This window comes from Acinetobacter sp. WU_MDCI_Abxb74, from assembly GCF_025513915.1.
In the GTDB taxonomy this organism is placed as follows: domain Bacteria; phylum Pseudomonadota; class Gammaproteobacteria; order Pseudomonadales; family Moraxellaceae; genus Acinetobacter; species Acinetobacter calcoaceticus_C.
Genome location: NZ_JAHPRP010000013.1, coordinates 1 through 108,299 on the forward strand (window position 1 = coordinate 1; position 108,299 = coordinate 108,299).

A 108,299-nucleotide genomic window follows, 5' to 3' on the forward strand; every position below is an offset into this window, starting at 1 on the left:
TTAGGGGCGTCGCCAAGTGGTAAGGCACCGGGTTTTGATCTCGGCATCCGTTGGTTCGAATCCAGCCGCCCCTGCCATTCTCTTATTTTAAAGACAGACTTAATTGCTATGCTTTTTGTTGATTAATCTTGACATTGCATTGCAAAAATATTAAAGTTCTGCCGCATTAGGGGCGTCGCCAAGTGGTAAGGCACCGGGTTTTGATCTCGGCATCCGTTGGTTCGAATCCAGCCGCCCCTGCCATCTATTTAATTACATACCAACCGCCAAGGGTGCTTCATGCCCAATCTTGTCGTTTTTAGTGGAAATGCTCATCCACAGTTCGCTCAAAAAGTCGTAAGTCACTTACATATCCCTCTAGGTGCTGCATCAGTCGGTCACTTTTCTGATGGAGAAATTTCAGTAGAAATTACTGAAAATGTTCGTGGTAAAGACGTATTTATCGTTCAGCCTACTTGTGCCCCTACCAATGATAACCTTATGGAAATCTTGGTTATGGCAGATGCTTTGCGTCGTGCAAGTGCTGGTCGTATTACAGCCGTTATCCCTTATTTTGGTTATGCTCGCCAAGACCGTCGCCCACGTTCTGCACGTGTGCCGATTACAGCTAAAGTTGTTGCAGACATGCTTACCACTGTTGGTATTGATCGTGTCGTAATGATTGACTTACATGCTGACCAAATTCAGGGTTTCTTCGATATTCCAGTCGACAACATCTATGGTACTCCTGCTTTGCTTGCTGACTTACGTCAACAATCGCATGATAACCTTATGGTGGTTTCTCCTGACGTTGGTGGTGTAGTACGTGCTCGTGCCGTTGCCAAACAGATGGGTGACATCGATTTAGCAATTATTGATAAACGTCGTCAAAAAGCCAATGAATCGCAAGTTATGCATTTAATTGGTGACGTAAAAGATCGTGATTGCGTTATCGTAGATGACATGGTTGATACTGCCGGTACATTGTGTAAAGCAGCTGATGCGCTTAAGCAATTTGGTGCACGCCGTGTAGTTGCATACGCAACTCACCCTGTACTTTCTGGCAAGGCTATTGAAAACTTACGTAATTCAGTTATTGATGAATTAGTTGTCACTGACACTATTCCTCTTTCTGAAGAAGCATTAACCTTGGGCAAAATCCGTCAGGTTTCTGTTGCTAGCATGGTTGCTGAAACGATTCGTCGTATTAATAACGAAGAATCTATCAGTGCGATGTTCGATAGTTTATAATACTGCAGCTTTTATGAACCCTAGCCTTGGCTGGGGTTTTCTATCACTAAACTGGTCGCAAGTTTAGTCTATTTAACTTTAATGAGGATTTACTCATGTCAAACTTCGTATTAAACGCTCAAGCGCGTGCTGAAGACAAACAAGGGAAAGGTGCGAGCCGCCGCCTTCGTCACGAAGCATTAATTCCAGCTATCATTTATGGTGGCAATGCTGAGCCTGTAGCTATTACTTTAGAACTTCGTCAGCTTGTAAAAGCTTTAGAAAACAATGCTTTCTTTGAAGAAGTTATAGAAATCCAAGTGGGCGACAAAGTTGAAAACGTTAAAATCCAAGCGTTACAACGTCACCCAGCTAAAAACACTCCTATGCACGCTGACTTCAAACGCGCATAAGTGTTAAAAGGCGTAGATTAGTGTCAAATATTTCGCTAATTGTTGGTTTGGGCAATCCTGGTTCAGAATATGCCCAGACCCGCCATAATGCAGGCTTTTGGTTCATTGAACAGCTTGCTAATAAATATGGCATTACATTAAAAAATGATCCAAAATTTCACGGAATCAGCGGACGTGGTAATATAGAAGGACACGATGTCCGTCTACTTCTACCCACTACATTTATGAACCGTTCTGGACAAAGTGTAGTTCCATTTGCAAAATTTTATCAAATTGCTCCCGAAGCAATTTTGATTGCTCATGATGAACTTGATATGAACCCTGGTGTAATTCGTCTTAAAACAGGCGGTGGACATGGTGGTCATAACGGTTTACGTGACATTGTCCCTCATATTGGTCCAAATTTTCATCGTTTACGTATTGGTATCGGACATCCTGGCTCGAAAGAGAGAGTTTCAGGTCACGTACTTGGCAAAGCACCAAGTAGTGAACAAAGTCTGATGGATGCAGCAATTGACCATGCCCTCTCTAAAGTGAAACTTCTTGTTCAAGGTCAAGTTCCACAGGCCATGAATCAAATTAATGCGTATAAACCCACTTAAATTGTTGAACAATCAAGCTTGCTATCTTGCTTTTTTAGGAGCAAAATGCGCATCAGTCACTTTGCCCACAGCAAAAGAGCTATAGATTTCACCATAAGATCTTAATCTTAGGTCTACTCAGGAGACGCTAGCCATGCTATCTCGTTTATTAAAATGCAAAATTCACCGTGCAGTTGTAACCCATGCTGAACTTCACTATGAAGGTTCTTGTGCAATTGATGGCGTATTGATGGACTTAGCTGGTATTCGTGAATATGAAGAAATTCATGTTTGGAATGTAACTAATGGCAAACGCTTCACGACCTACGCGATTCGTGGTGAAGATAACTCTGGAATTATTTCAGTAAATGGCGGCGCTGCACATCAAGCAGATGTCGGCGATTTAGTGATTATTGCTACGTTTGGCGATTTTACTGAAGCTGAAGCAAATATTCATAAACCACGTTTGGTATATGCAAATCCAAATAATACAGTTAACCACACAGCGAATTGTATTCCTGTTCAAGTTGCTTAACTTATTCTAAGAATAAAAAAAGCCCGCATTGACGGGCTTTTATAATTTTATAAATCCTAAATAGTTCCTTCCCACCAGTTCTTTTGCTGTTTGCAATTTAAAGGTTGAAGTTGTTCTCCTCGTAAATCAAATAGAATCGCCTCTCCTTTTGGGTTTACTTTAAATTCGGCATATTTGGCTTTTTCATAACATTGAGCTAGACCTTCTGCAAATAAGAAACTACGAGATGCAGGATACAAAGCCTGAAAACGATTTTCAGGATTTTTTAAAATTAAACTTTGCCCAGCATATGAATTATTGATATCTAAAATTGTACGAACTACACGATTTTTTGAATCCAAAATAACTTTTGCTGGAATGGAAGAACGATTAAAAATCACTTGATCTAAAGCTTCGCTCTCACTCCCTGCAAGAGCTTTGAGAGATTGTAAATTTAATTCATAAGCCAGTGCCATATAGTCACCTTGTAAAATTGAACGAGGATCAACTGGTTTAAGCTCAATGAAAATACTTTTACTATGGCGCAGATGCCACTCATTTTTTGCTACCAATCCTGCAAAGAACAATATGGTAACTAGTGCAAGAATAAGAGAAAAATACTTCTTCATCCTTTCTCTCCTTCAATAAGATCATTTTTATTTTCATGCTGAAGTAACCCATACAAAGCTAACAATACAAAACCAGAAATAAAAATTGATGCACTCTTGGCTAGAAAAGTTATTTGCATGTTGTAATAGAGCTGCCAGAACACTAAAACAAATACAGCCAAAGTAACTCCATAAACAATATAATCTTTCTTTTTTAAAGCCCAAGTTAAAATAATAAATAGAATGAAAATTTCAAAATAGCCCATTGCAATAAGCAATATGCCAAAAATTAAAAAGGCAAAAAATGCTGTTCCTTTAAGCTGTTTATACAAATAAAAAGAACTAAAGCACAATAACCAAAGACTAGGTAATAGATAGATTATCCATAATTTCAGGTCTATCGAATCATCTAGAGCCAACCCCATAAAAGTATCAAAGAAAGAAGCTACCACAACTACCGCAAGCACACACAAATAGATACTACGCTCATATTGAACTATCGATCGACCCTTCGGCAAGAACATCAAACTAAAAACAAAATAGCTGAGCAGGGTTAAATTTAAATATGTCTGGACAGAATCTACTGACCACAATGAATGATCCATTTGTAGTAAGTAAATAAATGCTATGCCATAAGTAGCGAGCATTTGAATTAAAATAAAGAACCAATGGGGTTTAAGAAAATAACTTATACAGAGAATAAAAATCTGTGCAATTAGCACCCATAACATCTGATCTGTTTCAGACCCTAGATGAAACAAAAAAGCGATTTGACCACTTATAAATAAACAATAGGCAAATTGCCGAATGAAATAGTGTTGGGATTTTTTCAATAAAACAAAGGCTATAACAACAAAAATGACTCCTATAATTAATGAAATAGTTTCCCAAAATACTAATGTAAAAGCCCCGAGTGCTAGACCTGCAAGCCAAGCGCCAATTGCTAAAGGGATCACATAAAAGCGGCTTTGACGAAAGATTTTTATTAAAAAATAACTAATTAATGCAAACCAGATAAAAATAATGCCGGCAATGAATAAAAAAATGAATTCATTTGAATCTTTAAATAAGTCATTGATCCTATCTACAAGCCATATTGTTGCAGTCACACCAAGAACAGCGGCCATTAAGCTGGCACATAATTGATCATCTTTTTTGAAGAAATAATAAAAAATGATTATTCCTGAAAAGAAAGCCGAAATCAGATAAGGAATATTTTCACTTGATAAAAACTGGATCATTCCAATGATCGAAATGACGGCAAACCAAGCGATAAAGACGAAACGTAAAGCACGATACTTGTTTATACATAGCCCAAATTCTATAAGGCTTAATAAATTTAAAGCAAATAGATATAAATAAGGAAATTTTTCTAACCAAAAAGTCTGCTTAAAAAATAAGAAAAGTGTAAGTTGGCTAGTAATACAAATTAAAGCAAAGATTCCAATATTTGGTCGATATAGCCACGGTAATAAAAGTAATGTCCAAATTAAGAAAAGCAAATAACTGTCTGCCCCAGTCTGATAGACCTGCCCGATTACAGCCAAACTTAAGCCGACCATCAAGCCACAAACACCATGTAAAGTCTGCCTAACTCCTTCACTTAAAGTATCTTTTATGCTGAACCATGCTGTCACAAGTAATATAACTGGCGGGATAACTAATTGAATACTGTCTGGAAGCATTAACCAATTAGCAGCAATTAAATAAAGAATACTAACCGCCATAAATACATAACTGAAAATATGGAGATGCTGAATAAATAAAGTATTCCTAAGGGGATAATCATCTCTTATCTGCATGAAACACCTATTTTATTTATAATTTTCTATAAAAAACATAACATTCCATTTTCATATCAACAAGTAAGCTCTTGTTAAAAAGCCTTTTTCCGTTTGTGAAAATACTTATTCATAAAGAAACTTAGCATTCTACAAAAGCATCTAGCCAATTTTATCAAGCGCGCTATAATAAAACCCATCGCTTCAGGGCGGGGTGTAATTCCCCACCGGTGGTAAAGTTAATTTTTATTGATAAATTAACAAGCCCACGAGCTTAAATTGTGTAATTTGAGCAGATTTGGTGAAACTCCAAAGCCGACGGTATAGTCCGGATGAAAGAAGACGACGAGCTGGGATAAATCCGTTTTATTTCAGTAACAGCCTGTTTTTACATCAGTCCTGAAATGTTCAACCGTATTTTTACGAGAGCGTTTCATTATGTCTAGCTTAATTCAACCAGAAATTTTTTTCTCAGCCCTCTCTCCTGCTGAACAACGTATTCAACAAGCATTAGAAGATATTCGTCAAGGCAAACCTGTCTTGGTTATGGATGACTTCGACCGTGAAAATGAAGCAGATTTAATTGTTGCAGCCGAAACACTAACTGTTGAAACAATGGCACGTATGATTCGTGATGGCTCAGGTATTGTATGCTTATGCCTTACAGAAGAGTTAGCAGATCATTTAGAACTTCCACCAATGGTTTCTCAAAACTCAAGCCAGTTTCATACCGCTTTTACAGTGACCATTGAAGCAACCCAAGGTGTTACGACAGGTGTTTCGGCTAAAGACCGAGTTACTACCATTCAAACTGCAATTAAAGATGGTGCTGTCGCAAGTGATCTTAACCGTCCGGGCCATGTTTTTCCTTTACGTGCACGTAGCGGTGGAGTGCTGACTCGCCGAGGTCATACTGAGGGAACAATTGATCTAGCAAGACTAGCAGGACTTAAACCTGCTGGCGTGTTATGTGAATTAACCAACCCAGACGGCACCATGGCATCAGGTATTCAAGTTTTGGCATATGCTCAAACTCACCATATAACCGTGATTACCATTGAAGAACTTGTTCAATACCGCCAACAACACGGTATTTAAATAAAAAAAGGTTTGGCTTTAGATAAAAGCCAAACCTTCACATTAAAATTTACTAATGTTTAAGATACTTTCTTTTGTGTTGATTGATCTTCGATATATTCCAAAAGTTCAGAGAATTGCATAATCATTGCTTTAGGCTGTGCTTGTTCAAGTTCCTCTGGTGTTCCATAACCATAAGTCACTGCTACTGCCTCAATACCATTGTGGCGAGCACCTAAAATGTCATATTGACGGTCACCGACCATTAAACATTCTTCTGAGTTTAGTTGCTCATGTTCAAGAATATAATGGATGAGTTCAGCTTTATTGGTCCGCTCACCTGTTAACTCACTACCATAAATATGTACAAAATATTGGCTTAAGTCAAAATGGTCTAAGATACGTTTTGCATAAATAGTCGGTTTAGCGGTTGCAACAAATAAACGATACCCTTCTTCTTTCAATGCATTAAGTGTTTGGGCAACCGATGGATATACTTCATTTTCAAATAAGCCCGTAACTGAAAAACGCTCACGATAAGCAAGTAAAGCTTGCTCAGCCAAAGCATCATCTTGAGTGGCTAATAGTTTTGCTAATGAGGCTTTTAAAGGGGGGCCAATTGTCCAGTCAATATTTAAATCGGCAGCCAATGGAAAGCCCAACTTATCCATTGCATAGCGAATTGAAGTATGGATACCAACTTTTGGGTCTGTTAGGGTTCCATCTAAATCAATCAAAATATGTTTTATAGCCATTCAATCATTAACCCAGTAAAGTATTTAATTCAATTGGTCGAGAGTTTAATCAAACTCTCTTATACTAACGTAAATTTAAATTGAAAAGGAAATAACCGTGCGTCCAACCGTACTTTGTTTCTCGGGTTTAGACCCTTCAGGTGGTGCAGGTTTACAAGCTGATATTGAAGCGATTGGACAAAGTGGTGCTCATGCAGCAATTGCATGTACAGCCCTCACCATTCAAAACTCACAACAAGTATTTGGCTTCGAAGCAACCTCAAAAGAACTATTATTAGCTCAAGCAAATGCCGTTGTAGATGATTTACCAATCAAATGCGTTAAGTCAGGCATGCTTGGCACTACAGATAACATTGCTGCTCTAGCTGAGTTTCTTCGCGCCCACCCAGATTATCAATATGTACTCGATCCTGTTTTGGTGGCAAACAGTGGGGGTTCTTTAGGTGATCAAGCAACTCTTGTCAAAGCTTTCGTTGAGCTTATTCCCCTAGCCACTATCATTACTCCAAATACAGTCGAATTACGTGCTCTCACGGGTGTCGATGACTTAGAACAAGCAACGCAAAAGCTATTTGAAATGGGCGCAAAAGCTGTTTTAGTCAAAGGTGGACACGAAGATACACCAGATTATATTAAAAATAGTTTATATATTAATGGTGGACTTGCAGCGAGTAGTAGTTGCCCCCGCTTAGACGGTGAGTATCACGGTTCAGGTTGTTCTTTAGCTAGTTTTATTGCTGGTCGTTTGGCTTTAAGTGATTCTTTAAAAATTGCGGTACAGCATGCCGAAACATGGTTATTTGGTGTTTTAAAGAACGCCGAGACTCCTGTAGCAAATGGGCAAAAAATACCAAAAAGATTCTAGAAAAAGAAAAAGGCGCTAAAAGCGCCTTTTTTATTACCCTCAATTATTGAGGAATACGTAAAACCTGTCCTGGGAAGATTTCATCTGGATCTTTAAGCATTGGTTTGTTTGCTTCAAAGATTTTTTGGTATTGATTCGCATCACCATAAAATTCTTTCGCAATTTTTGAAAGGTTATCACCAGACTTTACTGTATAGAATTTACTTTCTGGTTCAGGAGTTGCAACGGTCATTTGATCATCTACTTGTGCAACATGATCAATATTCCCAACAATAAGAATAATTTTCTCTTTATCCGCTTGGCTTTTTACCTGTCCTTTAATGATTGCGGTATCAGTTGCACCATTATACGTTACAGATAAACCCTCCACCCCTAGACCTAAGCTTTTAATTAAACCTAATAATTTATTTGCGATTTCTTGTGCAGAAGGTTCTGCTGGTGTTGCTGGAGCTGGTTGTGGTTCTGCTGGCGCGGTATTTTTCTTACCAATACCTTTTACAAAATCAAAAAGACCCATCTTTTAGTCCTCATATTATTGTTTATAGTAAAGTCATTAAACTGACCCTTATTGTTATACGTGAAAAAAGATATACCTCTGCTATCAATTGAGGCTGATCTTGTAAAAATATGTATCTCTTCCTTTTATTTTACTCAAATAAAAAAAGCCACCTTACGGTGGCCTTCTTTTTATTCAGCAATATGCGAATTAACCAAGTTTTTTAGTTACATAGTCAATTGCAGATTGAACTGTAGTGATTTCGTTTGAATCTTCATCAGGGATAGTGATGTCGAAGTCGTTTTCGAAAGACATTACAAGTTCAACTAAATCTAAAGAGTCAGCACCTAAGTCATCCATAAAAGATGCTTCGTTTTTAATCTCTTCAGCTTTAAGACCAAGTTGTTCTGCAACTGCTTGCTTAACGCGTAGTTCGATATCGCTCACAGGAATTCTCCTCATTGCTCGTGGCGTTTGATTTGCCACTAGTTTAATTGAATATAAAAATTTTTAAAAGTTATACATCAGCCCTAGGCCATGTATAAACCACCATTTACATGTAATACCGTACCGGTAATGTAACCTGCTTTATCACTTGCAAGGAAACTCACCGCATTTGCGATATCTTGTGGCGCACCTAAGCGATTTAAAGCCACTTGATCACTCATTTTTTTGCGAATTTCTTCACTAAGTGCATCTGTCATTTCTGTTGCAATGAAACCTGGTGCCACACTGTTCACAGTGATTTGGCGGCTACCCATCTCTTTTGCAAGACTGCGGCTAAACGCTTCAATACCTGCTTTAGCAGCAGAGTAGTTCGCTTGACCTGGGTTTGCAAAGTGCGCAACAACAGAACTAATATTAATAATGCGGCCAAAGCGCGCTTTTGTCATACCTTTAAGCACACGTTTAGATAAACGATATACAGCTTTTAGGTGAATGTTGAGAATGTCATCCCAATCATCTTCTGACATACGTAGCAATAAATTGTCTTTCGTGATACCCGCATTATTAACCAAAATAAGCACAGGGCCATAGTTCTGTTCAATATGAGAAACGACTGCTTCAATCTCATCGAGATTACGCACATCGAGAGCTAAACCTGCACCTTGCTCACCAAAGCTTTCACTTAACTTTTGTGCACCAGATTCAGATGTCGCAGTACCTACAACAAAATAACCGTCTTGAATAAGTTGCTGGGCAATTGCAGCGCCAATGCCCCGACTCGCGCCCGTTACTAATGCAACTTTGCGTTCTTGTGTCATGCAATTTTTCCTTCTGCCACTAAAACAGCATTTAGGGCATCTTCCATTTTACTCTTGCTATCGATAGCAAAAGCTTTTTCTATATTTGGTAAACGCTTCGCGAGATTACTCAATACTGTTCCAGGTCCACACTCAACAATGTAGTGAATACCTTGGTCTTGTAAAAACTGCATCGTGTCTGTCCATTGTACAGATTGGTACAATTGAGCAGTTAACGCCTGACGTAATTGAGCAACATCGGTAGCTATTCCCGCGTTGACATTTTGTATTACAGGAATGGTAGGCAGCTCAATGGCAGTTTGTTCCAAAGCTTCTGCAAATTTTTCAGCCGCAGGTTTCATCAATGAACAATGCGAAGGAACTGACACAGGTAAAGCAATTGCCTTAGCAGACTGCTCTTTTGCCAAAGTCATCACTTGTTGTACAGATGCTGTACTTCCAGCAATCACGACTTGGCCTTGTGAATTATAGTTTGCAGCTTCTACTGAACCTTGACCTTCTGCATTCACGATTTGGCAAAGTTCAACCACTTTTTCATCGGCTAAACCAAGGATTGCAGCCATAGCCCCTTCCCCTTGAGGAACAGCACTTTGCATGAGTTTGCCACGCAAATTCACTAGTTTCACTGCATCTGCCAAGCTCATAGATCCTGCAGCAACCAAAGCACTGTATTCTCCTAGAGAATGTCCTGCAAGGTACTTAGGTGCCAGACCACCTAAATCAAGCCATACACGCCATAGAGCGATACTGGCAGTTAATAACACAGGTTGGGTATTTTCTGTTTGGTTGAGGCCTTCACCACTTTGCGCGATATGCCACAGATCGAATCCAAGCGCATCTGAAGCTTCAGCAAAGGTTTGCCCAACCCCACTAAACTGTTCTGCTAGTTCAGCAAGCATACCGACTTTTTGTGAACCTTGACCCGGAAACACAAACGCAGTTTTTGTGGCTAAAGCTACTTGTTCAAGACGTTTAGCAGACATAAGAAATCCTTTTTTGGGTTTTCACTCATTTCTGGAGCGGAAATTTAACATGTTATTTATATTTTTATAATTGCGAAAAACAACAAAAAAAGGGAGCTTTCGCTCCCATTTTTTCTATACTTAAGCATCACGCTTAATGCATATCATACAATTATTCAGCATCAGCTGCTTTAGCGAATAATTGACGACCACGGTAGAAACCGTCTTTAGTAACGTGGTGACGACGATGAGTCTCACCAGTTGCTTGGTCTACTGTTAATGCATTCTCGGTTAAAGCGTCATGTGAACGGCGCATGTCACGGCGAGAGCGACTTTTACGGTTTTGCTGAACGGCCATGATGGCTCCTTACAAAGATCGAAAAAATGGATCAGAACAAATTCAGTTGTCTTATCTCAAAATTATATCACAAATTATGAGTTAAGTTTACCCTTCAAACCTGCCAAAACATCAAACGGATTATCCCGTTTTTCTTCAACAACGTTTTGAATGGTAGGTTGATGTTTATTTTCACAAGCATCATGCTTGGGAGATAAAGGCACCAACAATAACAGTTCATCTTCTAGTAATGCGAGCAAGTTAATCGAGGCTGGCGTATCATAATCACCTTTCGTCGTAAACTCACTTTCACCTAAAACGATGAAATCAGCATCCTCATCCAAGCGCTCTATCAGTGACTCATCATCCATTAATGCAATATGAAAGTCTAAGACAAGAGGCATTTCAACGGGTTCCAAACAACGTTGGCACTCCATTGGAACTATCGTGTCCATATGACCATCCATCCACACAATGCGATGATATGCATCCATTGATAGCTTACAGTCTATGTTGATCAATTGATTATCAATTGATCCAACAGCTTCACGAGCGATACGAGCAAAGCGAGACAAGGGCAGTTGACCTGACCATGTAAAGCCTTGTTCAGCCCATTTAAACGGCTCAATCTGTGCCGGAAAGGTATTTGCTGACATAATTAAGGCGGCAATTCTACAAATTCATCGGTACTCTGTCAAAGATTAAGATACAATTTTGCACTTCTTTAGACAGAACTCGGGGTAAATTAAGCAATGCACCTGTTGCAGCCGCAACTTGAAGTTAACACTTCATCACTCGTTTGCACCCATTCAACTCATCAGAACACTCTTGTACATGACATAGTGCAACTCTCACCATGGTCAAGCTCAAAATTAGAGTCTGAGCAAGTCGATTGGCTTATTTTACACTTTAATCACTGGTTTTCCCACCATAATGTGACATTAGTTCGTGGAGATTTTGAACCAGAATATTTCCCGGCAACAAATCAGGGTCCGGCTAAAATCCAATTCGCCCATGGTTTTTTGAACAGCGCCTTGCATGAAATCAGTCACTGGTCGATTGCTGGTGAAAAACGCCGCCTCCTACCTGATCTAGGATATTGGTACGCCCCCGACGGTCGCACACAAGAACAGCAAAGTCTATTTGAACAAGTAGAAGTTAAGCCACAGGCAATTGAATGGTTATTTGCACAGTCTTTTGGTAGAAAATTTAGAGTCTCGCTTGATAACCTGACAGGTGATGGCGGAGATGGCAAAATATTTAAAGATAATGTTTATGCTCAAGTACAACGTTACTTTTCAGGTGAAGCCAAGTTGCCACGTGATGCAGCAGCATTTATTGGTTTTATTTGCCAATGTACCCGTTCAGGCACACCGTTACAATTAAATGAATTTAAACGTGAACTCCTTGATTAATTGACAAAAAAACTACGCTAATGACTTGCCTAGATTATTTAAAAAGTCTAATACTATTTGTAACACTGGCGTGATGGAGTCTCTAAAATATGATGCATTTACATGTACATCCTGAAAATCCACAGCAACGCCTCATTAACCAAGCGGTTGAACGCATTCGTGCCGGAGATGTTGTGGTTTACCCTACTGACGCTGCCTACGCAATTGGCTGTCAAATCGGTAATAAAAATGCTATGGAACGTATTGCACAGATTCGCGGTTTAGGGCCAAAGCATCAATATGCAATTATGTGCTGTGATTTATCTGATATTGCAACTTACGCAAAAGTTGATAATGCAACTTATCGTTTATTGAAAGCGAACACTCCAGCCATTACGACTTTTATTTTACCTGCAACCAGTGAAGTTCCACGTAGGTTAATGCATCCTAAAAAGAAAACTATCGGCTTACGTATTCCAAGTAACCCAATTTGTCAGGCTTTATTAAAAGAACTTGGTGAACCCTTACTCACTAGTACATTAATTTTACCAGGACAAGAAGATCCTTTAGACGATCCTTACGATATTGAAAATCAGTTAGATAAGCGAATTGATGTATTTATTGACGGTGGTTTCGGTACTTTAACAAGCACAAGTATTATCGACTTATCGGGTGAACATCCTGAAATTATCCGCCGTGGTATTGGAGATGTAAGTGCTTTTGAATAAGCACTTACAATTTTTACCAACAGTTTTAAAAAAAGTATTATCACTCCAAAAAATACTCTTTATTTATTTTGGATTTTTTTTACACTTTAGTCGTTAAGTAATTTATTAAAAGGCACAATTCATTTAGAATGATTTCCACTATCTGCTGTTCTTCTATTTACAGCTCTCTTTGACTTGAATAACAAGTCTCATGCTTTTGAAAATTCGCGTGGCTTATAATCGTAATGAATCAATCACTTCATCAATCCATGGAAGACGCTCCACACATCCGTGTTTTAGATGAGTGGCATGACAAGATTCCTGAAGATCTCTATATACCTCCTGCTGCATTTGAGATTTTACTCGAACAGTTTGAAGGCCCACTAGATTTTTTAATTTACCTGATTCAAAAAAACGGTTTTGATTTAGTTCAAGTCGATATTGCGCCTATAGCAACTCAATATTTAACTTATATGGATAGTATGAAGTCCTTAAATATTGAGCTAACAGCTGATTATATGGTGATGGCAGCTTTATTGGCTGATTTAAAGTCTCGCCTACTTTTACCAAAGCCCACCACTATAAGTATTGAAAAAGATCCTAAACAGGAACTTATTGATCGACTTGAAACCTATCTACGCATTAAGCAAGCGGCTGAGCGTTTAGGTCAAATGCCAATTCTTGAGCGAGATACATTCAGTGCAAATGTGAGCTTAGGTCATATCGCTCCTGTTTATGAAGGTTATGATATTTCAGCATTACATGATGCACTGTTCTGTGTATTTAATCGCCCGGAACCCGTTACTCATGTTGTGGCACAAGAACCTGTATTACTCGAAGAACGCATTGCATATATTGAAGAGAAATTAGAGTCTGGTGACGTGTTAAGTTTTAAAGAATTACTCAATCCTTTGCAAGGTCGCATGGGAATGGTTGTGACTTTTATGGCTGTTTTAGAGTTAACCCGACAACAGCGAGTTAAAATTATTGCATCTGGTATTGAAGCTCCTTTAGCAATTCAAGGATCTTCAATATGAGCTTTGAACAAAATAATAGTGATTTGTCATTAGCTGACATTCATCACGAAGTTTTATTACAACTTGAAGCAATTATTTTTGCCAGTGAAGCGCCCGTTTCAATTGCCCGCTTAAAAGAAGCATTTAATAATCAGTATAATAAACAACAGCTTCGTCAACTTTTACAACAGCTCGCGCTATTACAACATGGCCGATCTATTGAGTTGATTGAAACAGCGCAAGGGTTTCGCTTTCAGGTAAGATCTAAATATCGTAGTATTATTGCGCAAATTTGGCCAGAGCGACCAACAAAACTGTCGCCTTCATTACTAGAAACATTGGCCGTCATTGCTTATCATCAACCAGTTACCCGCGCTGATATTGAACAAATTCGTGGTGTGTCTAATAATAGTCAGATTCTTAGAACACTATTTGACTGGAACTGGATTAAAGAAGCCGGTTTTAGAGATTTACCCGGAAGACCCGCGTTGTTAATTACAACGCCTCAGTTTCTGAATGCTTTTGGTCTAGCTTCGCTAGGCCAATTGCCTCCCCTACAGAACGCCAAGGAAGCCTTTATGGCTCTCGATGCAAATGCACCGAAATCATAAAGAGGTGGACTGTTGATCATTATGTCTAAGGTTGTGCTGTCATGAGTGAAAAATTGCAAAAAGTATTAGCGCGAATCGGATTAGGTTCCCGCCGATATATGGAAGAGGTTATTGCCGCAGGACGCGTGAGTGTAAACGGCCGTGTTGCCCAAGTGGGTGAGCGCATTGAACCAGGCGATGAATTACGCATTGATGGCCGTAAAGTTCAGTTTCAAATTGAAGACGAAATTCGTCGCCGTGTATTGATTTACTATAAACCAGAAGGTGAAATCTGTTCACGTAATGACCCTGAAAAACGCCCAACCGTATTTGATCATTTACCGCAAATTGCGAATGACCGCTGGGTAATGGTAGGTCGTCTAGATATTAACAGTACTGGTTTATTACTGTTTACAAATGATGGTGAGCTTGCTAACCGCTTAATGCACCCATCAAATGAAATTGAACGTGAATATGCTGTTCGAGTTATGGGTGAAGTAACACCTAAAATACGCCAAAAAATGGTAACTGGCGTAGAGCTTGAAGATGGTCCAGCTAAATTTGAGTCTTTCTCGGAAATTGGTGGCGAAGGTATTAACCGCTGGTACCAAGTAGTGGTGAAAGAAGGCCGTAACCGTGAGGTTCGTCGTATTTTTGAATCACAAGAACTTAAAGTAAGCCGCTTATTGCGTACTCGCTACGGTACAGTCATTTTGCCACGCGAACTACGTACTGGTCGCTGGATGGAACTTGATAAAACTGATATCGATAATCTAGCAAAATCTGTTGAGTTAAAACCACGTCAAGGCACAGGTTTATTTGGTATGGCAAAACGCCGTACTGATCGTATGACTGAAAAGCCAATGGCTGCTCGTCGTGGCGGTTTTTTACGTCAACAACGTCGTGATGATGAAAAAGAAGCACCTGTGAACACTGGCAATCAACGTAAAACAACTGGTTTTAACCGTGGTTCAAAGAAATTCTAAAAGTATTTAATAATACGTAAAAAACCGCTCTTACGAAGAGCGGTTTTTTTATCGATGTTTTTAGCTTTAATCCATCTTTGCCAACTCAATCCATTCAGCTTCCGGAAAGTGAGTTGCTAGATAATTTTTCAAATAATTTGAAGTATCTTGAGAAATTAATGGATCTTTTGATTCATCTTTTAAGTTATATACCAAAGCTTTCAATTTCAGACCACGAGACTTGAGTGCTTCAAGACTAAGTAAAGTATGGTTAATACTTCCTAAACGACCCGATGTCACTAAAATAACGGGGAACTGATGCTGAGCAACATAGTCAATGGTGAGTAAACTGGTAGTTAATGGCACCATCAATCCACCAGCACCTTCGAGTAAAACAATTTCAAAACGCTCAGCTAATGTTTGAGTTGCATTTTCAATTTTTTGAAAGTCAATTTCTCGGTTATCTAGGCGTGTTGCCAGATGAGGCGAAGCCGGATAACTAAAAATTTCCGGCATGGTGAGCTTATCATGATCTTCCTGAAACCATCCCTGCCCCATAATTTCACGATGCTTTTCAATATCTTCAGAAATATCAGCATTACCCGTCTGAATGAGTTTTTGGGTAATCACTTTTTTACCCTGCTCAGTCCATAATTTTGCTAAAAAACCTGTAGCGTAGGTTTTACCAATGTCGGTATCAATCCCACTCACAAAATAGATCTGACCACTCATTTACTTCATTCTCCGGGCAATACAATAAATCGGATGATATGTTAAGGAATATCCCTCGGCATGCTTAAACCGATCATAATCTTGATAAAACTGTTGTAAAGTCTGCTTGTTCCAACGATGACGTGCTGTTGCAGTTACACCTGTCGCTTTTAAATGCTGCAAAACAGCTTTAGGTGAATCAAAATAGAGCTGGGCTTCTGACTCAGACAAATGCAGAACCTCAAAACCAGCCTGAGTTAAAGCATTATTCCAATTTTCAATAGACCAATAACTTAAACCTTGACCTGTTAACTCTTTAATCTCGATTAAATTTTTTGGCCCAAAAGTTGAAAAGCATAACCAGCCTTGTTCAATTAAAGCAGCATGACAATGTTGAAGTACACGAGGTAAATCCTGCATCCATTGTAAAGCTGAACCTGAAACGATCATGTTGAGATGTTGTGGAAACGTTAAAGTTTCAATATCACCAATCAACCATTTCAAATTTTCTTGGGGGATAAAGTGCTGCTGCACATCTGCATACAAGTCATTTAAAATCAATTCTTCAATTTGAAAAGATGCATTAATAAGGCGAGTTAAATTGCCAGAACCACAACCAACTTCAAAAACGCGAGACAAAATATTAGGGCAAAATTGCTCTAATAAGCCTGTTAAATTTTGGCAAATTTGTTTTTGAACAATTGCATGTTCTGAATAGCTTTGCCCTGCTTTAGCAAAACGTTGGGCAACTAAGTCTTTGTTCAAACTCACAGGAAACTCACCAGTGCTTCAAGTTCATGCTGCTGTACCATTGATGTTAAAGAAATACGCAAACGAGAACTATTTTGAGGAACTGTTGGTGGGCGTACTGGCATGGCATAGAAACCATTTTCTTGAACCTGTTTCGCCTTTTGAATAGCAGCCTGACTTTGTCCCACAATAATTGGAATAATATGGCTGGTTGATGGACTCACATAGCCTTTTTGTACAACAGCATGCTGAAGATATTGACTAATATTTTGTAGATGCTCACGTTGCGGTTGAGCTTGTAAGACTTTTTGGAATGCAAAGTTTGCCCAAGCCATCACAATCGGCGGTTGAGCGGTACTGAAAATAAGTGGGCGCATTTTATTAATGAGATAATCTTTAATAATTGGGTGACAAATAATGTAACCACCGACTGCTGCTAATGCTTTACCTAATGTCCCCACTAAAAAATCAATATCTTGAATGACATTGTATTGTTCAGCACATCCCAACCCTTGCTGACCGCGCACACCAATTGAATGCGCTTCATCAACATACAGCATGGTTTTAGCAAAACGTTTTTTGAGCTGGACTAAAGCGGCTAGATCCGTTTCATCACCATCCATACTAAAAATACTTTCAGTCACCACAATAATGCGTTCAACCTTGTCATCGTCGTGATATTTTTGCAAAAGTTGCTCTAAATGCTGTAAATCATTATGGCGATAACGTACATACTGCGCCCCCGATAAACGTATACCATCGATCATGCTGGCATGAACCAGCTTATCAGCCAAAATTAATGTTTTACTGTCAGCAACAGCAGGCAAAATACCAATATTCATGTGATAGCCACTATTAAATAATAGTGCCGCACGACCACCAAATGCTTTGCTTAGGCTATTTTCTAATTGTTCATATTCTTCAAAATTACCCGTTAATAGACGTGATGATGAAGAACTAAAATAGCTACGCTCGACTGGAAAACTGTCTAAAAACTCTTCACGAAGTTTTACATCCGCAGCTAGGCCAAGATAATCATTGGATGCCAAGTTCAGCATCGTTTTATTTTGAATTGTAATAAAACGACCTTGCTGCACATTTTGGGTAAATTGTCTGAAGTTACCTTGCTGTTTTAGTTCATCCAATTGAGTAGCAAAATGATCAAGCAATATCATTTTAATGCACTCCTTGCATCGTTTTAACAACTTCAACTAACTGTTCAAGCAAATTGCTTAGTTCTTGATGAGTGATTACATAAGGTGGCATGACATACACCAGCTTGCCAAAAGGACGAATCCAGATTCCACGGTCAACAAACTCTTTCTGCAATGTTTTCATATCAACATTAAAAGTGAGTTCAACTACACCTATTGCACCAAGTACTCTCACATCAGCAACATAATCTAGCTGATTAAGCGGTGTTAAATATTGAGTAAGCTGTTGCTCAATTCGCTCAATATTGGCTTGCCAATCTTGCTCAATTAATAATTGCGTACTTTTTAAGGCAACAGCACAAGCAAGCGGATTGGCCATAAAGGTTGGGCCGTGCATAAATACGCCAGCCTCTCCCTGACTAATCATTTCCGCCACATGCTTTGTGGTTAAGGTAGCAGATAATGTCATATAACCGCCTGTTAGCCCTTTACCTATGCACATAATATCCGGCTCGACTTGTGCATGTTCCCACGCAAAGAGCTTACCAGTGCGGCCAAAGCCAGTCGCAATTTCATCAAAAATTAATAACAGATTATATTGTTCACAAAGCGCTTTAGCCTGACATAAATATTCAGGGTGATAAAAACGCATGCCCCCTGCACCTTGTACGATCGGCTCAATAATTAAGGCTGCAAGATGCTCATGATTTTGCTGAATGGCTTGTTCTAATTCTGCAATATCTTGCTGGTTCCACTCTTCATGAAATTTGGTTTGTGGTGCTGCAACAAAAAGACGATTTGGTAAGCTTGTACCAAAAATCTGATGCATGCCTGTAACTGGATCACACACCGACATCGCATTCCATGTATCCCCATGGTAGCCAGAACGTGTGGTAATAAAATTTGTTTTTTGTGGTTGACCTTGTGCATTCCAAAACTGCACTGCCATTTTCAAAGCAACTTCAACGGCAACAGAACCCGAGTCTGCATAGAAAATTTTATCGAGACTTGGCGGGGTAATTTTTAAAAGAATTTTTCCAAGTTCAATGGCAGGGTCATGCGTTAGCCCACCAAACATGATATGGGACATGTTTTGTAATTGATCGGTCACTGCCTGATTCAATTCAGGATGGTTATAGCCGTGAATTGCACACCACCAAGATGACATACCATCAATTAAAGCCCTACCATCATCTAACTCAATAGTCGCGCCATACGCACGTTTAACTTTAAATGTTGGTAAAGGTTGGGTCATTGAAGTATAAGGATGCCAAATATGTTCCAAATCAAAATTATCGGTCATCCTATTTACCCTTTTACAGCGTTCAAATCTTTCATTGAACACATGTTAAACCTGTTAAGAATGAAAGAAAATTGCGATATCAATCAAAGCTGATTAACTTTGCTGATGAATTGTTAAAAATTGGCAGATTTCTTCAATTGTTCGTTCTACTTGTAGATATGGAAAAGCATGAGTAGCTTCATTTAATACTTTGTATTTCATCTTTTCTGTCGCGATATGTGCAAAATTTTCCTCAATTTTGCAAGGAATGACACCATCTTGCTCTGCAAATAAATGAAGCTGCGGACCAGAGTAATTTTTTAAGTTATCTACCAAGTTTAAATGCTCTAACATTTCTAATCCTTGTAATAACAACTCATACGGGGGCGGGTTTGCTATATTTTGCATGTTCAGCCAATCTTTTTTAGCTTGTACTGACCCTTGAGTAATTAAATAATAAAAACGTTTTAAGGTCGCTTCAGGATTTTGTAAAAAAGACTGTTTAAACAGATCAAATACATCCGCAGGCATTGCAGTTTGCCACGTGTTATTGGCAACAAAACATGGATTAGAAGCGAGTGTAATTAAAGTTTTTGTTAGGCCAGTGCTCTTATAAAAAGAATCAACTAAGTGAGTCGCTAGCTGACCTCCTAAAGACCATCCAATTACAGTATCTACATCATTCAATAAATTAAGCTGTTTCTGGAAGCTACTATTTAAAACATCAAATATATTAATGAGTTGTACATCACAACCCTTCTGTTGCAAATGCAATTTTAGTGATTGCAGAGGTTCAATTCCTACACCCCAGCCTGTAATCAATAAAATTTTATTTTGTAACTTCATATGCTTGCCCAGAGCTAGTTTTATAAAGATTATATATTAATATCAATTTAAAATATCCTTTAAAATCAATATAAAAAACAAATTCTCAAGATTAAAATCAAGTATTTATACCTAATTAATATTCTGAAATACATTGATAAGTAATAACTGCATTATTAATAGGAAACATACAAAAATTTAATTATCTAAACATTGAAGCTAATCAAAAAACAACATACTCCACACTTCACCTATAAATCCATTATGCAATGTAATTAATGTTAAGACTTATGTTTTTTTATTAAAAAAAATGACTCATCAATTCATTTTAATGATAGAACTTTAAATATTAATTAAAAGTTAATAGGTAGACTAAAATGAAAGGTCAAAATATATTATCTAAGGAGAAACGAAAAGACACATATTTTGTTACACCAGATGATATTATTAAAACTATTCCTACAGAAAAAAAATTCTGCTTATTTTTAGATATTGATGGCACTCTAGCCTCTTTTCAAATTAATCCTGAGCAGAGTTTTATTCCTAACTCTACCTTAGAAATTATAAAAAAAATAACTCAATTAAATATACCTGTTATTGCTGTTACCGGTCGTGATATCGAAACAGCTCGTAAGCTACTACAGCATGTTGAAATTCCGGTAGCCGGTTTACATGGGCTTGATATCTACTTCGGTTCAGATACCTATTTACGTCCAGATTTAAGTGATATTAATTTTAAAAAGTTAAAAGAAGATATTAAACAAGCTTGCCAAATATATCCAGATTTTCTCATTGAGGACAAAGGATATTCTATTGCTTTACATTATCGAAAAAACCCAGATTTAGAAGAGCAAGCTATTTATATTATGAAAAAAATTAAATATTTCTATCGTCAATTAAAAATAAATAAAGGAAAATGTGTAGTTGAATTAATACCTAAACAAGCTGACAAAGGCAAAGCAATTCAAACCATATTAAAACATCTTGATTTACCGTTAGTATATCCAATTTTTATTGGTGATGATTTAACTGATGAATCTGGTTTTAATTTTATTAATCAACAGAATGGCCTTACCATTAAAGTAGGTTCAGGTAAAACAGAAGCTAAATATAGATTAGAAGATATTAATACCGTTGCTCTTTTTCTTTTTTTATTTCAAGACAGAATAAAAAAATTATATGTCAAAAATAGTCAAAATCAGTATGGAGAACAAATATGTCTAAATTAATTGTATTATCAAATAGAATAAGTATGCCTTCAGGTAAAGCATCAGCAGGTGGTCTTGCTGTAGCAGTACAAGATGCTTTGAACGATAGTAATGGTATTTGGTTGGGCTGGAATGGGCAGCAAATTACCGATAGCGAAGCGCCAGAATTTGAACAGGCCTATTCTCAGGGAATCGATTACATTACCTGCCCTCTTACTCACCAGCAATACGCGCAATATTATTGTGGTTTTGCAAATAAGGTTTTGTGGCCAGCAATGCATGCTCGTGAAGACCTTATTGAGTATGATGCTCAAGAATATAATACCTATCAAAAGGTCAATCGATTATTCGCTGAAAAGTTAAAACAGCTTGCTCAACCTGAAGATCTTATTTGGGTACACGATTATCACTTCTTTAGTGTAGCGCGTTACTGTCGTGAATTAGGCATGCAAAATAAGATCGGTTTCTTTCTCCATATTCCTTTTGCAAGCCTCAATATTTGGCGCAAAATTCCAGTAGCTTTGGAACTCATTCAAGACTTGAGCCAATATGATGTGATCGGTTTACAAACCCAGACTGATCAAAATGCATGTATGCAAACATGTGTTAATTTACTTGAAGCTCAGAAAATTCAACGTGACAGTATTAGCTATAAGAAACGTCGGATATTAATTAAATCTTATCCAATTGGTGTTCAACCGGAGCTTATTCAAAAGCAAGCTCAGCAAGATTTGTCTGCTCCTTCTGTGTTTAATTTCGAGGAAATACCTCGTCAAAAAACAATTATTGGAGTGGATCGAATTGATTATTCAAAAGGTCTACTTGAACGTTTCAATGCATTTGCAACTTTTCTAGAGACCAATCCTGAATATCATGGCCTTGTTCGACATATTCAAGTTGCAACACCATCTCGTACAGATATTCCCACTTATCAGCGCTTATACCAACGTTTTAAAGCGAAGCTGGAACTGATTAATGAAGAGTTTGCGCATGAGGACTGGAGACCAGTAGATTGCTGTTATGACACGGTTCAACACCATAGTCTCATGCATATTTATCGCCATTCTGATATTTGCTGGATTAGTTCACTACGCGATGGTATGAACTTGGTAGCAAAAGAATATATCGCAGCTCAAGATCCAGAGAACCCTGGAGTTCTGATTTTATCTAAATATGCGGGTGCTGCTGAGCAGATGACTCAGGCCCTGATTGTTGACCCGCAAGATAGAGTGGCAATGATCGATACTTTAAAAATAGCTTTAGAAATGCCGAAAGCTGAACGTATTAATCGTTACCAACAATTAATAGAAGGTTTGTCTATTTCTGATCTTACTCATTGGCGTAATAACTTCTTGAATGATCTAGAACATTCCTCGAGTTTAATCATGAAACCACAACGGTCATTACAAGACAAATATCAATCTATCTATCAGGTTTTATAAAATTGGATAAAGAACATCGAGAAACCAGATTTCTCGATGTTCACTTATAGGGATATGACAATTTATAAGTTAACTCGTTTTTATTATTGTAAAACGGTTAAGTAAGGCAATGATAGACAACAAAATTGCTACACCTGATAAAACAGCACCTAAACTGGTCCATTCACCTATTAAACCAATTAAAGCCGGACCAGTTAATGAACCTGTATAGGCAATGGTTGATACTAAGGAAAGTGCTGCTGCCTTAGGCATAACGTTTTGTCGACCTACTCGAGAAAACATGACTGGCACAATATTAGAACAGCCTAATCCTAAAAGCGCATAACCCAGTATTACTACCTGCCAAACAGGTGCAGTAACAATCACAGCCATACCTATTGCTGCAACAATCGCACTATAGGTCACGATGGATTTTTCACCCAATTGTTTAAGCAAGATATGACCTGCAAAACGACCAGTCGTCATGCTAAGTGCAAAAAAGGTATATGCCAATCCAGCAAAAGCAGGGTTAAGCTGATATTTGCTCGTCAAATAAATACCGCCCCAATCCATTGCCGCGCCTTCTGATAAAAAGGCTATAAAACACATCATGCCAATGAGAACAATAATCCCGTTAGGTCGGTAGTTTTTTTTCGGTGCAACAGTAGTGTCCACGTGCGGTTTTTCATCTTGTTCAAAAGACGTTAAACAAGAAGGGATTGCAACTGCACCAATCACAAGCAAAATCATTACAACAGACAACGTACTCATTAAAGGAGAAAGACCTACTGCCAATAAAGCAGTTACGAGCATTGCCCCTGTTAAACCTCCTAGGCTACACATTCCATGGAAACTAGACATCAATGCACGCAAGCTATGTTTTTCAACAACTACGGCTTGTAGATTTATAGCTACCCCAAGACATCCTGCTGCCGAACCAAAAATAAATAGCGCCACAGCCATCGTTACAATGCTGTTCCACATCGTCAGGCTAGGCAACAACATCATTAACAGCATTAATGCCACAGCAATTAATGGACGACATCCCCAACGTTTTACAAGAGCGCCTGTAGCAGGCATAGCAATCATTGACCCAATACCCATGCACAAGAGAAGTAAACCAAAATCTGCATGATTCAGGTTTAAACGCTGCTGTGCAAAAGGAATCAATGGCGCCCAAGCTGCCGTCGCAAAACCCAAGCTAAAAAAGCTGAGTCGTGTTGCTAGACGTTGTGTGCTTAAGAGAGTAGCTGTATCTAAAACAGCAGGTTTGGTAAATAACATATTTTGCGAGCTCACCATAAAATCATTGGCGATCCATACCAACCGATTTTCCATAGAAAAACCCTTGCCTCATGAAGTTTCTAGGCAAGGGTTTTGTTGGCGAAATTATATCCAATTTCATAAAAAAAACAGGGGGTGTGATACAATTTTTCTGACTTTTTTGTAACTGCTAAAGCCTTATGTAGTAAGGCTTTGAATATGTTCATTTTGACAAAAATAGTTTTTATAAATTTAATTGAATATAAAAAATATCGCATAAAAAACCCAGCTAGTGCTGGGTCTTCTATAATTAAATTTGAGATTGAATATAGTTTTGTAAGCCAATGAGCTCAATTAAACGTAATTGCTTTTCTAGCCAGTACGTATGATCTTCTTCAGTATCAGATAATTGTTGACGTAACATATCACGGCTAATGTAATCACCCTTCTCTTCACAGAGTTTGATGCCTGTCGCTAATTTTTCACGAACGTGATATTCAAGTGCCAAGTCTGCTTTTAAACAAGAAACAACGTCTGTACCGACATTAATGTCTTCACGATGCATGTTTGGTTTGGCGCCTAAAAACAATACGCGGCGAATAATCGCATCAGCATGAGAAGCTTCTTCTTGCATCTCATGGTCGATACGCTCATAAATTTTGTTCAAACCCCAATCTTCATACATACGAGAATGGATTAAATATTGATCACGGGCAGCCAACTCTCCGCCAATGAGCATATTTAAATAGTCTATGACTTCTGGATTGCCACGCATAATAAATCTCCTATCGTATGAGGCTATTATGGGCAATCTTAAAAATGATTGCAAAGTGAAAAATAGTTAAGTTTATGATTTTTATCAAATTAAAATGAGAAACATACGCATTTGCAGTTTAAGTTATTTGAATTTCCCCTTCAAAAAGAAACGCTTGACTGATTTATAATTTCCGTCAAGCGTTTAAATACGTCTAAAACCATCAGTTTATTAATTTGTAACTAAAATCAATGGTTCTTATTTCGCTACTGTCATTCGCTTAAAGTCTGCCCATAGCTCGCCATAAGTGATAAGAAATCTGTTTCATTCATGACCGAAACACCAAGCTTTGCAGCTTTTTCTAATTTTGATCCCGCTTTCTCACCCGCGACAACACACTTGGTTTTACTCGACACACTGCCGCTCACGCGTGCACCTAACGCTTGTAGCATTTGGGTCGCCTGATCACGTGTCATTTGCTCTAGTGTGCCTGTTAAAACCCAACTCTCGCCATTTAATGGCTGGCGTGTTGGTGCGGTCGGTGCATCCCAATGAATTCCTGCTGCAATTAAGCGATCAAGCACTTCAAGGTTATGAGGCGCCAAGAAAAAGTCAGCAATCCACTCTGCGGTAATATCGCCTACATCCGGTGTTTTCTTTAAAGCTTCAACATCGGCAGCTTTTAGGGCTTCTAAAGTTTGGAAAGTATTTGCCAACATTCTGGCAGTAGTTTCACCTACCCCACGAATTCCTAAAGCATAAATAAAACGAGCAAGAGTTGTCTTTTTACTGGCTTCGATGGCATCCATCAGATTTTGTACCGACTTCTCGCCCATCTTCTCGATCCCAAGCAAAGTTTCTCGGTGCTCATGTAAATGGTAGATGTCAGCAACATCTTTGAGTAAATCAAGGTGTAATAAAGACTCCACCCAACGATCGCCTAAACCTTCAATATCTAAAGCCTTACGTGATACAAAATGGCGAATTGCTTCAATTCGCTGAGCAGCACAATAAAGACCACCAGAACAACGTGCCAAAGCTTCCCCTTCAGGCATTACAACTGGCGATGCACAAACAGGACAGTTTTCAGGTAAATGCACAATTTCTGCTTCTGCCGGGCGGAATTCTGGCCAGACCTTTTCAACTTTAGGAATAACATCGCCGGTACGGTAAACACTCACCGTATCGCCAACACGTACATCAAGACGATGAATTTCACCAATATTGTGTAAGGTCACATTAGAAACAGTCACACCACCAACAAAGACTGGGTTTAGACGTGCTACAGGGGTTAAAGTACCCGTACGCCCTACTTGCCAGTCAATTTGCTCGACAGTGGTTAAGGCTGCTTGTGCAGGGAATTTATAGGCAGTTGCCCAACGTGGTTCACGACTTAAGAAACCAAGTTGCTGTTGTTGCTTTAAATCATCGACCTTTACAACCATCCCATCAATTTCAACTTGCAAATCGGGACGCTCTTGCTGAATTTGTTCATAACGCTGCTGTACTTCTTGAATTGAATTACACAGATATTGACGTTCAGCAATTTCAAATCCAAGTTGCGTTAGCCATTGCAAGCTATCATGCATGGTCGTTAAGCCATGATTCGGTTCACACTGTGCAATACCATACGCATAAAATGCCAAAGGTCTACCAGCTGCAATATTTGGATCAAGCTGTCTTAAACTACCAGCCGCGGCATTACGAGGGTTAGCAAAAGTCTTATCCCCTTTTGCTTCCTGATCGGCATTGAGTTTTTCAAAGCCAGACTTTGGCATGAGTACTTCACCGCGCACTTCAAGCAGGCGTGGAATTTTAAAATGATCTGAATGTAATACTTTAGGTAAATTACGAATGGTTTTGACATTTTGGGTAATGTCTTCTCCAGTTTCACCATCACCACGTGTAATCCCACGTGTTAGCACGCCATTTTCGTACCAAAGTGAAATCGCAAGGCCATCAAGTTTTAATTCTACTTCGTATTGTACTTTTTGATTAGGTAGGCGCTCTTCAACACGGCGTGCAAATGCAAATAAATCTTCCTGATTAAAAACATTTCCCAAAGAAAGCATAGGCACTACATGGGTCACACTTTGAAATTTAGAGAGTGCCTGACCACCTACTTTTGTTGTGGGTGAATCTGATTGAACAAGGTCAGGATATTGCTCTTCTAAAGCTTTTAGCTGGTGAAATAAATGATCATATTCACTGTCCGAGATTGTCGGCTGATCCATGACGTAATAGGCATGGTTATGCTTTGCAATCAGTTGAATAAGCTGACGCATCTGTTCGATCACGGAAGTTGTTGCCATTATGTTATTCACCATAAAAAAGGGTGGAAATTTCTCCACCCTGAGCTGCGACTAGATTGGTTGCAATTATCGCAACGAACGTAAAAAATTAAAACTAGGCAGTCGCATGTGCCGGACGATAATCAATCACATGATGACGCCAGTGCTCTTTTAACTGTGGTGTAAATTCAAGATTATTTTCATCATAAACTTTGCCATCAATTTCGCGAGCAATTAAACCGGCAATACTCGCCATCATGTCAAAACCAGTAACCGCTTTACTGTTTGGAAGCGCAAGGAAGAATGCCAACCCTTGAACTTGTTCACTAGATAAGGTTTCAAGATCAAACCCAGCTGGTCCATTGTCTGTCATGCGCAGTACTGAAAACATAAGTACGCTCGGCTCATCAGTATTTTCATAGCGATGGAAACATGACATTTCGCCATAACGTAAACCATATTTTAACAATACTTTAAGTGCTTTATCGCCAGACAATGCGCGACGAGGGTTCGGATAGACATTTAACGCAATAATCTGTTCCGCCACCGCTAATGCACTTTCATCATCATAACGTTGCTGTTCATGTAAATGAACATCCAGAATATTACTCTCACCTTCAAATTCAGCAATTTCGGCAGTTTCAATATTTGGATTCAAACTCAACTCAGCCTTTTCGCTCTCAGGCTCCAAGTTTTCTGCTGACAAAGTTTCAACTTCTGATTTAACCGAAACTGTATCAGCTAATTCAACTGAACTATCAGCGTTAATGGTAGAGCTTATTACAGCTTTTTCAGATTTGATTTCGCCTTCAGAAGCATTTTCAACCAATGCTTGAGTTTGCTCTAATGGAGTTGTTGTGGCTGGTTCTACAGCTGATATTTCTGTTTGTTTTGTTTCACTGACTTGTGGTTGTACTGACTCATTTAAAGTCGGTTCTACCCGCTCTGCAACAGTAGTCGATACAGCTTCTGCTTCAGTTTGTTCAAGCTGATCTCGCACATGGCGAGGTATAACCGGTTGATTACTATCAGGATTAATATGCAAATCACTGTCTAATGAGGGTTCAGCGTGGTTTGGCTTTTTTAAAATCATTTTTAAGCCAATTAGCATAATAACAATGGCAACAACGATGCCAATAATCGTATTGATTTCCATTCTATGACTCCGAAACTAACCCGTATTCTTTTGCCTGTTCTAAATCGACAGTGACTAATTTTGATGTACCCGGTTCAGGCATGGTCACACCTAACAAATCAGTTGCCATGGTCATCGCCAGCTTATTATGTGTAATGTAAATGAATTGTACATGTTCAGAAAGCTCTTTTACCAAATTACAATATCTCTGAACATTCGCATCATCGAGTGGAGCATCCACTTCATCTAATACACAGAACGGGGCCGGATTTAATCTAAAAATAGCAAATACCAATGCTAATGCTGTTAAAGCCTTCTCTCCACCGGAAAGTAATGCTAGAGAACTGTTTTTCTTACCCGGTGGTCTTGCCATAAGCTTAACACCGGATTGCCAGTCATCTTCAAGGCTTAAACTTGCTTCACCACCATTAAAGACCTTTGGAAACAGATTTTGCAACTCTTCATTAATTTGATCGAAGGTTGTCATAAATAACTTACGCGTTTCCTGATCAATACTTTTCATCGCATCTTTTAATTGAGTCACCGTATTTTCTAAATCTTGCATTTGGTGACTCAACTCATCAAAGCGTTGAGAGACTTCTTCAAACTCTTGAGATGCAGCAAGGTTAACTGCACCTATTTTTTCAAATTGCTGCTGAGCTTTTTCTAACTTTTGTTGATGTTGAGCTAAATCAATTTGTAGGCCGCTCTGAATCTCGGCATTTAATTCTTTAAGCTGTTCCTGATAATGTTCACGATCAGACTTAGCAGCTTGCCATGCCAAACGTTTTGCTTCAAGTTGTTCTCTGAGTTGTTCATCTTTTTGTTGATATTGATGACGCTGATCAGTCAGTGTTTGTTGTTTTTCCTGCACACTATTTAATTCAAGCTGCCATTCATTCCAATTCTTTTGCAATTTTTCAGTTTGAGCAAATTGTTGCTGAAATTCTGACTCAAGATTTGGCAACTCTAATTGAATTGGATCAACAAATTTTTTCGCCTGTTCCATTTGTGCCACAATTTGCTGATATTGGCTTTGTAAAAATGAAATATCTTTTTCAAGCAACTCAATCTGTTGAGTCGTTTGCGTACTATTACGGCGTAAAATTTCGCGTTCCTGTTGCTGATGTTGCAGGGCTTGTTGTTGTTCTTCTAGCTGCTCTGTTAACTCTTCTACCCGAAATTGCAAAGTTTTATAGTCAGGTAAAATGGTTTCAAGTTTGATGGCTAGTGCATGTAAATCAATTTCGAGATCATCTTTTTGCATTGCATCTTCTTCAAGCTGCATATCTAACTGAGCTAGCTGATCTTTTAATTGCTGTTTTTGCAGTAAAAATGCTTGTGCCGCTGTTTGCTGTTTAGCAATTTGCACATCAAGCTGTTGTAAGTCTTTTTGTTTCTGTTTAACAACTTGCTGCTTCTGTTGCACGTCAGTCTGCAACTGCCCTAAATCATCTTTTTGCTGAACTAAAATTTGATCTAATGCTTGTAATTCGGGTTGCTGTTTTTCAAGTGCTTGTTCAATTTCATCTAGACGAATGCGATGACTGAGCATGCCTTGGGCGCTCTGACTCTCGTCATCATACATAAGAGCAATGACCCAATCCTGTCCGACATGATAACCATCTAAAGTCAGAATAGACTGCCCATATTTTAATTCTTTTTGTGCATTCAATGCTTGAGTCAAATTTTCTGCAATAGCCACATTCGAAAAGATTGATAGTATTGGAGATGCAATCCATTCATTTAAGCAAGGTAGACCGACCACAAATTCGCCAGTTTGCTCTGATGGCTTTAATTGACGTGAAATACCTTCTTGAAAAGCTTGTTCGGTCTCAAGAATATGAGCTTGCAACCATTTTGCTAAAAATTTTTCAATAATCTGTGCGTGTGGTTTACCTTGTTCTGTTAACTGCAAAGCCTGCATTAAGCGTAGCGTATCTTGATGCTGTTTCGGACTTTGTTTTGCGACGAGCTGATTTAAATTTTTCTGTTCAGATAACAAAACCTGTATTTCTGTTTTCAGAGTTTGCTGCTGATTTTTACTTGCTTGATGTTGCTGTTGAGACTGCTCCGAATGCTGTGATAACTGCTCAATTTCAGCTTCAAGCGCCGCAATTTCACTGCAAAGCTGCTTTTGTAATTGTTCAAGTTCACCCTGCTCATCTTCATGAACATGCGATTGAATCTGACTTGCTTGATGTTGTAAGGTTTCTTTTTGCTGCTCAATTCTTAAAACATTTTTACCCAATTGCTCAATTTGAGCAGACATCTGCATTTTTTGCTGCTGTTGTTTTTCAACTTGAGATTTTAACTGCTCAAACTGTTGCTGTGCTTGTCGCTGTTGTGCTTGTAAATCAGCAAAATTTTGCTCAGCTTCCGTGGCAGTATGTTCAATTGCAGTTAAGGCTTCAGTTTGTTCATCTAGCTGATTATTCAACGTTTCAAGCTGTAGTTCGGAAAGCTGTAAACGTTCTTTAGTTTGGAATTTTTGCTGTTCTAATTGAACCAGAGTCGTACTGTTTTGCTGGTATAAACTCTGTTTTTGTTCCAGTGTCATTTTAAGTTCAGACAGTTTCTTTTCGGCTTGTTGCCATTCTTGTTGCAATGGTGAAGATTGCTGAATTAAACGCTGAAATAAAGCACTGGTCGCTTCTAAATCATGCTCAATGGTACTTAACTCTGAACGAACCAATTTAAAGGTCTCGCCCAACTCTCTCATTTGAACTGTATATTCTTCTTGTAAGCGTACGCTTTTATCTGCCTGAAAAGACAAAATTTCAATTTTTAAGGTACGGATCTGACTTTCTAAAGTTTTATATTGAACAGCCGCTTCCGATTGGCGCTTAAGCGTCTTAAGCTGCGATTTTAACTCTAGGGCAATATCTTCTAAACGTGAAAGATTTTGCTCTGTATGTTCAAGATGTTGTAAAGTTTCACGGCGACGTGCCTGATAGCGAGAAACACCAGCAGCCTCTTCAATAAAGATACGCATTTCTTCTGGTTTTGCCTCAACCAGACGGTTAATCATGCCTTGTTCAATCACCGCATAAGAACGTGGTCCCAACCCTGTTCCCAAGAAAATATCAGTAATATCACGACGGCGGCAACGTGTGCCATTTAAAAAATATTCTGACTTACCTTCACGGGTGACCTGACGACGAACAGCTAACTCATTATAAGCATTATAGGTTCCACCTAACTTGCCATAAGTATTATCAAAACGAAGCTCTACACTGGCCACGCCAACAGGCTTACGCTTGGCTGTACCTGTGAAAATAACATCTTGCATGCTACCACCACGCAGTTGACGAGCATTTGATTCACCCATCACCCAACGAATGGCGTCAATTACATTTGATTTGCCACAACCATTTGGACCAACCACTGCTGTGCGGTTAGCCTTAAAATTTAAAGTTGTACTATCTGCAAAAGATTTAAAGCCGGAAAGTTTTAAACTGCTTAAACGCATAATGCCCTAACTAGCGGCGTGAGCGTCTTGCCCAAGCCAATTCAATCTGTTTCATTCGTGTCAGCGATTCCAACACAAGGTTGCGTAAGTGTCGACAAAAATCTTCCATAAATAAAGCGGCTTGTTGTGATTTTCGGATCAAAATTGCATCAGTCACGAGTTTAAATAAAGCAAATGCTTCTTGCAGTTCCCGCTTAGAGGTATTTAAGGTCAAAAAATAGCTACGACGTAATGAAGGCAACAGCTCTTTATAGAACTTCATTAGATAAGGATTTCCGACCATATCTTGCTGTTCAGCTAGATATTGGAAAACACCATCATAAAATTTTTCGATATCACCCGCTTTTACATGCTCAAGAAGTTGTTCTAACAATAACTGTAATTGGTCTGCTTCATGGGCACGCCATGTTTCACTTATTCGTTGAACAATATGCCCCAATAACATCATATTTGTGTCAAACAGTGCTTTAACCTGCTGTGCAGACATTTCTGAAACAATTGCCCCACGGCGTGGAAAGATCTCAATTAAATGAGTACGCTCTAATAATAACAATGCTTCGCGAACTGATCCTCGGCTCACGTCAAGCTCTTTAGCAATACGTAGCTCTTGAATACGCTCACCTTCAACCAGCTCGCCACTAATGATCTGTTCGCTAATATATTTGACAATTTGCTCAGAAAGACTTTCTGTCTCTTCGAGATTCATAAATCACCCGCTACTTTTTATATGCATTAATCCATGCCTTTCTTTCGCATCCTTGTTTTTAACTGATCCCATCGATTAAAAACTATGTCATTGTCTGACAATTTCATTGCATTTTAAGCCAACCCATTTAAAAACAACACCAAAATCGGATGAATAAAAACCTCGAATGTACTTATATTATTTAATAAAAAAAACTCGAATTTCTAAAAATTCAAGCTCTTACATTGGAGTATTGGCCAGATTAATATTTTATTCTTTAGTGTGTAATCCCTTTATAAATAAAATAACTACCCACCACGACTAACAAACAGGCAAAGCATTTTTTTAACATTTGCGGTGACAATGCATGAGCGACTTTTGCTCCAAACTTGGCTGTAATAAAACTCATAACACTAATGCCGATAAAAGCATAGATATGTACATAACCAATCGTGTTAGGTACTGAAATTTGTTCTTTTGCACCAAACCACATGAAGCCAATTGCGCCAGCAATAGCAATGGGTAAACCACACGCAGCAGAAGTTGCGACTGCTTTTTGCATGACGACGCCATGGCTGTTCAAATACGGTACGGTTAGGCTACCGCCCCCAATTCCAAAAATTGCTGAAGCAACTCCAATACCGCCACCAGCCATAAATTGCATTGATGTCGAAGGAAGCTTGCTGTTTGGATCAACCATAACATGAGCACCCTTAAACATACGATAAGCCATAAAAACGGCAAATATACCAATAAGAAGTTGCAAATGTTGACCCGACATCAAGTCTGCAATACCAGCACCCAAAAATGAACCAATAATCAGTCCAGGCGCTAAATTACGAAAAACAGGCCAGAGCACTGCTCCCTTTTTATGATGGGCGGAAACCGAACTAAAAGACGTCACGATAATGGTTGCAAGTGAAGTTCCTACTGCAATGTGCATGATCACTGCAGGGTCATAGTGTAACTGGGTAAAAACGACATAGAGGATTGGTACAATAATTAAACCACCACCAACACCAAACAATCCGGCAGTAAAACCAGCAATTGCGCCAATGAGTAAATATATGATTAACTCCATAAATGTTTTACCACTCTGCTCATATTCGACATGGATTTAGAGACTCGCCAATTACAACAACTTTTAAACGCAAAAAACCAGCTTCCAGAAGTGGTTTTATTAAAAGCAACCACAACTTCGACCAATGATGATATTCGTGAAATTGCCCAAAAAGGCATTACAACAGGCTTGGTTTGCAGTGCTCAACAAACTCAAGGGCGAGGTCAACATCAACGGCAATGGATTTCGCCTGAAGGGAACATTTATTTAAGCACATTGGTGCAAACTCGAACACCCTTAGATGGTCGTTTAGCACTTGAAGTTGCTCTAAATATTTTACAAATCCCGCAATTACAGACGCTAAGATTACAAGTGAAATGGCCAAATGATTTGTATAGTGCGCAGGGTAAATGGGGTGGAATTTTAGTTGAGCCACTTTCCCAACATCAGGCTATTGTAGGTGTGGGCATTAATTTAAAAACGCCACCAGTAACCGACAGTGACCAGCCAATTACCTCTTTAGAAGACTTAGGTTTAGAGCAAAACAACCGCCTTGAACTCATTTCAGAGCTATATATCTCTATTCAAAATGCAGCTCGCTGGTTTGATCATGGTTGTTATAATTTAGCTGGTCGTTTTAATCATCATGCTGCATGGATTAATCAATTCGTGCAGTTTGAGCATAGCCAAGGATTAGTAGAAGGCCGTTTTGTTGGAATTTCCAATGATGGAGCTGTCATACTTGAAACTCCTGAACCTAAGCAGTTTTATCAAGGTCGCTTAAGACCACAGATCAATCAATAAACAGGTGTTTCTCCATGAAAAGTTTATGGCTTGATATCGGAAACACTCGTTTAAAATACTGGATTACTGAAAATCACCAAACTATTGAGCATGCTGCAGAACTGCATTTGCAATCCCCTGCCGATTTATTACTTGGGTTAATTCAACACTTTAAGCATCAAGGGCTTCATAGAATTGGGGTGTCATCAGTCTTAGATAACGAAAATAATCAGCGTATTGAGCAAATTCTAAAATGGCTTGAGATTCCTGTTGTTTTTGCCAAAGTTCATGCTGAATATGCTGAGTTAAAGTGTGGCTATGAAGTACCAAGTCAGCTCGGGATTGACCGCTGGTTACAAGTGTTAGCTGTAGCTCAAGCAGATGAAAACTATTGTATTATTGGATGTGGAACAGCGCTCACGATTGATTTAACGCAAGGCAAACAACATTTAGGCGGGTACATTTTACCCAACCTTTATCTGCAGCGCGATGCACTCATTCAAAATACAAAAGGCATTAAAATTCCAGACTCAGCTTTTGATAATCTAAACCCAGGCAACAACACCGTAGATGCAGTCCATCACGGTATTTTGTTAGGCCTTATTAGTACTATCGAATATATTATGCAGCAATCTCCGAAAAAACTGCTTCTTACGGGTGGGGATGCATTTGTTTTTGCCAAGTTCTTGAAAAAATATGATCCTGTTGTAGAAACAGATCTTTTGCTCAAAGGCTTACAACAATATATTGCTCATTATCCTAAAGACTAAAATATAGGACAAAATAAAAGGCGCTATATGCGCCTTTTATTTTATAAGTTTATTTCTTTTGGTCATTGTTGCCAAAGAGTGGACCCATTCCGCCACCACCGCCGCCGCCAAATTGTTTTTGCATATTGCCTAATGAACGCATCATTTTGCTCATACCCGATGGATTCGCAAATTTCTTCATCATTTTAGCCATTTGTGCTTGTTGCTTAATGAGTTTGTTCACTTCAGCAACATCCATTCCACAACCCGCAGCAATACGTTTTTTACGGCTTGGGTTCATAAGGTCCGGATTACGGCGTTCTTTAACGGTCATAGACTGGATAATGGCTTCCATTTTCTTGACCTGTTTTTCAGGATTCGCTTGCTCAATCGCTTGCTGAATTCCTGCACCGCTCATGCCAGGCAACTTATCCAAGAAGCCCATCATGCCGCCCATTTTATTCATTTGCTCAAATTGCATCAGCATATCTTCAAAATTGAAGCTGCCGCCTTTTTGCAATTTTTTAGCCATTTTTTCGGCTTTTTCTTTGTCGATTTTACGTTCAACTTCTTCGACTAAAGAAAGTACGTCACCCATACCTAAAATACGTTGGGCAACACGATCCGGATGGAATGGTTCTAAAGCATCGAGTTTTTCACCCATACCCAAGAACTTGATTGGCTTACCGGTAATTGCACGAACTGAAAGCGCCGCACCACCACGTGCATCACCATCAGTTTTAGTGAGGATGACACCTGTAAGAGCCAATGCATCATTAAAGGCTTTAGCTGTGTTCGCCGCATCCTGACCTGTCATGGCATCAACCACAAACAAAGTTTCGGTCGGCTTAACAGCTGCATGTAATGCTTTAATTTCGTCCATCATGTCTTCATCGACATGTAAACGACCTGCTGTATCGACAATCAAGACATCAGCAAATTGGATTTTTGCCTGTTCAATTGCACGATTAACGATATCAATTGGCTTTTCAGAAGCATCTGAAGGAATAAAGCCTGCACCAACTTCGGCTGACACAGTTTCTAACTGCTTGATCGCTGCTGGACGGTAAACGTCGGCAGAAACCGTCATTACTTTTTTCTTTTGACGTTCTTTTAAGAAACGTGCCAACTTAGCGGCAGTTGTCGTTTTACCCGCACCTTGTAAACCAGCAAGTAATACAACAACGGGAGGCTTAGCACTTAAATCAAGTGTTTCATTCGCCTCACCCATCATCTTGGTGAGTTCGTCATAGACAATTTTTACAAATGCCTGGCCTGGTGATAACTGAGTCATCACTTCTTGGCCCAATGCCTCTTCCTTAACTTTCGCGATAAATTCACGAGTTACAGGTAACGCGACATCGGCTTCAAGAAGTGCCATACGTACTTCACGTAAGGTATCTTTAATATTGTCTTCGGTCAGCTGCCCTGAGCCAGTAACATTTCTTAAACTCTGTGTGAGTCGTTCTGTTAAGGTATCAAACATTGCAAAATCCGCTTAAAATGGCTAGTTGCAAAAAAATCTTTCTCGAAATAGAAAATTTATGCATAGAATGCTATAGGATACTTTAGTTCGCAGCGAATTTATATCTTATATAGATGAATTAATCCTGAAAAAGGTTTGACATGATTAGCCTCCCCTTGGTTTACACAATTTTGGCACTCATCGCATATACCACTTCTTTCTGGTATCTGTTCATTCGTTTAATGTCAAAACGTGAACCAAACCCATGGTTATTTGCTCTTGTTGCGACTTTGGCACTCCTGTTGCACGGTACAGTTCTATGCCATGCCATGCTGACACCAGCCGGAATTAACTACGATGTTTTTAATTTAGTATCTTTTACATCGTGGCTTATGTTGCTGTTAAGTTTAATTTTTAGTATTTTTCGGCCCATTGTACCGTTAAACTTGTTAGGCATTCCTGTAGCAACTATTGGCTTGATTTTAGGTTTTGGATTCAGCCGACCCGATCAATTTATTGAGCAACATTCCCTAGGCCTTGATACCCATATCATTCTTTCTTTATCAGCCTATGCAGTTTTACTGATGGCAACCATTCACGCTATTTTGCTATGGTTCCAAAATCGTGAACTCAAAAAGAAACAAAAAAAACGCTTTTGGGTCAATTTACTGCCATCAATTCAGGCGATGGAGTCTTTGTTATTTGACCTCATTATTACTGGGTTCATTTTATTAACAATTGCACTCGCTTTTGGTTTTTTAACTGTCGATAGCTTCTTTGCACAGCATCTCGCTCATAAAACCGTATTTAGTATTATTTCCTGGTTTATCTACGGATCATTATTGATCGGCCATTACAAACTCGGATGGCGAGGTCAGAAAGCTATTCGTTTTACGTTAATCGGCTTTGTACTTTTAGCGATTGGTTTTATTGGTAGTAAATTTGTGCTTGAAATGATCTTGGGTCGTTAAATAAATTAAAATTTCATCGATACTAGACAGCGTTATACATATCCCGTATAACGCTGTTTTCTTTTTGCTCAGGTGGCACAGACTGTGAAACTCATACTCGCTCCAATGGAAGGTTTAACTGACCCGATCATGCGGGATACACTCACATCTGTTGGTCATTTCGACTGGTGTGTGACCGAGTTTATTCGAGTTACAGACAGCATTTTACCAGACCATATTTACTATAGTTTTTGTCCAGAATTAAAAAATGACGGTAAAACAGCAGCTGGTACACCTGTCCATGTTCAGTTCTTAGGTAACAATCCCGATATGCTTGCAGCAAATGCAGCGAAAGTTGTTGAGCTTGGTGCGCCAGCAATTGATCTAAATTTCGGTTGTCCAGCAAAAACTGTAAATCGACACCGAGGCGGCTCTGTTCTTCTTGATGAACCCGATGTTGTGCATATGCTCATTAAAGCAGTTAGAGATGCAGTACCTGCACATATTCCTGTTTCAGCAAAGATGCGTTTAGGTTATCTCGATGAAAATCACACCATGGAAAATGCCCATGCTGTTGAAGATGCGGGTGCAAGTTGGTTGACAGTTCACGCCCGTACTAAAGCAGATGGTTACACGCCGCCAGCTTATTGGGAAAAAATTCTTCCCATTAAAGAAGCATTAAAAATTAATGTAATTGCCAACGGTGAAATCTGGAGCAATGCAGATGCTAGAGCTTGCCAGCAACAATCTGGCTGCGAAGATTTAATGATTGGGCGTGGTGCTGTGACTACCCCAGATTTAACACAATGCATTCGTGAAAATATGAATGAGGCATTATTCAGTTGGGAACAACTGGTTGATTTGCAAATTCGCTTTTTAAACGGTCAAGCAAAAACAGAAATTGGTATGGTTGGTCGTTATAAGCAATGGTTAGGCATGATGACCAAAGCCTACCCCCAAGCTAAAAACTTATGGGACCAAGTGAAACGTATTAAAGCTTTAGATGAAATTGTTCAACAGCTAGAACACACCAGATCAGAAAACATTTAACGCAGTAAAGTTATAAAAAGAGGGCGATTGTTTTCACAACCGCCCTCTTTCGTATTTCAGGTTAAGTTATTATTTTTTCTAAAAGCCACTGACTTTCATTTTTAAGTCAGTCACTGACGCCCCAGTAATACCAAAACTCCCCATAGAACCATTAGGCAAATTATTAAATGTCGTTGTACTTTGGGTTCCCATATTTCCTAAAGTGACATTGTTAAGTGAAGCATCGAACTTACTCGACACGCCGTTATTACCAAAAGTTAATCCAGTTGGATCAACCCCTGCATAAAAACCATCAAGCACAAAACCTGTTGAAGCATTCGTTCCTGCAAATTTAAAACCAAATGTTGCCCCAGTGTTATCGGACACCAAAGTAATTGGGCAACCATCGGCAGCAGAACAAATAGATTGAATTGCCCCACCAAATTTAACCATCACTGATTGAGCCGCATGACCAAGCTGGATATTTAAACGAGGTTTATTGGTTTGTACAAAGTTAATATCTAGATTTCCAGTAGAACGGATTAGTTCTTTTACACCCGTATTTACTGTTGTTCCCGAACTAAAAATTGATTTTGGTGCATAACTCGTTAATGCATAATCGGATGGACTAGATAAAGATGCACTTGGAGCCATATAGACTGAAAATGGTAAAAGTCGAATACCATTTACATCACTTCCCATAGATACAGCTAAATTTAAAAAAGGATTTCCACCGCCTGCATCAGTATCCATTACGATATTAAAAGAAGGATTACTAGATATCGCAGCTTTAATAAATTCAATGCCGGGAACTGGATTAGTAGAATTCCCTGCAATGACAAAACCAGCCTTACTATTATATGAAGTTGAAGCAATACCATTTGTATCAATGAGTGCAACTTGATTAAATTGGACTTTATCGGCTTGAATACCTAAAGTTAAACCATTTTGGCCTGTCGTTGCCGCAAGACTTTGATCATCCAAAGGCTGCATTGCAAAAACACTTGAGCTACTGGCAAGTAACAACCAGCACCCTATATTTTTATTCTTCATGTCGCTCTAATCCTTAAGAGACAAACGCTTATTATTTGTTCAGACTATCAGAATAATATTCAAGTACAAAGCAATTATCCCTATAACCCGACGAATGTAAATCCAATCACACTAAAATAAAATTTATATAAAAAAGTGACGATAATCGTCACTTTAATTGATTAATTAAAAGCACCATTTCTAGGCACAATACTGAAGCTACTATTTAAACGTCCACCAGTAATGGCAAGCTCGCCTAAACGTGCACCTGCACCAGTTGATGGTGGATAGAAGTTAATATCTTTAACACGTAATGCACCGTCAATACTCTTATCAGGATTAAAATAAACCGCCGTATTTACACCAACTTTACCTAAACCACTTGCGGTATCTTTGCCAACAACCAAAGCAGAATTAAACGCAAGCTTTCCTGTAATATTATCAAAGCCAATTGCAGAGCCATCGATCGGATCACTAATCTGAACTGTATTTCCTGTTGCTGTGGCAGGCATTGTGAAATCGCCGAGTACAGTTAGAGCACTACCATCAGCAATTGAACTGTTTGGTACAATTGATAAGTTAAGATCTCCGCCTAAACGCAGTTTTAAACCAAATAAGACATCATTGTTTTTTGCGAAATTATCAACAGGTGAAGTACATGAACCTGTAGCTGGACAAGTTTTATATTTTGCCCCTGGTAGATACCCTGCTGCAATTTCAGTTGATAAAGCAAGAAGCATTTCTTTTAAACTAATATTAAGACTGCCATTTTCTAAACCAATGCTTCCATTACCTTTGAGGAACATATCAATATTACGTAGCCCCATATAATAGTCAGTTGGATTACCCGCATTATTGGCATTTGGAGAACCATCAATCAATAATACAGAGGTCGTTTTGGTTCCAGTCGCATCACGTCCTGTCGTTCCGGCAGCAATACCAAAACCTAAGCGAGAAGTCGTTCCAGATGTCGCAACAACATTCTGAACAGGCTTACCATTCGCATCTTTTGTATAGTAATAAGCACTATTTGCAGGAGCATCTAAACCATAAACAGCAGCATTCGCATTTAAGTTATAAAAAGGTAATGCTAAGCCCCACTGGTTGTTTGCACCATTGTCTGCAAACTGATTGGCAGGAGCGACATTCGCGCTTGTCGTAAATCGACCGCGTCTTGAAAATGCTTGAAATTCTGCTCCACGCATCGCAAGAATCAAGCTAAATGGATTAGTAACCGTATCACGGTGAATATTATGCTGATAATCGGCAGCCGTTGTTAAAGTACCACTGCCTAAACGGATTCCGTTTAAGGTTGCATTGGTTGGCATTAATAAGGTTTTTGTATCTGCAAGATTTAGATAAATATTTCCACTATCGAAATAACCACGTGTAGCAGAGTTAAGTCCTGTTAAATTGCCAAACTCGAAACCGTAAGCATTAAGACCCGCTCCACCAATTTCTAAAGTGGTTGCTTTGCCATCTGCACCTAGCATTGAATCATTATCTTTGGTGAATTCACCTTTCATACGAAAGGCAATTCCAGAATTACCTAAAATACTATTACTTGAAGCTGTACCCGAAGCGGTATTTGCCGTACCTAATATTGTTGTATCTGAAGTACCATCTACACCACGGACTTGTAAATAACTATTTACCATACGTCCGCTAGCACCTAAACGAATCAAACCTTTCGCATTTTGAGGGCTATTGGTTGCATCTAAAGCATAAGGGTTAGATTTATCTACATTCGAACTTAACATGACCTCAATATTCAGGCCTGAATTGGTTACTTTTCCGCTACTGTCTACATATGTACCTGCTGTTAAACCCGAAGCCGAATCTGCTACTCGGTTAAAATCGACATAACCATAGGTACTATTCGGAGTTTGCCCTACACCAGCAATATTTGTTCCCGTATTCGTCTGTAAAACGACACCACGAGTTGGGTCAATCAGCATGGCCCCTTTACCGACAAAGTTAAAGTTAAAATTTCTTAAAATTAACTGATTTAACTGGCTACGAACATCTAATTGCCCTAAATAAATATTGGCATTATTAATACCAAGCGTCATGCTTGACTGACTATTTGCATTAAATAGACCATCTTGGGTGGTAAGTGCCAAATTTAGAGGGGAAGTCGTTTGAATCGCTAATTGCCCCATTGTCGGCGAGCAAGTAGCAGAGGTATTACATACTTTAAAACTATTCACAGTAATGAGTGATGGACTGCTTTGCATAGAAAAGTCGAGCCCAGTTTTACCCGTAGTTGGATTACTCCCCACATCTAAACGGTAATTTGTACTCAAAGGCTGATTCGATGCATTACTTTTTTGGACTTTTACACCACTCGCTCGAGCTCTTAAGACCTGATCTGCACTACTCGATGTCCCTGCATGGTCATCCCAGTAAGCATTATCAATATTGATTTCGTTAAAAGTAGTTTGAATCGAGATTCCATCTTGTCCATTAACGGCGCTCAAATCAGCATCTGTTAAAGCTTCTAAAGCATAAATTTGTCCACTCACTAACAACATGCTGGTTGTTAATGTACTTAAAATAAACTTTGAGCTGTGATTTTCTTTATTTTTTTTCATCACTTCAGTTCCTTTGAAATCTACATTAACCCTTAACAACGAGGATGGCTACCATCACAACTAAAGACCATGACTTTTCCTTGAATAGCCAAGTTCCCGTTCATCATTAAGCCCATAAAACCAGTTTCACGTCCATAGTCATAGGCAGAAGGCGTAGCTGTAGCAACTTGCTGGTTCCCACTATTAGCAGTCGCAGCATACGTTGTTTTTTTGAAATATGCATAATCATACATATTTGCGCTCGACCCTTGCACTGTTGTTGAGCTGGTAAAGTTATCTTGCTCAATTGATAAAGCATTAAAACCAAAGTTACGAATTAAAATTGGCTGTGCTGCGCTAAAACTAAGCTGAATAGCAGGCTTAATCATTTCGGTATTGTTTTTATCCAGATACTTTAAATCAGCGCCATCCAACCCCATTTTTTGAATATTTAAAGTTCCTTGTACACCTTTAAATACCAACCAAAGTTTATTACCACTATTACTGTTTTCAGCCCAACCGCTTGGCTTACTCGCATCTGCTTGTACAAAACGTTTGTTAATCGCCAAACCAATATGACAAAACTCGACGTTCTCACAGACACCACCACTACCATTGTCAAAAATACCATTACTGGTCTGGTTTAAATTGAGCATCAAAGATAAATCAGCACCGGCCTGTCCATTAATCGCCTGCAAAGCTTCATTATCTAAAGTTTGCAGCTCCGCATGAGTAACCGTTGCACAAAGAGTGAGGATTAAAGTACTTAATTTTTTCATATCATTATCCTCCTCTTATAAGCCTTTAGTTGTCAGTTTTAAATGCTGGATTAATACACCATCAATTACAGCTGAACCCATGTTATTAGTAATGGCTGAGCTAATTTGTGCTCCAGATAGCTTATAGGTGTTCAAATCTGCATTTGGAGTGGTAGTAGACCAACGTCCATTGTTATAAAGTGCATCTGGTAAAGGCGTACCATTAGGCACAGTGTACTGAGCTCCATTCCCCGCATCGGCTAAGGTATAACCAGTATTATTTACTGTCGGATTATAATAAGCAGTACTATCTACATTAGCCCAGTTAGCGCCTTGCGAGTCAAACCTTAAACCCGAACCCGCATTTCCAGTCCAGCCTGTTGCTGTCCGGTATTGCCATGTATCATAACAAGTACTTAAGTTCAAAAATCCGCAACTATAACTACCTGCACGGCGCTCTTGATTTTGCAATTGGTAAAAGTTTTTAGTCTGCGTTATAGCCGCCACAGTACCTGTAGGTAATTTACCAAAAGAAATACCAACCGCATCTTGTGTACTGTTCCCTTTAAATGCCTCTAAAGTATTATTCGTTGCATTATAAACTGTGGAACCAATTGAAATACTACTATGCGTTGCACTAGAACCTTGGTAAGTTTTACCGCCTAAGGTTACATTCGCACCACATTGATAAATATTACATGTAGAGCCTAAATAACTAGTATCGGCACCACTATAGTCTGTATAAATCTTCTTATAAATTTCTGGTTTATTCGGAATACGAGCAAGTTCTAAACTAAAGTTTTTACCATCTGAGCTTAAAACCAATGGTTGATATAAAGAACCTAATACAAGGTTAATATTTGGGTTATAGAGATATAAACCTTCATTCGCATCAAAGGTTGGTGCAAGTCCACCATTAATTGCAGGTGTTACCAAATTACCTTGAGTAGTTCCAGACTCACGTGTACTCAAACGCAAAACATTATTCATAGCACTGTCAGTTGGCGCGGTCCATGAACCCGTTGAAGTAACAGTCGTAGTCTGACTACGAATACGATATAACCAATCTGAGCTAGGTGAACTATTACTTGGCGCACCCGTATATTGGGTGCTATAGCGATTTACCCATGGCCCCACTGTGGAGGTTGGGGTATTTGAAGTAATGGTTGCTCTTAAATTGGATGCATCACCGCTGTTTAAACGAATAACTCCAGCTAAACCCAAAGTATCATTATAAAAAGGACTCATCCCTCCAGCAGATGTTGCGCCCCCTAATGTTTGGAAAAGCTGTAAACGACTGCCATTTAAGCTAAAGTTATTCCAAACTCCTTGTAAACGAAGACGGTTTGCACGGCTTGCATCGGTACTGGTACCAATTAAACCATTTGAGTCGCCATAATTAAATTGGTCTGCTGCACCATTTATTTTATTTGGATTTCGGACAAAAATATCTGACCATAAACCTAATTTCAGCTTATAAGCATCTATACCGGCAGAGTCCTTCGTTCCAACCTCATATAAAGGGGCTTCCAAAGCTAAATAAGTGACTTGGCAAGTTGGATCGGACGCGCCAGTACAATTTGTCGCACTAAAGTTAGGTACTGAGTTTTCTGTCGCAACTTTAAAAATCCATGGGTTGACGGCAGTGCCCCAGCTTGAAATTGCAGCGGCCGCGTCAGTAGAAGCGATACGGCTATTCGTATCATTATCGGATTTAGAAAGTGCTAAACCATAAAGAAAAATATCTGCTTTACCAACCGCACGATCACCAGAATCAACCGAACCATTTTTATTAGTATCTGCTGCTGTCATACTTAAAGGGCCAACAGGTACATAATTGATATAACCCGTATCTTTAGTACGATCCGTTAATATCTGACTAGAGGTTTCATTAGCCCCTGCGCCACGAAATACCATATAAGCATTCTGTGGCAAGATAGCAATACCTTCACCTGTAGTTTCACTTAAGCCCGCATCTGAAAGTTCTTCGAGTGCGAAGCTAGATTGGCTTATACAAAGCCCGATTAAACTTGCCAAAACGGTTTTTTGAAACCTTACCGTATAATTAAGTGTAGTCATCTTGACCTTCCTGTTTTATACGATGCCGCGCACCATATTTATTTTTCTTTAACAATCCTTGATGCCTGGTGAATCTATCCTTTTCACCTTAGACAATGAGGCAAATCTAAAAGATATTGCCAACCTTTCCACATTTCTATTATGCGGAATATTTGCACAAATGCAAAAAAAAGCATGTAAAAAATTACTTTTCCGATGAATGTAAAGTATCAGCTATAACATTCTTTTAAAATTAACAGAACTTTAAGTTTCCATAGCAGTTAGGAGCAAAACTCTGATTTTTTAAGACTAAATTCGTCAAATTCATAGGAACGTACTGACCTGTTAAATCAACTGATTGAACATTAATATCTCCCAATATACAATTTAGAGCCAAAGCTCCACACTCAATTGGGTTAGCAGTTAAATACTGGCTAACTTTACCTAAAGTGGCTTTTACCACGTCATCCGTAATTTTAACTTGTGATTGAGGGGTTACATCACCAATATCAATTGGATTTGATAATTCTAACCACCAGCCCGCTTGAGAAACAGACTTTGCTCCTGTCCACTGTAAATTTTGCCCTTGTAATGATAAAGAAGCCGCCGTACCATTCAAATTAACTTTATGGAAATATCCTAAATCCTCATTAACAGCTACATTTACACCTAAATTATTAATTGTACCAGACAGATTCCCACTAATAGTAAGCGGGATAGCTCCCCATGCTTGAGCATTTGCCTGGATAGGGCCTGATAAATTAATTCCACTAACTACAGCAGTACCTGTTAAATTAGCCGTCGTAATACGTTTTCCAGAAATAACTTGGGAAGGTAAAGATAAACTACCAGAAGCACTACTTAAGCCTAAATCATAACTTGTTGTCTGGAAGTCTGCTGTAATAAACCCTGTTGTACTTTTTACCTTACCGGTAATTGCTGTTCCTAAATTTGTTTGAGTTAATCCAGCTTGTCCTGACACTGCTTGTAAAGTACTAACCGTACCTCCAGTCGCTTGAGTCACCATATAACCACTAAAAGAGTTAATACCATTTTTTGTAGTTGTATTTTCTGAACCAAAAGTAAGTAGACCTTGAATGGATTCTGCACTTAATCTCACCCCAGCAACTTCACGAGTCGATGCACTGTTCGGGTTTTTAATCGCAAATTCAATAAATGGGTTGGTTAGTTTTGCTGAAGAGCTAGCACGACCATCGTTAGTATCTGAAAGACCGCTTAGACTTAAGTTATCGATATCAATATCACATGCACCCGCACCATTAGCTCCACCGCATCCAAGCTGCAATTTTTTAATATTCGCGTTCAGTTCCAAATCAGCATCTAAGCCCAATTTATAAAAACCTACGTTACTATTACTGTCACGTAGTTTTTCTAAATTTGCAGAGTCAGTAGGCGCAATATAAGACATACTCATTAAGGCTTGGCCACGAGTTGCGGATAGTTCCGAATCTGACATAGGGACTAATGTAGACGCAGCATACGCTGAAGAAAAGCATAAGCTTCCAAGCGCTATCGCTACATGAAGAGACGTAAACTGTCGCATGGCCGACCTCCGTATCCTTGGGGGCATAATCCTGTTTAATTTCTTTTTATTTGGCCTATCTGAATTTAGTAGATATCTAAGTAATTACTACTAAAAAGACAACCTATATCCGATACATTCGTTTTTCAATACTGTGATGCAGTACAAAAAAATAAATCAATTATTGATCATATTATATTATTTTCTACAAAAGGAAACTGTCATTTATCACTATTCCGATAAACGCATCTTATGTAAATTTTACCCATAAAATTGGGCCACCTGAGCGACCCATTATTTTAAAACTCTTCTTTATCTAAGAAAAATTATGTTTTCGGAAGTGTAACGCCTGTTTGACCTTGGTATTTACCACCACGGTCTTTATAAGATGTTTCACATACTTCATCACTTTCAAAGAATAGCATCTGTGCTACGCCTTCCCCTGCATAAATGCGTGCAGGTAAATTAGTAGTGTTTGAAAATTCTAAAGTTACGTGACCTTCCCATTCAGGTTCTAATGGAGTCACATTTACAATAATACCGCAGCGAGCATAGGTCGACTTACCTAAACATACGGTCAATACATTACGAGGAATACGGAAATATTCAATTGTACGCGCTAGAGCAAATGAGTTTGGCGGAATAATGCAAACATCAGATTCAATGTCGATAAAACTTTTGTCATCAAAATTCTTTGGATCGACAATTGCAGAATGTACGTTAGTAAAAACCTTGAATTCACGGGCACAGCGTACATCATAACCATAGCTAGAGACCCCGTAGGAAATCAACTTTTCACCATTTTTATCAAAACGGACTTGATTCTCTGCATAAGGTTCAATCATGCCGTGTTTTTCGCTCATCTCGCGAATCCAACGATCAGACTTAATGGCCATGTATTTTCTATCCAAAAGGTAATTTCATTGATTTCGACGTACTTTAACTTAAAAAAGCAATTATGAAAACAATGCAGAGCCACTCAACCTAAAAGAATAGCTCGACAGTACTTTTAAAGGCTAAGTAAAGCAGAATAACTGATAGGAATTGAAAAACTGACTAAAACGAGTGAAGCTGTTTTTTGCAAATTCGTCTGATTTAACCACGCAACTTTCTTAGAAGCTAAAAGTGATCCTAAGAAAATCCAGAATAAGGCAATTGGCGTAATAAGCGCTAAATAAGCCATCATATGAATCATATAAATATGAAAATCACTCCATGCAGCCACAGGAAAAATTGCTGAAGCAAAGAGTAAAGCTTTAGGATTTAATAAGGTTGCACAAAATAATTCACGAGTACGGATCGTAGGCTGATTTAATTCAACTTCTTGATTTGCCGTATGCCATAACTTAATAGCTAAGAAAATAATATAACAAGCACTCAATAGCTTAAGAATAGGCGGCAGCAATGGCAATGTGGTGGACACTTTACCAATCAGCATTCCCCATGCAGAAATAGAGATCACGTAACCCAAAACTTCTGCTGGAATAAGTTTTACTGACTTCCGTAATCCTACTTGCACGCCTGAAGAAGCGAGTAAAGTGTTCGTTGGACCAGGTGTAAGTAAAATTGTGGCTACTAAGCCAATAAAAAGCCATGAAATCATTGAATGACCTCACAATATAGTCATCTCAGATTAATAGATATCCTGTCACATGGCAAAAGGTAATTGTAAGACAAAATTTTTAAAATCGTTTTTAAATTTAAAATAAAAATATTAAAAACATAAACTTATATAATTACCGCAAAAAGCGATAAAGAAAACTTTACAGTCAGTTGTCATGCTTTTTAAATAGTTTCTTACTTAAGTAACATAAGTATTTTTATTTTAAGTCTATTTTTCCATCAAAAGTCTTTATAATAAAAAATATATAGTGATGGTAAGTTTAAATTTTAAGCTTTTAATAAGTTTCAATTCATATATTGTTTCTGATATTTTTATTTACAGCACCGCGCTCTACTACCTTAATGATTATGGCAAAGCACTTTTTTCAATCTTGGCTTCCCTCACCCGAGAAAGTTTCAAATATGAAATTTCTAAGGATTTTTGGTAAAAAGACCTTGAATCCTGTGCTTTGGTATGTCAATCGAAAATCAATTACCCGAGCTGTTTTTGTTGGAACTTTTTTTGGTTTACTGCCTATCCCTTTTCACAGTGTGTTTATTGTGATGGCGGTCTTACTATTCGAAGTAAATTTACCAATTAGCTTAATGCTGGCTTGGCTAAGTAACCCCCTTACTTTAGTTCCGATTCTATATATTGGTTTTTGGTTTGGTGCACATATTTTTCATGTGCATATGATCAACAAAGAAATGCTACTAGGTGTATTGCACCAGATTTCCCGCTGGATTACTCATTTCGGCCATGGGCACATTGATTTTAGTCTTGCGAAAATTTTGATGACAGGCCTGATTGTAGAAGCTTTCGTCTTTGCGGTCATTTTATATTTATGCACAGAAATTTTCTGGCGTTGGATGGTCATTAAAAACTGGAAAAGTAGACATCGCCAGAAAAAGCAAAAAGAAGAAGTTTTATAAAGACTTCGGTCTTCTTGCTTAGTTTTAAATTATTATTTTGGTAGTTTTGATTTCATATATTCTTCAGCCACATTGAGAACATACTCTTGGCAAGCTTCTCCTGTGCCTGGGTCATAAGCTCCATTATTAGTAATGTTATTAGATAAAATTCGAATTCCTAGAAAAGGAACATTAAACTGGCTGGCAATTTGAGCAACTGACGCCGCTTCCATTTCCTCAACAGAAGTGCCATAACGTTGGTGGAAAAATTGAATACGATCAAGTTCATTATTCCAAACATCTGCTGAACCAATCGTTCCTTCAACCACCTCGCCTTTGTCATAACGGACTTTATGAGCCGCCATTAATAGCTCTTGGTTACCTTCAAACTTACGAATTGCAATAGGTTCTGGATCAGATTCATCAGTTGGCAAAACATCAAAAGCCTCAACCCATGTGAGTGAATTTGATCCACCACCTACTGGCTGCTTAGGCGTTCTAAATGCACCAATATTTGTCGCATATTTTCCTAAAACAATATCGTAAACGTGTAGGTCTGGGTCATGCCCGCCTGATGTTCCCTGATTAATAATCGCAATTGGTTTATAACGCTCGATAGCCAAAGCAGTTGCAGCAGCTGAGTTACTCATGCCCATGCGAGTTTTAGAGATAATCATGGGGTAACCATTGTAGGTTCCCTTCCAGAATATCCAACCACCTATAGTTTCAGCTTTCACATCTTGCAATTTAGAAGCCATCTGTTCCGACTCTACAGGTAAAGCACCTTGAATAATAATCGGTTGTAATTTCTGTTTTTGTTCCTGAACTGTTGGTGTTTCTGAGACGGTTGAGTTGTCATCATTACATCCAACTAAAAATAGGGCGCTACATAAACTGATTACGCCAAAAGCACATTTAAATTGCATTTTTTACCCTTTCTTTTTAAAAAGTGTAAAGTAGCAATCTACATGCCAATTTCAAGTTTAGCTTTGTTATTTAGATTCAGTACTTTAAATTTTACTTTTAACCAAATAATAAAAACCCGACTTAAAGTCGGGTTAGAGATGTTTTAGAAAATACGTTTGTCATCACGTGAACGCTGAGGAATTTTTTCAACCTGTTCCCACATCGCTTTGGCAATATCAATATAACTATCAGCAGCGTCATCCATTGCTACAACACTAGGTTTACCCTGATCAGCATGCTCACGGATCTGAGCATTTAGAGGCAAGCGACCTAATAATGGAATATGGTACTGTTCAGAGAGCTTGTCACCACCGCCAATACCAAAAATTTGCTCCTCATGACCACAGTTAGAGCAAATATGGGTCGACATGTTCTCAACGACACCTAACACGGGAATACCCACTTTATTAAACAGCTCAATTCCTTTGGTCGCATCAAGCAAGGCAACATTTTGTGGCGTAGTCACAATGATTGAACCAGTCACTGGAATACGCTGTGCAAGCGTAAGTTGAATATCACCAGTACCAGGCGGCATATCAATCATCAATACATCTAAATCAGGCCAAAGGGTTTGATTAAATAACTGCATTAAAGCACCCGTCGCCTTCGGTCCACGCCACGCGACAGGTGTGTTGTTATCGCCAGTTAGATGTCCAATAGAAAGCACAGCCATACCGTAAGCATCTAAAGGCACAAAATTTTCACTTTCAATAAGAGGAGTTTTGCCAGCATTTCCCAGCATAGTCGGAATACTTGGGCCATAGATATCGGCATCTAAAACCCCAACTTTCAGCCCCATCTTTTGCAAGGCAAGTGCCAAATTGACAGTGGTTGTTGATTTACCAACACCACCCTTGCCCGAAGAAACTAAAATAACATGCTTAATGCGAGGATGAAGTGGAACATCTCTCTGCTGTGGAGCAGCTTTTTGGATAGGCGGATTATTTGGATCTGGTTCTGATTTAGATGAAGCATCTAACACAGGAGGTAGGTTCGAACTTTCTTGTGTAGGGCGCTTCTGTTGAACCACATGTAGGTTTAGTTCTTCAATACCACACTTTTCTAAAGCCCCAGCCAAGTCATCATGAATTTGCTGCAAATGCTCTTTTTCATCAGGAAATGTATTAATAGTGAGTTGTAATACTCGACCTTGAACTTGAAGCTGACTAATGCGCTCTTTTAAAGCATCTTTTGAATGCGGTAGTAAATAATTTTGGAGTACGGTTTGGATTTCATCTTCTTTCACTTCTTGTGCAGGTGAAAAAACAGACTTTAATGAAGAAAGCCAAGACATATTGTTTACTCCAAAAACAGATCATTACAGCTTAATGGAGATAGTGTAACAGTATTGGTCCGCACTCGCTCGCCTTGGGATGAATAATTACTAACTTCCAATCTCATCTTTTAGGTAAGGAGTGCAGATTTTAGATTAAATAAACTTATTCATCAGAATCATGGTGCTTTAATTTATTTAACTTATCAGTTGCTGTTTTCTTCAACTCATCAAATTTCGCTGTTGCTTGCGTTTTTAACTCATCGAATTTTGTTGCAGCTTCATCTTTTAACTCGGCTGCTTTGGCTTTGGCATCATCAAGTTTATGGCCCGCTTCTGTACGTAAATGATCGAACTTATCTTGCAAGGTATGTTGAGCATCCTCAAGTTTACCTTTCAAATCACTTGCTTTTTCTTCAACCGCCTCTTTACCAGCAGCTTGTTTCTCTTTTACATTTTCTTTTAAATCATCCAAAGCTTTTTCACCTTGTACTTTTGCGTCTGCCGCTTTTGCTTTTAATTCATCTACTTTATCTTGAACCGCTTCTTTACCAGCAGCTTCTTTAGCTTTTACATTTTCCTTTAAATCATCCAAAGCTTTTTCACCTTGTACTTTTGCATCTGCCGCTTTTGCCTTTAAGTCATCTAATTTATTTTCAGTAGTCATCGTTGTTATCCTCGTAGTTAATTAAAAAATTACCTGAATAAGTTATTAGTTATACATCTTTATGGCTTATTTTCTGAACGTAACTGCAATTTGAAACAAAGACAATACAGGAAGATTCAAATATTTTTCGATTTGTTTATCTGTTCTAAAGAGAAGCAACTTCTCAATTAAAATCCGTTTTTTACAAATTGCTTGTTCTCCCGCAAAGATTATTAATCTTTGCTTATCTCCCTGCATCAGTTAAAATCTTCCACCTTATAAATACGAATGAGAGAATGAAATCCGTGCGTAAAATTTTAGTCACTAATGCCCTCCCTTATGCCAATGGTCCAATTCACATGGGTCATTTACTCGGTTACATCCAGGCAGACATCTGGGTTCGTGCCATGCGGGCAATGGGTCATGATGTGACTTATGTATGTGCGGATGATGCTCATGGTACTGCCATCATGCTACGTGCTGAGGCAAATGGTATTAGCCCAGAAGAACAAATTGCGAATGTTCAAAAAGAACATATCCGTGATTTTGATGGCTTCGGTGTCCATTTTGATCACTATGATTCAACTCATAGCGATGCAAATAAAGCACGTTCAACAGATATCTATATTAAAAACCGTGAAGCTGGAAATATTGCAGTTCGCCCTGTAACTCAATTATTTGACCCAGAAAAAGGCATGTTCCTGTCTGACCGTTTCATTAAAGGTACATGCCCAAAATGTAAGGCAGAAGACCAATACGGCGACTCATGTGAAGTTTGTGGTACGACCTATAATGCAACTGAGTTACTCAACCCACGTTCAACGTTAAGTGGTGCAACACCAGTTGAAAAATCTTCAGATCACTATTTCTTTAAACTACCGAATTTTGCTGAGTATTTACAGAAATGGACCCGTGATGAAGGTCGCTTACCTATTTCGATTGCAAACAAACTCGATGAATGGTTTGAGTCGGGTTTAACCGATTGGGATATTTCCCGTGATGCACCTTATTTTGGTTTTGAGATTCCAGATGCGCCAAATAAATACTTTTATGTTTGGGTAGATGCGCCAATTGGTTATATGTCTAGTTTTGAAAATTACATCAAAGCGAAACGTCCAGATTTAAGTTTTGATGATTTCTGGAAAAAAGACAGCCAAAACGATGTGTACCATTTCATTGGTAAAGACATTGTTTATTTCCACGCATTGTTCTGGCCTGCAATGTTAGATGGGGCGAACTATCGCACTCCAACAGGCTTATTTGTGAACGGTTTCTTGACGGTGAACGGACAAAAAATGTCTAAGTCTCGTGGTACTTTCATTAAAGCTGAGACTTATTTACAGCATTTAAATCCAGAATATTTACGTTACTACTTTGCATCTAAACTTTCAGATAAAGTTGAAGACTCTGATTTAAACCTTGATGATTTTATTCAAAAAGTAAATTCTGACTTAGTCGGTAAAGTCGTCAATATTGCGAGCCGTTGCGCTAAATTTATCAACAGTAACTTTAACAATACTTTATCTGCTGAATGCGCAGAGCCTGAGTTGGTACAAAGTTTTATTGATGCAGGTGACTCAATCGCTCAAGCTTTTGAGGCTCGTGAATTCTCGACCGCTATTCGTGAAATTATGGCACTTGCTGACCGTGCCAACCAATATATTGACGAGAAAAAGCCATGGGCTCTCGCTAAACAAGAAGGCCAAGAACAACAAGTTCTTGATGTGTGCTCGGTTGGTATCAACTTGTTCCGTCAATTAGCTGTGTATTTAGCTCCAGTTCTTCCAACTTTGGCTGAGCAAGTCCAAAGTTTCTTAAAACTTGAAAGCTTCAATTTTGAGTCACGTAAACAAATTCTTGTAAGCCATGAGATTGCGCAGTTCCAACCACTCATGCAACGTGTTGATCCAAAAGCTGTTGCCGCAATGGTAGATGCATCTAAAGAATCTTTAGGTACTCCTGCTCCAGAAGCAACTAAAGCGACGGCGAAAAAGGACAAAGCTGCCGAGAAAAAAGCGGTTCCAGTTTCAGCTGTTGGTGAAGCAGAAATCATTGGTATTGAAGACTTCTTAAAAGTTGACTTACGTGTTGCTCAGGTCGTTGAGGCAGGTACTGTTGAAGGTTCAGATAAATTACTTCAACTTACTTTAGACGTTGGTGAAGCTGAACCACGTAACGTATTCAGTGGTATTCGTAGCCAATACACACCAGAAGATTTAAAAGGCAAACTGGTCGTCATGGTTGCTAATCTTGCACCGCGTAAAATGCGTTTTGGTATTTCAAACGGAATGGTACTTGCTGCTGGAAATGGTGAAGGGATTTTCATTATTTCTCCAGATAGCGGTGCAAAACCAGGCGATAAAGTTTCTTAATCTGCCTTCATAAAAAAGCTTCCTAAATTGGAAGCTTTTTTATTTTTTAAAATCTGAGTTCTGAAGAAACATAAATAAGTGAATTTAAATTACGACCACGGCCACCCTTCACAAGGGTTATTAAATAAAACATGTATGTTTCCTAACTCCTCATTTGTTAAATAACCATTCTTATTTGCATCTAAATAATGAAATAGCCCTGCTTGCTTGTTCTCACCTTGAAAACGTTTATCTGTAGGCCAGTTATAAGGATAGAAATCATCAACACGTTGAAATTCTTTTAGGCTGTACATTCCATCATGATTTAAATCATATTTTTCCTGAAAAAGCTCCCAATCTAGAGATGCAGGTTCACAGGCATTTGCCACATTCAAAATACAGTAAGTTAAGCATCCAGCAAGTAACTTAATAGTTAGATTGCTCATGATTATTCGCTTGGATATCGGAAATTTTATAATCCTTTTCATGAACCGGAGTACCAACAATACTCATGGTCCGCTCATTTGCCGGTGGTTGCTTGCTCATCGTTCTCATCTCACATCCTGTAGTTAAGATGAGAAAAACTACAGAAATGCTCACCATTAGTTTTTTCATAACGTGATCCTCATTTCTTTTTGTTTTATTTATTAAGTTACCACTTTTTAAATATTTAAATGCTAAAAAAGATATTTCAATTTGTATATATTTTGCGCAAAAATAAAGCCAGACTATAAACAGCTGGCTTTGGATTTATTAGATATTTTAATTAAAGACTTATCATTTGAAGAAAATTAACTTTAAACCCAATAGGCTAACAATGCTTCCAGCAACTCGGTCAACACCAGTTTTTGCCTTTAAATACATTGTTCTAGGCTTCTCTGAAGATAACAACATCGCAACACATGAATACCAACCAGCGTCGATCATAAAACAAATCACTGGTAATGCGACGTAGTAATAATTTGGGATTTCTTTCGGCAGTAAAGCAGTAAATACACTTGCTAACACGACTGCGATTTTTGGATTACTTAACTGAGTAATCAAACCATATCGATATGCCTGTTTATAAGTCATTTTCGATTTTGAATCGTTTTCAACTGCAATTGGTTCTTTGGCGTGTTTAATAATTTTAAAAGCAAGCCAAAGTAAATAAAGCCCACCGCCAATTTTTAAAATTAAATATGCAGAAGGCACAGCCAATAAAACTGCCTGTAATCCCATAACAGCTAATAGGCCAAATAGAGCCGCACCTGTACCCGTTCCTAATGCTGTAAACAAACCATGTTTACGTGATTTGGAAATTGAATTTTGCGCTACATAAATAAAACTTGGCCCTGGGCTTATTGCTCCAAGCATCAATGCCATTGCAATTGAAAAGAGAGGAATAAGAGAGTCAAACATTGGGCTAGCCTAGCATCATGTAATTGCGCGGTATTCTAGCAGCTTTTTATGACGCATTTAAAAGAGCACAAAATATAAATGATGAAAAATGAATTTTCATGTTTTTACAATTTTTATCTTCACAACGGACAAAAATGTCCGTTAAATATCTAACTTCAAAATTCTCTAAACGATGACATGAGTAAACGTCAAAAAATTGCTGCCCATAATCGGGATGAATTACTCAATGCAGCCGAAGAATGTTTTCGTATTCATGGCATTAATGTCCCTTTACAAGTCGTCATTGATTATGCTGGGGTAGGAAGAGCGACGTTCTATCGTAATTTTGGTGATCGCAAGGTGTTAATTAGCGCCCTCTTAGAGCGTGCGATTACACAGCTAGAGCAAAAAGCAGCTTATTTTCAACAATTCGAGGATGGTTTATTTCGTTTAATTGAAGGACATATTGGACAACTTCCCAAGCTCGCAATTTTGCAAGATTTTTGGAGAGTAATTGATCGACAAGACCCAATTATGTTAAAAATTTATGACCGGCGAAACAATGCACTTAACCCACTGATTGAAAATGCGATAAAACAACAACTGTGCAGAGCTGATCTTACTGCCGATGACTATGCAATGGTCACAGCAATGTTAGGTTCTTCATTTCAAGGACATGAGCCAGAAGAACAGACTCGCTTAGCAAAACGAGCAATTGAATTACTATTTCATGGTATTCAAATACAAAAAATTCGAGGGATAGAATGAGTAAAACGCCTCGTTACTTAGAAACACCTCCAGATTGGACTCCAGAAGAACAACCAACTCTGCCTGGTTCACCAGCCGCCATTGTACATTCTGTACCTAAGCGGTTTATTTACTTTTTTATCGGTTTATTTGTCGCCCTTTCGGCAAGCTTAAGTAATGGCTTTATTACGGCAAATTTACCTTTAATTCAAGGCGAGTATGGGCTCACTCCTTCTGAAGCGGCTTGGCTGCCTGCGGCCTATGTCATGGCAAATGTCAGCTCAAATCTAATTTTATTTAAAGCCAGACAACAATATGGTTTACGCCTATTTTCAGAAATAGGCTTAGCAATTTTTATTGTTGTGCTTATTTTACATATTTTTGTGCATACCTATGAAATGGCGTTATTTGCTCGGGTCGTTGCTGGTTTAGCTGGTGCACCATTGAGCTCGTTAGGTATGTATTACACCATGCAGGCTTTCAAAAAAGCCGACATGGCAAAAGGAATATATATTGCCTTCGGTTTTCAGCAGCTCGGCGTACCTCTAGCCTGGATTATTTCTCCATTTCTTGTAAATACAGACAGTTGGTCTGTCCTTTATACGTTTGAGCTTGGTTTAGCGCTTTGCTGTTTAGCCATGGTCGTTTCATTGAAATTACCACGTAGCTTAAGAATCTATGTGTTCGAGAAACAGGATTTCTTCACCTTTGCTTTGCTAGCCCCAGGTTTTGCATGCTTATGTATTGTGCTAACGCAAGGTCCAATTTTATGGTGGTTTAATAGTGAATGGCTTGCTTACGTATTAATTGCAGGTTTTAGCTTAGTTGTGCTCGGTTTACTCTACGAACACTATCGTGCTAACCCACTCATTATGACCCGTTGGCTAGGCGCCTCTTCAACTCTACGCTTTATTTTTGGTGCATTTGCAATCCGACTATTAATGTCAGAACAAAGCTATGCTGCCGTTAATTTTTTAAAAACGATGGGAATGGGTCCTGATCAGTTTGTTCCACTCTATGTCATCATATTGGTGGGAATTTTAAGTGGAACACTTTTTAGTGCGCTTACTTTTTCACGCGAACGAATTATCTTCCATTTACTTTTCGCAGAGTTTCTGATTTTGGTCGCTTGTGGACTAGATTATCACTTAACCAGTGATGTTCGGCCGGTAAACTTCTTTGCAAGTCAATTCTTAGTGGGCTTTGCAGGTGGCTTATTTATTGGACCATTACTTTTAATTGGCTTTGCGCAAACACTGGCTAAAGGTCCATCTTATGTAGTGACCTTCATCGTATTATTTTCTGCTACGCAAACTTTCGGTGGCTTAGTCGGCTCCTCCTTCTTCTCGACCTATCAACAGCATCGTACGCAAAACTATCAAGCAGAGATGATTAAAGATTTAGAACAAGCAGACCCTTTAGTCGCTCAAAGACTTTCAACCTATCAACGTAGCGCGGCCATCACAACGAATGATCCAGCGTTACAAACTGCTCAATCCATGCGATCACTCAATCAAGTTGTGACTCGTGAGGCTCAGGTACGCGCCTACAATGATGTTATTGCATTAAATGGTATTTTTGCTGTCGCTCTGCTCTTATGGGGTGGATTTAATATTGCACGAAGCAAATATCTACAGCGCAGAGGAATTAGCCGTCCTTAATGGCTTTCATTTTTGATGAAATAGAAATTGAGATTTATATATGTCAGATGATCAAAACAAACCAGAACAAACTCCACCTCAAGCAGCCCCTGCTCCGTCTAACGAACCAGCACCTGCAAGTAAACTCATTCCGACCAAGCGCTCTACTTTATTGTGGATGCTGGTAGTTCTAATAGTCGGTATTTTAGTAATTTTATGGGCTTGGAGAATTGGACCTTTTGCAACCAGTGTCCAACAAACTGACAATAGTTATGTCAAAGGTAAAACTACCATTTTATCTTCTCAGATTAATGGCTATGTTAAAGACGTATTAGTAAAAGATTTTGACCATGTCAAAAAGGGTCAAGTGTTAATGCATATTGATGCAACCACTTACGATCAAAAAGTCACACAAGCTGCTTCAGGCGTTGAACAGGCTAAAAATACCTTAGCCAATCAAACCCAATCCATTGCTCAGAAACAAGCTGATATTGTGGCAGCACAAGCCAAAGTTGATCAAGTTAAAGCTCAATACCAACTCTCTTTAGCGCAGCTCAGACGTTATCAACAGTTGGGTAATAGTGGAGCTGCATCTAAATCTGAACAAGATAAAGCAGCAGCAGATGCAGAAAATAACCTTGCGGCACTCAAACAGGCAGAAGCAAATGTTTTAGTAGCCGAAGAAGCTTTAAAAACAGCACAAGTGGCTAAAGCGGGGTTAGAGGCACAGGTCTCTAGTGCTAAAGCTCAATTAGACCAAGCACAAACCACCAAAGATTATAGTGTCATTATTGCCCCAATGAATGGACAGCTTGGTGAAGTAAACCCTCGTGTTGGTCAATACGTAGCTGCTGGTTCACAATTACTCTATTTGATTCCCCAACAAACGTGGGTAATTGCCAATTTCAAAGAAACTCAAATTGCCAATATGCGAGTTGGGCAAAAAGCATGGTTTACAGTCGATGCTATGAAACACAAAAAATTTACAGGCCATGTTGAACAAATATCACCAGCTGCGGGTTCAGAATTTAGTGTCTTAAAACCAGATAATGCGACTGGTAACTTTACCAAAGTGGTTCAGCGTATTGCGGTACGTATTACGATAGATCCAAATCAGGAAGGATTTGAATACTTACGTCCAGGTATGTCAGTGATTACCTCTGTCGACACAAGCTCTTAATTAGTTTTTTAAAATTCTGTTTAAAAAGCTACAATGTGATCAATCATTATTTTCTCAATTTCTAATGTTTGATCACATTGTTCCATCTGTTCCCTATCAGTCTATTAACCTATCTTATTCCGTACATCTCGACATTAAACGGTTCGATTTAATTCACCCTCAAATTTCGGGTAATAAATTTTTTAAATTAAAATACAATATATTAGAAGCCCAAAAACAAGGGGTAACCCGTATTTTGACATTTGGCGGAGCTTATTCAAATCATATTGCTGCGACCGCCTATGCTGCTCATCTTTTTGGCTTAAAAAGTGTAGGTATTATTCGTGGAGAAGAACTCGCCACACAACCACTTAACCCAACGTTAGCAAACGCTCAAAAGTTAGGAATGCAGTTGCATTTCGTCTCACGTAATGAATATCGTTTGAGAAATGATGGGAATTATCTTCAACAATTACACAATCATTTTCCAAAAACCTATCTCATTCCTGAAGGCGGTACTAATGATTTAGCAGTACAAGGCTGTCAAGAAATTCTCAGCCAAAGTGATTTGCAAAACTATGATGTCATTTGCTGTGCCGTAGGTACGGGAGGAACTATTTCAGGTCTGATTGAAAGAAGTTCACTACATCAACACGTTTTAGGATTTTCTGCATTAAAAGGTAATTTTCTAAAACAAGATATTATGCAGTGGACTAAAAAACAGAATTGGTCACTGACAGATGCCTACTGCTGTGGTGGTTACGCTAAAACTTCACCTGAGTTACTCGCATTTATCCAAAAATTTGAAGAGCAATACGCTGTACCACTTGAACCGATCTATACGGGAAAAATGATGTTCGGTCTGTTTGATCTTATCAAAAATAATTACTTTCCTGAAGGAAATCGTATTTTGGCAATTCATTCTGGTGGTTTACAAGGGAAAATCAAATAAAGCAAAATTTTGACCTTTGATCATAATCAGCAAGGGCTAAGTTATTCGTAATTTAGCTTAGAGAAAAATAACCATAAAAACCTCCTTTCGCGACAGAGTCTTGCTGTTTATACATCTCATATGAACAGCTCATTCATTACTTTTTATAAAAGTAATCAAAACTTTTTCATTCGCTAAACTCGTCAAAAACCAATACAAATCAAATTAATCGCAGAAACTTTCACTATTTTCTGTCGTTCTGACTCGAACAGCAGCGAATGACTTTGGCACGAGCAAGTATCCACGTGATAATATATGCCCCTTTTAAATTTTCAAGATTAATCGAGAATCTCTTATGTCTAACAGTCATGTCGATGTCATTGTCTTAGGTGCAGGTGCTTCTGGACTCATGTTGGCTGCACATACTGCTAAACGAGGGCGCTCGGTTTTAATTTTAGAAAAAGCCAATAAAATTGGTAAAAAGATTTTAATGTCAGGTGGTGGTAAGTGTAATTTTACCAATCTGTATGTCGAACCTGACAACTTTATTTCTCATAATCCGCATTTTGTTATTTCTGCCCTGTCACGCTACAGTAACTGGGACTTTATTGGCTTGATATGTGACTATAAAATTGCTTATGAAGAGCGTAAACATGGACAATTATTTACTCTAAACGGTGCTAAAGAAATTTTAGAAATGCTTGTGAGTGAATGTAATAAAACTAAAAATGTGGATATCAAAACCCATTGCGAAGTTGGACAAATTACGCCCTTGGAAAAAGGTGGATTTTCACTAAACACCAATCAAGGTCAATTTACTTGTGAATCATTAGTGGTGGCTACTGGTGGACTATCGATTCCAACATTAGGCGGTTCTGGTTTTGGCTATGAACTGGCACAAAAATTTGGTCATCAGGTTTTCCCAACTCGTGCAGGTTTAGTTCCATTTACTTTTTCAGATCACATTAAAGAAGTCACCACACGCTTAAGTGGTAATGCTTTGGATGTGACGTTAAGCAACTCAAAAAATAGCTTTACTGAAGCGTTATTATTTACCCACCGTGGCTTGAGTGGACCAAGTTCTTTGCAGCTTTCAAATTATTGGAATTCAGGAGAAAGTTTTAAAATTGACTTTTTCCCAAGCCAAGATTTGGCAACTTATTTAAAAGATAAAAAGAAAGCGCAGCCTAAAGTTTTATTACGTACTCTTCTTAATGAATTTACTGCCAAAAGTATCGTACAGGAGTTACAACAACTCATCTGGTCAGAGCAGAGCGAAACAGCGATTGGTAATATCAGTGATGCACAGCTAGATCATATTGCCAAGCAGTTACATGGCTTTGCAGTTAAACCGTCTGGAACAGAAGGATATCGTACCGCTGAAGTTACTTTAGGTGGAATAGATACAACGGAAGTATCTTCCAAGACCATGGAAAGTAAAAAGCAGAAAGGACTGTTTTTCATTGGCGAAGTACTTGATGTTACCGGACATTTAGGGGGCTATAACTTCCAGTGGGCATGGTCTTCCGCCTATGCTGCTGCCCAATACGTATAAGCTAATTTGAGTTTTTCGAACTATTTGATGCATTTTGTGCATCTTGTGGCTGAGAAGTAGCTTGTTTTGAGCTTTCCGACTTACTAAATACAAATTTATAAGCACTCGCTAAAAAACCTACCGTAATTCCGGCAATGACAATCGGTGCTAAAAAACGACCTGGTTTTTTCATCGTATTTTCCTCACTTATTTGTTTTTATAACGGCCAAAAAAGAACGACCACTCAATATAGAGTGGTCGAACTTATCACAAAAATCAAAGATTTTTTGTACTGTTTATCTGAAATTTAATTTAATTCCCTTAAATTTCATCATTTTCGCCTGTCGAACCAAACGGTTTATTCACTGGCGGTTGCGCTGGATTCACCTGTACAGAATCCGCTGGTTTTGCATCAGATGAAACTGTTGATGGTGGAGTTGTTGGCGTAGATGTAGTGGTGGCTGGAGCTGCACTACTCGTACTTGAAGGTGGTTGGTAAAGAGGGTTTGGTTGATTCGCTTCTTTTTTAGCTTTATCAAGCAAATCAGTTAAAAGTCTTTCTGCTGGTTGGCGACCACCTAAACCGAATGCAAGAGCGAAAGCCACTGCAACCGCGCCTAGAGTCAAACCAAATGCAAGATTAACAATTGAATCCGCAATGCCCATCGCTCTTAAACCAAGCGCAAGTACAAGACCAATAATTAAGACACGAACTAAACTGCCTAACCAACGCGAGCTATTATATTCGCCACGTTGAACCACATTCGCCACAATATTCGCTAGCCAGAAACCAATTACTAGAATTACAGCACCCAATAGAATGTTTGCACCGAAATGGATAAACATCGCAATTAGACCACTGATTTGGTCGAAACCAAGACGATCCGCTGCTTCAGATACTGCAAAAAGCATCGTAAAGAATACGATTAGGCAACCGACAGCGCTAGAAACTTTAGTTTGACCTAAAAAGCGTTGTACATCTAATTTGGCAGGAATTTCATCAACACCAGTTCCAGCAATTAACTCTGCAACCAAACGTCCAACAAAACGAGAAACAATATAGGCAACCAGTAAAATTAAACCAGCCGCAATAATGTTTGGAATTGCTTGTAAGATTTCATTCAGCATTGCTGTTGCTGGCTGAGAAATTGTCTCAATACCTAAAGCTTCGAACGCTACAATCAATGTGGTAATAATAATGATGGCAAAAACAAACGAACCTAGGAATTTACCTACATTAGAGCTTTTGAAAAGACCAATTTTTTCCGCTTGAGCCTGAACTCCTAAGCTATTAATTAGACCTTCAACAATGCCGCGTACAATTTTTGCCAAGATATAACCAACAAAAACGATAACGCCAGCAATAAAGATATTTGGTAGGAAAGCAACTGCTTCATTTACCATATTCTGAACTGGGATGAGTAAGCCGGTTAGTCCTAATATTGAAAGAACAATCGGAAGGAAAAGTAATAATACAAGCCAGTAAAGAATCTCACCAATATTTTGGCTAATTCCACCTACACCTACTTCATTACTTAATTTATCGTCGAGTTGAGTTCTGGATAAAACATTGGTAACCCCTGCCCGCACCAGTCGAGCAACGATCCAACCAATAAAACCCACCACCACAGCAGCAATAATATTTGGAATGTAAACAAGTACCTGATTCACCATATTGCTGAACGGGCCACTCACTCCACTAATGTTGAGCACATTTAGAGCCGCTACAACAGCTAAGATCAAAATAAACCAGAATACAACCTTGGATATCAGTCCTTCAATATTTGGGGCTCGGCCAGTGGCTGAAGATAGTTTGGCATTAGTATTTACTTTTTGTAGAAGCTTTTTCACACCTGCTGCTACCAATAAAGCAATGATCCAACCAACTAATAAGATTACTATTGCAGCCAGAATAGGATGAAACTGGTCCCAGTAATACATGGCATCAAATTGAGCGCCGCGAGGCCCATCAAAAAAATCATTCATATTGTTATGTCCTCACTTGTTATGTTCTTTTTCAGTGTTATCTCTAGGAAACACCATTCGTTGTAAAAAATGACGATGAATGCGGTCTATCTCACATTATGTTTTGAATATTTTCTAATCAACACACTTCTGCATAAATACAACAAATTGATGCAAAAGGTTGCAAAAAAGCCTTCAGGTTTACACCTAAAGGCTTGATATCAAGATAAACTGATTCGTTTATTATCCTATATAGGTCTTTAAATTTAAATCAGTACTACCCTTAATTACATGTGGTGTGGTCTCATTTTGAAAAGCTCCCTCTTCTTTAGGAGTCTGTTTATGGTCAGCGACCATATAGACAATAAGTGCAAGAAGAAAAAGCCCAACAATAATTAAAATATAAACTGGCAATCTTCTTTTTTTCGCAGTTTCTTCAGGACTCGTCACATGAGGTGGTTTTGAAAAGTCATGCATCTTCTTTCCCCTCTTCTATTATCATTAACTTTATATTCATCATAGCAATTTGCTTTGTTGCGTTGTGTGAAAAAGCATTATGCTAAGGTGTCTGTGATTGCAAAACTCTACTTTTAAAATAATAAAAATAGTATAAAATTTGCACACATAAATTTAGACAATTAAAAATAATTTCTAATTATTCACCCACTTCATCTATATCCCATTTGTAATACAATATGTTTTAGCGCTTACTTTTTAGAAAATAGGCTATAATAAGCCCCCTTGTTTTAAAGCCGCTCTATTTTATGATGTATCGTCAGCAAAACGTAACTCTTGATCTCGACACTGACGTCACACATCAATGTTATATCCACCAGACAAGAGATGAGCATCTCATTGGTATTATTGAATTTAATAAACCAAGTTATGAACTCAAATGGGGTGATCTGGAGTATTTTCGTCGTCGTACTGAAGAGTTTTCAGTCATGCCATTTCCTGACTGCATTAACGCCATGATTGTTGATATTCGTAATATCAATATTTTTCTGGACAATGAAGTTCCGATTTTGCCTTGGCGTTTACTTGAAGAAGATTGTCCTGTTCGCTTAGTTGTTCCCCAAGACCGTTTAGAACATTATGCAGGCCTTTTTGAACCGACTTGGCTTTCAAGCGATGTAGACAGCGCAATTTCTGAAATTCGTGAATTTATGGATATGTTTGTCCATTAATAAACATATCCATAAAAATAATTTTAAAGTTCTTTTAATTATCATTTATTACCAGTAATTTTCTACTGCAATATTTCCCTCACCTCGACGATTCATCGTCAAACCACGGCGCTTTAAAGCTTCTTTCGTGTCATCTACCATTTGTGGATTTCCACAAAGCATGACATGGCTTTTGGCAGAGCTCAATTCGATACCAGCAACTTTTTCTAATTCACCATTTTCAATCAAAACCGGCAAACGGTCATGTAACTGTGCCAATGGGTCACGAGTAATAATTGAAATAAATTTAAAACCGACGTGCCCTTCTCCAAAAGTTTCAGCAATCTCTTGAATACGATCGACATAAGCTAACTCGGCTGCAGTACGCACACTGTAAACCAAATTGATCTTTTGATATTTCGACCATGTATCGAAGTCTTGCAGCATCGACAAAAACGGCGCCAAACCAGTACCTGTTGCTAATAACCATAAATCATGCGGTAAAGGCTGTTGATAGCGAGCTAAAGTAAGGTAACCATAAGGTATTTTTTCTAAATAAAGCTCATCTCCTACCTTCAAATGTTGAAGATTTGAGGTAAATGCACCATCAGGTACCACAATCGAGAAAAATTCTAGCGTTTCATCAAATGGTGAAGACACGACCGAATAGGCACGAACAACAAGTTCTTCTCCAACTTTCAGTCCAATACGTGCAAATTGCCCAGCAGTAAATTTAAAATGTGCAGGGCGAGTCATGGTAAAACTGAAAAGAGTTGGGGTCCAGCGGTGTACAGATAAAACTTTTTCTACGCTAAATTTTTCAATTGACATGATTTCAACGTGGCATGAAATAGTGCGCTCATGTTAGCATGACAGCCGAAATAATGAATACTTTTAAACGTTAAGGCTTTTTAAACATGCGCATGACATTACGCCAGTTGGCTGTTTTTGTAGCAGTCGCTCAAGAAGGAACTGTCACCAAAGCCAGTGATGCGGTCAGACTGACGCAAAGTGCAGCAAGTATGGCTTTAGCCGATTTAGAGGATGGTCTTGGTGCCCCTCTATTTGATCGTTTAGGTAAACGCCTACAACTCAATGATCTTGGTCGCTTTCTATTGCCACAAGCGCTAGAAATATTAGGTCGCTGTGAAGCTTTTGAGCAAGCTGCAAAAGGTGAGTTACAAAGCATTGATTTACGTATTGGGGCAACTCTAACGATCAGTGATTATCTCATGCCAGATTTAATGGCAAACTTTTTACAATATCACCCTAAGGCACACTTGCAATTACAGGTGGGCAACACACGTCAAATGATTGAAGCGGTTAATCAGTTTCAACTTGATTTGGCATTAATCGAAGGCTCGTGTCACCTACCTCAACTTCAATGTATTCACTGGCGAGATGATGAGCTTGCAGTATGTTGCTCCCCTGATCACCCTCTAGCACGTTTAAATCGACCTTTAACAGCACATGATTTCTATCAAGTTGAATGGATTTTACGTGAAGAAGGTTCGGGAACTCGTGAAGTGTTTGATAATGCTATTTTGCAAGATCTACCAGACGCTAATATTCGCCTAACCCTAGGTCACAATGAAGCAATCTTGAAAATCGTTGCTGGTGGTTTAGGAATGTCTTGTATCTCTAAACTCGCTATTGAACCTTTAATTGAAAAAGAACAATTAGTTATTTTAGAAACGCCATTCTGGCAACTTACTCGCCCACTTTACATGTTAGTACACCGTCAGAAATACCAAGGTCCTGGCCTCAAAGCATTTTTACAATTCTGTGAAGAGCAGGTTTAAGACCTGATCTTCTAGTGCCATCTTGAGTTGTTCTCAGATAACTCACCATTCTTTTCATTTTATTATTTAAGACAATTAAGGGAAGTTAACACCTCCCTTAATTTTGTATTACTTACTCATTCCACAAACGATCAAAAATCTTCCTTGCTGGTCTTAGCTAAACTCTGCCCTAAGATAGGCTTGAAGATTGAGAACACTATTAGCGTCGAAAATGTGATAACAACTCTGTTGTAATCGCTTTATTATGATCGGTAATTTGTGTTTTTTTGGTTTTAGACGGATTAGGATCGATACGCTCAATCTTTATAGCCTTAAATTTCCCCTGATTATCTACAGCAAGAAATTTTACTTTTTCATTTCTTTTCGGTTCGCCTTCTGATGCAGGAAAATCCGAAATATGAAAGAAAATATCTCCTTCAACCGTTCCAATAAAACCAAATCCTTTTTCAGGATCATATTGTTTAACTTTTCCAGTATAAAACTCTTGCTTCATGATCTTTACCCTACTTTTTCAATACTGACATTACAGTAGAAAATTAAAAAAGAGACTTTCAATCCGCCCTCAAAACTTTACGGTTTGATTAAGTCTCTTTTTATCGTTATTTCAAAAATTAGTCTTTTTGGACACTACCAAAAATTTTATCGCCCGCATCACCTAAACCAGGAACAATATAGCCTTGTTCATTTAAGCCATTATCAATAGATGCTGTATAAATCTGCACATCTGGATGAGCGGCTTCAACTTTAGCAACGCCTTCTGGGGCAGCTACTAATACCATAACACGTATATCTTTACAGCCACTTGCCTTTAACACATCAATGGCAGCCACTAATGAGTTACCTGTTGCTAACATTGGATCGATAATCATTGCAAGACGATTAGCGACATCTGGAACTAGTTTTTTATAATAAGTACGAACTTCTAATGTTTCTTCATTACGCTCAAGACCTAAAACACTCACTTTTGCACTTGGAATCAAATTAAGTACGCCATCCAGCATACCAATTCCTGCACGTAAAATCGGTACAATCGTTATTTTTTTGCCAGCAATACGCTGGGTAATAACAGTGCCAGCCCATCCATCAATTTCACAATCCACAACTGGTAAATCTTTTGTTGCTTCATAAGTCAACAACATAGTCACTTCCTGAGCAAGCTCACGGAAATTCTTAGTACTGATGTCAGAACGACGTAACAAACCTAATTTATGACGAATAAGTGGGTGACGAATTTCTTGAATGGCCACAGATGTTACCTAAAAATATAAAAACGTATTTATTATAATCTTTTTTTAATGCCCAATAAAAAAAAGCCTCCAGATTTGGAGGCTTTTTTGTACACTAGGATTATTGTTGTTGTGAAAGCATGAAATGTAATGGAGATAATATTTCTGCTTTTAATGCCAAATTAATCATTGGATCTGGGTAAACACCCAAAATAATAACTAATGCAGCAGCAGCCAATACCATTAAACCACCTACTTTTTGACCCCAGTGAGCATCTGCATCAATACGAGGGGTTTCTGGTGGTGTCATATACATTACAACCATCACACGTAAGTAGTAGTACAAACCAATACCACTACCCACAATAATCATTGCAGCCAAGAACCAGTGTTGAGTTGTTACAGCAGCCATTACAACCAAGAACTTACCAATGAAGCCTGCGGTTAATGGAATACCAGCCAAAGATAACATCATGACTGTTAAAGTTGCTGTAAGTACTGGACGACGCCAGAACAAACCACGGTAGTCTGCAAGGCTTTGTGCTTCATCTACGTTGTTATATGGGCTAGACATTAACGCTACCGCACCAAAAGCACCGATAGTTGTTAATACATAAGACACCACATATACAGTTACGCTACCCAAGCTCGCATAAGTCATGCTAATTAAAGCAATTAACAAATAACCAAAATGAGCAATAGATGAATAACCAAGAATACGTTTTAAGTTAACTTGACGAACAGCGAGTAAGTTACCCACTAAAATCGACAATACTGCAATGATTGTCAAAATAGTAACTAACGAGTCCACCATAATTGCGCCTGAAGCAAGCATATAGCGCACGAACAAACCAATGGTTGCAACTTTAGCAGCGGTCGCCAAGAAAGTTGCCATTGGCGCTGGTGCACCTGCATATACATCTGGTGTCCATTTATGGAACGGCGCAAGCGATAATTTAAATGCAACAGCAAAAATAATGAGTGCTAAACCTAATAACACCATTGGCTGTTTGATTGCACCAAATAAAGCCTGTACAGAATCATAAAATGAAAGCGAACCAGTATATGCATAGATGTATGCCATACCCATCAACAACATTGCAGAAGCTGTCGCTGAAAGTACAAGATATTTAATACCAGCTTCAAGTGAACTACTACGTTGATAGGTATAAGCAAGTAAGCCATATACAGGAATCGACATTAACTCAAGGCTAATGAAGAACGATGCATAGTGAGAACTTGCAACCATCAACATTGCACCTGCTACTGAAGCAAGTAACAAAAGATAGAGTTCTTCGCGGTTATCTTTATAAGTTTCGATGTAAGCGTGAGACAAAGTACAACAAGCCAATGCCGCAATCAAAATCATAAATTGATAGAACATGGTAAATGGATCAACCATAAACATGCCCATCACATTTGCCGGTACAAACTTACCGCCAAATACTGCAAATAAAATATAAAGTGCAGCGAGGTTTAAACCAACAACAGAAGTTGTTGCGATTAAATTATGATTACGCTTAATAGAAATTAACAGCATGACGACGATTGTTGTCAAAGCAACAATCATCACCGGAGCTAAAGGCATAAGCGTAGAGAGTGATACTGTGAAGTTCATGATTATTGGATCTCCACATGGTCAAGTTGAGTAGCTGTTTGCTGAACAGTTTCAACGACTTCTTGAACTGGCATATAACTATTGACCAACCACTGCATACTTGAATGAGACATATCCAAGAATGTTTGTGGGTAGATACCAAGCCAAACGAGACCAATCGCACAAATCATCAAAATACCAACTTCACGAGCAGATAAGTCTTTTAGTGGACTAGTGTAATATTGCTTTTGTTCAGGGTTTGGTTCACCAAATAAAGTACGGTGAATCAAAATCAAGCCATATAAGCCTGCAAATACAAGGCTGATAGAAGCAAGAATCGTGAAGACAGGATATTTATTAAATGAACCCATCAAGATCAGGAATTCACCAATAAAGTTACCCAAACCTGGCACGCCCACAAGAGCAGCCACGAAGAACATCAAGAAGAATGGCAAGTACTGAAGTTGGCCACGAAGACCACCCATTAAACGCAAGTCACGTGTATGTAAACGTTCGTAGATCTGACCAGACATAATGAACAATGCAGCTGATGACAAACCATGTGCCAACATCATGATCATTAGACCTTGGAAGGTCAAAATGTTACCTGCGTAGATTGCAAGTAAAATGAAACCCATATGTGAAATCGACGTATACGCAAGCAAACGTTTCATGTCAGTTTGCTGGTAAGCACACCATGCGCCGTAGAAAATACCAATCAAACCGAAAATAATCGCAATATCTGCAAACTGTGCAGAAGCTGTCGGGAAGAATGGAATAACAAAACGAAGCAAGCCATACGCAGCTGTCTTAATTAAGATACCTGCCAAGTCTACAGAACCTGCTGTAGGAGCTTGAGCATGCGCATCTGGCAACCAACCATGTAATGGAAATACTGGTAACTTCACTGCAAAACCAATGAAGAAACAGATCATGAAACCATACGCTAAGCTCGGAGGTAAGTGGTTTGCTACAGCTAATAAATAGTTGTAATCGAAACCGATCATTCCGGTCATCATGTAGCCATAGACTACAAGACCAAGAATACCGATTAACATCACTAAACCAGCGATTTGCGTGTAAAGGAAGAACTTGGTAGCTGCGTAAACACGTGAACGACCGTTTGAACCTTTATGACCCCATAACGCAATCAGGAAGTAGATTGGTACAAGCATCATCTCCCAGAAGAAGAAGAACAAGAACAGGTCAATCGCTAAGAATACACCGATAACACCACCTAAACTCCATAAGAGGTTTAAGTGGAAGAAACCAACATTCTTTTGAATTTCGCCCCATGAACAACCAACAGCAAGTACACCAAGTAACGCTGTTAATAACACCATGAGTAAAGATAAGCCATCCACTGCAAGGTGAATGCCGATACCGAGTGATTGAATCCACGGTAAATAGAACTCAGCAGACCAAGTTGGGATTTTTGAACCCAACTCATAGCTATAAGTTCCACTTTGCCAAAGTGCAAGACCTAAGCCCAAAGTAATGAGCATACCAATTAAGGCAATCCAGCGTGGCAAGGTTTTGTCGAGCTTATCGACTAACCAACAAATAAAACCAGCAATGAACGGAACAAGAATCAGCGCGGGTAAAATTAAATTGTTTTCCATTTTATTTCCCCACTACCTGAATAACGATCAAGATCATCAATAACACCACTACACCGAGTGACATGCTTGATGCGTATTCACGCAATGATCCGGTTTGACGTGAGCTTGTAAAACTATTTCCGCCTTTCACAAGTGCAGGAAGAACTAACCACAAACTGTCAATCGGATCACGGCCAAAGATTTTGGCGAAGAATAAATAAGGTTTAACAAAAACGATGTCATACAATGCATCAAAACCAAAAGCGGTACGGCAAATATGTGCCAGACCTGCACCCAAACTTGTTTGAGCAAATGATTTCACTGCACCATAAGCAAATGTAAATAATGCTATACCAACAACTAGACCAACTAGCGCAATTCCTACTGCTAAATGCTCTGCCCCATGCATGCCTTCTACAAATTGTTCAGCCACATGGAATTCAGGAATTTTTGCCGTATTAAGAATACCAGCGACAGGTGCTTTTAATACGGCACCAACAAAAGTAGACAGTACAGCTAAAATGCCCAATGGAGCCCAGTACGTTGCACCTTTAATTTCATGGTAAGGCGTGTTTTCTTGACCAAAAAATACAACCCAGATTAAACGGAATGTATAAATTGAAGTCAGGAATGCACCTGCTACACCCACCCAATATAAGGTGTGATATAAAGCAACTGATTGACCTTGTACCCATACTTCACCAAGAATCGCATCTTTAGAGAAGAAGCCAATTGTCAAGAATGGGATCGCTGCTAATGCACCGCCACCAATCGCGAAACAAGCAAATAGGAATTTGTTACGTTTGAACAAGCCACCCATTTTGAAGATGTTTTGCTCGTGGTGGTAAGCCAAAATCACCGCACCAGACGACAAGAATAATAATGCCTTAAAGAATGCGTGAGCCAACATGTGGAACAAGCCAGCTTGATAAGCTTCAGCACCTACAGCCATAAACATATAACCCAACTGACTCATTGTTGAGTAAGCCAAGATACGTTTGATGTCTGTTTGAACGAGTGCAGCAAAACCTGCAACTAACAAAGTCACAGCACCTGTTACCGAAATGAATTGCATCACTTCAGGCGCAAGTTCAAATACGCTGAATAGACGGCAGCATAAATACACACCAGCCGTTACCATTGTTGCAGCGTGGATTAATGCAGAAACAGGTGTTGGACCTGCCATTGCATCTGCCAACCATGTTTGTAATGGAATTTGAGCAGATTTACCAGCCGCACCCAAGAACAACATTAATGCAGTCCAGATGGTAAGTGACGAACTATTCGTCATTACTTCTGCTGCATGTTCAACGATGTACTGAGTATTCAACGTACCAAATTGTTGGTAAAGCAAGAATAAAGCGATAAGTAAGAATACGTCACCTACACGGGTAACTGTAAATGCTTTGATCGCAGCCCAACCATTTGCAGGGTTTGCATAATAGAAACCGATAAGCAAATAAGAGCACAGACCTACGCCTTCCCAACCTAAGAATAACAACGCCAAGTTGTCACCCAATACAAGCACAAGCATGCTGGCAACAAACAGGTTGAAATAAGAGAAGAAACGCGCATAACCTTCTTCACCACGCATGTACCATGATGCAAAGATGTGGATTAAGAAACCAACACCTGTAACCATGCCCATCATGAGTAAAGATAAGCCATCTAAATGTAAGCTAATGCCTGGTGCAAAACCGCCAACATTGAACCATGTCCACAGATTTTGAACAAAAACTTGCTGACCACTTGTGGTAAATGCCATTCCAGCAATCAATGCAAATAATGCAGATAAACCTACAGAACCCACACCAATAATTGCTGCAACATTTTCAGAGAGTTTGTCTCGTCCTGCCGCCAATAAAATAAAACCGATTAGCGGAAATAATACTGTTAGATATAAATAACTCATCCGCGCATCTCACTAGCAGCATCCACATCCAAATGATGGAAGCGATGATAGAACTGAAGGACAATCGCAAGACCGATACATGCCTCTGCTGCTGCAAGGGTCAAAATCAGAATGAACATGACTTGTCCATCTGGTTGTGCCCATACGCTACCCGCAAGAACAAATGCCAATGCAGCAGCATTCATCATGACCTCAAGGCTCATTAACATAAATAATAGGTTGCGTCGCACCATTACACCGTAAAAACCGAGTGCAAAAAGGATGGTTGCAACAATCAAACCATGTTCTAAAGGAATCTGGCCCATTATTCTTTTTCCTCTTCTGCACCTGGTTCACGTTTACCTAAGTGGTATGCTGCAACAAGGGCTGCTAGCAATAACATCGCGGCAACTTCAACCAATAGTAAATAGTGAGTAAAGAGTGCTTGACCAACTACTTTTGGTCCAATCACTTGTGCCCCAAGTGGTGCTGAAATTGTGGTGTATTCACCACCAAGCATCCAAACCAAAAGCAAGCCGAGTAAGAAACTCATGAGTGCTGGATATGCCCAAGCATCCGAAGAAAGCCATTTACGTTCTTGTTCAACGGTGTGTTGACCTAAATTCAACATCATCACCACGAAGACAAACAGAACCATAATTGCTCCGGCATAAACAATGATTTCAAGAGCACCTGCAAAAGGCGCCCCCACGATCATGAAAATACCAGCAACAGCAAGCAATGAAACAATTAGACTAAGTAAAGCGTGTACAGGGTTCGTGTTAGTCACTACACGAACCGTAGAAACGATGGCCACGAGTGCCATCAAATAAAACGGCCACATCATGGTAATAGACTCCGTACATCAATTGGTGCACTTTCTTTCTGCGCCTGACCTTTCTCTTTACCGTTAATTGCCATACCCGCTACACGGTAGAAGTTGTAGTCTGGGTATTTACCCGGACCTGAAATGAGTAAGTTTTCTTTCTCATAAACCAAGTCTTGACGTACATATTCACCAAGTTCGAAATCTGGTGTCATCTGAATCGCAGTTGTTGGACACGCTTCTTCACACATACCGCAGAAAATACAGCGTGAAAAGTTGATGCGGAAAAATTCCGGATACCAACGTCCATCTTCTTTTTCTGCTTTTTGCAATGAGATACAGCCAACCGGACACGCAACCGCACATAGGTTACATGCCACACAACGCTCTTCCCCATCTGGGTCACGCGTCAACACAATACGACCACGAAAGCGTGGCGGCACAATCTGTTCAGCTGGTACTTCTGGATATAAAATCGTGTCACGTTTACGAGTTACATGGCTAAATACCATAAACAACGAACGTACAATCGATCCGAATCCAGCTAGAAATTTATACATTTTGTACTCCCTGCTGTCCTAGGCCTGATTCATCAGAATCACAGCACCAGTCACTAACAAGTTGACCAACGCCAATGGCAAACAAATTTTCCAACCAAAGTTCATGACTTGGTCATAACGTGGACGCATTAAAGAACCACGAGCCAAAACAAACATCATTACAAAGAATGCTGTTTTAATCACAAACCAGAATACTGGCGGAACAAATGGAATTTCTAAATTGAATGGCGCTAACCAGCCACCGAAGAATAAAGTTACGATCAATGCAGAAATAAGTACTACGTTGACATATTCAGCAACGAAGAACATACCCCATTTCATACCACCATATTCAACATGGTAACCTTCAGCCAATTCTTGTTCTGCTTCGGGTTGGTCAAATGGATGACGGTGAGTTACCGCAACACCAGCAACCACAAAAATCAAGAAACCTAAGAATTGTGGAATGACGAACCAAACATCTCGTTGTGCTTCAACAATTTCACGAAGGTTAAATGAGCCTGCAATTGCAACCACACCCATCAATGAAATACCCAAAAACACTTCATAAGAAATGGTTTGAGCAGCTGAACGTAAGCCACCAAGCAATGAGTATTTGTTATTTGAAGCCCAGCCACCAAACAATACTGCATAGACTGCAATACCAGCCATTGCCATGAAGAACAACAAACCGATGCTCATGTCGGCAACACCCAGTGAAGGACTCACCGGGATAACCATGAATGAAAGAACCGCTGTTGCCATTGCAACAGCTGGTGCTAAACGGAATGTAAGCTTGTCAGCAAATTTTGGTGTCCAGTCTTCTTTGAACATGATCTTGAGCATGTCGGCAACGATCTGGAACATACCACCAGGACCAACACGGTTTGGACCATAACGGTCTTGCCACAAAGCAAGCAAACGACGTTCAATAAAAGACATCAACGCTGCAACTAAAACAACCACAAGCAAAATCACAACTGCTTGAACTACAGCATAGGCAATTGGCCAGTTCTCAGCCCAAAGTGGCGTTTGACGTATAATTTCTTGATTCATGAATTACACTCCTAAAGCCACTGAAACAGGCTCAGCTAGTGACACCATTGGTGCTAAACCAACTGGGTAACCAATATAACCTGTAGGTAAATATTCAATTACTTGTACAGGCAAGCTCACACTGGTTTCGCCTGCTTTTACTGTAATGCGTTGACCTTCTTGAAGGTTCAAACGAGTTGCATCTTGTTCGCCCACTGCAAACATCGCTTCTGGAATACGAGTTTCCATTGCAGGTGTTTTAATTGTGAATTCACCAGAACCAAAAATATGATGCATTGGTACTAAGCGGAAACTTTCAGGGTTTGCAACTACCGCTACTGGAGCTACATAGCTACGTGCAGGACGTTTTGCTAGGTGATCAAATAAACGAACACCTGAATCACCACCTTTTAAGTGACCACCCACTTCATCTTGGTATTTGTTCCAAGATTGTGGAGAGTTCCAGCCCGGAGCCCATGCAAATGGTACTAATGATGATGCTTTTTGCGGACCAACATAACCTTCCATCGAGAATGTTAATGCTGAATCTAAATCTGTAGGCTGTTTAGGTTCATGAACCGATAACGGCGCACGCATTGCTGTACGACCTGAATAACGACGTGGTTCACGTGCAATTTTCAAACCATGTACACGGTAACCTGCATCAGGTGCCACATCTTGAATAGCTTCAAGTACTGGTACATTTTTTACGATGCTTTCAATCACATCATCAAGCAATGTCCAGTCTACAGCTTTACCTTTAATGCCAGTTTCAATGGCATGTAACCAACGCCATGATTCTTTAATTGCATATTCAGGTTTGTAGTAACTTGGATCGTAAACTTGATAGAAACGCTGTGCACGACCTTCTTGGCTTACAACAGTACCGTCACCTTCAGCAAAACTTGCTGCTGAAAGTACAATATCAGCCTGTTTCACAGTTTCAGTTTCACTGTGATCAAGCACGATTACTGTTTCAGCTTTATCAAGTGCAGCCTGCACTTGTACAGAAGGTAAGCGACGGAACAAGTCATTTTCAACAATAACAAGTGTGTCGTAGTCTTGAGCAAATGCTTGTTCAAGGCTTAAGCCACCAAACAATGCCAAGCCCATCGAGTTCACTTCAGGAACCACAAGACTTAAACCAGCTTTAGAACCCAAGTTCTGAGTCAACTCAGCCGCAGCTTCCATAATAGAAGCATCTTGCAAGCTAGTACCCGCAATGATTAATGGCTTGTTTGCCGCTTTTAACGTATCAGCAATGGTTTGAGCAAATGCTTTTGCATCGTCATCTAAACCATTCACTGTTTCGCCTTTCACTGCCGCAGCGACTGCAAAACCTAAACGAGCAATGTCGTTTGGAGAAGCAACCACTTCACCAGTTGCAACGTCGGCAAGACGAGTTTGAGTTGCAGCCAAGATATAGATCGGAGATTTTGCATCTTGACCAATACGTTGTACAGGCTCAGCCAACCATTCTGGCGTACGTGTTTTTGCAGCCATTTCGCGAGCTTTATTTTTCGCAGCTTGACGAACTGACAAAGCCATACGCGGTGCAGTTTGAGTCAGGTCTTCGCCTAAAATCAGAACAGCATCATAACTTTCAATTTCACGCATGTTCGGGTTGTAAATACCCTCGGTTTGCATGATAGATGCAGCAAGTTCAACAAGGCTTTGCTCTTTTTGCGCAATACCAGTTGAGTAATTTGCCTGACCTACAAGCTCACGTAATGCATAGTTCGATTCCAAGCTTGCGCGCGGAGAACCGATACCCAAAACTTTTTTGCCTTGAAGCTTAGCAATCGTTTGATCTAAAGCTTGGTCGACAGAAACAGTTGCAACAGTTTCACTGTTACGGAACTGAGGCTGACGTGGACGATCTGCACGGTTTACATAACCTGTGCCAAAACGACCTTTGTCACAAAGGAAGTACTGGTTAACCGAACCATTGAAACGGTTTTCTACACGACGGATTTCACCATAACGTTCACCCGGAGAAATGTTACAACCAGAAGAACAGCCTTGACACACGCTTGGTGCATACTGCATGTCCCATTTACGGTTATAACGCTCTGAATGTGTCTTATCAGTGAATACACCTGTTGGACATACTTCAGTCAAGTTACCCGAGAATTCAGACTCTAAAGTACCTGATTCAGGGCGACCAAAATACACACGAGATGCATTGGCATACACACCAAAGTCTGTACCGCCCGCATAGTCGTTGTAGTAACGAACACAACGGTAACAAGCAATACAGCGGTTCATTTCATGTGCAATGAATGAGCCGAGTTCTTGGTTGTAATGCGTACGTTTTGTAAAACGGTAGCGACGACGGTCATGACCAGTCATCACAGTCATATCTTGTAAATGACAGTGACCACCCTCTTCACAGACTGGACAGTCATGCGGGTGATTCGTCATCAAAAACTCAACAATAGATGCACGGAAATCTGTTGCTTCTTTGTCTTCAATCGAGATATAGGTGTTGTCAGATGCTGGTGTCATACATGACATGACCAAACGACCACGCGTATCTTCTGGATTCGCATATTGCGTAACAGCACATTGACGGCAAGAACCAACCGAACCTAAGGATGGATGCCAACAAAAATATGGGATGTCGATGCCCAGACTCAAACATGCTTGTAGCAAGTTTTCCGAGCCGTTGACTTCATACGATTTTCCATCGACATGAATTGTAGCCATAAGTCGAATTCCTTAAGCTTGTTCTACGTTGCTGGTTTGCACGACAGGACGAGTCGTCACTTTCGCTTCAAACTCACCACGGAAATGTTTGAGTGCGCCCATAAGCGGCTCCATCGCACCTGGTGCATGGGCACAGAAAGTTTTACCGATCCATAATTTACGAGTCAATTCTTGTAAATGATCGATATCTTCTTTCTTACCTTCGCCTGCTTCAAGTGATTTAAGCGCTTTAACAGCCCATGGCAAACCATCACGACATGGTGTACAGAAACCACATGATTCGCGCGCAAAGAACTCTTCTAAGTTACGAGTGAGCGATACCATACATTGAGTTTCGTCTACCACCATCAATAAACATGTTCCCAAACGAGAACCTGCTTTCATAATCGTGTCTGCATCCATTGGTAAATCAATGGTATCTGCCGGCAAAAAGTCAGTTGAAGCACCACCCGGTAACCATGCTTTAAGCTTTAAGCCTTCTCGCATACCACCAGCATGATCTTCAATCACTTCACGTGCAGTTGTACCAAATGGCAACTCCCAAAGACCCGGGAATTTCACTTTACCTGACGCACCATAAATTTTAGTGCCTGGGTCTTTTGATTTACCAGCAGATAGGCCGATATACCACTCTGGACCACGAAGCATAATTGCTGGCAAGTTGTTATAAGTTTCAACGTTGTTCACAATTGTTGGACGGCCCCATGCTCCTGCAACTTGCGGGAACGGTGGCTTGGTACGTGGGTTAGCACGACGGCCTTCAAGCGAGTTAATCAATGCAGTTTCTTCACCACAGATATAACGCCCTGCACCCGTATGTACATGCAGATCAAAATTCCAGCCAGAATCTAAGATATTTTCGCCTAAATAACCTTTAGCACGAATCTGTTCTAATGCTTCATTTAGATATTGAGCTGCCTCAATATATTCACCACGGATAAAGATATAACCTTGAGTTGCCTCTAAGGTATAACCCGCAATTAACATACCTTCGATCAATTGATGTGGAAGCTTTTCCATCAACAAACGATCTTTAAAAGTACCCGGCTCCATTTCGTCGGCATTACAGATCAAATAACGTGGACCACCATCATTTGGTGCCATTAATGACCATTTAATACCCGCTGGGAAACCCGCACCACCACGACCTTTTACGGTTGCAGCTTTAATGACATCTAACACTTCAGCAGGTTTCATGCCTAATGCTTTTTTAAAGCCTGCATAACCTTCAAGTGCTTCGTAATCATCAGCACCACGAACTTCTTCACGTTTACTTAAACGCCAAGTCAGTGGGTGAGTTTCTGGATTACCGTCGCCATAAATTGGTTTTGGTTCAGTATTCATACATACTTCTCCAATAACTGTTTGACTGATGACACTTCAACTAAACCGTGAGTATCTTCATCAATCATTAAAGTTGGGCCTTTGTCGCAGTTGCCTAGGCAGCAAATTGGAAGCAGTGTAAAACGACCATCTGCTGTCGTCTGACCATACTGAATACCTAATTCACGCTGGAATGCTTCAGCAAGTGTTTCTGCACCCATCAAGAAGCAAGCAATTGAGTCACAAAGCAAAATTACGTGACGACCTACCGGTTGGCGATAGATACGGTTGTAAAATGTTGCAACACCTTCCAAATCAGCAACACTCATCGACAATAACTGTGCGATGGCATTCATTTGAGCGTCATCTACCCAACCATTACGGCGCTGTACACACTTCAATGCATCCAAAGAGGCTGCACGAGGGTATGGATAGTGACCAATGTGATGTTCGATGTCGTGAATTTCTTCCGCAGTCAAAATCCCTTCAACATTCACACGTGGCTTTTTATCAGTCAAAATCATCATTATGTGTTACCTCTTAGCGATCCACGTCAGCCATAACCACGTCAATGGTCGCTAGATAAATGATTAAGTCAGATACCAAACTGCCGTTAATCACTGCAGGCATTTGCTGTAAGTGAGTAAAGGTCGGTGTACGAATACGAGTACGATAACTCATCGTCGATTTATCTGAAGTCAAGTAATACGTACTTGCGCCTTTAACCACTTCAGTCATAAATGATGACTCGCCCGCTGGCATGACAGGACCCCATGAAACGCTCAAGAAGTGCGTAATCAAGGTTTCAATATCTTGTAATGTCTTATCTTTCGGTGGTGGAACAGCCAATGGGTGATCCGCTTTATATGGACCAGAAGGCATGTTATCCAAACACTGTTGAATAATTTTTAACGACTCAGTAATTTCACGGAAGTGAACGAGTACACGTGCATATGCATCGCCTTCATACTCAACTGGCACATCAAAATCGAAGTTTTCATAGCCACTGTATGGACGATATTTACGAACGTCAAAATCGATACCTGTCGCACGTAAACCAGTACCTGTCACACCCCATGCGAGTGCAGACTTGGCATCGTATTGCGCAACGTTACGCGTACGACCAATAAACACAGAGTTTTTCAATGCTGCTGTGTAGTATTCGTTTAAGCGCTTAGGCATCCACTCTAGCAAGTCTTTAACAAGTTTTTGCCAGTTATTTGGAAGATCGTGTGCTGTACCACCAATACGGAACCATGCTGGATGCATACGGTAACCCGTGATTGCTTCAACAATGTCGTAAACTTTTTGACGGTCTGCGAACATATAGAATACTGGTGTCATACCACCGGCATCCTGAATTGCCGTACCACAGAACAACAAGTGGTTATTAATACGGAATAATTCGTTCAACATGACACGAATGACTTGAGCACGTTCAGGAACTTTAATTCCTGCCATTTGCTCTACAGCCATCACATAAGGCATGTTCTGAGCGCAACCACCCAAGTAATCCACACGGTCTGTATAAGGAATGAAAGAATGCCATGTTTGACGTTCAGCCATCTTTTCCACACCACGGTGGTGATAACCGATATCAGGAACACAGTCCTTCACTTCTTCGCCATCTAACTGCAATACAACACGGAACGCACCATGTGCAGATGGATGGTTAGGACCCAAGTTCAGAAACATGAAATCTTCGTCAGCGTTACCGCGCTTAAGACCCCAGTCTTCTGGAACAAAACGTAAGTGCTCTTGTTCAAAGTCTTGTTTCGCTTTGTCTTGCATGTACGGCGTATATTCTGTCGCACGTGCTGAATATTCTTTACGTAACGGATGACCTTCCCAGTACGTTGGCAACAAGATACGACGGAGCATTGGATGCCCTTCGAAATTGATACCGAACATATCGTAAGCTTCACGTTCATACCAGTTGGCATTTGGCCAGATATTGGTCGCTGTCGGAAGATTAAGATCATTTTCGTTCAAGGCAACCTTGATACGAATGTCACTATTACGCTCAAGCGATAATAAATGATAGAACACAGTGAAGTCAGATGCTGGCAAACCATCACGATGAACACGTAAACGCTCATCCATCGCAGATAAGTCAAACAGCATTACATATGGACGTTCCACTTTACGTAGGAACATAAGGACTTCTTGCACGCGTGCGCGCTCAACCCAGACTGTTGGAAACTCTTCAAAAGTCGCCTGCACGTAAAAGTTCTCACCAAATTTGGTTTTGAGCTCTTCTACGATTGCAAATGCTGGGCGTGAATCAACTGGTGTTGACTCTGGCATAGCAATGTCAGTTTCAGCCATTGGCTTGGCTTCCTATTTAATACAAATTCTGTCAATTTTCTCGATGAACATATCGTTAGATATGTCAACGCACCGTCAAAAAATTATTTAATCTCATCCATAGAGCGTAAGTTTTTAACGGCAATACGCTGCGCATTCTTACGGTCACGTTCTGGCATCATCTTTGGCTTATACACTGGCTGAAGATCATCACCGATCACGGCAGAAAGCGGGCGTCGCTCTAATTGAATCTGGTCTTGTAAAAGCATTAAAGCTTGAATTAATGCTTCAGGACGAGGCGGACAACCTGGGACGTACACGTCAACAGGAATAATTTTGTCTACACCTTGTACTACTGAATAGATGTCGTACATACCTCCAGAGTTTGCACAAGCACCCATCGAAATGACCCATTTAGGCTCTAACATCTGTTCATATAGACGCTGAATAACTGGTGCCATTTTTACGAAACAGGTCCCTGCAACAATCATCAAGTCAGCTTGACGAGGTGAAGCACGGATAACCTCTGCGCCGAAACGTGACAAGTCATGCACACCTGTTAAGGTCGTTGCATATTCAACGTAACAACATGAGGTACCGAAGTTAAATGGCCACAAGGAGTTTTTACGCCCCCAGTTTACTGCTGTATGCAAGACATCCTCTAAACGAGTCATGAATACGTTTTTATTCACTTCCTCTTCGAGTGGATCTGTCACGATTTGACGTTCTTGCAATGGGTATTGATCAGCATCCGGATTCGCGCGGGTCAGAGTATATTTCATCCCGACTTACTCCTTTTCAGATGACAATGCAGGTGTATTTTTTGACTTAACACGACCTGATGATTGAGCTGGAATCTGGCCTGTAGGGTCAGTTACGAGCTCTTCAATAGAGTTAAAGCGTGTAATTTCAGCAATGTTCATTGTTGGTGAACCGATTTTAATCGCCTCACCTGCTGATTTACGGCGATCTGCTGGTGACCAACTTAAAGCACCTACAGAGAAGGCATAAACAAGCGCAATCAATAAATCAACGACAAAGATCACGACAGTGGTATATCCCAACCACCCTACTTCACGCACAGAAGTAGACCATGCATAGAGGTAAAGTGCCTCTAAGTCGAAGACAACAAAGAAAATTGCAACTAAATAGAACTTTGCAGACAGGCGAATGCGAGCGCCACCAGCACTCACGACACCCGATTCAAACTGCTCTTGCTTAGCACGCCCCCACGATTTCCCCCCGAGGAGTAAGGGAACTGTGAGCATAAAGACGCAAAGAAATGTAACGCCGATCACGAAGGCGATAATCGCCCAGTCGTATGGAGTAATGGCACTCATGCGGGGATAACTCCTGGCAGGCCTATTATTTAACAAAGAATGTATGTATTGGCCTTCAAATACACCAAACACAAAATTAATCCCGCCAATTGTACCTGATTTCTAATTTCGCATGCTAGTTGAAGCGTCTTAGTCTTTCGGATGATTTTCTAAACAAAACTATTCTTCTATGGGTTGTAAGGGGGGTTTCACCGCACATAATCGGTTTATTTAATAGTTTTTTTGTTTATGATGATTTTTTTCATTTTTTAATTTTAGAATAATTACACAGTTCATCAACCATTAAGTTTTTATAACTTACTTTTTTATAATATTAGTTTGTTTTTTATTGTATTCAACTTCCCCTCTGAATTATGATGAATGTTTAGTCATGCATAATATTTTATTACTCTTGGATAAGAGTGTTTATCATTAAGGGCAGCTGATGCCATACTCACTTCGTGAATTTTCATTTTCCTCTTCTTTAAAATTTTTTCTCCTGTTTGGTTTTATTATTACGGTATGTTGTTTTATTGGCATCGCATCGCGTCCTTTAAGTTTTCTGGCGTTCTTTTGGCCTGCCAATTCTGTTTTGCTCGGGTTACTGATTCGCTTTCCAAGTACGCGTCGACCAAGCACATTATTAGGGGCCTATATAGGGTATTTGATTAGTGATCTATTTCAAGGTACTCCATTTACCCTCACACTTGTTTTAACAACGTCAAATTTTATTTATGTTGTTACTACCCTCGCCCTCTATATGTTTTTTAATCAGCATATTAAAGCGGCTTATCGAGGCTATTCCTACCTCTTTTTATTTGGTCTATGTGGGATAGGTAGCATAGCAGGTGCATTATTTGCAGCAACTTTCGTGCCTATGTTTAATACCAAATTTATGCTTGGTAATTTGTGGGATGAATTCGGTTACTGGTTCACTTCAGAACTACAAAACGCTTTACTTCTTTTGCCAATCATATTGAACCTACCTCAATATAGTCAGGTAAAACATTACTTTTCGAGAAATCATGGCTTACAAGCAATTGACCTTTTACCTTTTTTAGCTGTCATTATTTCTATTACAGCAAGCTATTATGACTCTGGCCCTGGTTCATTACTTTACCCAATTGCCGCACTCATCTGGTGTGCTATACGCTACAAACCGATCATTGTTGCACTCATTACGACCTTTACCAGCGCCTATATTATCTATCATGTCTCTGGACATTACCTTTTGCTTTATCCAAACGAATATTTAAGCAATACCATTTCAATTCGTATTGGACTAATTATGATGACGATTGCACCTCTTACCGTCTCTAGCATTAGTGTTTTACATTCAGAGTTAATCCAAAAACTCCAACACGCCATTGCACATGACGAACTAACTTCTAGCCTCACTCGACGCCAGTTTTTGCAATCGGTCAGACTACTTCAAGAAAAGGTACACAAGGAAAATAAAACCTCAGCCTTTTTCATGCTTGATGTAGACCATTTCAAACAAGTTAATGACAACTATGGCCACCAAATAGGTGACCGCGCTCTACAAACTTGTGTCACCACCATTCAAAATATTTTGCATCCTCATGATTTGTTGGGCCGTTTTGGTGGTGAAGAATTTGCAATTTTCATTGCAGATACCACCAAGGAAAGTGCTTTTGATCTTGCAGAGCAAATACGAATTAAAATTAGTCAGCAACCGATTTATATCTATGGAAAATTACCAATTTTTATACAAGTCAGTATTGGCATAAGTTTATATTCCCCCTCTTCTCATAGAGCAATTGAAAATTTATTTAAAGAAGCAGATGACGCTTTATATCAAGCAAAACGCCAAGGGCGTAATCGGGTCTTTATATCTTTATAGGTTTTCATTTAATCATCTAGTGTAATGAATTTTATACAATATCCCATATTTTGCCATGTATGCTAATAACAGATAATAAGGAGAAAAATGCATGACTCTAGAATATACGCATAAACCAAACTACTACCTGTTTGCACAGTTACTTGTGCGACATATAGAAAGCTATATTCACAAACATCCAGATGCCAACAATGCAATTTTTGACTTACGAGATGTCTATGAAATATTTAGGCAGGATTTTGCATCAACGACAACAAACCTAGAAAGTATTTTGCATATTGCAGATGAATATAAAATAGAAACGATTAATGGAGATCAACCTCTTATTCAAAAATACCAGATTGATGCAAAAAATAATTCATTACTGATCGACTTTAATTCCGATGCGTTGACCAGCTTAAGAAGCGGAAAACCTATTTTGGAACCAGACGCGACTCGATTATAAATGATGCAATAAAAAAGCACCTTTATGAAGGTGCTTTTTTATTAGCTTTTAAAGGAGGTTGTTTAAAGCGTTTTGCAGGCCATGTCATGATAAAGCGAGCTCCACCTAAAGTAGGACTTTCATCTACTTTAATTTCACCACCGAACCAATAAGCAATACGACTCACAATTGACAACCCTAAACCATAGCCACCCGATGCACGAGTACGGCTATCATCTAAACGGGCAAAGGCTTCAAATACTCTTTGACGATCTTGCTCCGGAATTCCAGCACCATCATCTTCAACACAAACAAAAGCCATGCCATCGCTGTGAATACCACCGGTAATTCGAACTTTGTTATCACAATAACGAACAGCGTTACCTACCAAGTTTTGAACAACCCGATGTAAATAACGACGTTCTGCATCCACCTTCACATAAAGAGGAGGAGCAACAAGTTCAATTTCTTTTTGCGTTTTTAAGGCTTCGGTTTCTACCGCAACCTGATCTAATACATCAAATAAAGTAATTTCAGCAAAATCTAATGAAGGTGTACCCTGCTCTAGTTTTGCATAAGTCATGATTTCATCGATTAAGGTATTGAGCGCCTCAATGTCTTTATCAATCATGTCAACCTGATGCATACGATGATTGTAATCATCTTCTTCTGCCAACATCTCTGTACCAAAGCGTATACGGGCAACTGGCGTTCTAAGCTCATGAGATACGGCTCTCATCAACTCACGCTGTGCCTCAATTAAACGCTGAATATGATCAGACATATTGTTATAACTTGATGCCAAGTTTGCCATCTCGTCACTTCCCTCAATAGGAACACGCAATGACAGGTCACCTGATTTCATGCGGTTTAAGGCATAACGCACTTGGCGAATTTTACGCTCTAACGGCAAGATGAGACCATAAACCCCTAAACTCAATAAAAAGAGGCTAAATAAGGTAATCCCGGCAGAAAGCTGTAGCGGCATCCAGTTAAACATTGGAACTGGTCCAAGAACCAGAACTTGTGTCGGATGATTTGGGATTGGAGATACGATTGAAATGGTTGTGCCACGCATTGTTGCGCTATCTTTGTACAACATGACACTTTGGTCTTGGCGTAAACGACCAATTTGTTCAGAGTCTAAATTAATATCTTGAATGTTATAAATATTAATTGGATATGAAAAATGTTTTTGAATCTTAGCAAGATATTCTTGTTCCTGCCCCGGATAAAACATTAAATAATCAAGTACAAAAATAGGGAGGGCCTTCATTTGGCGCTCACTAATTTTGTCCACTTTTATGGATAAAAAGTGTTGAGGATCATCACGTAAACCAATAATAATATACGCAATACTATTACTGGCATCGTAACGGACAACAGACTTTTGGGCTTCGATTCGTTTTTTCTCGGTACGAGATAACTCAACCTTGCTCGCATCAGTGTAATAAATTGGAAGCTCCAATAAATCTGATGCATCTGAAACCCAGTCTATTTTCTGTTGCTTCCCCGGTTGTCGAGCGACTCCCTCACTAATGACATAAGAAATACCATCAGTTAAAGACTCTCTGTATTCTTGTGCTCGTTGATAATTGATGATTTGTACAAGCAAATAGCCAAAAACGGCAACCAAAACAACAAGAATTACCAGTCCCGCATATATTCGCAGGAATATGCTGTGTTTAAACACTCGACCAACCTTATAGGAAGTTTATACAGACCTTATAACCCGTTGGTTTCTTTAACGAACAAGTAACCTTTACTACGTACTGTTTTAATACGTTTTGGATTTTCAGGATCATCGCCAATTTTTGGACGAATACGTGAGATACGAACATCGATTGAACGGTCCTGACCATCGTATTCGATACCGCGCAAACGTTCAAAGATATCTTCGCGCGATAAGATACGGCCAGCATTTGATGCAAGCAACCATAATAGGTCATATTCTGCGCTAGTGAAATCAACAAGCTCACCATGCAACGTTACTGAACGGCCGCCATTATCAATCACAAGGTCATCAAACTCGATACGTTGTGCAACTTCGTCCTCTACAGTTTTATCTGTACGGCGTAATAACGCACGGATACGGGCTAAAAGTACACGTGGCTGAACTGGTTTAGCGACATAGTCGTCTGCTCCCATTTCTAGGCCAAGTACCTGATCCATATCTTCTGTACGTGCAGTCAACATAAGAATCGGTTGATGATAATGTGGGCGAACTTCACGACAAACGGTTAAACCATCGGCACCCGGCAACATGACATCCAAGACCACTAGATCTGGTTGTTCACTAATAATACGACGAATTGCACGGTTACCATCAGTTTCTACACCAACTTCCAAGCCGTTGCGGATTAAATATTCTTGAGTTAATCGTGCTAAACGCTCGTCGTCTTCAACGATCAGAATCTTTGGTAACTTTTCTTCTTGGCTCATATCATTGCCCCTATAAATCTCATTACATGCATCTTAAAAATCTTGCAGATACATTCGTTTATCATTTGCAATATACACACGTTTACATTGTAAACAAGTAGGCGTTCACCAAACTGATACATGACAACCATGTTTTGTTGCATTTTATTAACCTTTGAATTTTCTCGTGTTTTTAGTATTTAGTTATTGTTATTAAATTTCATATTCTATTCATAATTCCAATGTATGAATATTAAACAAATTATTTCTTTAATTACTTTAATTGTATTTAAGTGCTTGTTTTTTGAGTTATCCACAAAGTTATCTATAAGTGTTTTTTGATAGCTTTGCTATGCTATCTCCCATCAAATCATACAGATAAAAAATTACTAAAAAGTCAAGATTGATCTGCTATGAAAAATCCCGTATCTTGTGTTCAAAATAAACTTTAACTACTAAGTCTTGTGTTTATCCCTCAAACATCGTGGCATACTTTTTGCTCGGTTCAAACGGTCTATAAACATAACAAAAGTGACAATGGAGCTATGCTGGCATGAGCGTAATTACTTCGACTCCCGGTCAAATTCAGGTGATCAAACGCACTGGAGATGTTGCTGCATTTGATGCAGAGAAAATTTCTGTTGCGATTGGTAAAGCTTTTCTTGCTGTGGAAGGTCAACAGAGTTCGGATTCAAGCCGTATTCACGACCGTATTACCCAACTGACGGAAATGGTATTAAATACTTTCACTCGCCGTTTACCATCGGGCGGGACGATCCATATTGAAGAAATTCAAGATCAGGTTGAACTTGCTTTAATGCGTACCGGAGAACAGAAAGTTGCCCGCGCTTACGTGATTTACCGCGAACAACGTACTACTGCTCGTCAGCAAACGAACTCAAACCACCATCCTACTTTACAAGTGACCGATGCAAACGGTCAGCTTCAGCCACTTGATTTAAGTGCATTGCAAGCGACTGTAGCTAAAGCTGCTGAAGGTTTGGAAGGTATTGACGTTCAAGCCATTGTGGATGAAACCGTTAAGAACTTATATAACGGCGTAAAAGAGACTGATATTGCCACCACCATGATGATGGCAACACGTACTCGTATTGAACAAGAACCAAACTATACTTACGTGACTGCACGTTTGCTTTGTCATGAGTTAGTGGGTACAGGTTTAGCATTCTTAGGCTTATCAACAGACACGCCTGAAAATGAAGCGCTTGAAGCCTTCTTGAAAAAAGGTGTTGAGCTTGATTTGATCTCACCTGATTTACTCAATTTCGACTTAGAAAAACTGGCAGCCGCTATTCAGCCAGAACGCTCTAACCAGTTTACCTATTTAGGTTTACAGACTCTATTTGACCGTTACTTCATTCACTCAAACGGCGTGCGTTTTGAATTACCGCAATTATTCTTCATGCGTGTGTCAATGGGTCTTGCATTAAATGAGCAAGATAAAGAAGAACGTGCAATCGAGTTCTATAACTTATTGTCTAGCTTCGACTACATGGCATCTACGCCTACCCTGTTTAACGCAGGTACGTTACGTCCACAGCTTTCAAGTTGTTACTTAACCACGATTGGCGATGACCTCTATGACATTTATGGTGCAATGCGTGACAACGCAATGCTTTCTAAATGGGCAGGCGGTTTAGGTAATGACTGGACACCTGTGCGTGCCTTGAACTCCTACATTAAAGGTACAAACGGTAAGTCTCAGGGTGTTGTTCCATTCTTAAAGGTTGCGAACGATACAGCTGTTGCAGTAAACCAAGGTGGTAAGCGTAAAGGTGCTGTTTGTGCGTACCTAGAAACTTGGCACTTAGACATCGAAGAATTTTTAGAACTTCGTAAAAACACTGGTGATGACCGTCGCCGTACACACGACATGAACACTGCGAACTGGGTTCCAGACTTGTTTATGCAACGTGTATTTGAAGATGGTGACTGGACATTATTCACTCCTTCTGAAACACCAGACCTGCATGACCTAACAGGTGCTGAGTTTGCTGAGCGTTATGCTTACTACGAATCTGTAGCAAAAGAAACAAACATGCTACATAAGAAAGTACGTGCTAAAGACTTATGGCGCAAAATGCTTTCTATGTTGTTTGAAACTGGTCACCCATGGATTACGTTCAAAGATGTGTGTAACTTACGTTCACCACAACAACATGTGGGTGTAGTTCACTCATCTAACTTATGTACTGAAATTACGCTTAATACAAATCAAGATGAAATTGCAGTATGTAACTTGGGCTCGATTAACCTTGTACAACACGTTCAAGGCGGTGTATTAGACCGTGAGAAGTTAGCTCGCACAGTTAAAACAGCAGTTCGTATGCTCGATAACGTTATCGACATTAACTATTACGCTGTTCCACAAGCGAAAAACTCTAACTTGAAGCACCGCCCTGTTGGTATGGGTATTATGGGCTTCCAAGATGCACTTTATGAAATGGGCATGGCTTACGGTTCTGACGATGCAGTTAACTTTGCTGATGAGTCAATGGAAGTGATTAGCTACTACGCTATTGAAACTTCGAGCAACTTGGCTGTTGAACGTGGTGCTTACTCAACATTCAAAGGTTCATTGTGGGATCAAGGTATCCTTCCAATCGACTCTTTGGAAATTGTTGCGAAATCTCGTCCAGAACGCATGTTCGAAGTTGACCGTACTCAACGTTTAGACTGGGACACTTTACGTGCCAAAGTTCAAAAAGACGGTATGCGTAACTCAAACGTGATGGCAATTGCTCCTACTGCAACCATTTCAAACATTTGTGGTGTTTCTCAGTCTATTGAACCAACATTCCAGAACTTATATGTGAAATCTAACTTGTCTGGTGAGTTCACTGTTATTAACCCATACCTCGTTCGTGCATTAAAAGAACGTGGTCTTTGGGATACAGTGATGGTGAATGACCTTAAACACTTCGAAGGTTCAGTACAAAAAATTGCTCGTATTCCTGAAGAATTAAAAGCAATCTTTGCTACTGCGTTTGAAGTAGATACACGCTGGATCGTGGATGCTGCATCACGCCGTCAGAAATGGATCGATCAAGCTCAATCGCTTAACCTTTACATTGCTGGTGCAAATGGTAAGAAACTTGACATCACTTACAAGATGGCATGGTTACGCGGTCTTAAAACGACTTATTACCTCCGAGCTTTAGGCGCAACTTCTGCTGAAAAATCTACAATCAACACAGGTGCTTTAAATGCTGTTAAGCCTGCATCTGTTGAAGTAGCTCCTGTAGCTGCACCTGTTGTAGAAGCAAAAAAACCTGAAGCAGTTGAAGAAGACGGTTTTACCCAAGCAGCTCCAGTTCCAATGGCTTGTTCAATCGACAATCCTGATTGTGAAGCTTGCCAATAACATTCAATAAAGTTGCTCTTTTTCACTAAAGAGCAACTTTAAAAGAGGTAAAGATTATGCTTTTTCATCTTAGTCATAACTATATGCTTGGTGTAGGAGTTTTAATCTTTGCCTTTGTTTTCTTTTATATGCCACTGGTTTACGCATTTTTCACAATACGTAAGCAACAGCGTAAGCAAAATAAGTTGTAGGGAGTAGAGACCAAAGGCCCAAAATTTGGTCGTACATCAATAAAACTTAATTTTGTTTACACATTAAAAGCGTATAGTAGGGACATCTTCGTTTTAGAGATGTCAAATACAGATATATACAACGAAGAGAGAAGAAAAATGTCTATCCTTAGTTGGGACGATTTTGAAGATGATTCGCAAAAACCGGTTGCTCCTGAACTCAAGTCTGCGCCCGTCAATACGGAAAAAACGACTCATTCGCAGAATGTATCTTCTGCGGAGTCATCATCGCAGAGCTTGGCAACTTCACAACCCGCTGGAACCCATTCCGTGCGACCAACAGTTGCCTCCGATACGGTGGCTAGAGCCGCTGCAGCCCTAGAACATTTAGATGCTGCCCCTGGCCTAGAAGAGCTAGAAATGGGTGCACAACGCGTTCAGGTTGACGACAAGGCCATGATTAACTGTCGTGCGGACTTGAACCAGCTTGTTCCATTTAAATATGAGTGGGCTTGGCAGAAATATCTTGACGGGTGTGCAAACCACTGGATGCCTCAAGAAGTTAACATGAACCATGACATCGCGCTTTGGAAGTCTGAAAATGGCTTGACTGAAGACGAACGTACCATTGTTATGCGTTCTTTAGGTTTCTTCTCGACTGCTGACTCTTTGGTTGCAAACAACTTGGTATTGGCAATTTACCGCCACATTACTAACCCTGAATGCCGTCAGTACATTTTACGTCAAGCATTTGAGGAAGCGATTCACACTCACGCTTACCAATACTGTATCGAATCTTTAGGTATGGATGAAGGCGAAGTCTTCAACATGTACCGTGAAGTTCCATCTGTTGCGCGTAAAGCAGCTTGGGGCTTGAAATATACTCACTCTTTAACCGACCCTAATTTTCACACGGGCACGCCTGAAAATGATCAGCTTTTACTCCGTAACCTGATTGCATTCTACTGTGTTCTTGAAGGGATCTTCTTCTACTGCGGCTTTACTCAAATTTTGAGTATGGGTCGTCGTAACAAGATGAATGGTGTTGCCGAGCAGTTCCAATACATCTTGCGTGATGAGTCTATGCACTTGAACTTTGGTATCGATATGATTAACCAAATCAAGATTGAGAACCCTCACCTTTGGAGTGGCGAGTTCCAACAAGAAGTGATTCAAATGATTGTTGAAGGCACAATGCTTGAAATTGAATATGCTCGTGACACTATGCCACGTGGTGTATTGGGCATGAACGCAAGCATGATGGAAGAATATTTAAAATTCATCTGTAACCGTCGTTTAGCACAACTTGGTTTACAAGAGCAATTTGCTGGTGTAACGAACCCGTTTGCTTGGATGTCTGAGATGATGGACTTGCGTAAAGAGAAGAACTTCTTTGAAACGCGTGTAACTGACTACCAAACTGGTGGTGCGTTAAGCTGGTAAGTTTAACCATCTGTCAAACAATAAAAACCGCTATTGATAGCGGTTTTTTTATTCAAGATATAATTCATTAATTTAGATAGAATCAGTAGTTAAAAAAGATTCAAATAAATAATAAAAATCAAAAACATAGAAATTAAAATTCTACGCTAATCAATCAGGAAAATATAAAAATCTTTTTAACATTCAGAAACTAACAACCGCAAATCCAAAACATATTATAGATAATAAGAGCTGGAGCACTTATAGGATAAGTATCACTATCGAGAACTTTATATAGCCTACTTTTATATTTAATAGTTAATAATTTTTCTTTTCGGCTAACTACCAAACCAACTCTATAAATAAAATAAAAAGAATTATTATTAGTTATTCGCCTGTATATAAATTGTACTGAATCTTCTTTTTGAATTTTTGAATGATCAACCTCAATAAAACCATTACAAATAGAGCACTTCCATTTATTTAAATCAATATTCATATCCATATTTTAATTTATTACATCCTATGATTAATCGTATAGTTAGGCAACACAACTTTCAATCAATTAAAATTACACTATAAAACTTATATAACAATATCAATAGAAAAATAAAAACATCAATATGAATTTAATTTAAAAATTAAGATTTAAATTAATAAGTATTAAATTAAAGATTAAAACACAATTTAATACACAACAAGCAACCAAAAAATAAAAATTATTTTAATCTAATATTAATATTTATAATTACTCACTAGATTTTTCAATTATTCTTTGTATGACAGTCCTCGACACAGCAAGATCCTTAGCTAAAGAATATACACTAAATCCTTTTTTAAACTTATTAATGACTTCCTGTTTTTGATCATTTGTTAATTTTTCAGGTCTACCAACTTTTTTAGATAAGCTATGTTTTTTTTGTACAGTTTGATCAGACAAGAAAAGTTTTTCAAAATCAATGCAAATTTCTAAAAAATGGATAAGTTTATTTTTAATATCACCTTCCAACTCACTATTTATATAATCCAATATAAGTAATTTAATTTTTTTTCTTTCAATTAAAATAATTGTAGATAATATTTCTTTAAAACAATTTCCTAAACAGTCAATACTTTTAACAATTAAAAAGTCACCCTCTTCCAAAGAATAATTAATTAAATTAAAAAATATAGTTCTAAAAGTAATAGACTTATCAACTGAGACTAACTCTAACACTACTCTACTATATTGAACTATATGGTTAAAATCATTTAACAATGAAATAAAAAAATCTTTTTCTTTATCAAATTCATCAATATTAGAATTAAACCGCATATAAGCATAAGTACGCATACTTCCCCATTCCTTAGAGTTATGTGAAGTATATTTCCAAAGTATGTTCAAATCAAAGAATTGGTTCTAAACACTTTTAGAGCTTCACTTATTGTTTGTTTTATAATTAATATCTTAAATTTATACTTATTTATATTAATATAAATCTTTTTATAGTTCCACTCATTAAAATAACAAAAAATATATAATATATAAAAACATTATATAAATAAAAAAATAAAAGTATAGTAAATTAATTATTATTTTTAACGTTAGATACCATTAATCAAAATTAGAAAAATATTAACAATAAATTTTAAATAATATTAGAAAAAATATTAAAATTTTAAAAATCTATGGATAAATATATTTATAGCTCCAAAATAAGTAATTCTTATAATTAATTATTTGAATCTGTTTTAAACCTATGTATTTAATTTTTAATAAATTTATACATCCAATCAAAAACAAAATAAAAACAAAAAATAAGTTATTAAAAATCAAATACATAAGTTAATTATCAACAAGCAAAAAACTAATAACATTTTATTTTCTTATATTTTATTTGCTTAAATTAATTTAAATAACAAATAAAACTAGATTTTAATATCAGATTTATATTAAATTCATAAACATTTAAAGTAAATGGTTAATTCAAAATGCAACATACTATATCCAAAAAATTATTAATTAATATACTTATGGATATTAATAAAAGTTAGGAGAAAATAATTATTAGTTATGCACTTAATTTATATGTTTTAAACACTGTATAGTACACTTTTGTGATTTAGTTCATGTTTTTTTTAAAAAAATAAGATGCTAAGATTTGTTTTGTTTTTGTTTAATTTTGGTTTTTTAATATGCGTACATATGCCTATGTTAGAATAGAGCCTAATTTGCAATTTGAATTTTCTAGATATATCTCTTTTTTTAGTGAGTATGGCTATAAAATCCAAAAGAATAGATTAGTAGTAGAAGAAGTATCTGTTGGTAAATCTATTGCTTATAGAGATAAATTTCTTAATTTAATAAGCTATTCTTTAGAAGAAGGAGATGCTTTAGTGATAAAAAGCATGGATTGCTTAGGTAACAGCTTTGAGGAAATTTTAGGAATAGTTGACAAAATTGATCAAAAAAAGATTCGATTAATATGCTTAGATTATTCTAAAAATGAAATTAATGGTGACTTGAAAATTTTCTTCCTCCATTTTTTAAAGTTATCAGCCGAATTTGAGAAGTTGTTCAAGTCTGACAATAAGATATTTAAGGATCACAAACCAACAAGAAAAGTTGGTCGGCCAGAAATTTTAAATAATGAACAAAAAAATAGAGTGATTGAATTATTTAAGAAAGGCTATAGCGTATATTCACTCGCTAAAGAATTTTCAGTTACAAGAACAGTAATCCAAAGAATTTTAAATAATGCAACGAAAAGTAATATATTGTAATTATTAGAATTTATATTCTATAACGCACATGGAATAATATAAAAAAGGAAGAGTAATGATTCATATAATATTAGCAAGTATTAGGCGGCTAAGTAAACTCAACTTCAGATAACGCTAAATTTTAGGAACCAAACAAAATAAACCATTGAAATTTATAAATTCAAAATTTATTTCCGTTTGAAATTTAGATATAAACTATTATATATTAAATTACTTTTTTCCTTATAATTCGTTAAAAGTAATTTTTATAGTTTTTATTATAATTATTTTTTCTTTAAATCCATTATTATTCAACTCCAAATATATCAAAAAAATATTTTATTTTTCAATAATTTAGAAAAATTACTTTAAATAAAATATAATTTATATAAATTTTCTATTGATTATATTATATTTACATCGTAGAGTTGCTTCCTATGAATTAAAATGATTCAACTCTCAAGAAAATCTTTATAGTATAAATCTATTTAGAAATATGGCTTAACAATTTAACCATTTGAAATTTATAAATTTTGGCTTTCAACGAAAGCAATTTTATGCTTTTAAAGCATATATTATGAAAATTTATTTATTTTAAAATATGATAAATATTTAATATGAATGATATTTTTTGGAATTCTTCAATAGGCCCAACCACAGGTAAGATTTATATTCCTACAGGAATTGGACCTTTTCCTACAATTATTATTTTTGATACAGGTTTAATAAAAAGTACAAAAACTTATGCTAGCTTCTATGCAAAAAAAATGAAAGAAATAGGTTTTTCAGTTTTTATAATAAAAATAAATATAAGTAAAAAAAATGAAATAGGTTCAATAATAGAGTATATTTTAAAAAGAAATGAAGTAAACAATAATAAGATATACTTAATAGAAATTGAAAAAAATAATTTGATAGATTTAAATATAGAATTATATAAAAATTATTTTCAGGCTATTGCTTCAATTAATTACTTTAGTTTAAATAGCTAACGTTTAAAAAAAATTCTTAAAATTATTTGAATGTCTTATAGGCAGACTAAGCAGCTAAAGCTTAGTCTACTTTTATGTACTTAATTATTAAAAACCATGACTAACAGATGATTTAGAGACATAAATTGAATTTTGTGGCTTTGCATCTTCTACCCAGCATGATTTAGAGACATCAATCTCCTCACCACTTACTAAAATAATTTTTGTCTGTTTCAAATCACTACTAACATTACTCGCAGCATAGTAATGATGCTTATCACAAATCACTGTTTTCTTATGATTACTTGCATATTGAGCAGCTTTATCTTCGGTAACCTCACCCGTACCTACGCTAGGATAGCCTGATTTTTCTGCTATCAAGTACAACTTATGATTAGCAATGGTATTAATAGAAGCTGGTGAATAAACCGATTGATGCCCATACGGTTGATTCACGCATCCAGCTAAGATTAATGTTAATGAAAATACGATTTGAGTTAGAATTAAATTCTTCATTAATTTTAATCCTCATGTTAAATATATAAACATCCATTTTTATAAAACCCATCTTAAATTAAATTTTATAGAAGTAGGATTATTAATAATAGATATGTCACTAAAATAAGTTTAAGTGAATTTTAACTTTACACTCTTAAATAAAAATAAAAGAAATCAATATAGTTTAAATTCTTTATCAATTAAGAAGAGTCCACACCCTAAAAGACTGTGGACTTAGTGAATATCACTCAAACCTGAAATACGAGGATAATTATATAATAAGCATCCTCAAGATTATATTCACATGAGAGCTAAACCTTATCAATTACAAATTAATTAAGTGCAAAATAAATTTTTATAAGAAAAAAATTATCCTTAATTTACATGCAATAAGCTCACTCACAACTTAAAAAATGTTTTAAAATTATGTTTTAAATCCTTTTTTTAAGTCACCTTTCAATTAAAAAAGTACTTTTTTAATAATTTAAAAAATTACACTTTTAGAAAATATTAAAAATATAATAAAACTATTTTATAATTTTTATATTTAAAATTAATTATAGACACCAAGAATTACAAAGATAAAAAATCTTTCTCATCAGAATTTAGTTTTATTCCAGATTCTAGGATTGTTTTTTTAAGGCATTTAATAACTATTGCTGAGTTATAAAAATTATTATATCTATTTAATGGAAGTAAGACACTTCGATCACTTGCTGCTAGTGATAAATTTGATAAAAAATTCCTCATAAATATATAACCAGAGAAAGACTTATCTTTAAAAACTAAACTACCATCAACATACGTACGCTTTATTATGCTATCTGGTAAATTCAATTGATTGTCATTCATCTTAGACAAAAAAGCTAATCTATACCACAACTTATTGTAAGGTACTTGGTAAATATTATTTTGTAAACTGCTACTACTTGTTGGTAAAAGAACTCTCCCCTTTATATCAATGTCATCTTTTCTTAATAATCTTTCTGACCAGTTTGCCATACCTTCAAGATACCAACTTGGTTTTAATGGACTATACCCATATTGATAAAGATGAAATATCTCATGAGCAACAACTGTCCAGTAATTACCCGGAAAATTTTTTAATCTACTATTTAATTTGATTAATAATGCTTTTTCTTTTTTTGTCCCCTCAAAACTGGATAAATAGGGTTTATCGTAGGCAATACCATTATAACTTAGACCAACTATATGAATATCAATATACCTTACCTCAGATTTATATCTAGGGCTATTGAGAGGATTAATAAAACCTAGATAGTCAAGTGCATCTATAGTTGCATTAGCTTGAATTGCAATGTTTTCTATATAATCTGGAATATTATTTTTATTGATATCTGTCTGTTCTATCTCATTCAGACTATAGACCACCCTAATTTTTCCAGATTTATAATATTTTTTTTCTTCTTTGATAGCCATATTTTCTTTATCCGCCGCTAAACAAGCCAAACTCAATGATGAGATTAAAAATAAGAAAATAATCTTCAACATATCATTTAAATATAATATTTTTCCATAACTTAAAATTATTGTCATCATTGAATCTCCATACAGATTTAGCGCAGTTTTTATGGAATAAATTTATTTTCTCTCTATTATTTAATAATTCTACAGTAGTATTAATAAATTTTTCCGTGTTATTATCCTCAATCAAATATCCATTATAGTCATTAATAATCATTTCACTGGGTCCATAATCAATATCAAAAGAAATTACTGGACAATTATTCTTTAGAGAATCTAGTATAGCCATACAAAACCCTTCAGATCCGCTAGTAAATAACATTAGATCTGCATTTTTGAGTACGGAATTTACATCGGAAACGAAATCTCGTAGTCGGACTATTCCTTCCAAATCATTATTTTTTATAATTTTTATTAAGTTTTCTTTTTCAGGTCCAAAACCGTAAATATCTAAATTTGCTTGAGGAATTTTTTTGTGAATTTCACCAAATATTTCGATAAGTAAATCTAGCCTTTTTACTTTATCAAATCTTGCTAAGCATACACATTGATATTTCTGTCGTGAAGTTGAACTATCACCAAAGCTTGTACTTTTGTAGAAATGTGGGATAACGGTATAGTTAGAATAAGAACCAAATCTTTCACTAAAATCTATTTTTTGTTTCTCTGTTAGAAAAATAAGATGATCTATTTTATCTAAGTTCTCAATATAGCTATTGTAGTGAGCATTGGTTTTTGAGTATTTTTCTCTAGCTTTTGAATAATGTGCAGCATGAATAATCCCAATCACAGTAGAATTTTCTTTTTTATTCAATAGTAAGTTTTTTGCAAAAACTATAGCTCTGTCAATAATATAAACCTTGTGCTCATTCATATTAATTTTGGATAAAGTATATTCAAACAATTCAATTTCTGAACTAAACTTTCGTGAAATTACACCCTCCGCTTCATATAGATATAGACTAACTATCTTTCCTTCCTTATTATAATTTCTAGATAGAACAAGATGATTATTAATATCATAAAAGTCTTCCGTGATAACTAATCTATTACTATCTAAGACTTGTGATGAGCTCAAAACTCCCTTTTCATTAAATTTCAATCTTTTAACTATTTGTCCGGATTCAAAAATATTTATATGACTTAAAAGTCCTTGCTTATTTTTAACATAATATTTACAGAGTTTATTTTTATCATCAAAGACTTTAAAATTTCCTAAACTATCACTTTCAATACTTTTTTCTTCTATAGTAAATTTATAATTTTCTTCAGCTTCAAAATTAATTGAAAATTCATTTTTTTGATAAAAAGAATATAAATTTAAAAAATTAATATTTTCATTTACTTCAAAATCCAACAATTTACTTATATACAGATCCTTATAAAGTAAATTAATCATAGGGTTATAAGAAAGAGTACATATATTTACTTTAATTCTATTTCTACTAAATAAATCTGCTCTCTTGATCAATGCAATTAATAGACCATTTTTTTCCTGCTTAATTGCAGGATAAAGCATATATATACTCTTTTCCTTTAACATTATGATTCCCTTATCTTAAATTGATAGGTAAAAAGTTATTTTTGAAAGGGGGTTTTGCATTTTCTTGTAACCACTCATAGTAATCAACCTGAGCTTTAGCTACAGGATAGGCCATAAATCCAATTCCGGGGCCTGCATTGACTTCAAATATAGCAATATTCCCTTCCTGATCAATGCCTAAGTCTAATCCTAATGAATCTAAACGCCATGCATATTGCTTTTGAAAAGCGAGTGGAAATTTTTCGAAGATCTTCTTTATACTTTTATTAATTTTTTCAAATGAGTCTGGATAAAATTGTTCTAAAAACATTTTTTCACGCGTGGTAATTAAAGCTCCTTGCATACCATTTGTAATATCAATATTTTTATTAATATTTACATAGGGAAAGAATTTTATTAATTTCCACTTTCCACCTGCACCTCTACTAATTTGCATCCGAAAGACTGTATTAAGTGAATTATTTGTAGAACTATTAAAATATTTACTTAAGGAGTAACCTTTATTTTTGATATCTTTATCAAAAAAATTTCTAAGTTCATTTTTATTAAACTCATATCTTTTATCCAACTGTTTTACTATATATTTTTTACCTAAAAATTCTACAGAAAAAATTCCTTTCCCTTGATTACTTGATAATGGTTTTAATATCACTTTCTTATATTTTTGAATTGCATTCGAAAGATCATCAAATTCTTTACAGTCATCAACACTTATCAAGAATTCATTGATATCTTCAATTTTTTTAAGTTTTAGGTCAACATTTTTTTTTGTTCCAATTCTATTTGAAGTAAAAGGAATTATTTCTGCTAATTTTAAATATATTTCTTTATCCTCAGCCTTAACAGCTAGCCTATTTTGAATTACATCAGGAAAGTTAAATTCTTTTTCTAAAACTTTTCCATTTAATATAGTCTTACCTACTATCTTTTCAGTTTCAAAATATACATCTTTTGCTGTAAAAACATAAGCTTCATGCCCTCGACTTTGGGCAACAATTATGAAAATTTCCTCTACATCTGTTAGATTCTTTGCTGGTTTTAAAATTCCAAATATAGACATTATATTACTCCCATTAAATCATTAATTATTTCTTGATCAATCAATCTACTATGATCACTTTTTGAATATCCTAGACAAGCAATAAGGTAATTATTGCGTATTTTTACTATCTGTATACTATTAAATACATTGGGAAAAAGTGTTCCTGTTTTAATAAATATTTTTTCATTTGTTTCAAAATCAATATTGATATAATTTTTATTTCTCTGAACAACGATACTCTGATGAGCATAAAATAAGAAAGATTCTATTTCTTTGTTCTTCAACATATTTACAACTAGTTTCAATAAATCATCAACAGTTGTATATTGTTTGTTTTTATATAAGCCATGGGAATTTAAAATATTTGTAAGTTTCATCCCGAGTTTATTTATTAATTTTATTGCATGCTCTTCATAAGAAATTTTCGTTTTTTCTTCAATTACTTCCTTTAAAACCTCAGCACTTGTATTACTTGATTTAAATAACATATTTTTAAGTAAGTCATTAATTGTTATAAGATCATTTTCAAATAAGTTATAACCACTTCCAACAATTAGATTATTTTTTTTAATTTTCACAATCTCTCTTAAAGAAATATTTAAATCGAATACCAAAAAGAGTGTTAACAATTTTATAACTGACCCAGGTACAATTTTTATATTTTCGTTCCTAGAATAAACCTCAATACTATGCTCTTCATCAACAATATAGATTGATAATGATTTAGCAGAGATTCTCTCAATTTTTTTCATAATTGAGTTAAATTCGGCTAATCCTATTAATCTAGTATCAATAGTTGTAATAGTGCTCATTCTTCACTCCACTATTAATTTTTCTAAGTTCATTTTTACTAAATTGTTTTTTTGTAAATTAAATTCAATTAAAAATTTTTGAATATTATCTATTTCCATTTTTTGAATATCTGAAAATCCATATTCCCACCATTTTGATTTTAATAAATGGTTAATAATATCCTCATCAAATCTGTATTTTATAATTTTGGCTGGATTACCACCGACAATTGCATAAGGGGGAACATCCTTTGTAACGACTGAATTTGCAGCAATTACAGCTCCATTTCCGATAGTTATTGTTGGTTTTAGCAACACCCTTGCCCCTATCCAAACATCATGACCAATATCAAGTATTTTGAACTCAGGGTTATTTGGTAACCTTCGAGCATTTTGATCCATCTTATTAACTTCCAAATATTTTTGATAAATTATAAAATTTCGATCATATGTTGTTGCTGAGGTTGTGAGCCATTCATGAGGATGCCTTAAACCAAGCACTCTTACTCCCTCTGCTATTGAGCAATACCGACCAACTTTAGTCGTAATTGGTAATACAGACCAGCTATAAGAAAATGCCCCCATACTCCAAACATTATTACCGACTAAAAATGCACAAAATGGTTCAATTTCTACTTTTTCGAGAAAATTAATGTAATCTTCATCAAGAAACCTTGAGTTACCATTACGAGTAAAATATATATTATGTTTACTCATATTTTTTTTTAGCTCTATATATTGTCTTTTCATATGTCACTCAAAATATTTATAAAAAGCTACTAAACCAGATAAATTATGCTCTTGATCATCTATTCTTGCTCTAAAACGATCATGCCTAACAAAGAATGCATTCTTAATTTTGTCTGGCCTAGCCATATACATCGCTAATTCTGGATAAAAGAAACCTGTAGAAAGTTGAAATTCAACTCTATATTTAATTAATTCTTTTAATTCATTAAACTTAGCTTCATTAAATAAATCTAGATAACCATTATCTCGCATATATAAAACCATTTTATATGCTGACATCATCATTTCTAAAAATGTTGCATAAGCAGTTTTTCTATTTTTAATAAAATCCATGTGATTCAGATAATTATTCATTCCGAATTTAAAATATTTTTCTTCAGGACATATTTTTGTTAATTCATTTGTACAATAACTTAACCAATGATCATGATATTTATCATATTTTTTAACAATAAAATTATCAAATATTAGTTTAACTGTATTTAGTAAATCTTCATCTTTGTTAATCTGATATAAACGTAAGAGCCCTAAAGCAGCTTCACCATCATAATATACAATTCTAAATTTTTCTTTTACACTTAATGAAGGATAATTTAAAATATGACTAGTCTGTCCATGTTCATCAATCATATATTGTATCCCTTTTGCTAACATTTCAGCATTTTTAAGATACTTATCATTACCCGTTATTTCCTGATATTTAGCAAGCATAAAAATTGTAGTTGCATTTGATCCTAATTTTATTTCTAAATCTTGTTCCCCATCAATCATAAATCCTTTTTCTTCTATAATTTTATAAAATTTTTCGAATGCATACTCCATAGATTTTTCAATTTTATCTAAATATTTTTTATTAAAATCCACTTCCAATGTTTCTAACAATGCATATAAAGATGTACAATGTCTGACAGTATTATAGCTTTTAATCTCCCTATCATACGCGGGAAAATATCCATAAACAAAGCGACCATCATCCATAATTTGATTATACAAAAACTCAGCATTATTAATAATAATTTCTTTAATATCAGCATTATTAATTTTAGAATTAAATCTTATTCCATTTGCTACACCTCTAGTCTGCAAATCAATAAACACCCCATTTTCATAAAAAGCAGCTATAGTATCAAAAACCCACACTTTTTTTATATCATCTAATTTAAAATACTTAGTAATATTTTTATATTTTGCTTTTATCGCATCATTAAGGTTCTTTTCATCAAAAAAATTAGGTTTATCAAATGAAATACCTTTTATAATAGCTTTACTATATATTTCTTGTTCTAAAAAACATATATTAAATTTTTCATCAAAGCTAACACCTTTTCTATAATGATTATTATGCTCCTGATTTAAAACAGAAAAATCAACATCTCCCCAGTTCTCCTCACTAATATTATATGCAATATCTATTTTAAAAAACTCAGGTAATCCTCTATTTTTAGAATATAATTTATCTAAAAAAGAATATATTCTTTTTAATACAGTATTAATATTTTCATCAAAAGTATTCCATACTTCACAGCGTTTTTTTTCATTTCCAACAGATAAGAAAATACATATATCTTTCTCCATTTCAGAGTGGCTTTTTAATTGAATTACCAACCAATCTTTTAATTTTCTTTTGAATTCCTCAAATTTACTATATGTATTAATTTCCATATTATCTCTTCAAAAAATCTTTTAACTTATTATAACATATCACATTTAATATAAAAATTATTTAGACAAAATAAAAAGAGGATCCGTAGATCCTCTTTTATTAAGTAATCAAATTAAAATAATATTTGACTATTTTGTAGTAGTTCATCAATCGTAGTATTAGTATTTTTAATAGTTAAGATTTCTGTAGAATTATAAGATCCTCCACTTCCATCTCTATCTATATTAATTACTGTATCACTACCTACTTGAGTAGCAGTTACATATTGACCAATATTTGTATTATTAACAGACTGACCTGATAATAAATTACTTATATCGATTTTATCTCCTTCTGCTTTATTAAAATCACTCCAAGTATCTGAACCATTTCCACCTGTAGGATCCGTAGCATTTAGAAGTTTAAATATAACTGTATCTGCACCAGTACCAGTTGTATAAACATCATTTCCTGATGTACCAGAAATTAAATCATTTCCAGTGCCCGTTTCATAATGTCTACCCAAATTAATTGCTAATGTAGCTACATTACTTTCATCACCATTCGCAGCTATAAGTTTATAATTGAAACTTGTAGTTTGACTTCCGTCTGCTGTGGCATTTGGAGTAAATGTATATGTACCGTTTGCAGTAATATTTAATGTTCCATTACTGTAAACTAAAGTTTGACCAGTAGCTTCAACAAATACACCAGCTGCATTTTCCACAAACAATTTAGTACCCACACCTCCTGTTACGTCAGTACCATTACCACTATCATCAGTAATTATGTTACCTGTCGCTGGAGTAAACTCTCCAGAAGCAGTAAATGCATCATAATGTGTCACTGTTGGTTGAACTGAAGTTTGTACTGAAGTTGTATTAGTGCCATTAATAAGGAATGACTCATTACTTTCGGTACTTGTATAAACTACACGCCATTGTGTCGCTACACTATCCGCTGGTATTGAATAACTATTATCAATGATCGTAGCATTCGACCCACCTAGGAATGGATGACTATAAGTTGTAGTTGGTGAAACATATACAGTTTGCCAGCTACCCCCTACCAATTTTTGTACGCTATAACCGAAGGTATCATTATTAGCGCCAGATGAATCAGTTGTAGTAACTTTGATAGATAAAACAGCTGAGGCATTTTTATCTACAGTAATAGCATCTGAAGTATCTGTTCCAGGATTACGCGTATAAGTATAACCACCAAATAAGCTACCAGTACGAGTAACCGAAGCCGTCATTGAACCAAGATCTGCTGATTTTGTTTCAACAAAGTTTGTGTAATCTACTTGAGCGCCATTGATATCATTAGTAGCAACTAAATCAACTGTACCATCCAAAGTAGGGTCAGTTGGCCAGTTAATGTCTACTTGAGAACTATCAATTCGGATATTGAGATTAGCTGTCGCTGTATTTCCATCAACATCTTGAATTGTATAAGTAAACGTATCAACTTTACCTACTGAGTTAGGAATTTCCGGATTTCGGATGTATTCATAATTCCCATCCTTATCAATATAGAGGTCACCATAAGCACCTTCTATTTTTTGGAAACCATTATCAGATTGATTCACTGTTAATGTATTACCAGTCTCAGAAACTACTTGCGTAACGACTAATGGCTGACCTTCAGGATCAACATCCGCTACATCTCCTAGTCCTTCAGGAACAATGACATTGCCACTTACAACAACCTCACCATAATCAGTTGCTACGCCACCTGATGGAATAGTTAAAGTTGGGAAGCCTAAACCTGTAAAGTTAAGCCCTTGGTCATTTGTCATGACAATGGCATATTGACCTTCAGGTAAATCATTAATTGTCGTTCCGCCTGTATAGAATCCTACAAGTGCTGCAAAAGCAGTTCCGGCGTTTGGAATATGCTCATAAAGTTCATACTCTCCTGTATTTTCATTTAGGCGAAGAACATCGAGGCCTAAACTCACAATACCCACACCTGCATATAAGCCACTGATATTTACATTAAAGTCCTGCAATGTTCCTTGAGGAACTTCTACTTGCAAGGCATTGTTCGCAGCCCAAGTCCAATCCAAAATCAAACCATCATAAGAAGGTAAAACTACAGACGTCTTAGATTGTGTAGGTACAGAGCTTGTCGTCGGATCAATATTGGCATCGAGCGTTGCCAAATCATCATTCGCAACCAAGTCCGAATCCGAGTCAGAATCGCTGTCAGAGTCCGAGTCAGAATCGCTGTCAGAGTCCGAGTCACTGTCAGAGTCACTGTCGCTGTCAGAATCAGAGTCAGAGTCAGAGTCGCTGTCGCTGTCGCTATCAGAGTCTGAGTCACTGTCAGAATCAGAGTCACTGTCAGAATCACTGTCCGAGTCCGAATCGCTGTCCGAATCAGAATCACTGTCCGAATCAGAGTCAGAGTCGCTGTCAGAATCAGAGTCGCTGTCAGAGTCAGAATCGCTGTCCGAGTCCGAATCGCTGTCAGAATCCGAGTCACTGTCAGAGTCAGAGTCGCTGTCAGAATCCGAGTCGCTGTCAGAATCAGAGTCGCTGTCGCTGTCAGAGTCAGAATCGCTGTCCGAATCAGAGTCACTGTCTGAATCAGAGTCGCTGTCAGAGTCCGAATCACTGTCCGAATCCGAGTCGCTGTCCGAATCAGAGTCGCTGTCCGAATCAGAGTCGCTGTCCGAATCAGAGTCGCTGTCCGAATCAGAGTCACTGTCAGAGTCCGAGTCGCTGTCAGAGTCCGAGTCGCTGTCAGAGTCCGAATCGCTGTCAGAATCAGAATCGCTGTCAGAGTCCGAATCGCTGTCCGAATCAGAGTCACTGTCCGAATCAGAGTCACTGTCCGAGTCACTGTCCGAATCAGAGTCACTGTCCGAATCAGAGTCACTGTCCGAATCAGAGTCGCTGTCAGAGTCAGAATCACTGTCCGAATCAGAGTCACTGTCCGAATCAGAGTCACTGTCCGAATCCGAGTCGCTGTCAGAGTCCGAATCGCTGTCCGAATCCGAGTCACTGTCAGAGTCCGAATCACTGTCAGAATCAGAGTCACTGTCCGAATCAGAGTCACTGTCCGAATCCGAGTCGCTGTCAGAGTCCGAGTCGCTGTCAGAGTCCGAATCGCTGTCAGAATCCGAGTCACTGTCAGAGTCCGAATCACTGTCCGAATCAGAGTCACTGTCCGAATCTGAATCACTGTCAGAATCGCTGTCCGAGTCCGAGTCACTGTCAGAATCAGAATCGCTGTCAGAGTCAGAATCGCTGTCGCTATCCGAGTCACTATCGCTATCCGAGTCACTGTCCGAATCCGAGTCGCTATCAGAGTCCGAGTCGCTGTCAGAGTCCGAGTCGCTGTCAGAGTCAGAGTCGCTGTCAGAATCCGAGTCGCTGTCAGAATCAGAGTCGCTGTCAGAGTCCGAGTCGCTGTCCGAGTCAGAATCCGAGTCACTGTCCGAATCCGAGTCAGAGTCGCTGTCAGAGTCACTGTCAGAGTCAGAATCGCTGTCCGAATCAGAGTCGCTGTCAGAGTCTGAGTCGCTGTCAGAGTCCGAATCGCTATCAGAATCCGAGTCCGAGTCACTGTCAGAATCAGAGTCACTGTCAGAGTCCGAGTCACTGTCAGAATCAGAATCGCTGTCGCTATCCGAATCGCTGTCCGAATCCGAGTCACTGTCAGAATCAGAGTCGCTGTCAGAATCAGAGTCGCTGTCAGAATCAGAATCGCTGTCAGAATCAGAGTCACTGTCCGAATCAGAATCACTGTCAGAGTCCGAGTCACTGTCAGAATCAGAATCGCTGTCAGAGTCAGAATCGCTGTCGCTATCCGAATCGCTGTCCGAATCCGAGTCACTGTCAGAATCAGAGTCGCTGTCAGAGTCCGAGTCGCTGTCAGAGTCAGAGTCAGAATCACTGTCAGAATCAGAGTCGCTGTCAGAATCCGAGTCACTGTCAGAATCCGAGTCACTATCAGAATCCGAATCGCTGTCAGAGTCCGAGTCGCTGTCAGAATCCGAGTCACTGTCAGAGTCCGAGTCACTGTCAGAGTCCGAATCGCTGTCGCTGTCAGAATCCGAGTCACTGTCAGAGTCCGAATCGCTGTCGCTGTCAGAATCAGAGTCGCTGTCAGAATCCGAGTCACTGTCAGAATCAGAGTCGCTGTCAGAGTCCGAGTCGCTGTCAGAATCAGAGTCACTGTCAGAGTCCGAATCACTGTCCGAATC

At 38.0% G+C, this 108,299-nt stretch carries 100 protein-coding genes, 2 tRNA genes and 1 riboswitch; of the genes, 35 read left to right on the top strand and 67 right to left on the bottom strand.

The features are described from left to right. The first annotated feature begins 2 nt into the window (after positions 1-2). From KTH84_RS16775 to panD, 6 genes are all read left to right on the top strand, one after another. Positions 3-77: transfer RNA gene (locus tag KTH84_RS16775), tRNA-Gln, on the top strand. 91 nt (positions 78-168) lie between these two features. Next, positions 169-243 (top strand) — tRNA-Gln (locus KTH84_RS16780). A gap of 36 nt (positions 244-279) precedes the next feature. Beyond that, positions 280-1,230, top strand: a complete 951-nt coding sequence (locus KTH84_RS16785) for a ribose-phosphate pyrophosphokinase (RefSeq protein ID WP_003653329.1) — start codon at positions 280-282, stop codon at positions 1,228-1,230. Between the two features lie 95 nt (positions 1,231-1,325). Next, entirely contained in the window at positions 1,326-1,622 is a 297-nt protein-coding gene (gene rplY / locus KTH84_RS16790) for a 50S ribosomal protein L25 (RefSeq protein WP_004641581.1), read from the top strand. 20 nt (positions 1,623-1,642) lie between these two features. Further along, on the top strand, positions 1,643-2,224 hold the full coding sequence (gene pth / locus KTH84_RS16795; RefSeq protein WP_003653332.1) for an aminoacyl-tRNA hydrolase: 582 nt from the start codon (positions 1,643-1,645) through the stop codon (positions 2,222-2,224). 133 nt (positions 2,225-2,357) lie between these two features. Beyond that, positions 2,358-2,738 (top strand): aspartate 1-decarboxylase, encoded by a 381-nt coding sequence (gene panD, locus KTH84_RS16800; protein ID WP_002120296.1) that lies wholly within the window; start codon positions 2,358-2,360, stop codon positions 2,736-2,738. Between the two features lie 56 nt (positions 2,739-2,794). Here panD and KTH84_RS16805 read toward each other — a convergent pair whose 3' ends face one another. Continuing rightward, positions 2,795-3,346, bottom strand: coding sequence for a GDYXXLXY domain-containing protein (locus KTH84_RS16805; RefSeq protein ID WP_133975077.1), 552 nt, complete (start codon positions 3,344-3,346; stop codon positions 2,795-2,797). Further along, the gene (locus KTH84_RS16810) at positions 3,343-5,127 is read right to left on the bottom strand and encodes a DUF2157 domain-containing protein (RefSeq protein WP_262474341.1); all 1,785 of its coding nucleotides are present in this window, start codon (positions 5,125-5,127) and stop codon (positions 3,343-3,345) included. Before KTH84_RS16810 ends, KTH84_RS16805 begins: the two co-directional genes overlap by 4 nt. 176 nt (positions 5,128-5,303) lie before the next feature. After that, a riboswitch (FMN riboswitch) is annotated at positions 5,304-5,454 on the top strand. A gap of 90 nt (positions 5,455-5,544) precedes the next feature. Here KTH84_RS16810 and ribB point away from each other — a divergent pair. Continuing rightward, positions 5,545-6,204 (top strand): 3,4-dihydroxy-2-butanone-4-phosphate synthase, encoded by a 660-nt coding sequence (gene ribB / locus KTH84_RS16815; protein ID WP_262474342.1) that lies wholly within the window; start codon positions 5,545-5,547, stop codon positions 6,202-6,204. A 59-nt stretch (positions 6,205-6,263) separates the two neighbouring features. Here ribB and KTH84_RS16820 read toward each other — a convergent pair whose 3' ends face one another. Continuing rightward, on the bottom strand, positions 6,264-6,938 hold the full coding sequence (locus KTH84_RS16820; RefSeq protein ID WP_262474344.1) for an HAD-IA family hydrolase: 675 nt from the start codon (positions 6,936-6,938) through the stop codon (positions 6,264-6,266). A gap of 97 nt (positions 6,939-7,035) precedes the next feature. Here KTH84_RS16820 and KTH84_RS16825 point away from each other — a divergent pair, with 97 nt between their 5' ends. Continuing rightward, positions 7,036-7,803, top strand: coding sequence for a hydroxymethylpyrimidine/phosphomethylpyrimidine kinase (locus KTH84_RS16825; protein WP_262474345.1), 768 nt, complete (start codon positions 7,036-7,038; stop codon positions 7,801-7,803). A gap of 43 nt (positions 7,804-7,846) precedes the next feature. Here KTH84_RS16825 and lysM read toward each other — a convergent pair whose 3' ends face one another. The 6 genes from lysM to KTH84_RS16855 all read right to left on the bottom strand — a co-directional run bounded on the left by lysM (position 7,847) and on the right by KTH84_RS16855 (position 11,519). Next, positions 7,847-8,320: a peptidoglycan-binding protein LysM gene (lysM, locus tag KTH84_RS16830; RefSeq protein ID WP_004641572.1), complete on the bottom strand. Its 474-nt coding sequence runs from the start codon at positions 8,318-8,320 to the stop codon at positions 7,847-7,849. Positions 8,321-8,509: 189 nt separating this feature from the next. Next, positions 8,510-8,746 carry an acyl carrier protein gene (gene acpP, locus KTH84_RS16835; protein WP_004641570.1) on the bottom strand — a complete coding sequence of 79 codons (237 nt, stop codon included), beginning with the start codon at positions 8,744-8,746 and terminating at the stop codon, positions 8,510-8,512. A gap of 83 nt (positions 8,747-8,829) precedes the next feature. Beyond that, a complete protein-coding gene (fabG, locus tag KTH84_RS16840; RefSeq protein WP_042896904.1) occupies positions 8,830-9,564 on the bottom strand; it encodes a 3-oxoacyl-ACP reductase FabG in 735 nt (244 codons plus the stop codon). Then, complete coding sequence (gene fabD, locus KTH84_RS16845) at positions 9,561-10,547, bottom strand: ACP S-malonyltransferase (protein WP_262474348.1); 987 nt, start codon at positions 10,545-10,547, stop codon at positions 9,561-9,563. Before fabD ends, fabG begins: the two co-directional genes overlap by 4 nt. Before the next feature lie 151 nt (positions 10,548-10,698). Further along, entirely contained in the window at positions 10,699-10,884 is a 186-nt protein-coding gene (gene rpmF, locus KTH84_RS16850; RefSeq protein WP_000290730.1) for a 50S ribosomal protein L32, read from the bottom strand. A 74-nt stretch (positions 10,885-10,958) separates the two neighbouring features. Continuing rightward, positions 10,959-11,519: a YceD family protein gene (locus tag KTH84_RS16855; protein ID WP_042896901.1), complete on the bottom strand. Its 561-nt coding sequence runs from the start codon at positions 11,517-11,519 to the stop codon at positions 10,959-10,961. A gap of 96 nt (positions 11,520-11,615) precedes the next feature. On the opposite strand from KTH84_RS16855, the gene KTH84_RS16860 reads away from it, so the two are divergent. The 5 genes from KTH84_RS16860 (at position 11,616) to rluB (ending at position 15,556) form a co-directional block, all read left to right on the top strand. Further along, positions 11,616-12,278: an elongation factor P hydroxylase gene (locus KTH84_RS16860; protein WP_262474351.1), complete on the top strand. Its 663-nt coding sequence runs from the start codon at positions 11,616-11,618 to the stop codon at positions 12,276-12,278. 89 nt (positions 12,279-12,367) lie between these two features. After that, the gene (locus KTH84_RS16865; RefSeq protein WP_133975089.1) at positions 12,368-12,985 is read left to right on the top strand and encodes an L-threonylcarbamoyladenylate synthase; all 618 of its coding nucleotides are present in this window, start codon (positions 12,368-12,370) and stop codon (positions 12,983-12,985) included. 224 nt (positions 12,986-13,209) lie between these two features. Further along, positions 13,210-14,001: a segregation and condensation protein A gene (locus KTH84_RS16870; protein ID WP_262474352.1), complete on the top strand. Its 792-nt coding sequence runs from the start codon at positions 13,210-13,212 to the stop codon at positions 13,999-14,001. Beyond that, positions 13,998-14,591 carry an SMC-Scp complex subunit ScpB gene (gene scpB, locus KTH84_RS16875; protein WP_004641560.1) on the top strand — a complete coding sequence of 198 codons (594 nt, stop codon included), beginning with the start codon at positions 13,998-14,000 and terminating at the stop codon, positions 14,589-14,591. The genes KTH84_RS16870 and scpB overlap by 4 nt, the downstream gene beginning before the upstream one ends. Positions 14,592-14,632: 41 nt before the next feature. Continuing rightward, positions 14,633-15,556 carry a 23S rRNA pseudouridine(2605) synthase RluB gene (gene rluB / locus KTH84_RS16880; protein WP_262474355.1) on the top strand — a complete coding sequence of 308 codons (924 nt, stop codon included), beginning with the start codon at positions 14,633-14,635 and terminating at the stop codon, positions 15,554-15,556. 66 nt (positions 15,557-15,622) lie between these two features. Here the strand turns inward: rluB and bioD are convergent, their stop codons facing one another. The 5 genes from bioD to KTH84_RS16905 all read right to left on the bottom strand — a co-directional run bounded on the left by bioD (position 15,623) and on the right by KTH84_RS16905 (position 20,278). After that, positions 15,623-16,267 (bottom strand): dethiobiotin synthase, encoded by a 645-nt coding sequence (bioD, locus tag KTH84_RS16885; RefSeq protein ID WP_262474356.1) that lies wholly within the window; start codon positions 16,265-16,267, stop codon positions 15,623-15,625. Next, positions 16,268-17,017, bottom strand: coding sequence for a malonyl-ACP O-methyltransferase BioC (gene bioC, locus KTH84_RS16890; RefSeq protein WP_262474357.1), 750 nt, complete (start codon positions 17,015-17,017; stop codon positions 16,268-16,270). After that, positions 17,014-18,171 carry an 8-amino-7-oxononanoate synthase gene (locus KTH84_RS16895; RefSeq protein ID WP_262474359.1) on the bottom strand — a complete coding sequence of 386 codons (1,158 nt, stop codon included), beginning with the start codon at positions 18,169-18,171 and terminating at the stop codon, positions 17,014-17,016. Before KTH84_RS16895 ends, bioC begins: the two co-directional genes overlap by 4 nt. 1 nt (position 18,172) lies before the next feature. After that, positions 18,173-19,453: an adenosylmethionine--8-amino-7-oxononanoate transaminase gene (bioA, locus tag KTH84_RS16900; protein ID WP_262474361.1), complete on the bottom strand. Its 1,281-nt coding sequence runs from the start codon at positions 19,451-19,453 to the stop codon at positions 18,173-18,175. A 93-nt stretch (positions 19,454-19,546) separates the two neighbouring features. Then, the gene (locus KTH84_RS16905; RefSeq protein ID WP_262474363.1) at positions 19,547-20,278 is read right to left on the bottom strand and encodes an alpha/beta fold hydrolase; all 732 of its coding nucleotides are present in this window, start codon (positions 20,276-20,278) and stop codon (positions 19,547-19,549) included. 356 nt (positions 20,279-20,634) lie between these two features. On the opposite strand from KTH84_RS16905, the gene otsB reads away from it, so the two are divergent. Both otsB and KTH84_RS16915 read left to right on the top strand, forming a co-directional pair. Next, entirely contained in the window at positions 20,635-21,486 is an 852-nt protein-coding gene (gene otsB, locus KTH84_RS16910; RefSeq protein ID WP_262474365.1) for a trehalose-phosphatase, read from the top strand. Next, positions 21,474-22,907: a trehalose-6-phosphate synthase gene (locus KTH84_RS16915; protein WP_197730930.1), complete on the top strand. Its 1,434-nt coding sequence runs from the start codon at positions 21,474-21,476 to the stop codon at positions 22,905-22,907. Before otsB ends, KTH84_RS16915 begins: the two co-directional genes overlap by 13 nt. Before the next feature lie 69 nt (positions 22,908-22,976). Here KTH84_RS16915 and KTH84_RS16920 read toward each other — a convergent pair whose 3' ends face one another. The 7 genes from KTH84_RS16920 to KTH84_RS16950 form a co-directional block, all read right to left on the bottom strand. Further along, complete coding sequence (locus KTH84_RS16920) at positions 22,977-24,170, bottom strand: MFS transporter (RefSeq protein ID WP_262474436.1); 1,194 nt, start codon at positions 24,168-24,170, stop codon at positions 22,977-22,979. A gap of 289 nt (positions 24,171-24,459) precedes the next feature. Then, positions 24,460-24,924: a bacterioferritin gene (bfr, locus tag KTH84_RS16925; protein WP_001214863.1), complete on the bottom strand. Its 465-nt coding sequence runs from the start codon at positions 24,922-24,924 to the stop codon at positions 24,460-24,462. 251 nt (positions 24,925-25,175) lie between these two features. After that, positions 25,176-27,215 (bottom strand): NAD-dependent DNA ligase LigA, encoded by a 2,040-nt coding sequence (gene ligA, locus KTH84_RS16930; protein ID WP_202743657.1) that lies wholly within the window; start codon positions 27,213-27,215, stop codon positions 25,176-25,178. 94 nt (positions 27,216-27,309) lie between these two features. Next, positions 27,310-28,350, bottom strand: coding sequence for a cell division protein ZipA C-terminal FtsZ-binding domain-containing protein (locus KTH84_RS16935; RefSeq protein ID WP_262474369.1), 1,041 nt, complete (start codon positions 28,348-28,350; stop codon positions 27,310-27,312). A gap of 1 nt (position 28,351) precedes the next feature. Further along, positions 28,352-31,801, bottom strand: coding sequence for a chromosome segregation protein SMC (gene smc, locus KTH84_RS16940; protein WP_262474370.1), 3,450 nt, complete (start codon positions 31,799-31,801; stop codon positions 28,352-28,354). A gap of 10 nt (positions 31,802-31,811) precedes the next feature. Beyond that, positions 31,812-32,507, bottom strand: a complete 696-nt coding sequence (locus KTH84_RS16945) for a GntR family transcriptional regulator (RefSeq protein WP_042896883.1) — start codon at positions 32,505-32,507, stop codon at positions 31,812-31,814. Positions 32,508-32,763: 256 nt separating this feature from the next. Continuing rightward, positions 32,764-33,567 carry a sulfite exporter TauE/SafE family protein gene (locus tag KTH84_RS16950; protein ID WP_262474372.1) on the bottom strand — a complete coding sequence of 268 codons (804 nt, stop codon included), beginning with the start codon at positions 33,565-33,567 and terminating at the stop codon, positions 32,764-32,766. A 30-nt stretch (positions 33,568-33,597) separates the two neighbouring features. Here KTH84_RS16950 and KTH84_RS16955 point away from each other — a divergent pair, with 30 nt between their 5' ends. Together KTH84_RS16955 and KTH84_RS16960 are read left to right on the top strand one after the other, a co-directional pair. Further along, positions 33,598-34,350 carry a biotin--[acetyl-CoA-carboxylase] ligase gene (locus tag KTH84_RS16955; protein WP_262474374.1) on the top strand — a complete coding sequence of 251 codons (753 nt, stop codon included), beginning with the start codon at positions 33,598-33,600 and terminating at the stop codon, positions 34,348-34,350. Positions 34,351-34,364: 14 nt separating this feature from the next. Then, a complete protein-coding gene (locus KTH84_RS16960; protein WP_262474376.1) occupies positions 34,365-35,099 on the top strand; it encodes a pantothenate kinase in 735 nt (244 codons plus the stop codon). A 49-nt stretch (positions 35,100-35,148) separates the two neighbouring features. Here KTH84_RS16960 and ffh read toward each other — a convergent pair whose 3' ends face one another. Continuing rightward, positions 35,149-36,564, bottom strand: a complete 1,416-nt coding sequence (gene ffh, locus KTH84_RS16965) for a signal recognition particle protein (protein ID WP_075431239.1) — start codon at positions 36,562-36,564, stop codon at positions 35,149-35,151. A 140-nt stretch (positions 36,565-36,704) separates the two neighbouring features. Here ffh and KTH84_RS16970 point away from each other — a divergent pair, with 140 nt between their 5' ends. Beyond that, complete coding sequence (locus tag KTH84_RS16970) at positions 36,705-37,514, top strand: inner membrane protein YpjD (RefSeq protein ID WP_262474379.1); 810 nt, start codon at positions 36,705-36,707, stop codon at positions 37,512-37,514. Positions 37,515-37,598: 84 nt separating this feature from the next. Further along, complete coding sequence (locus KTH84_RS16975) at positions 37,599-38,543, top strand: tRNA dihydrouridine synthase (protein ID WP_205675841.1); 945 nt, start codon at positions 37,599-37,601, stop codon at positions 38,541-38,543. A 78-nt stretch (positions 38,544-38,621) separates the two neighbouring features. Here KTH84_RS16975 and KTH84_RS16980 read toward each other — a convergent pair whose 3' ends face one another. The 7 genes from KTH84_RS16980 to KTH84_RS17010 all read right to left on the bottom strand — a co-directional run bounded on the left by KTH84_RS16980 (position 38,622) and on the right by KTH84_RS17010 (position 48,089). Beyond that, on the bottom strand, positions 38,622-39,575 hold the full coding sequence (locus KTH84_RS16980) for a DUF6160 family protein (RefSeq protein WP_262474382.1): 954 nt from the start codon (positions 39,573-39,575) through the stop codon (positions 38,622-38,624). Positions 39,576-39,736: 161 nt separating this feature from the next. Continuing rightward, positions 39,737-42,148, bottom strand: a complete 2,412-nt coding sequence (locus tag KTH84_RS16985; protein ID WP_262474384.1) for a DUF6160 family protein — start codon at positions 42,146-42,148, stop codon at positions 39,737-39,739. A gap of 32 nt (positions 42,149-42,180) precedes the next feature. Further along, a complete protein-coding gene (locus KTH84_RS16990; RefSeq protein WP_262474386.1) occupies positions 42,181-42,906 on the bottom strand; it encodes a DUF6160 family protein in 726 nt (241 codons plus the stop codon). Between the two features lie 15 nt (positions 42,907-42,921). Continuing rightward, positions 42,922-44,964: a hypothetical protein gene (locus KTH84_RS16995; RefSeq protein ID WP_262474388.1), complete on the bottom strand. Its 2,043-nt coding sequence runs from the start codon at positions 44,962-44,964 to the stop codon at positions 42,922-42,924. Positions 44,965-45,196: 232 nt separating this feature from the next. Then, positions 45,197-46,507, bottom strand: coding sequence for a hypothetical protein (locus tag KTH84_RS17000; protein ID WP_133975123.1), 1,311 nt, complete (start codon positions 46,505-46,507; stop codon positions 45,197-45,199). Positions 46,508-46,812: 305 nt separating this feature from the next. Next, complete coding sequence (gene dcd / locus KTH84_RS17005; protein WP_002120290.1) at positions 46,813-47,382, bottom strand: dCTP deaminase; 570 nt, start codon at positions 47,380-47,382, stop codon at positions 46,813-46,815. A 113-nt stretch (positions 47,383-47,495) separates the two neighbouring features. Further along, positions 47,496-48,089, bottom strand: a complete 594-nt coding sequence (locus KTH84_RS17010) for a LysE family translocator (RefSeq protein ID WP_202743669.1) — start codon at positions 48,087-48,089, stop codon at positions 47,496-47,498. A gap of 362 nt (positions 48,090-48,451) precedes the next feature. On the opposite strand from KTH84_RS17010, the gene KTH84_RS17015 reads away from it, so the two are divergent. Beyond that, complete coding sequence (locus KTH84_RS17015) at positions 48,452-49,021, top strand: DUF2062 domain-containing protein (RefSeq protein WP_262474390.1); 570 nt, start codon at positions 48,452-48,454, stop codon at positions 49,019-49,021. Between the two features lie 32 nt (positions 49,022-49,053). On the opposite strand, the gene KTH84_RS17020 is transcribed toward KTH84_RS17015, so the two are convergent. From KTH84_RS17020 to KTH84_RS17030, 3 genes are all read right to left on the bottom strand, one after another. After that, the gene (locus tag KTH84_RS17020; RefSeq protein WP_133975129.1) at positions 49,054-49,926 is read right to left on the bottom strand and encodes a 5'-methylthioadenosine/S-adenosylhomocysteine nucleosidase; all 873 of its coding nucleotides are present in this window, start codon (positions 49,924-49,926) and stop codon (positions 49,054-49,056) included. Between the two features lie 143 nt (positions 49,927-50,069). Continuing rightward, positions 50,070-51,260 (bottom strand): iron-sulfur cluster carrier protein ApbC, encoded by a 1,191-nt coding sequence (gene apbC, locus KTH84_RS17025; RefSeq protein ID WP_262474393.1) that lies wholly within the window; start codon positions 51,258-51,260, stop codon positions 50,070-50,072. Positions 51,261-51,405: 145 nt separating this feature from the next. Continuing rightward, positions 51,406-51,906: a hypothetical protein gene (locus KTH84_RS17030; RefSeq protein ID WP_133975133.1), complete on the bottom strand. Its 501-nt coding sequence runs from the start codon at positions 51,904-51,906 to the stop codon at positions 51,406-51,408. 284 nt (positions 51,907-52,190) lie between these two features. Between KTH84_RS17030 and metG the strand changes: the two genes are divergently transcribed. Beyond that, a complete protein-coding gene (metG, locus tag KTH84_RS17035; protein WP_262474438.1) occupies positions 52,191-54,257 on the top strand; it encodes a methionine--tRNA ligase in 2,067 nt (688 codons plus the stop codon). Positions 54,258-54,346: 89 nt separating this feature from the next. Here metG and KTH84_RS17040 read toward each other — a convergent pair whose 3' ends face one another. The 3 genes from KTH84_RS17040 to KTH84_RS17050 all read right to left on the bottom strand — a co-directional run bounded on the left by KTH84_RS17040 (position 54,347) and on the right by KTH84_RS17050 (position 55,637). Beyond that, on the bottom strand, positions 54,347-54,682 hold the full coding sequence (locus tag KTH84_RS17040; RefSeq protein WP_262474395.1) for a calcium-binding protein: 336 nt from the start codon (positions 54,680-54,682) through the stop codon (positions 54,347-54,349). Then, entirely contained in the window at positions 54,663-54,851 is a 189-nt protein-coding gene (locus KTH84_RS17045; protein ID WP_003653431.1) for an NF038215 family lipoprotein, read from the bottom strand. The genes KTH84_RS17040 and KTH84_RS17045 overlap by 20 nt, the downstream gene beginning before the upstream one ends. 162 nt (positions 54,852-55,013) lie before the next feature. Continuing rightward, positions 55,014-55,637, bottom strand: a complete 624-nt coding sequence (locus tag KTH84_RS17050) for a LysE family translocator (protein WP_042896864.1) — start codon at positions 55,635-55,637, stop codon at positions 55,014-55,016. A gap of 177 nt (positions 55,638-55,814) precedes the next feature. On the opposite strand from KTH84_RS17050, the gene KTH84_RS17055 reads away from it, so the two are divergent. From KTH84_RS17055 to KTH84_RS17075, 5 genes are all read left to right on the top strand, one after another. Continuing rightward, positions 55,815-56,384 carry a TetR/AcrR family transcriptional regulator gene (locus KTH84_RS17055; RefSeq protein WP_262474398.1) on the top strand — a complete coding sequence of 190 codons (570 nt, stop codon included), beginning with the start codon at positions 55,815-55,817 and terminating at the stop codon, positions 56,382-56,384. Beyond that, positions 56,381-58,024, top strand: a complete 1,644-nt coding sequence (locus KTH84_RS17060; RefSeq protein ID WP_262474400.1) for an MFS transporter — start codon at positions 56,381-56,383, stop codon at positions 58,022-58,024. Before KTH84_RS17055 ends, KTH84_RS17060 begins: the two co-directional genes overlap by 4 nt. Positions 58,025-58,064: 40 nt before the next feature. Continuing rightward, positions 58,065-59,183: an HlyD family secretion protein gene (locus tag KTH84_RS17065; RefSeq protein ID WP_133975141.1), complete on the top strand. Its 1,119-nt coding sequence runs from the start codon at positions 58,065-58,067 to the stop codon at positions 59,181-59,183. 64 nt (positions 59,184-59,247) lie between these two features. Beyond that, positions 59,248-60,114 (top strand): 1-aminocyclopropane-1-carboxylate deaminase/D-cysteine desulfhydrase, encoded by an 867-nt coding sequence (locus KTH84_RS17070; protein WP_262474403.1) that lies wholly within the window; start codon positions 59,248-59,250, stop codon positions 60,112-60,114. Positions 60,115-60,448: 334 nt separating this feature from the next. Further along, entirely contained in the window at positions 60,449-61,648 is a 1,200-nt protein-coding gene (locus KTH84_RS17075; protein WP_262474405.1) for an NAD(P)/FAD-dependent oxidoreductase, read from the top strand. A gap of 1 nt (position 61,649) precedes the next feature. On the opposite strand, the gene KTH84_RS17080 is transcribed toward KTH84_RS17075, so the two are convergent. The 3 genes from KTH84_RS17080 to KTH84_RS17090 all read right to left on the bottom strand — a co-directional run bounded on the left by KTH84_RS17080 (position 61,650) and on the right by KTH84_RS17090 (position 64,069). Continuing rightward, a complete protein-coding gene (locus KTH84_RS17080; RefSeq protein ID WP_075431236.1) occupies positions 61,650-61,820 on the bottom strand; it encodes a hypothetical protein in 171 nt (56 codons plus the stop codon). 128 nt (positions 61,821-61,948) lie between these two features. Continuing rightward, a complete protein-coding gene (locus KTH84_RS17085; protein ID WP_262474407.1) occupies positions 61,949-63,613 on the bottom strand; it encodes a mechanosensitive ion channel in 1,665 nt (554 codons plus the stop codon). A 222-nt stretch (positions 63,614-63,835) separates the two neighbouring features. Further along, positions 63,836-64,069 carry a hypothetical protein gene (locus tag KTH84_RS17090; protein ID WP_202743677.1) on the bottom strand — a complete coding sequence of 78 codons (234 nt, stop codon included), beginning with the start codon at positions 64,067-64,069 and terminating at the stop codon, positions 63,836-63,838. Between the two features lie 290 nt (positions 64,070-64,359). On the opposite strand from KTH84_RS17090, the gene KTH84_RS17095 reads away from it, so the two are divergent. Then, the gene (locus tag KTH84_RS17095) at positions 64,360-64,779 is read left to right on the top strand and encodes a hypothetical protein (protein ID WP_171056780.1); all 420 of its coding nucleotides are present in this window, start codon (positions 64,360-64,362) and stop codon (positions 64,777-64,779) included. A gap of 48 nt (positions 64,780-64,827) precedes the next feature. On the opposite strand, the gene KTH84_RS17100 is transcribed toward KTH84_RS17095, so the two are convergent. Beyond that, entirely contained in the window at positions 64,828-65,589 is a 762-nt protein-coding gene (locus KTH84_RS17100) for a ferredoxin--NADP reductase (protein WP_262474408.1), read from the bottom strand. Between the two features lie 86 nt (positions 65,590-65,675). Between KTH84_RS17100 and gigC the strand changes: the two genes are divergently transcribed. Then, positions 65,676-66,560, top strand: coding sequence for a LysR family transcriptional regulator GigC (gene gigC / locus KTH84_RS17105; protein ID WP_004641477.1), 885 nt, complete (start codon positions 65,676-65,678; stop codon positions 66,558-66,560). A gap of 199 nt (positions 66,561-66,759) precedes the next feature. Here gigC and KTH84_RS17110 read toward each other — a convergent pair whose 3' ends face one another. From KTH84_RS17110 to ndhC, 15 genes are all read right to left on the bottom strand, one after another. Further along, positions 66,760-67,053, bottom strand: a complete 294-nt coding sequence (locus KTH84_RS17110) for a cold shock domain-containing protein (protein ID WP_202743679.1) — start codon at positions 67,051-67,053, stop codon at positions 66,760-66,762. 118 nt (positions 67,054-67,171) lie between these two features. After that, a complete protein-coding gene (gene upp / locus KTH84_RS17115) occupies positions 67,172-67,807 on the bottom strand; it encodes a uracil phosphoribosyltransferase (protein WP_262474411.1) in 636 nt (211 codons plus the stop codon). A 100-nt stretch (positions 67,808-67,907) separates the two neighbouring features. Further along, positions 67,908-69,404: an NADH-quinone oxidoreductase subunit NuoN gene (gene nuoN / locus KTH84_RS17120; protein ID WP_003653461.1), complete on the bottom strand. Its 1,497-nt coding sequence runs from the start codon at positions 69,402-69,404 to the stop codon at positions 67,908-67,910. Positions 69,405-69,406: 2 nt separating this feature from the next. Further along, the gene (nuoM, locus tag KTH84_RS17125; RefSeq protein ID WP_262474412.1) at positions 69,407-71,005 is read right to left on the bottom strand and encodes an NADH-quinone oxidoreductase subunit M; all 1,599 of its coding nucleotides are present in this window, start codon (positions 71,003-71,005) and stop codon (positions 69,407-69,409) included. Between the two features lies 1 nt (position 71,006). Continuing rightward, positions 71,007-72,896 (bottom strand): NADH-quinone oxidoreductase subunit L, encoded by a 1,890-nt coding sequence (nuoL, locus tag KTH84_RS17130; protein WP_262474413.1) that lies wholly within the window; start codon positions 72,894-72,896, stop codon positions 71,007-71,009. Then, positions 72,893-73,201, bottom strand: coding sequence for an NADH-quinone oxidoreductase subunit NuoK (nuoK, locus tag KTH84_RS17135; RefSeq protein WP_003653467.1), 309 nt, complete (start codon positions 73,199-73,201; stop codon positions 72,893-72,895). The genes nuoL and nuoK overlap by 4 nt, the downstream gene beginning before the upstream one ends. Then, positions 73,201-73,719, bottom strand: coding sequence for an NADH-quinone oxidoreductase subunit J (gene nuoJ / locus KTH84_RS17140; RefSeq protein ID WP_014205902.1), 519 nt, complete (start codon positions 73,717-73,719; stop codon positions 73,201-73,203). Before nuoJ ends, nuoK begins: the two co-directional genes overlap by 1 nt. Next, entirely contained in the window at positions 73,719-74,261 is a 543-nt protein-coding gene (gene nuoI / locus KTH84_RS17145; RefSeq protein ID WP_042896848.1) for an NADH-quinone oxidoreductase subunit NuoI, read from the bottom strand. The genes nuoJ and nuoI overlap by 1 nt, the downstream gene beginning before the upstream one ends. An 18-nt stretch (positions 74,262-74,279) precedes the next feature. Further along, positions 74,280-75,296 (bottom strand): NADH-quinone oxidoreductase subunit NuoH, encoded by a 1,017-nt coding sequence (nuoH, locus tag KTH84_RS17150; RefSeq protein ID WP_003653472.1) that lies wholly within the window; start codon positions 75,294-75,296, stop codon positions 74,280-74,282. Positions 75,297-75,299: 3 nt separating this feature from the next. Further along, positions 75,300-77,984: an NADH-quinone oxidoreductase subunit NuoG gene (gene nuoG, locus KTH84_RS17155; RefSeq protein WP_262474415.1), complete on the bottom strand. Its 2,685-nt coding sequence runs from the start codon at positions 77,982-77,984 to the stop codon at positions 75,300-75,302. Positions 77,985-77,996: 12 nt separating this feature from the next. Continuing rightward, the gene (nuoF, locus tag KTH84_RS17160; protein ID WP_042896844.1) at positions 77,997-79,328 is read right to left on the bottom strand and encodes an NADH-quinone oxidoreductase subunit NuoF; all 1,332 of its coding nucleotides are present in this window, start codon (positions 79,326-79,328) and stop codon (positions 77,997-77,999) included. Beyond that, positions 79,325-79,834 carry an NADH-quinone oxidoreductase subunit NuoE gene (gene nuoE, locus KTH84_RS17165; protein WP_042896843.1) on the bottom strand — a complete coding sequence of 170 codons (510 nt, stop codon included), beginning with the start codon at positions 79,832-79,834 and terminating at the stop codon, positions 79,325-79,327. The genes nuoF and nuoE overlap by 4 nt, the downstream gene beginning before the upstream one ends. Positions 79,835-79,847: 13 nt before the next feature. Continuing rightward, positions 79,848-81,635, bottom strand: coding sequence for an NADH-quinone oxidoreductase subunit C/D (nuoC, locus tag KTH84_RS17170; protein ID WP_003653478.1), 1,788 nt, complete (start codon positions 81,633-81,635; stop codon positions 79,848-79,850). Between the two features lie 83 nt (positions 81,636-81,718). After that, positions 81,719-82,396, bottom strand: coding sequence for a NuoB/complex I 20 kDa subunit family protein (locus KTH84_RS17175; RefSeq protein ID WP_002050353.1), 678 nt, complete (start codon positions 82,394-82,396; stop codon positions 81,719-81,721). Between the two features lie 6 nt (positions 82,397-82,402). Beyond that, positions 82,403-82,954 carry an NADH-quinone oxidoreductase subunit A gene (gene ndhC / locus KTH84_RS17180; protein ID WP_009393853.1) on the bottom strand — a complete coding sequence of 184 codons (552 nt, stop codon included), beginning with the start codon at positions 82,952-82,954 and terminating at the stop codon, positions 82,403-82,405. Between the two features lie 424 nt (positions 82,955-83,378). On the opposite strand from ndhC, the gene KTH84_RS17185 reads away from it, so the two are divergent. Together KTH84_RS17185 and KTH84_RS17190 are read left to right on the top strand one after the other, a co-directional pair. Further along, positions 83,379-84,797 carry a diguanylate cyclase gene (locus tag KTH84_RS17185; protein WP_262474419.1) on the top strand — a complete coding sequence of 473 codons (1,419 nt, stop codon included), beginning with the start codon at positions 83,379-83,381 and terminating at the stop codon, positions 84,795-84,797. A gap of 91 nt (positions 84,798-84,888) precedes the next feature. Further along, positions 84,889-85,242 carry a hypothetical protein gene (locus KTH84_RS17190; protein WP_133975161.1) on the top strand — a complete coding sequence of 118 codons (354 nt, stop codon included), beginning with the start codon at positions 84,889-84,891 and terminating at the stop codon, positions 85,240-85,242. A gap of 22 nt (positions 85,243-85,264) precedes the next feature. On the opposite strand, the gene bfmS is transcribed toward KTH84_RS17190, so the two are convergent. From bfmS to KTH84_RS19100, 3 genes are read right to left on the bottom strand one after another with little or no spacing between them, the layout of a single operon-like run. After that, on the bottom strand, positions 85,265-86,914 hold the full coding sequence (bfmS, locus tag KTH84_RS17195) for a sensor histidine kinase BfmS (protein WP_042896838.1): 1,650 nt from the start codon (positions 86,912-86,914) through the stop codon (positions 85,265-85,267). Between the two features lie 32 nt (positions 86,915-86,946). Then, positions 86,947-87,663: a response regulator transcription factor BfmR gene (gene bfmR, locus KTH84_RS17200; protein ID WP_003653488.1), complete on the bottom strand. Its 717-nt coding sequence runs from the start codon at positions 87,661-87,663 to the stop codon at positions 86,947-86,949. Continuing rightward, positions 87,660-87,842: a hypothetical protein gene (locus tag KTH84_RS19100; protein WP_016801725.1), complete on the bottom strand. Its 183-nt coding sequence runs from the start codon at positions 87,840-87,842 to the stop codon at positions 87,660-87,662. The genes bfmR and KTH84_RS19100 overlap by 4 nt, the downstream gene beginning before the upstream one ends. A 353-nt stretch (positions 87,843-88,195) precedes the next feature. Between KTH84_RS19100 and KTH84_RS17205 the strand changes: the two genes are divergently transcribed. From KTH84_RS17205 to KTH84_RS17215, 3 genes are all read left to right on the top strand, one after another. After that, positions 88,196-91,027 (top strand): ribonucleoside-diphosphate reductase subunit alpha, encoded by a 2,832-nt coding sequence (locus KTH84_RS17205; protein WP_202743684.1) that lies wholly within the window; start codon positions 88,196-88,198, stop codon positions 91,025-91,027. A gap of 56 nt (positions 91,028-91,083) precedes the next feature. Continuing rightward, positions 91,084-91,218 (top strand): preprotein translocase subunit YajC, encoded by a 135-nt coding sequence (locus KTH84_RS17210; protein WP_133975165.1) that lies wholly within the window; start codon positions 91,084-91,086, stop codon positions 91,216-91,218. Between the two features lie 138 nt (positions 91,219-91,356). Beyond that, complete coding sequence (locus KTH84_RS17215; RefSeq protein ID WP_262474421.1) at positions 91,357-92,640, top strand: ribonucleotide-diphosphate reductase subunit beta; 1,284 nt, start codon at positions 91,357-91,359, stop codon at positions 92,638-92,640. 727 nt (positions 92,641-93,367) lie between these two features. Here KTH84_RS17215 and KTH84_RS17220 read toward each other — a convergent pair. Beyond that, a complete protein-coding gene (locus tag KTH84_RS17220; protein WP_262474422.1) occupies positions 93,368-93,952 on the bottom strand; it encodes a resolvase in 585 nt (194 codons plus the stop codon). Positions 93,953-94,794: 842 nt separating this feature from the next. Between KTH84_RS17220 and KTH84_RS17225 the strand changes: the two genes are divergently transcribed. Together KTH84_RS17225 and KTH84_RS17230 are read left to right on the top strand one after the other, a co-directional pair. After that, positions 94,795-95,382 (top strand): recombinase family protein, encoded by a 588-nt coding sequence (locus KTH84_RS17225; RefSeq protein ID WP_262474423.1) that lies wholly within the window; start codon positions 94,795-94,797, stop codon positions 95,380-95,382. A gap of 596 nt (positions 95,383-95,978) precedes the next feature. Then, positions 95,979-96,353, top strand: a complete 375-nt coding sequence (locus KTH84_RS17230; protein ID WP_262474426.1) for a hypothetical protein — start codon at positions 95,979-95,981, stop codon at positions 96,351-96,353. Positions 96,354-96,440: 87 nt separating this feature from the next. Here KTH84_RS17230 and KTH84_RS17235 read toward each other — a convergent pair whose 3' ends face one another. The 9 genes from KTH84_RS17235 to KTH84_RS17275 form a co-directional block, all read right to left on the bottom strand. Next, complete coding sequence (locus KTH84_RS17235) at positions 96,441-96,848, bottom strand: hypothetical protein (protein WP_133975177.1); 408 nt, start codon at positions 96,846-96,848, stop codon at positions 96,441-96,443. Positions 96,849-97,403: 555 nt separating this feature from the next. After that, positions 97,404-98,390: a basic secretory family protein gene (locus KTH84_RS17240; protein ID WP_262474428.1), complete on the bottom strand. Its 987-nt coding sequence runs from the start codon at positions 98,388-98,390 to the stop codon at positions 97,404-97,406. Then, a complete protein-coding gene (locus KTH84_RS17245) occupies positions 98,344-99,858 on the bottom strand; it encodes a glycosyltransferase (protein WP_262474430.1) in 1,515 nt (504 codons plus the stop codon). Before KTH84_RS17245 ends, KTH84_RS17240 begins: the two co-directional genes overlap by 47 nt. A 10-nt stretch (positions 99,859-99,868) precedes the next feature. Next, the gene (locus KTH84_RS17250; protein ID WP_262474431.1) at positions 99,869-100,918 is read right to left on the bottom strand and encodes a YheC/YheD family protein; all 1,050 of its coding nucleotides are present in this window, start codon (positions 100,916-100,918) and stop codon (positions 99,869-99,871) included. Beyond that, on the bottom strand, positions 100,918-101,712 hold the full coding sequence (locus KTH84_RS17255) for a serine hydrolase (protein ID WP_262474432.1): 795 nt from the start codon (positions 101,710-101,712) through the stop codon (positions 100,918-100,920). The genes KTH84_RS17250 and KTH84_RS17255 overlap by 1 nt, the downstream gene beginning before the upstream one ends. Before the next feature lie 3 nt (positions 101,713-101,715). Next, the gene (locus KTH84_RS19020) at positions 101,716-102,441 is read right to left on the bottom strand and encodes a CatB-related O-acetyltransferase (RefSeq protein ID WP_316249459.1); all 726 of its coding nucleotides are present in this window, start codon (positions 102,439-102,441) and stop codon (positions 101,716-101,718) included. A gap of 3 nt (positions 102,442-102,444) precedes the next feature. After that, positions 102,445-104,103: a glycoside hydrolase family 127 protein gene (locus KTH84_RS17265; protein WP_262474433.1), complete on the bottom strand. Its 1,659-nt coding sequence runs from the start codon at positions 104,101-104,103 to the stop codon at positions 102,445-102,447. A gap of 113 nt (positions 104,104-104,216) precedes the next feature. Further along, positions 104,217-106,268, bottom strand: a complete 2,052-nt coding sequence (locus tag KTH84_RS17270) for a type I secretion C-terminal target domain-containing protein (protein WP_197731021.1) — start codon at positions 106,266-106,268, stop codon at positions 104,217-104,219. Continuing rightward, positions 106,181-108,299 (bottom strand): hypothetical protein (locus tag KTH84_RS17275; protein ID WP_262474435.1); only part of this gene is annotated, 2,119 nt, incomplete at its 5' end. The genes KTH84_RS17275 and KTH84_RS17270, both read right to left, overlap by 88 nt.

Coding starts and splice junctions, on each gene's coding strand:
- KTH84_RS16785 (WP_003653329.1), top strand. CDS start 280: ATGCCCAATCTTGTCGTTTTTAGTGGAAATGCTCATCCACAGTTCGCT.
- rplY (WP_004641581.1), top strand. CDS start 1,326: ATGTCAAACTTCGTATTAAACGCTCAAGCGCGTGCTGAAGACAAACAA.
- panD (WP_002120296.1), top strand. CDS start 2,358: ATGCTATCTCGTTTATTAAAATGCAAAATTCACCGTGCAGTTGTAACC.
- KTH84_RS16805 (WP_133975077.1), bottom strand. CDS start 3,346: ATGAAGAAGTATTTTTCTCTTATTCTTGCACTAGTTACCATATTGTTC.
- KTH84_RS16810 (WP_262474341.1), bottom strand. CDS start 5,127: ATGCAGATAAGAGATGATTATCCCCTTAGGAATACTTTATTTATTCAG.
- ribB (WP_262474342.1), top strand. CDS start 5,545: ATGTCTAGCTTAATTCAACCAGAAATTTTTTTCTCAGCCCTCTCTCCT.
- KTH84_RS16820 (WP_262474344.1), bottom strand. CDS start 6,938: ATGGCTATAAAACATATTTTGATTGATTTAGATGGAACCCTAACAGAC.
- lysM (WP_004641572.1), bottom strand. CDS start 8,320: ATGGGTCTTTTTGATTTTGTAAAAGGTATTGGTAAGAAAAATACCGCG.
- fabG (WP_042896904.1), bottom strand. CDS start 9,564: ATGACACAAGAACGCAAAGTTGCATTAGTAACGGGCGCGAGTCGGGGC.
- fabD (WP_262474348.1), bottom strand. CDS start 10,547: ATGTCTGCTAAACGTCTTGAACAAGTAGCTTTAGCCACAAAAACTGCG.
- rpmF (WP_000290730.1), bottom strand. CDS start 10,884: ATGGCCGTTCAGCAAAACCGTAAAAGTCGCTCTCGCCGTGACATGCGC.
- KTH84_RS16855 (WP_042896901.1), bottom strand. CDS start 11,519: ATGTCAGCAAATACCTTTCCGGCACAGATTGAGCCGTTTAAATGGGCT.
- KTH84_RS16860 (WP_262474351.1), top strand. CDS start 11,616: ATGCACCTGTTGCAGCCGCAACTTGAAGTTAACACTTCATCACTCGTT.
- KTH84_RS16865 (WP_133975089.1), top strand. CDS start 12,368: ATGATGCATTTACATGTACATCCTGAAAATCCACAGCAACGCCTCATT.
- KTH84_RS16870 (WP_262474352.1), top strand. CDS start 13,210: ATGAATCAATCACTTCATCAATCCATGGAAGACGCTCCACACATCCGT.
- scpB (WP_004641560.1), top strand. CDS start 13,998: ATGAGCTTTGAACAAAATAATAGTGATTTGTCATTAGCTGACATTCAT.
- rluB (WP_262474355.1), top strand. CDS start 14,633: ATGAGTGAAAAATTGCAAAAAGTATTAGCGCGAATCGGATTAGGTTCC.
- bioD (WP_262474356.1), bottom strand. CDS start 16,267: ATGAGTGGTCAGATCTATTTTGTGAGTGGGATTGATACCGACATTGGT.
- KTH84_RS16895 (WP_262474359.1), bottom strand. CDS start 18,171: ATGATATTGCTTGATCATTTTGCTACTCAATTGGATGAACTAAAACAG.
- bioA (WP_262474361.1), bottom strand. CDS start 19,453: ATGACCGATAATTTTGATTTGGAACATATTTGGCATCCTTATACTTCA.
- KTH84_RS16905 (WP_262474363.1), bottom strand. CDS start 20,278: ATGAAGTTACAAAATAAAATTTTATTGATTACAGGCTGGGGTGTAGGA.
- otsB (WP_262474365.1), top strand. CDS start 20,635: ATGAAAGGTCAAAATATATTATCTAAGGAGAAACGAAAAGACACATAT.
- KTH84_RS16915 (WP_197730930.1), top strand. CDS start 21,474: ATGTCTAAATTAATTGTATTATCAAATAGAATAAGTATGCCTTCAGGT.
- KTH84_RS16920 (WP_262474436.1), bottom strand. CDS start 24,170: ATGTTATTTACCAAACCTGCTGTTTTAGATACAGCTACTCTCTTAAGC.
- bfr (WP_001214863.1), bottom strand. CDS start 24,924: ATGCGTGGCAATCCAGAAGTCATAGACTATTTAAATATGCTCATTGGC.
- ligA (WP_202743657.1), bottom strand. CDS start 27,215: ATGGCAACAACTTCCGTGATCGAACAGATGCGTCAGCTTATTCAACTG.
- KTH84_RS16935 (WP_262474369.1), bottom strand. CDS start 28,350: ATGGAAATCAATACGATTATTGGCATCGTTGTTGCCATTGTTATTATG.
- smc (WP_262474370.1), bottom strand. CDS start 31,801: ATGCGTTTAAGCAGTTTAAAACTTTCCGGCTTTAAATCTTTTGCAGAT.
- KTH84_RS16945 (WP_042896883.1), bottom strand. CDS start 32,507: ATGAATCTCGAAGAGACAGAAAGTCTTTCTGAGCAAATTGTCAAATAT.
- KTH84_RS16950 (WP_262474372.1), bottom strand. CDS start 33,567: ATGGAGTTAATCATATATTTACTCATTGGCGCAATTGCTGGTTTTACT.
- KTH84_RS16955 (WP_262474374.1), top strand. CDS start 33,598: ATGGATTTAGAGACTCGCCAATTACAACAACTTTTAAACGCAAAAAAC.
- KTH84_RS16960 (WP_262474376.1), top strand. CDS start 34,365: ATGAAAAGTTTATGGCTTGATATCGGAAACACTCGTTTAAAATACTGG.
- ffh (WP_075431239.1), bottom strand. CDS start 36,564: ATGTTTGATACCTTAACAGAACGACTCACACAGAGTTTAAGAAATGTT.
- KTH84_RS16970 (WP_262474379.1), top strand. CDS start 36,705: ATGATTAGCCTCCCCTTGGTTTACACAATTTTGGCACTCATCGCATAT.
- KTH84_RS16980 (WP_262474382.1), bottom strand. CDS start 39,575: ATGAAGAATAAAAATATAGGGTGCTGGTTGTTACTTGCCAGTAGCTCA.
- KTH84_RS16985 (WP_262474384.1), bottom strand. CDS start 42,148: ATGAAAAAAAATAAAGAAAATCACAGCTCAAAGTTTATTTTAAGTACA.
- KTH84_RS16990 (WP_262474386.1), bottom strand. CDS start 42,906: ATGAAAAAATTAAGTACTTTAATCCTCACTCTTTGTGCAACGGTTACT.
- KTH84_RS16995 (WP_262474388.1), bottom strand. CDS start 44,964: ATGACTACACTTAATTATACGGTAAGGTTTCAAAAAACCGTTTTGGCA.
- KTH84_RS17000 (WP_133975123.1), bottom strand. CDS start 46,507: ATGCGACAGTTTACGTCTCTTCATGTAGCGATAGCGCTTGGAAGCTTA.
- dcd (WP_002120290.1), bottom strand. CDS start 47,382: ATGGCCATTAAGTCTGATCGTTGGATTCGCGAGATGAGCGAAAAACAC.
- KTH84_RS17010 (WP_202743669.1), bottom strand. CDS start 48,089: ATGATTTCATGGCTTTTTATTGGCTTAGTAGCCACAATTTTACTTACA.
- KTH84_RS17015 (WP_262474390.1), top strand. CDS start 48,452: ATGATTATGGCAAAGCACTTTTTTCAATCTTGGCTTCCCTCACCCGAG.
- KTH84_RS17020 (WP_133975129.1), bottom strand. CDS start 49,926: ATGCAATTTAAATGTGCTTTTGGCGTAATCAGTTTATGTAGCGCCCTA.
- apbC (WP_262474393.1), bottom strand. CDS start 51,260: ATGTCTTGGCTTTCTTCATTAAAGTCTGTTTTTTCACCTGCACAAGAA.
- KTH84_RS17030 (WP_133975133.1), bottom strand. CDS start 51,906: ATGACTACTGAAAATAAATTAGATGACTTAAAGGCAAAAGCGGCAGAT.
- KTH84_RS17040 (WP_262474395.1), bottom strand. CDS start 54,682: ATGAGCAATCTAACTATTAAGTTACTTGCTGGATGCTTAACTTACTGT.
- KTH84_RS17045 (WP_003653431.1), bottom strand. CDS start 54,851: ATGAAAAAACTAATGGTGAGCATTTCTGTAGTTTTTCTCATCTTAACT.
- KTH84_RS17050 (WP_042896864.1), bottom strand. CDS start 55,637: ATGTTTGACTCTCTTATTCCTCTCTTTTCAATTGCAATGGCATTGATG.
- KTH84_RS17055 (WP_262474398.1), top strand. CDS start 55,815: ATGAGTAAACGTCAAAAAATTGCTGCCCATAATCGGGATGAATTACTC.
- KTH84_RS17060 (WP_262474400.1), top strand. CDS start 56,381: ATGAGTAAAACGCCTCGTTACTTAGAAACACCTCCAGATTGGACTCCA.
- KTH84_RS17065 (WP_133975141.1), top strand. CDS start 58,065: ATGTCAGATGATCAAAACAAACCAGAACAAACTCCACCTCAAGCAGCC.
- KTH84_RS17070 (WP_262474403.1), top strand. CDS start 59,248: ATGTTTGATCACATTGTTCCATCTGTTCCCTATCAGTCTATTAACCTA.
- KTH84_RS17075 (WP_262474405.1), top strand. CDS start 60,449: ATGTCTAACAGTCATGTCGATGTCATTGTCTTAGGTGCAGGTGCTTCT.
- KTH84_RS17080 (WP_075431236.1), bottom strand. CDS start 61,820: ATGAAAAAACCAGGTCGTTTTTTAGCACCGATTGTCATTGCCGGAATT.
- KTH84_RS17085 (WP_262474407.1), bottom strand. CDS start 63,613: ATGAATGATTTTTTTGATGGGCCTCGCGGCGCTCAATTTGATGCCATG.
- KTH84_RS17090 (WP_202743677.1), bottom strand. CDS start 64,069: ATGCATGACTTTTCAAAACCACCTCATGTGACGAGTCCTGAAGAAACT.
- KTH84_RS17095 (WP_171056780.1), top strand. CDS start 64,360: ATGTATCGTCAGCAAAACGTAACTCTTGATCTCGACACTGACGTCACA.
- KTH84_RS17100 (WP_262474408.1), bottom strand. CDS start 65,589: ATGTCAATTGAAAAATTTAGCGTAGAAAAAGTTTTATCTGTACACCGC.
- gigC (WP_004641477.1), top strand. CDS start 65,676: ATGCGCATGACATTACGCCAGTTGGCTGTTTTTGTAGCAGTCGCTCAA.
- KTH84_RS17110 (WP_202743679.1), bottom strand. CDS start 67,053: ATGAAGCAAGAGTTTTATACTGGAAAAGTTAAACAATATGATCCTGAA.
- nuoN (WP_003653461.1), bottom strand. CDS start 69,404: ATGAACTTCACAGTATCACTCTCTACGCTTATGCCTTTAGCTCCGGTG.
- nuoM (WP_262474412.1), bottom strand. CDS start 71,005: ATGGAAAACAATTTAATTTTACCCGCGCTGATTCTTGTTCCGTTCATT.
- nuoL (WP_262474413.1), bottom strand. CDS start 72,896: ATGAGTTATTTATATCTAACAGTATTATTTCCGCTAATCGGTTTTATT.
- nuoK (WP_003653467.1), bottom strand. CDS start 73,201: ATGGGCCAGATTCCTTTAGAACATGGTTTGATTGTTGCAACCATCCTT.
- nuoJ (WP_014205902.1), bottom strand. CDS start 73,719: ATGTGGCCGTTTTATTTGATGGCACTCGTGGCCATCGTTTCTACGGTT.
- nuoI (WP_042896848.1), bottom strand. CDS start 74,261: ATGTATAAATTTCTAGCTGGATTCGGATCGATTGTACGTTCGTTGTTT.
- nuoH (WP_003653472.1), bottom strand. CDS start 75,296: ATGAATCAAGAAATTATACGTCAAACGCCACTTTGGGCTGAGAACTGG.
- nuoG (WP_262474415.1), bottom strand. CDS start 77,984: ATGGCTACAATTCATGTCGATGGAAAATCGTATGAAGTCAACGGCTCG.
- nuoF (WP_042896844.1), bottom strand. CDS start 79,328: ATGAATACTGAACCAAAACCAATTTATGGCGACGGTAATCCAGAAACT.
- nuoE (WP_042896843.1), bottom strand. CDS start 79,834: ATGATGATTTTGACTGATAAAAAGCCACGTGTGAATGTTGAAGGGATT.
- nuoC (WP_003653478.1), bottom strand. CDS start 81,635: ATGGCTGAAACTGACATTGCTATGCCAGAGTCAACACCAGTTGATTCA.
- KTH84_RS17175 (WP_002050353.1), bottom strand. CDS start 82,396: ATGAAATATACTCTGACCCGCGCGAATCCGGATGCTGATCAATACCCA.
- ndhC (WP_009393853.1), bottom strand. CDS start 82,954: ATGAGTGCCATTACTCCATACGACTGGGCGATTATCGCCTTCGTGATC.
- KTH84_RS17185 (WP_262474419.1), top strand. CDS start 83,379: ATGCCATACTCACTTCGTGAATTTTCATTTTCCTCTTCTTTAAAATTT.
- KTH84_RS17190 (WP_133975161.1), top strand. CDS start 84,889: ATGACTCTAGAATATACGCATAAACCAAACTACTACCTGTTTGCACAG.
- bfmR (WP_003653488.1), bottom strand. CDS start 87,663: ATGAGCCAAGAAGAAAAGTTACCAAAGATTCTGATCGTTGAAGACGAC.
- KTH84_RS17205 (WP_202743684.1), top strand. CDS start 88,196: ATGAGCGTAATTACTTCGACTCCCGGTCAAATTCAGGTGATCAAACGC.
- KTH84_RS17210 (WP_133975165.1), top strand. CDS start 91,084: ATGCTTTTTCATCTTAGTCATAACTATATGCTTGGTGTAGGAGTTTTA.
- KTH84_RS17215 (WP_262474421.1), top strand. CDS start 91,357: ATGTCTATCCTTAGTTGGGACGATTTTGAAGATGATTCGCAAAAACCG.
- KTH84_RS17220 (WP_262474422.1), bottom strand. CDS start 93,952: ATGCGTACTTATGCTTATATGCGGTTTAATTCTAATATTGATGAATTT.
- KTH84_RS17225 (WP_262474423.1), top strand. CDS start 94,795: ATGCGTACATATGCCTATGTTAGAATAGAGCCTAATTTGCAATTTGAA.
- KTH84_RS17230 (WP_262474426.1), top strand. CDS start 95,979: ATGAATGATATTTTTTGGAATTCTTCAATAGGCCCAACCACAGGTAAG.
- KTH84_RS17235 (WP_133975177.1), bottom strand. CDS start 96,848: ATGAAGAATTTAATTCTAACTCAAATCGTATTTTCATTAACATTAATC.
- KTH84_RS17240 (WP_262474428.1), bottom strand. CDS start 98,390: ATGATGACAATAATTTTAAGTTATGGAAAAATATTATATTTAAATGAT.
- KTH84_RS17245 (WP_262474430.1), bottom strand. CDS start 99,858: ATGTTAAAGGAAAAGAGTATATATATGCTTTATCCTGCAATTAAGCAG.
- KTH84_RS17250 (WP_262474431.1), bottom strand. CDS start 100,918: ATGTCTATATTTGGAATTTTAAAACCAGCAAAGAATCTAACAGATGTA.
- KTH84_RS17255 (WP_262474432.1), bottom strand. CDS start 101,712: ATGAGCACTATTACAACTATTGATACTAGATTAATAGGATTAGCCGAA.
- KTH84_RS19020 (WP_316249459.1), bottom strand. CDS start 102,441: ATGAAAAGACAATATATAGAGCTAAAAAAAAATATGAGTAAACATAAT.
- KTH84_RS17265 (WP_262474433.1), bottom strand. CDS start 104,103: ATGGAAATTAATACATATAGTAAATTTGAGGAATTCAAAAGAAAATTA.